Source organism: Curtobacterium sp. SP.BCp, from assembly GCF_051903255.1.
In the GTDB taxonomy this organism is placed as follows: Bacteria; Actinomycetota; Actinomycetes; order Actinomycetales; family Microbacteriaceae; genus Curtobacterium.
In genome coordinates, this window is sequence record NZ_CP194338.1 from 3,501,376 (window position 1) to 3,612,622 (window position 111,247).

The following is a 111,247-nucleotide window of genomic DNA, read 5'->3' on the forward strand; positions in this document are numbered from 1 at the left end:
GGAGCTCGAGGGCGCCGCCGCCGAGCTCGAGGGCTGGTCGCTCTTCGAGAGCGGCCGCTTCGAGGAGGCCCGCTCGGCCCTGTCCCGCGCCTACCAGGCGTTCCGCCAGGCCGGGGCGCCGTCGGAGCGCACCGATGCCCTGCGCACCGCGGTCGAGGCAGCGATGCGCGCCGCCATCTCGACCACCGACGACCAGCCGGAGAAGCCGCGCACGGCCCGCGACGTTGCCGCCCGCCGGGCGGAGGACGACGTCGAGGAGGCGCCACGGGCCTCCCGTCCGGAACCGCAGGTCGCGGAGCAGGAGCCGCGGGTCCGACGTCGGGTGCTGGGTGCGCCGGACGCGGCCCGCACCGAGGCGGACGACATCTGGGGACGCATCGCGGCGCGTGCCGCGCGGAAGGGCCAGGCGGACCCGCGCCCGGAACGATGACGGAGCGGCTCGACGCCGTCCGTCAGCGCGCCGCCGGGCTCATGGCGGAGCACCTCGACCCGACCTGGACGTTCGCGTTCGACCACGCGAAGACGCGGGCCGGGCAGTGCGACTTCACGAAACGGCGCATCACGGTGAGCCGGCACCTGGCCGCGCGGTTCTCGGACGAGGACGCCGACCAGGTGCTGCTGCACGAGATCGCCCACGCGCTCGCCGGGGCACGGGCCGCCCACGGTCCGGTGTGGCGGCGGACGGCCGCGGCGATCGGGTACACGGGTTCGCGGCTCTACGACGGCCCCGTGGCGACCGAGCTCGCGCCGTGGGTCGGTGCGTGCCCGGCCGGGCACGAACACGTCCGGTACCGGACGCCCACCCGGCCGTTGGCGTGCGCGAAGTGCTCCCGGCGGTTCGACGCCCGGAACGTCATCACCTGGCAACGGCGGTCGACGGCTCCCGCTGGTGCGGAGGCGGTAACCCGTTAGCCTGGGCGGATGCACACGGGGCAGCACATCCGCACGGACGCCGGATCGTCCTGGTTCTTCGACGCCGGACGGATCGCCCTCGACTTCGCGCACACCGGGGGCTTCGCGGACGACCCGGACGGACGCCACCCCCGCTCGCAGCTCGGTGAGCTCCTCGCGACGCCGGCCGACCTCGACGAGTGGCTCGGTGACCACACCGAGCCGATCGACGTCGGCGCCACAGCGCGCGAGCTGCAGGACGCCCGAGCACTGCGGGCGGCGATCGCCCGGCTCGCGGTGGCCGCTGCCCCGGCTCCCGCGTCGACGGCCGCCGAGCGGACCGCGGTGGCGGCGGGACTCCGCGCCGGGACCGGGCGGACCCGGCCGGCTCCCGACGACATCGACACGGTGAACCTGTTCGCGGCGCTGCCGGACGTGCCGCCGAGCCTCCCGGGTGGTCGCCGTCGCGCCGGGGCGAACCGGGTCCGCCTGGCGCAGGCGTTGTCGAGCGTCGCGCGGGACGCCGTCGCGCTCCTCACCGAGGTCGGGTTCGACGACGCCGAGGCCGACGGACGACCGACACGGCTGAGCCGGTGCTCGGCCGAGGACTGCGGGCTCGTGTTCTACGACTCGTCCCGCGGGGGCACCCGTCGGTGGTGCTCGATGCAGCGGTGCGGCAACCGGGCGAAGGTCCGGGCGCACCGGGCGCGACGCGCGGCGGGCTGACGCGCGGCGGCGGAGAGGCGACGGCCGCCGCACCCGCAGCACCGCGCAGGGGCACACTGAGCTGTCGCTGCCACGCCGCGCCGCGCCCGGTCAGCCGACTCGGGTCAGCAGGCTCGGACGACGTCGTCCGGATCCGGCAGCTCGAGGTCGGCTCCCCAGGACCGGAAGGACATCGACACCGTGCCCGTCCCGTCCGCGGCACTGAGCGTGTAGGGGACCGGCTCCCCCACCGCCGACACCTCGAGTGCGCCGACCGGTGACGATCCGCTCGCGACGACGACCTGCGCCCGGGCGTCCTCCCCGGTGCCGCTCACCGCGCCGGGGTGCAGCGTCACGTCACCGTCCGCCCCGAGGACCGTGCGGAGCAGGTCGTCGGGTTCGGTGAAGGGCGCGAAGGTCCGGAGGGTCGCCGACCCCGCCGGGACGCACACCCTGCCGGCGGTCGCCTCGTCGAGTCCGGTCCGTTCGGCGAACGCCGCGTTGCCGCGCACGTACACGCTGTCCCCACGGCGTCGGGCATCGAGGGTGACCCCGCCGACGCTGAGCTGCAGCGAGGAGTCGTCGGGCACACCACGGTAGGTGAAGCGCACCGTGCGTCCGGGGACGGTGTCACCGGAGCCCTCCCGTGCGTCGGGGTCCGGGACGAGTTCCGTGACGGTGCCGGTCGCGACGACGGACGACGACCTGGCGGCCCGCAGGACCTCCCGCAGCGCGGTCGGGCCGTCGACGGTCTCGATGCCGTTGCGGCTGCCGTCCACCGGCGCCTGGCCGCCGAAGCCGGTCGCGGTCGGGGTGACCGCGACGTCCGCGGGGTCCGCACCCGAGCAGCCGGTCAGGGTGAGGACCGCGGCGAGCGCCGTCCCGACGAGCGCGACGGTCCCACCGCGCGGCCGCACGCCGGGGGACCGTCCGCGGTCAGCCCGCATCGCCCAGGCAGACCTGGTCCGCTCCCTGCGACGACCGGGTCCCGGCGTCGGTCGGGACGGCCTTCCCCTGGTTCGCGGCGGTGGCACGGACGACGAAGCAGGAGTCGGCGTCGTACAGCCCGCCCGAGGTCGGCAACCACAGCTCGGTACCCCGTGCCTGCGCGGTCACGTCCACCGGCTTCGTGCCCGGTTCGACGACGTAGACCGACCACGCCACGTCCGGCCCGCTCCACGAGACGTGGACGTTGCCGGAACCGGACTCGATCGCGAGGTCCCGCACCTTCGGGGGCCCCTCCGCGGTCACGGCGTGGACGATCATCACGACCGCCATCGCGACGGCGACGAGGGCCAGCACGGCCGAGACGATGAACGCGGGGTGCTTCCACAGCGGCCGCCGGGTCGTCTCGGTCTGCTCGAGTTCAGGGAGCACCCCGATGTCCGATCCCATCGAGCGCTTCGGCGCCGGAGCGGGGACACCCCACTGCTCGTAGAGGGTGGGCTGGCCGGGGTCCCAGCCGAGCCGGGCACCCGAGGAACGCTCCCGACGGTGCTCGGGCGACGGAGCCGACGGCACGGGCGGGATGACGGGGACGTCCGGCACGCCGGGACGCGACGACGTCGTGCTCATGCGGCGATCCTCCCCGTGGACGGTGCGCCGCCTATCATAAGGGCGTGTTCCGGGGGCAGCAGGAAGCAGGCGGTCGGGTGCGGCGCCGCGTCGTGGCCGGCTCGGTCGCGCTGGTCGCGCTGGCACTGGTGCTGCCGCAGACCCTGCCGGGAGGCACGTCCTCCCCCGCCGTCGCCGCCTCCGCCCGGCAGGCGGCCGGTCCGGACCAGGACTCCCGGTCGGGCCAGGGCGCCGACGACCCGGTCCGGATCGCGGTCCCGTACGTCGGGAAGGCCGAGGTGTCCCTCGGTGACGGCTGGTCGGTGTCGGACTGCGGCCGCGTGAACGTGCCGACGGGCCTCACCGCGGCGTGCTCGTCGGACTCCCTCAGCCTGACCTCGAAGGGGTTCCGGGCAGACTTCGGAACGGTGACGATGACCGTGCCCGAACGCAACGGAGCGATCGACCTCGACGTCACGTACCTGGTGTCGCTGGAGCCCCCGTCCGCTCCCTCGTTGCAGGAGCAGACCTACGACCACCCGTTCGAGCAGGGCACGACGGCGACCGTGCCGTACAGCGACCTCGGGATCCGGTGCGACGGCTGTGCAGCCGGTCCGGCGATGCAGGTCGTCTCCGCGAAGCCCGCCGGGGTCGTCGCCACCGTGACGAGCACCGGCCTCGTGGTCCGTCCGCCGTCTGAGTGGACCGGCACGGCGTCCGTCCGGCTGCGCGCGACCGACGACCAGGGCGGCAGCGGTTCCGCGACCGTCCGGCTCGTGTTCGTCGAGGCCGGTCGCAGCGACCTCGCCGCGCAGGACACCCTGCGGCGCCTCGGTGCGGACGGCACGCTCCGCATCGACCTGTCCTCCCTCGCCTCGGCCCGGAAGGGACGGGTGCTGTTCTCGGACTGCGGTTCCGCGGTCACGGGCACGGTCGTCTGCACCGACCGGGGCGTCGCGACCTACCGCCCCTCGGGCACCATGACCCGCGCCGACCAGTTCTCGTTCCACGTCCGCACCGCCTCGGGCGACCAGGCGACCGGCAGCGTCACGGTGCTGCCACGCTCCGGGAGCCGCACGGCGGCGACCGCGACCGGCACCCTCGCGCCGGAGGAGGGCGAGCCGACCGCGACCGGCGCGCGGTACCCGGCCACGGGCCTCCAAACCGGCCTCGGCACCCGGAGCACCCGGAGCGTCGTGGCGACCCTGCCGTCCGAGGACGACGCCGCCGACCGCGGGCAGACCGGCCTCCTCACCCCGCTCCTGACCGACCTCGACCGCATCACGGAAGGCAGCCGATGACGCTCCGCCTCAGCCTGCAGGACCCGACGCGCCGCGGCGCCGACACGACCTTCGTCGTGGACGCGACCGACGTGACGAGCGTCGGCGAGGTCGCGGCCGGGCTCGGCGTCGACCCCGCCGCGGTCGCACCCGGTGCGGGACCCTCGGCGTCGCTGGCCGAGGCGGGCATCCTCAACGGCTCGACCCTGCCCGCGCGGACACCGAGCGACCTGCCTCCCGGGCGCCCGCGGCTCGAGGTCGTCGGCGGCCCGTTCGCGGGCGAGACCGTGCCGCTGCCGCTCGACGGCCCGCTGCGCATCGGCAGCTCGGGCGACACGGAGCTGTGCATCGCCGACCCGTACCTCCGACCGCACCACGCCACGGTCTCGGTCGACCAGGGAGCACCGGCCTCGACGCCCACCGGGATCGCGCCGGTCGGCGCTGGGCCCCTCCGCGCCGTCCTCACCGTCATCGACGACGCGCCCGGGGTCGCCGTGAACGGCCGCGACGTCACCGGCAGCACGGACATCGTGCCCGCCGACGTCGTCCAGATCGGCAGCTCGGTGTTCCGCATCGGGATCGAGCCGTTCGCGGACGCGGACCTCGCGCCGGACGAGGTCGGGATGCGCGGTTTCAACAGGACGTCACGGATCATGCCGCCCGCCGTGCCGCCGACCGTGGTGCTCCCGGGCGACCAGCCGGACGACGTCGACAAGACCCCGATGCCGTGGCTGTCCGCGGTGATCCCGGTCGTCCTCGGTGTCACGATGGCGATCGTCTTCGCCCGCCCGATCATGCTCATGATGGCGGCCGCGTCGCCCGTGATGGTCGTCGGGACCTTCCTCACGCAGCGGTCGCGGGCGAAGAAGAAGGGGATCAAGACGTTCGAGGAGTGGCGGCAGGACATCGCCGACACCCGGGTGCGGATCGCCGGGCTCGTGAAGGAGCAGCGCCTCGACTCCTGGTACCGCAGCGTCGACCCGGTGGTGGTGCGTGACATCGCCACGCGGCCGCTCGCGCGGCTGTGGGAGCGACGGAAGCGCGACGCCGACGCCCTCCACGTGCGCGTCGGCGTCGCCGAGGTGCCGCTCGCCGCGAACTTCCAGGGCGGAGTGTCGAAGCACACCGGTGCGCACCACGTCGGCGTCGCTCCGGCGCCGGTGTCGATCGACCTCGGCGCCGGGGTCGTCGGGATCGCCGGACCCACGGACGTGACGCGCGCGGTCGTCCGGTCGGCACTCGCCGCCGTCGCCACGCTGCGGTCCCCGCGCGACACCGCCGTCGTCGTGGTCTGCGGTGACGACGCGGCCCCGGAGTGGGCGTGGACGCAGTGGCTCCCGCACACGCAGCAGGCCGAGGACGGTGCGCTCACGCTCATCGGCAACACCGACGACTCGCGCCGGGAGCGACTGCGCGACCTCGCCGCACTCGTGCAGGTCCGCACCCGCGCCGGGTCGTCCGTGAGCGCCGGCGACTTCGACACCGACGTCGTCGTCGTGGTCGACGGGGCGCGCGAGTACCGGACCCTGCCGGGCATGGTGCAGGTCCTCGAGCAGGGCGCCCGCGTCGGCGTGCACGTCATCGCGCTCGACACCGACCGCGCCCGACTGCCCGAGGAGTCCCGGACGGTGCTCGCCGTCGACCCCGACGACCGGTCGCTCGCCCGGCTGGAGTCCGACGCCGCGTACCACTCCTCCGTCCTGCTCGACGGCCTGTCGGTCCCGACCGCCGAGCGCATCGCGCGCAGTCTGTGCTCCATCCGCCACGTCTCGGGCGTCGGCGACGAGGGCATGCTCCCGACGAGCGTCCGCTACGTCGACCTGCTCGGCGTGGACCTCGAGGACCCCGCGCCGATCGTCGCCCGGTGGGAGCGGTCGCCCCGCCGGACGCACGTCGTCGTGGGCGCGAGCGCAGACGGCGAGTTCGCGATCGACATCGCCGCGGACGGCCCGCACGCCCTCGTCGCGGGGACCACGGGGTCCGGCAAGTCGGAGTTCCTGCAGGCGCTCGTCGTGTCGCTCGCGATGGCGAACCGACCGGATGCGCTGAACTTCGTGCTCGTCGACTACAAGGGCGCGTCGGCCTTCGCGGACTGCTCCCGCCTGCCGCACACCGTCGGCATGGTGACGAACCTCGACGCCCGCGAGACCGAGCGCGCGCTGACGTCGCTCGACGCCGAACTGAAGCGCCGGGAGACCGCGCTGCGGATCCCCGAACTGAACGTGAAGGACGTCGACGCCGCGTGGGCGAAGGACCCCGACGCCGCGGCGAGGAACGGTCTCGCACGGCTCATGATCGTCATCGACGAGTTCGCCGAGCTGAAGACCGAGCACCCCGACTTCATCGACGGCCTCGTCCGCATCGCACGCGTCGGCCGGTCGCTCGGCGTGCACCTCGTCCTCGCCACCCAGCGTCCGAGCGGTGTGATCACGCCCGAGATGCAGTCGAACATCAACCTCCGCGTCGCGCTCCGCGTCACCGACCGCGCCGACTCCACCGACGTGCTCGGCTCCCCCGAGGCCGCGCTCATCAGCCAGTCGACGCCCGGCCGCGGGTTCGTCCGCGCCGGGCTCGGTGCGCTCCCGAGCGGCTTCCAGACCGCACGCGTCGCCGGCATCCGGCAGGGCGTCCAGCGGGTCCAGCGCCAGCTGCCGAAGGTCGCCTCCGTCGACTGGGAGGGTCTCGCCTACCCCCCGCGGTTCCCCGTGAAGCGGCACGCGGCGGCACCGGTCGACCACGACGACACCGACCTCCGTGCACTGGTGGACGTCGTCACCCGCGCCACCGAGGCGATGGGCATCCCGAAGAACGCCTCGCCGTGGCTCATGCCGCTGCCCGCGCTGCTCCCCCTGGCACAGGTCGCCGGCGGCACCGGGGCGCCGACCACGATCACGCTCGGCATCGAGGACGTCCCCGGCCAGCAGACGCAGCGCCCCCTCGTCTGGGACCTCGAGGCCGGCACGCACCTGCTCTTCCTCGGAGCGGCGCTCTCCGGCCGCACCACCGCGCTCCGGACCGTGCTCGCGCAGGCCGTCGAGCGGATGAGCCCGGCCGACCTGCACCTCTACGTCATCGACCACGGCAACGGCGGGCTGCTCCCGCTCGCGCAGGCGCCCCACACCGGCGCCGTCGTGACCCCGCTCGAGCCGTCCCGCCTGCCCCGGCTCATGGACCGCCTCGTCGCCGAACTCGCACGCCGCCAGTCGGTGCTGTCCCAGGCTGCTGTCGGCACCATCGTCGAGCAGCGTCGCGCCGCCGCGTCCGACGCCGAGCGGCTGCCCTACATCGTCGTCGGGGTGGACGGCTGGGACCGCGCCACGAGCTCGATGCAGCCCGAGGACCTCCTGCCGATCCGCGACCAGATGACCCGGGTCCTCCGTGAGGGGCCGGCAGCCGGCATCCGCGTGGCCGTCACCGGCGACCGGACCGTGTCCGCCGACAAGATCGCGGGCTTCATCAGCGAGCAGTACGTCCTGCCGATGCGCGACACCAACGACTACCGCGGCGCGGGTGTCATGGTCCGTGAGCTGCCCGAGAGCGTGCCGCCCGGCCGGGTCTTCTTCGGCCCGACCGTGCGCGAGGCGCAGCTCGCCGTGCTCGGCCAGGACGCCTCCGCCGAGACCCAGGCAGCCGCGCTCCGCGGGGCGGTCGAGACCGCGCGGCTGCGGTGGACGGAGCAGACCGACGCCTCGGGCACCACGGACGCCCGTGGCATCGCCGGCCCTCGCCCGTTCCGCGTCGACGCCCTGCCGTCCCGCATCTCACTCGCCGACTCGCAGGACCTCCCGGTCGCGGCCCGCTCGACCCCCGACGGTCCGACGATCGGCGTCGGCGGCGACGAGCTCGCGCGGATCACCCTGGACTGGCCGGCCGCGGGCGGGTTCCAGGTCGTCGGTGAACGCGGCACGGGCCGGTCGACGACGCTCACCGCGATCGCGCACCAGCTCGTGTGGACCGGCAGGCCGGTGATCGCCGTCGCCACGAAGGACTCGGTCTTCACGACCTGGGCGCGCGAGGTCGGCGTGCCGCTCCTCACCGACCCGATGGGGTTCATGGACCTCGCCCCGGCGCTCGGCCGGTACGACGACCCGTCCGTGCCCGTCACCGTGCTCGTCGACGACGCCGAACTCGTGTCGAACACCCCGCTCGAGAACTCGCTGATGGGCGAGAAGGCGCGGTTCGTGTTCGTCGTCGCGACGAACCCGGACGCCGCCGCGAAGACCTTCTCCGGCCCGTACGGCGAGGTCCGACGCACCCAGGAGGGCATGCTGCTCTCCCCGACGAGCGCCCTGATGGGGACGCAGCTGTTCGGACAGAAGGTGCCGAAGTGGATGGTCGGGCGCCAGCCCGCCGGCGGCGGCGCCCTGCACCGTCGCGGCGAGTGGACGCAGGTGCAGGTCCCCGACCCGGCCGCGTGACGGACGGTCGCCGGGAGCGCGCGGTGATCCGTGCCTCCCGGGCCACGTAGGGTGGTCCGCATGGCTGCACGCTGCTCGTACTGCGGGGCCGAGCTGCGCCCCAACAGCATGTTCTGCCTGGCGTGCGGACAGCTCGCGACGGGTGGTCGACGATCCACGCCGGTCGCCCTCGGCGACACCGCGGACGTCCCGTCGCGACCCTCCGCGTCCGTCCCGCCGCCGCCGGCCCGTCCGGGGCCGGTCCCGACCACCGGCCTGGAGGCGCAGCGCGCGCCCGCCACGCCGCAGGCCTCCGGCGCCCTCCCGCAGTTGGTGTTCACCACGGGCCAGACGCTCCTCGTCGAGGAGGGCACGATCCTGGTCGGGCGACGGCCCGACGAGATCGCCGCGCGTGAGGGAGCCCGTGCCTTCACCGTCGACGACCCGGACCGTTCGATGTCGCGCGTGCACGCGACCGTGCAGTTCGGCACGGGAGGGCTGCGCATCGTCGACCGGGGGTCCGGGAACGGCACCGTGCTGCGCCGTGGCGACCGGGAGGACCGGTGCCCGGAGGGGCTCGCCGTCGAGCTCGTGCCGGGTGACGAGCTGTGGTTCGGGTCGGTGGGAGCGCGGGTCCGGTGACGGGGCCGGTGGGGTCGTGCTGATGGACGACGCGACCCGGCAGAGCTGGCGGACCTTCTTCGCGCACGACGGACGCTTCGAGGTCCACCACGACGCCGAACGCTTCCGTCGCATCGCGGCAGGGGACCTCCGTGGGGGTGTGCTGCTGCTCGTCGTCACCGCCACCGTGCTCGTGGGCGCCGTCGCCTGGGGCCGGACCGGCCCGATCGTCCTCGCTGCGCTGCTCTTCGTGGTCGGTGCGATCCTCGGCATCGTGCTCCTCCGGCGGCGCCTCGCCCTGCTCCGCTCCGCCGGAGGGCAGCCAGGACTGCTGCTCGGGGTGTCCAACGCCGGACTCCACACGCCACTCGTCCCGCACATCGGCTGGCCGGAGGTCCGAGCGGTGTTCGCGGTCGAGGAGTCGGCGCAGGCAGCTCGGCGTCGGACGCGGCCGGGTCTGGCAGGGGCGGCCGACCGTTGGGCTGGTGGGAACGGCGGGGCCACGCGCCACCTGTGGTTCCTGCTCGAGGATGCTCCTGCGCTCCGCTCGCGCGTCGTCGACCAGCGCTGGGTGAAGGGCTTCGACACGTTCCCGAACGTTCACGGTCCCGCGTTCGCACAGTACGTCCTCGGCCTCGACACGGTCCTCTCGCCGCGGGACACGAACCGGATCACGGCAGCAGTCCTGGTCCAGGCCCAGGCCCGCGGCATCCACGCTGTCGAGTCGTTCGGCGCTGCCGACTTCGCGGAGTACGCGAGCATGCTCAGCGGCGTCACCGTCGACGGGGTCGTGCCGGATCGGCCGACGAACACGACCGGCAACCCGTTCGTGTCCTGACCTCGGGAGCATCGTCCGCTCGCCTGTAGGCTGCTGCGCGGATTCCGACGACGAGGGGCTGCGATCCGATGAACGTGAACGAGCCGATGGACCCGGGCGTACCGACCGGCGGGCTGACCGGGGGCGAAACGACCGGGCTCGACCCGCTGACCGTGAAGCCGGATCCCGCGCGCTGGGCGTCCGTCGTGCGACGCGAACGGCTGACCCTCGTCGGCACCGTGGTCGTCGTCGTCGCGCTCGAGGTCATCACGAGCCTGCTCGGTCGTCTCGGGCCGATCATCATCGCGCACGGCGTCACGATCGTCGCAGCCTTCTACTTCTTCGCCGTCCTGCGGTTCCGTCGCAACCGCCTGGCGCAGACGCTCGGCGACCCGGACCGCGGCATCACGGTGTCCGACGCCGGCGTCGAGGTCCCGCTGCTCGGGCTGATCAGCTGGGACGACATCCCCGCGGTCTACACCGTGTACGACCAGGCCCGTGCCGACCGGTACGCGCGGTCCGGTGGGATCAAGGGCTTCGCCGAGCGGTGGACACAGGCGGTCGGGTCGGCGAACCACTACCTCACGGTCGCGCTCCAGGACGGCCCGGCGATGCGGCAGCGGGCACGACCGCAGCAGTTCCGTCGCTGGGTGAAGCTCTGGGCACGCAGCGGTGCGCCGGACTTCGGGGCGATCCAGATCATCGGGGACGTCTACTACTCGGACGCCGACGCAGACCGGCTTGACCGGACGCTCCGGGCGCAGGCCACGCGGCGCGGGCTGCCGAACTCCCGCTCGGCGACCATGCTCGACCAGGGCGAGTTCTTCCGGACGAACTCCGGTATCGCGGTGTTCGACGGCAAGACGGGGGTCTGAGGTGACCGACGTCGACGCCACCGAGCTCTGCAGCCGCTACCGCGGCCCGGTGATGGAGGTCCTCACCGGCGCCGTCGGTGCGCAGGGCGCGGACGGGTTCCGGCCGGTCAGCGCCGCGGTCGAGCGTCTCCGCGCGATCACCGAGGATGCGCGGGCGCTCGCACTCGACGAGGGCCTCACGCAGTGGGTGACGGCGGCCCCGGTCTTCTTCGCGGAGGTCGACCGTGCACTGGACGCGCAGGATGCGCGGGCGCTGTGGGCCGCGGTCACCCACCCCGAGCACGGCGTCGACCTCCTGGGTCGGGCATGCACCGGACAGCCGGGTTGGTGACGAATACTTTCGTTGCAGGGTGCAGCATCGGTTATGCTGCTCCGGTCGGCCCCCGGACGGGGGTGGGCACTCATCGGGGGGTAGGTCGATGATCGACCCCAGGGACACGTGTGTTTCTTGGAGGGAACCATGGCGGACATCCGCGTCACTTCGGAGTCGCTCTCGGGCGTCTCGAACCAGCTGCAGTCGGGCTCGCAGTCCATCGAGTCGCAGCTGCAGAACCTCAAGTCGCTCGTCGACGGCCTCGTCGGCGGCGACTGGTCGGGCGCGGCGTCGTCGTCCTTCCAGGACCTCTACCAGCAGTGGGACCAGTCGGCCGTGCAGCTGAAGGAGTCGCTCGCCGGCATCAGCCAGCTGCTCTCGCGCGCAGCGCTGTCGTACGAGGAGTCGGAGAACTCGATCTCGGGCACGTTCCGCTGATCCGGCCCGGGCAGTCCCGCCGCGGACTGCCCGGTCCCATCCGCTCCAGCCGCTGACCGGCTCACCACCGGTCGCACGACGGCCGATCCACGGGGGAGACCATGGCGCAGTACCGAGTCCGCACCGAGACGCTCGGACAGGTGGCACAGACGTTGCAGTCCGTCGTCACGACGTTCGAGTCGCAGGTGGGGTCGACGAACTCGCACGTGCAGAGCGTCGTCGACGTGCTCTGGAAGGGCGAGGACGCCGCGACGTTCCAGAAGTCGTGGACCGACTTCCAGGCCGGTTCCGCTGCGCTCGCGGCGACGCTCCGCGACCTCGCCGAACGACTCCGTCAAGCGGGCGTCTCCTACGAACTCAACGAGACCGGGCTCTCGGGCAACTTCCTCGAGAACAAGCAGGTCGTCCCGGTGCGCCGAATCGAGGGGACCGAGGGTACGACGAGCACACCGGACGCACCGGTCGGCGGCAACGTCGCCGTGGCAGGTGGCGTGACCGGCGGCAACGGCAACGCCGACGAATCGCGACGGACCCGACGGGTCGCCGCCGTGGACGCGACGGCGACACTGCAGACCGGAGCCGGCGATGAGTGAGCAGCAGGCGGACATCGCCACCCTCACCCAGCTCGTGCAGTCGATGACCCAGCTGCACGAGTACTGCCTCCTGCTCCAGCAGGGCGCGCAGTCGTTCGCCGCGGTGCTGCCCGCCGAGTGGCAGGGCGCGGCCATGGCGTCGTTCCAGGCCGTCTTCCAGCAGTGGTCGGCGCAGGCGACCACGCTCGCCGAAGCGGCCGACGGCCTGACGCAGCACTCGCAGCTCGTGCTCCAGGCGTACCAACAGACCATCGACGCGCTCAACACGGCCTGGACCGACTTCAGCGCGCAGCTCGCATGACCCGCGGCGACGGACGAGGGGACCCCACCGCATGACCGACGTACGGCTCGACGCCTTCGGCATCGCCCGCGACGGCAACGACATGGCGACCGCGTCGCACGATCTCTCGACGGCGTGGACGTCACTCCAGAGCGTGCTCTCCGGGTCCGGCGGGATGGCTGGTCCGGACGAGGCGTCGAAGGAGTGGATCGACTCCTACGACAACATCGCGAAGCAGGCGGGCGAGGCCAGCGAGGGCGTCGCCACGGCGCTCGCGGCCTTCGACTCGATCATGGGTGCGACCGGGCAGGCGTACAAGCGCGCCGAACTCGCCGGCGCCCTCCAGGACAGCGACGGCGGCATCTCGATCCCGACGCACGAGGTCAGCCTCGACACCTCCGTGCCGACGGCGATGGGCGAGGGGTGGCCCGGCGCACTCGGTGAGTTCCAGGGCTGGGTCGAGGAAGCACTCGCGTCGATGGGGCTCCACCTCCCCCTCGCCGACACCGACAAGATGAGCACGGCCGTCAGCGCCTGGAAGGCCTACGACGACCAGCTCCAGTCGATCAAGAGCAGCGTGGCCGCATCGCTCACGGTCGCGAGCTCGTCCGACATCCCGCAGTGGGCGTCGATGTCCTCCGCACGGTCGTCCGTCGTGACGACGCTCGGCCAGATGTCCACCGCGGCCGGCGCTGCGGTCGAAGCCCTCGACGCGCTGATCGACCAGACGGTCACCGCCCGCAACGAGATCATGGACATCGTCAAGGAGCTCGCCATCGCCGTCGGCGTCGAGGTCGGTGTCAGCATCGCACTGAGCTTCTTCACGTTCGGCGCCTCTGCGGTCGTCGGTGCTGCCGCGACCTCGGCGACCGTCATGCGGTTCGTCGTGCGGATCGCCGAGGTCATCCAGCGGCTCATCACCCTGTCGCGCATCCCCCGCGAGGCCATCGAGAACGGCGTCCGGCTGTTCCAGGCCGTCGGCCGCGGATCCCGATTCGCCCGCATCGCCGGCGAGACGTTCAAGGGCATGGCGACCGGTGTCGTCTCGCAGGGCTTCAGCAACATCCTCGTCGAGGGCAAGTCGTTCTCCGAGGGCTGGCAGGGCGCGCTGCTCGGCGGCGCGGTCGGTGGCACCATCGGCGGCGGGCTGGGGCTGGTCGGGCGGACCGGACGCGAAGCCGCGGCGACACGTTCGACGTTCACACACGTCGCGGTCTCGACCGGACGCGGTGCCGTGACGGGCGCGGCCTCCGGCGTCGGCGGTGACTACGTGACCGCGAAGGTCAACGGGCAGGACTTCAACGTCATCCAGTCCCTCGTGTTCGGCACCGTCGGCGGTGCGGCGTTCGACGGCGGCCACGGCGCCGTCGAGGCACACCACGCGCACGCCGGCAGTGGGTCCACCGGCGCTTCGTCGGGGCACGGCTCCTCGGACACCGGCGCGGCCACGAACATCGACGTGGACACGCACGTCGGTGACGTCGACGTCGAGGTCGATGTCACTGGCGTCACGTCCGCGACCGATGTCGACGTCGCCGCGACGACGGCCAGTGGTCCGGCACCGACGGCGCACACCGACGCGCCCGTCGTGAGCGGCGCCGCTGCCCACGGCTCGCCGACCGGTGCGCACGCCGGTGACCGGCCGAACGTCGACGGGTCCCAGACCCCCGTCGCCACGGGTGCAGCACACGCGGGCGGCTCGACGACGCACGCGGGCGGCGAGAACGTCGTGACGCACGTCGACCACGTGGACGCGGGGGCGCACGACCTCGGCGGTGGTGCGCACAGCGACGCTGCAGCGCAGGGCGCGACGCCCACCGAAGGCGCAGCACACGCCGAGGGCGCGGTACACGCCGATACTCCGGCGCTGCACGCCGACAGTCCGGCCCACACCCAGGCCACCGCACACACGGATGCTTCGACGACGCACGCCGACGCTCCGACCGCCCACGGGGATGCTCCGGCCGCCCACGGGGATGCTCCGGCCGCACGTGCGGACATGCCCGCATCCCAGGTCGACGCTCGGGATCACACCGAAGCGCCTGTGCACACCGAAGCGCCTGTGCACACCGAACACGCAACGCACTCCGACGTGCCCGCACACGTCGATGCCGCTGACGCGCACGTGGATGCCCCCGCGAGCGACACCGACGTCCCGGTACGCACCGAGGCCGCCGCGACCACGAGCGCTCCTGAGCACGCCGTCGCGAGCGAGGTGCAGGGCCGCTCGGACGCCCCGCACCACGAGGTCGCCACCACGTCGCACCAGACCGTCACGACGCACGAAGCGACGACCGTCCGCGCCGATCTTGACCACGTCCAGAGCCCGACCGCCACCGAAGTCCATGCTGCTGAGGCGCACATGGACGGATCATCGTCAGCTCGGACGTCCGATCCCACTTCAGGGACAGATGCTCCCAACACGGCACCGGGTCAGGGCGCCACAGATGTGCACTTGGCCAGCCCGGAGCACGCAGCAGCGGCGGGAACGGCAGTCGGCACCGCCATGGCAACACACCCGAGCGCCCTCCCGTCGAGCGCTCCGGGTTCCCGCCTCACCAGCCGCATCGACGCTGTCGACGCCTCTCAGCGAGGCGGGTCGTCTCCCACTCCGTCAGACGCGAGCGCGGGCAGAGCCGCCGGGGTCCCGCCGCTCACGAGGCGGGGCGCATCCGATGGCTTCAATCCAGAGATCGACCTCGACACGAGGATCGACGCGCACGGCATCGAGCGCAACGCAGCCGGGCAACAGATCGTGCGGGCAGAGTCCGGGACGAAGCTCGATCCGACCGACGCTCTTCTCCACGCCAATCGGCAGCGTGACACCGTGTACGTCGTCGACGACGGACAGTACATCTTCACGACGGATTCGCTCGGGCGCCTTGACGACGTCGAGCTCCACCTCGATCGTGTCATCCCGGTCGCTGACCGGCAGCGACTTGCGTCTGAGCAGACGGCCTCAGGTGGAGTGGACAGACTCCCTGGTGACCATGGAGGCCACTGGGCTGGAGCACAATTCGGCGGGCCGGTCGAAGGAGTCAACAACGTTGCGATGCAGGGTCGCCGAGTGAACCAAGGTGAGTACCGCGTACTGGAGAACGCCTGGGCCAAGGTAGTCGGAGACGGATCGTCCGGGCGCACGGTGACCGTTCATGCGAAGAATGAATATGCTCCGCGGAGCGACAGCGAGCGCGCTCAAGGATTCTGGGTCAATTGGCGCGAAGACGGCGGCCGCGACTTCGACGAAGACGATCAATATATCCGGAACTGATATGGTAAGAGTATGAGCGCCGAATTGAACCCAGCAACGGACGCAGTCGCGATCCATCGTCGGATCGCCGAAATTGCCTCCTCGGTGGCCGAGGGCGCAGACTGGGAGAAGGTACACATCTTCTTCTGGGAGGCAGGTCGCACGAGCTCGGCACGTCTCGAGGTTTTCGAGCAGGGCGCATGGCGGCACCAGAAAGTACGCTCGTCCATGCTGATGGATGCTTTCCATGACCTCAGAGCGGCCATGGCCGAACCCGATGTCGGCGCGTGGCTTTCGTTCGACTGGGAAATCGACCGTTCGGGTCGACTGCAGGGCAAAGCGAACTGGGACATCCGACCGTGGAGCAATCCGGGCCGACCCTTCGAAGAGCCCGTTGGCTCGAATGCGGCACCGAGCGATGAAATGTGGGCCGAGGACTTGCGCCAGTATCCAAGGTCTGCGGAGTACATGCCCGCTTGGCTCCGACGGATCGCAGAGCGGTTCGCAGGCGAGTGACGGGTCCGTCTCAAGGTTTGCGCCGATCTCGTCGTCATCGAGCTACCACGTGCTCAGGGCGACCGAGAGCTCGTCTCCTTCGTCCGGGTGGACGCTTCTCCCGAACGAGTGAGCGGTTCAGTCCGTCTTCCTGACGAGGCAGGGGAAGGGGACGTCGCCGTACGCGACCAAGGTGCGCACGACGTCCCGAGTACAGCGTGTCGACGAGACCGATCTACCCGGCAAGCTCCTCGACATCGCGCGAACCGAGCAGGTGCAGCTGCCGGAGGGGCCAGGGGCGCCCGATCACGCCTGACGGGGATCGAGGGGAAGTGGGGTCACTGGTGCCACCGCAGCTGACCGCGCCGGAGACGGACGTCCGGGCGTTCCTCGGGAGCGTGTCCGTCAGGGTGTACGACGATGGCAACACGATCATCGCCCGTGGCGAGTCGGGTGCCCGAGACCTGCCCGTTCCCGGTATCGAGCCACGCGATGCCTTCGGGGGCTTCGAGCTGTGGCTCGACTCGTGGGCCCCACTGCGTGCCGTGACCACCAGGACGACCTCGCCTCTGTCGACGACGCCGCTGGCCAGCGATGACCGTCGAGGACCTACGATGACACTGCGGCTGAGCAACGAACCTGTGGAGTTCTCCTCGTCCGTCGCGACAGACCGCAGCGGTCGCGCCGTTCACATTCTGGCGGAGAACGGCGCACGTGTCCTGGGGATGACGTCATCGCTCGACGCGCTCGACGAGCTGTTGCGCGGCTCGACGCGCGCGAGTACGAGAGAGTTCGAGCGGTCGGAACTCAGTGCGGGCGGTCCGGTCCAGACTGTCTGGCATGCCATCGGCCCGACGGCGATCCCGACGGGCGACTTCTTCCGATGGCGAGGTCGACTGCTCGCGACTCCCGGATGGGACGACCGACCACCGGCTCGATGCCTCCGCGGCTGACTGTCGTCGACGGCCGCGCGAACTTGCTCCTCCAGGCTCCAGAAGACCTCGCAGCGGCGCTCGAGGGAGGTGTCCGATCCGTGACGCAGAACGTGATCTCGGTTCCCCGGTCCGAATGCTCGGGTCCTGTCTCCATCCGGACGACCGCCCTGTGGAACGGTCGCCGTGTCGAGATCGCCCGGTCGTACCTCGTCTGGCGGGACCGCGGGCTGGCTGTCATCACCGGCGACGGCGCGCGGCCTGACAGTCGATCGCTCCGTACGCCGCCGCTCCAGTTCCTCCCCGCCACGGGCAGCCGGTGGACAGCGGCGGTTGCTCACGACGCTGCTGCGTACCGAGCGGAGCTGGACGCCCGGCTGCACGACCACGGCTTGTCGCGACGCGAGTTACGACGCTTGGTGAGCAAGCCGATCCATCGACTGAGCGCGGACGAGATGGACACGCTCATCGACATCCGGGATGGACTCGACCCGATCCGATCGGGCGACGTCATCCAGAAGGTGATGCCCCTCAAGCAGTCGATCGACATGCTGTCGGACATCGCGAACGGTGACGTCGGGTACTACGCGAAGAAGGGCGTCCCCGGCTTCATCGCGAAGTTCGCGCACCTCACCGCGATCTCGAACCACGGCACGATCACGCCGCTGCGGGTGTTCCAGAAGCTCGGGCTTGGGTACAACTCGACCGCGTTCCCGGCACCGAGCGCCAATCCCGTCCACGGCGTGCGGATGCGAACGGAAATCGGGTTCGACGGACGCGGCACGCCGACTTCGGACGTGCACGATCGGATGCTTCCACTGCGAACGATCCGCGGTTGGATGCAGGACGGGACGATCGACGAACACCAGTGGGACGCGATGTCCGTCCCCGAGCGCCGCGACCGGCTCGAGCACCTCATCGACGGCGTCGCCGACACGGACCTCCGGACCAAGCTGGAAGCATCGCTCGAGCGGAACTCGTCGCGGACGTTCACCTCGTTCGACCCGTTCCGGGGCAACGGGTGGGCCGGCCACTACGAGCACTACACACCTGAGGTCGAACTCCGTCAGAACACCCCGTTGACACCCGGCGCGGAGCTGTGGCGGTACAACGTCGACGGAACGCAGGAGATCCTGGCGAAGTGGGACGGCGTCCGGTGGCACGTGATCTGAGCCCTGTCCTCGGCTCTGGCACGTCGGCGTGGATCGGGGAGGAACTGGTCGCGACCGGCCGCCTCGGACCGCTCACCCCGGCGGACGGGGACGTGCTCATCCGGGACGAGGTGCCCGTGCGTGTCCCCCGCTCTGATCTCACGCTCGTCAGTCGCCGAACGACCGGCTGGTGGAAGGGCCTCCTGGTCGACGTTCAGGCTGCACACGACGGAACGCTGACGGTGTGGGGGTCCATCGCGACGGGTGACCCGCCTCTCCCGGCCGAAGCCGAGGAGGAGCGCGGCAGGTTCAGTTCCCGCCTCGTAGACGGCAGCGAGTTGTTCGCCGTGCGTTCGTTCACCGATCAGCTCCGGTTCGACGAGTCGCAGGACTCCGAATCGCTCGGGCCGTTCGCAGGCGACGTCGCGCTCCGCGGGTTCGACGTCGTCCCGGCCTCCGCAGACGCGCTGTTGGACGGCGTACTCGCCGGACTCGACGGGTCCACGGTGTCCGCAGACCGAGCGCTGACGTGGCGCCGACAGCTCGGGGAGCAGCAGGAGCGCGACGCCGAGCGACTCCGGCTCGACGGCTCTGCGGGCCTCACGGCCGTCCCCCCGTACTCCAGGCCGGACGGGACGGTGCCGTCCAGCGGCGAGTTCTGGATCGGAGACCGGGTCCGGGTCGGTTGGCTCGATCGATCCGGGTTCAGTCGGATCGCCGACGTCACGCGCAGCTGGGGCCGCCCCGGAGGGTCGGCTGCCATCATGGCGGGCACGTACGTGCAGACCGAGCGCGGATGGTTCTCCGGCTCGCTCCTGGACGACGCCGCCCTGCTGCACTCCTGGGCTCCGACGTCCCCTGACCGTGGCTGGGAGCCCCGGCCGTCGAGCCTCATGACGAACCAGTCGCGTTCCGATGCGCGGATCACGAGGGACGCCGTTCTCCGCCATGCCACCGTCCGCACCACCGCGACGGTGAGGGGCGTGTCTGTCGAGGTCGAACATCCCTGGAACGCTGCCGCTCTGGCGACCGTCCAGGTCCGAGCACTCGACGGCCGTCGGCGAACGATCCACGCAGCAGACGGCGCCGCGATCCGTTTCGTCGAGCGGGAGGGCCGCGTCACGGCGTTCGTCCGGCCGGAGGACCTCGACGATCTCGAGTCCGAGCAGGTTGCGTGACGGTCTCCACGTGTCGGTCCGGGCAGTCGATCACGACGTCACCATCAGCGGTCCGGACGGAACGGGCCGCAGGACGCGTTCGGACCGGTCACTGCGGATGGCGTGCAACCCGCTGACGTCGATCCGCACGTGTCGACGAGATCGACCGCAGCGATCCGGACCGTTCCGGGCGACGAGCACCTAGCCTGGGGACAGCACGACGCGACGACGAGGGGACCCCACTGTGACCGGCACCATCATGCAGAAGGCGATCACGCCGCAGTTGAGCGACGCGTTCTTCAACGGGCAGCTCGAGCGCTTCGGCGGGTACGTCATCCCGATGGCCGCGACGAGCGGACTCGAACGGATGGAGGACCTGATCCAGGTGCACGGGCTGGGGTTCCCCGGGAGCCCGTTCTCCCCCGACATGCCCTCCCTCGACGTGATCCGGTTCGAGGCGACGCCAGAGCTCTTCGTCCGCCCAGCCGTCGGTGGCTCGGATGACCGTTCATCCGAAGCGCTCGGGGCCATGTGGGTCGACCGCGAGCCGTTCACGGGCACCGGCTTCGTCCCGAACGACCTGGACCGCATCGTCGAGCTCAACTGGATGCCGTCGCATCGCGTCCCGTTCGGCGCCGAGATCTGGCGGTACACGGGCAACGGGCCGGAGACGTGGGTGGCCCGGTACGCCGGCGTGCACATCGGCTGGGTGTACCGCGACGACCTGCAGGCGGCTCGACCGGTCACCCAGCGGCCGATCTCGATGTTCGGTGGTGGCATCGCATCGGTCGGTGGGACGAAGTACATCGCCGACCTGATCGACGCAACGCACGTCGCGATCGTGCGGCAGGACGCTGACGCCGAACAGTCGGACTTCGTGCAGACCGGACCCGGCGTGTGGGCCACGGTGGTCCCGGTGGAGGACGTGCAGGAGTACTACGAACTGGACGTGCGGCTGCGCTGGGCGGGTCTTGACGTGCGCGTCGTGGACGAGACCGTCGCCGAGTCCGGCGAGGCAGCGGTCATGGCGATGTCGCTGCAGCACGACTACCGCCTGAACGAGGGATTGCAGCTCGTCAAGCTGGACGCCGACTGGTACGAGGCCATGCTCCCGAAGAGTGCGCTCGGATCCGCCGAGTTCCGCCAGACGATGCTCCCGGCCTGGCCCGGCGCTGACACGACAGTCGCGTGAGTCAGCCCTCCGGCCCCCGGGAGGATCGATCACAGAGTTTCACGCTGGCGGGAGGCTGGGAGGCCCGTTCGACGGTGACCGGATGGTGGCGGGGGTTGCTCGTCGAGGTCGTCGACCTCGACGGTCGACTCGAAGGCCGGGGGTCGGCTTCGCCTGCCGAAGTCGAGCGTGCAGGTGGCGAGCTCGTCGACCGCAGCGGTGCCTTCGTCGTCGATCTGAGCGACCCCGTCCACGACTTGCACGGCGTCCGCGCACGGGTCAGCACCCGTCATCCGTCCGACGTGACCATTTCCCTGACGGAGATCGGGGAGCACCTGCCGAGACTCCCCCACATGTTCAGCAGCAGCCTCGACATCGCTGGTCTCCTCGATCACGCGGAGCCGGTTGAGGTCGTCGCACGCCATGGGCAAGAAGCCCTGGTGCGAGGGACGCGACCGGCTCCGACCGGATCGATCCGCCTCGACCGCTTCGGGAACTGGGTCTCCTGGGTGCAGGAATCCGCCCTCGACGTCCGCTCCTCGGTGACCACGAGCTGGTTCGGCGCGGTACCGCCTCCCATGCCGGTCGGATCGTGGGTCGAGGTCGACGGCGGTGCGTACCCACTCGCCGATGACCGCTCCGAGCCGCTCGTCGCGCTCGACCCGTCCTTCCCCGAAGTCCCTCGACCGGCCACCGAGTCGCAGCGACCGGGCCTCCCGATCGCGGTGCCGTGGACGACGGTGCAGCGAACGTCCGAGCCGCGCATCCAGGCACGTGTCATGGACGTCCACGTCGAGGTCGAGCGCTCGCTCTGGCCTTGGTCGACTTCCGGAATTCGGGTCCGCTCAACCGATCCGCTCCCGGAACGAGCGTCCGACGGATTCGCGTTCCGCTCGCCCGGGAGTGACCCGACCACCGCCTTCGTCCGGTGGATCGATCTCCGCGATGTGAGCGGCTCGGCGACCTCGACCGACGTCGCCTCGTCGCCGCAGGAACCTCTCGCGGTGATCTGCGCTCGTACGCTGACAGACGACGTCATCGATTCGGACGCCGACCGTTGAGCGAGCGTGCGATCCTCGGAAGAGCATGGACCGCGGCATTCGCGGCGGCGATCTACGAGTGCGCGGCCGGGTCTCCTGTCGCCACCCGGACGACCGCCTTCGGAACGGACGCCGCGACGATCGCCGTGAGCCGCGACTCCTGACCGCCCTGACAGCCGCGGTCAACGAGCCGGACCCGACCCGCGCCTCCAGGCCGACGGCAGAACCATGCCGACACCGAGCGCGCCTCGAATCGTGCCCCGAGCGAAGACAAGGATTCGGCGTGCCGAATCCTCTGGCACACTGGTCCCCATGACCGACACCGCGACCCGCCCCGCCGAGGCGACCACCCCTCGGAAGCGCGCCGCCGGTCTGACGCTCCTCGGCCCCGCGTTCGTCGCCGCCATCGCCTACGTCGACCCCGGCAACGTCGCCGCCAACCTCACGGCGGGTGCGAAGTACGGCTACCTGCTGCTCTGGGTCCTCGTCGCCGCCAACGCGAGCGCGGTCGTCGTGCAGTACCTCTCGGCGAAGCTCGGGGTCGTCACGGGCAAGTCCCTCCCGGAGCACCTCGGCCTCCGGATGCGGCGCACACCCCGGCTGCTCTTCTGGGCGCAGGCCGAGGTCGTCGCGGCCGCCACCGACATCGCCGAGGTCATCGGTGGGGCACTGGCGCTGCACCTGCTCTTCGGGCTGCCGCTCGTCGCCGGCGGGGTCATCACGGGCGTGGTGTCGATGGCGATCCTGCTCCTGCAGAACCGGCGGGGCACCCGGGCGTTCGAGGCGATCGTCACGGCGATGCTCGCGATCCTGACGGTCGGCTTCTGCGCGGGCCTGCTCTTCGCGCAGGTGTCTCCGACGGAACTCGTCGCCGGGCTGGTCCCGCGCTTCGAGGGCTCCGGCTCGGTGCTGCTCGCGGCGTCGATGCTCGGTGCGACGGTGATGCCGCACGCGGTGTACCTGCACTCGGCCCTCGCGCGGGACCGCCACGGTGACGTCCCCGCGGGGCCGGAGCGCCGACGGGTCCTCGTCGCGACGCGGTGGGACGTGGGCCTCGCGCTCGTCGTCGCGGGTGGCGTGAACATCTGCATGCTCGTCCTCGCCGCGGCGACGCTGCCGGGGGTCGAGGGGACCGACACCATCCCGGGGGCGCAGGCGGCCATCGCGGCGAACGTCGGCCCGGTCGTGGGCGTGCTGTTCGCGGTGGGGCTGCTGGCGTCGGGGTTGGCGTCGACCTCGGTGGGCTGCATGGCCGGTGCCGAGATCATGAAGGGGCTCCTGCACGTGCGGATCCCGGTGGTCGTGCGGCGGCTCGTGACCCTCGTGCCGGCGATCGTGCTGCTCGCGGTGAACGCGGACGCGACGATGCTGCTCGTGGTCAGCCAGGTCGTGCTGAGCTTCGGGATCGCGTTCGCGATCGTGCCGCTGGTGGTGTACACCTCGCGGCGGAGCGTGATGGGGGACGACGTCAACGCGATGACCACCCGCGTGGTCGCGGGGGTCATCGCGCTGGTGATCGTGGCGCTCAACGTCGCGCTGGTCTGGCTGACGCTGGCAGGCTGACGCGCGGCGCCGCGGGCTCGCGGGCACGGCCGCGCGCACGCACCGGCGCCCCCCACTGGTGCCCAGCCGGGTCTACTCGACGACCTTGACGTCCTTCCAGAACGCCACGTAGCCCGAGTAGTCCTTGCCGACGCGGTCGAACGACGACGGGATCGGCGTCGGGTACGACCAGGCGCGGTCCGGCAGCTCCTGCCCGTCGACGTGCACGGTGTAGTACTGCGTGTCGCCCTTCCACGGGCAGTGGTACTGCGTCGGGCTCTCGGTGAGCAGCTCGGTCTTCACGCTCGACGGCGGGAAGTACCAGTTGCCCTCGATCTGGATGAGGTCGTCCTTGTCGCTCTCCGCGATCACGGTGTCGCCGACGACTGCCTTCATGACGTGCTCCTTCTCGGGTCCGTTGACCCTCCGGACGCTACGCCCGCAGGGTGACGAGTTCCCCACCGCGGGCCAGCGCCGCCTGCACGTCGGCCCGGTCGAGCTCCCGCGCCCCCTCGGACGCCGAGACGAGGTGCTTCGTGGCCCGTCGGAGTCCCGTGTAGGCCGCGCAGGCGGCAGCGGCCTCCGGCGACGTGTGGTCGATCCCGACCGCGGCGAGCGCGTCGAGGACGGCTCCCGCGGCGAGGAGGTCCTCGACCGCGAAGTCCGGCGAGCCCGGGACGTCCCACGCCTCACCGGCGGCGTCCGCCGCGTCCGAGCGGGCAGCGTGGTCGGCTCCGGCGGCGACGATCGCGACGACGCACCGGTCACCGCGTTCGGCCTGGAGGCGCGTCACGCGATCCGCGACCGCGCTCGCGTTGCCGAGGTGGCCGAGCACGACCTCCGGGCCGTCCGGCAGGGCCGCGACGGTGCGGCGGAGTGCGTCGTCGTGGTCCCGCGGGGCGGGGAGGACGTCGACCCAGACGAGCAGGTGGGTGTCGTGCGCGATCCGTCCGGCGCCGGCGACGCCCCACGCGAAACGGACCTGGTACTGCTGCTGCGTGCGTGCTGCCACGAGCACAGGGTAGTCGCCCGCCGGCCCCTGTCCGTCTCCACAGGTCGGTCTCGTCCGGAGGTCCGGTGACGGTCGGTGACCGTAGGATCCCGTGTCATGGAGATCGCCCCCGTTCCCACCCTGACCGGCGACCGCGTGACGCTCGAACCCCTCGGGGCGGAGCACGCGGACGACCTGCGGGCGGCGGTCACGGACGGCGACCTGTGGCGGACCTGGTACACGTCGATCCCGGCTCCGGCGCAGGTCGACGCCGAGATCGAGCGGCGGCTCGCCGAGCACGAGGCGGGCCGGATGGTGCCGTTCGCGGTGCGCGACCGCCCGACGGGCCGCGTGGTGGGATCGACCACGTTCATGAACGTCGACCAGGCGAACCGCCGGGTCGAGGTCGGGTCGACGTTCCTCGCCCGGTCGGCGCAGCGCACGGGCATCAACACCGAGGCGAAGCTCCTGCAGCTCTCGCACGCGTTCGAGTCGTGGCAGTGCATCGCGGTCGAGTTCCGGACGCACTTCCACAACATGCAGTCCCGCGCGGCGATCGCGGCGCTCGGAGCGAAGCAGGACGGCGTGCTCCGGAACCACCAGATCGGTCGCGACGGCACGCTCCGCGACACCGTCGTCTTCTCGATCACCGCGTCCGAGTGGCCGACCGTGCGGATGTCCCTGGCCGAGCGGCTCCGTCGGCACGACCGCGCCGAGGGTTCGCGCCGCCGGTCCGCTCGGCACGCCTGAGCACACCGGAGCGTCCGGGGAACGCGCCCCGTCACAGTCGGTCCGCGTAGCGTCGGGCGCATGCACGTGGGTCTCCGCACCGTCCTCCACGCTCCGGTCGACACGGTCCGCGACGCGCTCCTGTCACCGTCGGTGATGGTGGCGGTCACGAAGCCGTTACTCCGGTACCGCTCGCGCTCCCCCGAGGGCTTCCCGGCACGGTGGACGCCCGGCGAGCCGCACCCGATCGCCGCCGATGCGTTCGGGGTGTTCCCGAGCGGCGACACCCACGTGGACATCGACCGGTACGAGGTCGAGGGCGTCCCGGTGCAGCGCGACAACGGTGGCGGGGTGTCGGGGCTCTTCGGCCGGATGACGATGGCGCACCGGATGGCCACGGTCGACCTCGGTGACGGCACGACGCTGCTGCTCGACCGGCTGACCTACCGGATGCGGCCGCCGGTCCTCGGGGTGCTGCTGTGGCCGGGCATGTGGGTCATCTGGCAGTGGCGCGGGCTGCGGATGCGGCAGCTCGCACCGACGTGGCGCCGTCCGGCGTGACGCCGGCCGACCCGCGGTCCCGTGCTCGCTCTCGCGAGCGGCCCGGGCGTAGCCTGTACGGGTGAGCGACCTGCGAGCAGGAGACGAGCCCCGGACCGACGACGCGGCCACCGTGCCGAGCACCGACGCGACCGTCGCGAACACGCTCGCGACCGTCGACTGGCGGCGGACGACGTTCGACCTGTACCGCCGGGTGCGGGCGACCCCCGACCCGGAGACCGCGCACGCGTTCTGGCGTGAGACCCGGGATGCGATGTTCGCCGACCACCCCGCGTCGCCGCTGCTGGCCGAGGACGCGGCCGACTTCGAGTCGCTGCCCGTCCCGACCTACGACCCGGACTGGCGGTTCCACGCCCGGATCGAGCCGGCGGAGCCCCAGGCAATGGACGTCGAGACCGGGACCGACGGCACCGTGCACTTCGACCGGCTCGGCGTGGTGCAGCTGCCCGGCATCGGGACGCTCGACGTGTGGTCGCACGGTGGCTACGCGGGCGGGGTCTTCGTACCGGTGAAGGACGCGAGCGCCGGGAAGGCCCGCGGTACCTACGGCGGCGGCCGCTACCTGCTGGACACGATCAAGGGCGCCGACCTCGGCGGTGACGACGACGAGCTCGTGCTCGACTTCAACTTCGCGTACAACCCGTCGTGCGCGTACGACCCCGCGTGGGCGTGCCCGCTCGCACCGCCCGGCAACACCGTCCCCGTCCCGATCCCCGTCGGCGAGCAGTACGACTTCTAGCGAGGTGCAGATGAACGGTCTGGTGGCACTCGACCGCGGCGGCAGCGTTCCGCCGTTCGAGCAGGTCCGCGCGCAGATCGCCGCACAGATCCAGGCGGGCTACCTCGTCGACGGTGCACGGCTGCCGAGCGTCCGGGGGCTGGCGGACGAGCTCGGGCTGGCCGCGGGCACGGTCGCGAAGGCGTACCAGCTGCTCGAGGAGTCCGGGCTCGTGCACACCGCACGCGGTGCCGGCACCCGGGTGGTGCGTCCTGCCGACGTCCCGCCGGAGGTCGCCGAGGCAGCGCACGCGCTGGCCGTCGCCGCGCGGAGTGCCGGACTGTCCGCCGACCAGGCCGCCACGGCACTGCACGAGGCCTGGCCCGCCTGACGCGACGCGCGGGGCGGAGGCGACCCGCGCCTCCAGGCCGGATCATCGCGGACGCGACGCAGCACAGGCCGGCGCCGCCCGCGGGACGCGTCAGCAGTGCCGGAAGACGTAGGCGTCGTCGCCCGCCGGCACCAGGTCGCGGTCCCGGAGGATCGTCATCGCCGGCCGCTTCGTCGACGCGCACACGGACGACCACGGGCGCTCGCTGTTGTCCGTGTACTCGATGTCGATGACGCGCTTCCCGTACGCCTTCGTGTACGCGCCGCACTCCTGGTAGACGAAGCACTCCTCGGCGACCACGAAGTCGAACCCGGTCTGCTTCCGTCCCGACGCCCCGAGCTGCGGGGTGTTCTTCTGCCCGACGGCGAGGCCCTTGCCGTGCCCGAGCCGCACGAGCGCCGCGGCGAGCGCGAGGTTCCCGGAGCGCGTGAGCTTCCCCTTCGAGCGCGTCCACGAGTCGAGGTTGTCGAACTCGACGGCGGCGAAGCCCCGGTCGGCGCACCGGGCGACGGACTTCGTCAGCACCCGGACGATCGTGGCGCGCTTGGCGGCCGTCGTGGTGTCGAGGAGCATCTCGTCCGGCCAGCCCGGGTCGGACACGGGCTTGCCCTTCGCATCGCGGAGGATCGCGGTCGGGTGGTCCCGCTTCCACGTCGTCGCGTCCTCAGGCTGCGTCTGGAAGCCGTTGACGTAGCAGATCGAGTACTTCCCCTTCGCGGGTCGCTCGGTACTGTCCCGTTCGACGATCGTGACGCCTGCCGGAGGTGTGTACGAGCCTCCGAGCTGGTAGTCGGGGACGCCGGAGGTCGGCAGGTTCCGGTACGAGGACGCCGGGGTCGCGGTGGCGCAGGCGGCGGTGCCGAGCACGGCCACCAGGGTCGTCGCGACGGTCAAGGTCAGGGTCCTGGCGCGCACCCGGGCATCCTCGCACGCGCAGGGCGAACGATCCCACCCCCGGTCCGCGGGGGAGCACCCGCTATGCTGGGGGTACTCGAGGCGCCGATCGCCTCGTGCGTCGTACGGACGCCCCGACTCCCGACCACCCGTTGGTCGATGATCGAGCACCTCCCGAAGGTGCCCAGGCTCTCTGCTGCGGCGACTGCGCCACCACCATCGTTGGCGCGCATCCCGCCCGCGCGCTGCCTCATCGCGCGCCCACAACCGGTGCACTCCGGTTGGAAAGGTCAGACCATGACCAACGAAGACCTCCGTTTCTCCGACCTCGGCGTCCCCGCGCCGATGGTCGACGTCCTCGCCCAGCAGGGCAAGGAGACCGCGTTCCCGATCCAGGCCGACACCCTCCCGGACTCGCTCCGCGGCAAGGACGTCCTCGGCCGCGGCCGCACGGGCTCCGGCAAGACCATCGCGTTCGCGATCCCGCTGGCCGCCCGTCTCGCAGCCAGCGGTCGCAAGCGCCGCGCCGGACGCCCCCGCGCCCTGGTCCTCGCGCCGACCCGTGAGCTCGCGACGCAGATCGACGCCACCCTCGCACCGCTCGCGAAGGCCATGGGACTCAACACCACGACCATCTTCGGCGGCGTCGGACAGGGTCGTCAGGTCGACGCCCTGCGCGGCGGTGTCGACATCGTCGTGGCGTGCCCCGGTCGCCTCGCCGACCTCATGCAGCAGGGACACCTCACGCTCGCCGACATCGAGGTGACCGTCCTCGACGAGGCCGACCACATGGCCGACATGGGCTTCCTGCCCGGCGTGACGAAGATCATGCAGGCGACGCCCGAGCAGGGGCAGCGCCTCCTGTTCTCGGCGACGCTCGACAACGGCGTGGACAAGCTCGTCAAGCGGTTCCTGCACGACCCGGTGATGCACTCCGTCGACGAGGCGAACAGCCCCGTCGAGGCGATGACGCACCACCTGTTCGAGGTCGCCGACGCCGACGCCAAGAAGGACCTCGTCCGGACGCTGGCCTCGGGTTCGGGCCGTCGCATCATGTTCATGCGCACGAAGCACCACGCGAAGCGTCTCGCCAAGCAGCTCACGAGCCAGGGCATCCCGGCCGTCGACCTGCAGGGCAACCTGTCGCAGGGCGCCCGGGAGCGCAACCTCGCCAAGTTCTCCTCCGGCGAGGCCCTCGTCCTCGTCGCCACCGACGTCGCCGCCCGCGGGGTGCACGTCGACCACGTCGAGCTCGTCGTGCACGTCGACCCGCCGACCGAGCACAAGGCGTACCTGCACCGCTCGGGCCGTACCGCCCGTGCCGGTTCGTCCGGTGACGTCGTCACCGTCACGATGCCGGCCGAGCGTCGCGACGTCGCGCAGATGATGCGCGCTGCCGCGATCAAGGTCACCCCGCAGCAGGTCACGTCGACCTCGCCCGCCGTCACCGAGCTCGTCGGCGAGGTCGCTCCGATCCGCCACGTGGCACCGGAGCAGCCGGTGCAGCAGCAGCGCGCGCCGAAGCAGCGCACGGCCGAGTCCGACAGCGCGGGCGGCGGTCGTCGTCGTGGTCGCGGTGGACGCTCGGGAGGCACGGGTCAGGCCGCGCAGGCAGCCCCGGCCGCCGGGTCGGCCGGCTCCGGCAACCGTCGTGGTGGTCGTCCGGCGGACGCCGAGGGCGGTCGTGGCGGCCAGGCGACCGGTGGTCGTCGCGGCGGCCGCGGTGCCGACGCGGCAGCGTCGGGCGGTCAGCGTCGCGGCTCCGACGCGGCGGCCTCCGGCGGACAGCGCCGCGGCGGGAGCCGTCGCGCGTCGAGCGACGTCGTCCGGGGCGGGTCCGCGACGGTGTGGTCGTCGGAGGGCGGCTACGCGGCGGGTCGTGGAGCCGGCTCCGAGTCGGGCGCTGGACGTCGTCGTGGCTCGCGCCGTGCCTCCCGTCCGGCGGGTGCTGCCGACCGCCACTGAGGCTCCTCGCCCCCCCCGAACCTCGACGTCTCCTCCGAACGCGACCGGGCGTCGGGCGTAGGTTCTCCTGCACCGGATGCCGCGCGAGCGGCTGACGGGGAAACGTCCGTCGTTGGAAGGAGACCGTATGGCTGGCAGCGAAGAGAACCACACCGGCGAGAAGCTCGTCGGCAAGGTCAAGGAGGGCATCGGCAACCTCACCGGCAACGACAAGCTCAAGGCCGAGGGTCAGACCGACCAGGCCAAGGCGTCGGCCAAGCAGGGCGTCGATGACATCAAGGACGCGGCGCACGGCGTTGCGGACAGCCTCCGCAACGAGAAGCACTGAAGCCGGTCGCACGACCGAGCTGCGAAGCCCCCGGGACCACGTGGTCCCGGGGGCTTCGTCGTGTTCGGGGGGCGGTGTTTCGTCATGCGAGGCGCGCGGTGTGGGGCGGCGGAACCAGGTTTCGGACACTGCACCGTGAAGGGGCGCGGTGCCGTGTCCGGAACCTGGTTCCGTGCGAGTGGGTGTCCTCGTCAGTGCAGGGCGCCGACGGAGGCGAGGCCGGCGCGGAGCAGCGCGCCGCGGCCGCCCTCCATCTCGTCGGCGACGGCGTCGGACGCGGCCTCGATCGGGCTCATCCACGTGAGCTCGAGGGCGTCCTGGCGCGGCTCGCACGTCCCCGTCACCGGGACGACGTACGCGAGGGAGATCGCGTGCTGCCGCTCGTCGGTGTAGACCGAGGCGCCGGGCAGCGGGAAGTACTCGGCGACCGTGAAGGGCGTCGGGCTCGCGGGCAGCTGCGGGAACGCCATCGGCCCGAGGTCCTTCTCGAGGTGCCGGAACAGGGCCGTGCGGATCGACTCGCCGTACATCACCCGGCCGGAGACGAGCGTGCGGGCGATCGAGCCGCTCGGTGCCACGCGGAGCAGCACGCCGACCTCCGTGACGACGCCGAGGCCGTCCGTGCGGACCGGGATCGCCTCGACGTAGCAGATCGGCAGGCGACGGCGGATGTTCGCGAGTTCCTCGTCGGACAGCCAGCCGGAGTCGGGGTCGGGGGTGCGCAGCGAGGCCATGCACCGTGTCTACCAGGCACGGCAGCGAGTTCGGCGGACGCCACGGCTAGCGTTGGCCGCATGATCGACAGCGACCTGGTGCAGTGGACCCGCGACCCGTCCGAGCGTCCGGGCACCCCGCTCGTGGTCGCGATGCACGGGGTGGGGTCGAACGAGCGCGACCTGCTCGGCCTCGCGCCCGCGCTGCCGCCCGCCTGGACGGTCGCCTCGCTGCGGGCGCCGATGGAGTGGGGCCCGGGCTTCTCCTGGTACCCGCTCGGCACGCCGGGGTCGCCGTCGCCGGAGCTCGTCGACGTCGCCGTCGCCGAGGTCCTCGACTGGGTGGACTCGGTCGCCGCCGACCACCCGCGCATCGGGTTGCTCGGCTTCTCCCAGGGCGGCTCGATGGCGCTGCAGCTCCTCCGCGCCCGGCCGGCGGGCTTCGCGTTCGCGGTGTCGCTGTCCGGGTTCGTCGTGCCGGGGGTCACGGACTCGCGGGACGAGGCCGTCGCGGCGGTCCGGCCGCGGGTGTTCCTCGGGCACGGCGACCTCGACCCGGTGATCCCGGCCGAGGCCACCGCGCGGACGCAGGCGTGGGCCGCCGCGAACACGGACGTGACCGACCGGGAGTACGCGGGGCTGCCGCACGCGGTGTCCGCAGCGGAGCTGGCGGACGTCGCCGCGTTCGTCGGCGACGGCGCGTAGCGCCGCGCGCCGCGCGCCGGCGCCACGGCCGGGGTCGGTCGATGACGCGAAAGCGACAGAACCGTGCCTCGTGCGCGCGCCGAACTGTCGCTTTCGCGAAAGCGACACCGAGATCTGTCGCTTTCCGAGAACCCACGGTGACCGATGAGCGGACGGGAGGCCCGGTGCCAGCTGGCACCGTCCTCCCTCGCAGGCTCGGTCGGCGCGCCCCGCGCAACGCTTCGCGTCGCCGCTGAGCGGGGCGCGCCCATCCGTCGTGGGTCGCGCGGTCAGTCCGCGAGAATCTGCAGGAGGTCCTTGCGGAGCTGGTCGACCTTGTCGGTCGCCGCCGCGATCTGCTCGTCCGTCGCGGTCGTCCGGTACATGTGCAGGACGCCCATGGTCTTCCGGAGCGACTCGACGAAGGCGCGCTGCGCGTCCGGCATGCCGGGCGCCTCGAACGCCGCCGCGATCTCGTCCGCCTTGGACTCGGCCTCGGCCTTGCCGGCGTCGGTGAGCTCGAAGAGCGTCTTGCGGCCGTCGCCCGTCGAGACGACGAGGTCCTCGTCGACGAGCTGCTGGAGCGTCGGGTACACCGAGCCGGGGCTCGGCTTCCAGGCGCCGCCGGTGCGCTCGGCGATGGTCTTGATCACCGCGTAGCCGTTCTGCGGCCCCTCGGCGAGGAGGCCGAGGATCGCGAGACGGACGTCGCCGCGGCGACGGCGCTCGCGGCCGCCGAAGCCCGGACCGCCGAACCCGGGACCGAAGCCCGGGCCGAAGCCGGGACCGAAGCCACGCCCGGGGCCGAAGCCGCCGCGCTGGTGGTCACCGCGGTCACGGCCGGGGAAGCCGGCGCCGTGGTGGTGTCGCGGGCCGCCGAAGCGGGGGCCACGCGGGTGCTGGTGCTGCTGGGGGTTCATGTCGTCGAAGCGCATGAGGTGTCCTTTCGTCGTGCTGAGTCGGCTCACGATCCGGTCTGACCGATCGGCCTTCGTCGTATCGCGATGTAGTAACGATAGATCGTTAACTATCGCTGTGTCAAGCACGTTCTTCCCTCGGCCCGTTGTCGGTGGCCGCGGGCAGGATGGGACGGACCATGACGGACGTCTTCGAGCGCTTCTCCCCCGCCACAGCGGAGTGGTTCCGCGGCGCGTTCCCGGCCCCGACCGCTGCGCAGGCCGGCGCGTGGGACGCCGTCTCGACCGGCCAGCACGCACTCGTGATCGCTCCGACCGGGTCCGGCAAGACCCTCGCGTCGTTCCTCTGGTCGATCGACCGGCTCATCAGCGCGACCGACCAGCCGCCCGCCAAGCAACGGACGCGCGTCCTCTACGTCTCGCCGCTCAAGGCGCTCGGTGTCGACGTGGAGCGGAACCTCCGCAGCCCGCTCGTCGGCATCACCCAGACCGCCAGACGGCTCGGTCTCGAGCCACCCGACGTCACGGTCGGCGTGCGGAGCGGTGACACCCCGTCGTCCGATCGACAGCGACTCCTGCGCCAGCCGCCGGACATCCTCATCACGACGCCCGAGTCGCTGTACCTCATGCTCACGTCGAGCGCTCGAGAGACCCTGGTCAACGTCGACACCGTGATCGTCGACGAGGTGCACGCGGTCGCGTCGACCAAGCGCGGTGCGCACCTCGCGGTGTCGCTCGAACGCCTCGACGACCTGCTCGAGAAGCCCGTCCAGCGCATCGGGCTCTCGGCGACCGTGCGGCCCCCGGAAGAGGTCGCACGCTTCCTCGGCGGCCGGGCCCCGGTGACGATCGTCGCGCCGCCGGCGCAGAAGACGTTCGACCTGCGGGTGGTCGTCCCCGTGGACGACATGACCGAGCTCGGCGCTCCGCCGGTCGGTGCGGACGCGACCGAGTCGCCGACGAACGGGTCGATCTGGCCGCACGTCGAGGAGCGTGTCGTCGACCTGATCGAAGAGCACCGCTCGACGATCGTGTTCGCGAACTCCCGACGGCTGGCGGAGCGGTTGACCGCGCGGCTGAACGAGATCCACGAGGAGCGGGTGCTCGCCGCCGCTGGTGACGGCGTGCTCGTCCCCGCCGGTGCCTCCCCGGCCGACGACGGAATGCCGGTCGCGCCGACCCGGCCGCGCGGGCAGTCCCCCGCGCGCGCCTCGGCCCATGCACCCGTCGCGCAGCCGAAGCGACCGCCGGCCGACGTCATCGGTGCGTCCGGACAGACCGGCGGCGGGGGGTCCGACGCCAGCGTGCCGGTGCTCGCCCGCGCCCACCACGGCTCGGTGTCGAAGGACCAGCGCGCGATCATCGAGGACGACCTCAAGTCCGGACGACTCCGGTGCGTGGTCGCGACGAGCTCCCTCGAACTCGGCATCGACATGGGCGAGGTCGACCTCGTCGTGCAGGTCGAGGCGCCGCCGTCGGTCGCGAGCGGTCTGCAGCGCGTCGGCCGCGCCGGGCACCAGGTGGGCGAGATCTCGCGCGGCGTGCTGTTCCCGAAGCACCGCGCGGACCTCGTGAACAGCGCGGTGACGGTCGAGCGCATGGTCGCGGGCGAGATCGAGTCGATCGGCGTCCCGGCGAACCCGCTCGACGTGCTCGCCCAGCACACCGTCGCCGCCGGAGCGGTGGACACCGTCGACGTCGAGCACTGGTTCGAGCTCGTCCGGCGGAGCGCACCGTTCAGCAGCCTGCCGCGGTCGGCGTTCGAGGCGACGCTCGACCTCGTGACGGGGCGCTACCCGAGCGACGAGTTCGCCGAGCTGCGGCCCCGGCTGGTCTGGGACCGCGTGCACGGCACCCTGACGGGCCGTCCGGGCGCGCAGCGGCTCGCGGTGACCAGCGGGGGCACGATCCCCGACCGCGGGATGTTCGGCGTCTTCATGGTCGGTGAGCGGGCGTCGCGCGTCGGCGAGCTCGACGAGGAGATGGTCTACGAGTCCCGCGTCGGCGACGTGTTCGCGCTCGGGGCGACGAGCTGGCGGATCGAGGAGATCACCCACGACCGGGTGCTCGTGAGCCCGGCGTTCGGGCAGCCCGGGCGGGTGCCGTTCTGGAAGGGCGACGGACTCGGTCGTCCCGCGGAGCTCGGCCGGGCCACCGGCGCGTTCGTGCGCGAGGTCGAGTCGGCCTCCGACGACGACGCCCGCGCCCGGGTGTCCTCCGGCGGTCTCGACGAACGCGCCGTCACCAACCTGCTGACGTTCCTCCGCGACCAACGCGCTGCGACCGGGTACGTGCCCAACGACACGACCCTCGTGGTCGAGCGCTTCCGCGACGAGCTCGGCGACTGGCGCATGATCATGCACTCGCCGTACGGCATGCAGGTGCACGCGCCGTGGGCCCTCGCGGTCGGCGCGCGGCTGCGGGAGCGACACGGCATCGACGGCGACGCGATGGCGGCCGACGACGGCATCGTGGTGCGCATCCCCGAGACCGACGCGGAACCACCCGGCGCCGACCTCTTCGTGTTCGACCGCGACGAGCTCGAGGTCCTCGTGACGGACGAGGTCGGCGGCTCCGCGCTGTTCGCGGCCCGGTTCCGGGAGTGTGCGGCCCGAGCCCTGCTCCTGCCCCGCCGGAACCCCGGCCAGCGGTCGCCGCTCTGGCAGCAGCGGCAGCGGGCGTCCCAGCTGCTCGAGGTCGCGCAGAAGTACCCGACGTTCCCGATCGTCCTCGAGACCGTGCGCGAGGTCCTGCAGGACGTCTACGACGTGCCGTCGCTGTTGTCCATCGCCGACGACATCGCCGGGCGGCGGATCAAGCTCGTCGAGACGGAGACCGAGCAGCCGTCGCCGTTCGCACGGACGCTGCTGTTCGGGTACGTCGCCGCGTTCATGTACGAGGGCGACTCGCCCCTCGCCGAGCGGCGGGCGGCGGCGCTGTCACTCGACTCGACCCTGCTCGGCGAGCTCCTCGGCCGCGCAGAGCTCCGCGAGTTGCTCGACCCGGCCGTGATCGCCTCGGTCGAGCAGGACCTGCAGCGGCTCTCGCCCGACCGCCGGGCGCGCGACGGAGAGGGGCTCGTGGACGTCCTGCGACTCGTGGGAGCGCTCGACCTCACCGAACTCACCGCGCGGAGCTGGGCCGCCGCCGAGGGCGACACCGCGCCGGTCGCCACCGCGCTGCAGGCGCTCGAGCGCGACCGCCGTGTCCTGTCGTTCTCGCACGCCGGGCAGACCCGGTACGCCGTGATCGAGGACGCCTCGCGGCTCCGTGACGCCCTCGGCGTCCCGCTGCCGATCGGCGTGCCGACGGCGTTCGTCGAGCCGGTCGCGGATCCGCTCGGTGACCTGGTCAGCCGGTACGCCCGGTCGCACGGCCCGTTCTCCGCGCAGGAGGCGGCTGCCCGACTCGGCCTCGGCATCGCGGTGGTGCAGGACACGCTGCGACGCCTCGCCGCCGACCGTCGGGTGGTCGAGGGCGAGTTCCGACCCGACCGCCAGGGTGCCGAGTGGTGCGACGCCGAGGTGCTCCGCCGCATCCGCACGAAGTCGCTCGCGGCGCTCCGGCACGAGGTCGAGCCGGTGTCGCCGGACACCCTCGCGCGGTTCCTCCCGGCGTGGCAGCACGTCCACACTCCGGGTACACGCGGTGGCCTGCGCGGGATCGACGGCGTCCTGCAGGTGCTCGACCAGTTGGCCGGCGTGGCCCTGCCCGCGAGCGCCTGGGAGTCCCTCGTGCTGCCGTCCCGCGTCACCGACTACCAGCCGAGCATGCTCGACGAGCTGACGGCCACGGGCGAGGTGCTGTGGTCCGGTGGTGGCACCCTGCCGGGCAACGACGGGTGGGTGCGGTTCCACCTCGCCGAGACCGCGGACACGACCCTGGTGGAGCCGGACGGCGGTGAGACGACCGAGCTGCAACGGGACGTCCTCGGTGCCCTCGCCGGCGGCGGCGCGTACTTCTTCCGCCAGCTCGCCCAGGCCGTCGGCAGCACGGACGACGCCGCACTCACCACGGCGCTGTGGGACCTCGTGTGGGCAGGGCAGATCACCAACGACACCCTCGCGCCGCTGCGGGCGATGCTCGGCGGCAAGGCGAAGAGCTCCAGCACCCCGCGGGCCCGGGCGTACCGCGGACGTCGTCGCCCGACGCTGCCGACGCAGTCCGGGCCGCCGACGGTCGGCGGGCGCTGGTCGATCCTGCCACTGGCGCAGTCCGACGCCACGGTGCGGGCCGCGGCGACGGCGGAGCAGCTGCTCGAGCGCTACGGCGTCGTGACCCGCGGGGCCGTTCAGGTCGAGGGAGTGCGCGGCGGGTTCGCGGGCGTGTACCGGGTGCTCGCGCGGTTCGAGGAGACCGGCCGGGCCCGGCGCGGGTACTTCGTCGAGGGGCTCGGCGCAGCGCAGTTCGCCACCGGCCCGACGGTGGACCGGCTGCGGACGTTCGCGCGGGACCTCGACGACGACGAACAGAACGACCCGGAGCGGACCCGCCAGGCGATGACCCTCGCGGCGACCGACCCGGCGAACCCGTACGGGGCGGCGCTGGCGTGGCCGAACGACGGCGCTGCCACGGACGACGACCCGGACGGGGGCGGTGGCCCCGGCGGGCCCGCAGCGGCCGAGAACGCGACGAGCAGGAACGCGACAGCGGGCGGCTCGACCGTGGGTGGGGCAACGGGAGGCAAGCAGTCTGCCCGCGGACACCGTCCCGGGCGGAAGGCCGGCGCGCTCGTGGTGCTCGTCGACGGCGCGCTGACGGTCTACGTCGAGCGCGGCGGCAAGTCGGTCCTGACCTTCACCGACGACGCCGGGGACCTCGCGGCCGCCGCGGTGTCCATCGCCGCCACCGTCCGACGCGGGCTCGGGAAGCTCTCGGTGGAGCGGGTCGACGGTGCGTTCGTGCTCGAGTCCCCGCTCGGGCAGGCGCTGCGCGACGCAGGCTTCACCGCGACGCCGCAGGGGGTGCGCCTCCGTGCCTGAGGGCGACACCGTCCACCGAGCCGCACACCGGCTGCACGCCGCCCTCGCCGGCAAGGAACTCACCCGGAGCGACTTCCGCGTGCCCGCCTTCGCGACGCTCGACCTCGTGGGCCGCACCGTCGACGAGGTCGTCCCACGCGGGAAGCACCTGCTGCACCGCATCGGGGACCTCACCGTCCACTCGCACCTCAAGATGGAGGGCAGGTGGGACGTGTACGCCCCCGGTGAGCGGTGGCGCCGTCCGGCACACCAGGCGCGTGTCGTGCTCGACGCGGCCGACGTCTCGACGGTGGGGTTCACGCTCGGCATCCTCGAGGTGGTGCCGCGCGAGCAGGAGCCCGAGATCGTCGGGTACCTCGGGCCGGACCTCCTCGGCGAGGACTGGGACGCCGACCTGGCGCTCGCGAACCTCACGCGCGACCCGCAGCGTCCGATCGGGCTCGCCCTGCTCGACCAGCGCGTCCTCGCGGGCCTCGGCAACGTCTACCGCGCCGAGCTCTGCTTCCTCCGGGGCGTGCTCCCGACACGTCCCGTCGGGCAGGTGCCGGACCCGGCGCGGGTCATCGCGCTGGCGTCGCGGCTCATCACCGCGAACCGGGACCGCAACGCCCGGATCACGACCGGCGTCGACCGGCCCGGCCGCCGACTGTGGGTCTACGGGCGTGCGGGCAAGCCGTGCCTGCGCTGCGGGACCCCGGTGCGCCGCGGGGAGCTCGGTGAGTCCGAGCTCACACTGCGGGACACCTACTGGTGCCCGCGCTGCCAGACCTGACCGGCCGACGGATCAGCGGTTCGCGGCGTTCACCACGCACTGCTGGACGGAGCGCGCAGCGTCCGAGTCGTCCGTGAACGCCGAGGGCGCCGCCGACGCAGCACCGTCCTGGTCACCCGCGGCGTCCTTCGCGGCACGGTTGACCGGCCACAGGGGTCCGTCGAAGTCCTCTGACGTCGGGTCGGACGAGGTCGCCCAGACGGTCACGTCGTCGTCGTTCGGGTCGTCCGTCTCCGCCGGAGCGATCGACGCCCCGAGGTACCAGCCGCCGTCGCCCTCCCGGACGCTCGCGAAGTCGGTGTCGTCGTGGGCTCCGACGGCTTCGTCGATCACGTCGACGGCTTCCTTCGCCGCGACCGGGCAGGTCGTCCGCGCCGGGTCGTCGCTCGCCGGTCCCTTGCCGACCGGGTTGCCGTTCTGGGCACCGGCGCCGGTGCACCCGGCGAGGAGCACGGCGACGGTGGCGGCCACGATCGTCGCGGCGGCGGTCCGGGATCTGCTCGACATGCCCTCGACGGTGCGCCGGGGCGCCTCCGGACAGCGCCAGGACCGTCCGGAGAGCGCGGCCGCCTCCTGCGGCAGGCTCGGGCCCGGTCACCCCGCGCGTCGGCTTCGGGCGCCGACGCGTGGGGTGGTGTCGACGACGTCGGCGACCCGGGTGGTGCGTGCGGCTGGGTGGGCCGCGGGTGTTCGGTGTTCTCGTGGTGATGGTGCGCTCGGCCGCCGGACAGAGTCCGTCGGCGCTCGGCCGGGAGGCACGTGGCAGCCCGGTGGAGCACTCCGGCCGGTGGGTGGCCGGCGGGGCGAGCACCCCGGCAGCGGGTGACCGTCGAGGTGGGTCGAGCCTACGGAGGCGCGCCGCGCACCAGGTGTCCAGGAGGTGAACTTGCGTCGATTCCGGGCGGGATTGCGGCTTGCCGCTCGTCCGTTCCGCCGGTGCACGGGATGGTTGCGCGTTCGCGCAGTGACCGCCGCCGCGCGGAACGGATCACGGAGTCCCGGCACGATGCGCGGTCGCCCCCGCAGCGGCCGTCAGTGGGGCGGGTGCAGCCGTTCGGCCGCGGTCGCCCGGACCGCTGCCGTCACCCGTTCGAGCAGCGGCGACGCCAGGTTCCACCGCTGCCACCAGAGCGCGACGTCCGCGTGCCGCCCGGGGACGAGTTCGACGAGCTCGCCGCGGGCCAGGAGCGCCGTGCACTGCGCCTCGGGGAGGAGCCCCCACCCGAAGCCGAGGCCGACCGCCCGGGCGAAGTCGGCCGACGTCGGGACGAAGTGCCGTGGGCCGTGCGGCGCGTGCCCGAGCACCGTGCGGAGGTAGCCCTGCTGCAGGTCGTCGTCGCGGTCGTAGTCGACGAGCGGCACCCCGTCGAGGCGGTCGAGCACCCGCCGCTCGCTCGCGGCCCGCAGGTCGAGGTCGGCGAGGTACCGCTCGACGAACGCGGGCGCGGCGACGGCGCGGTACCGGTCGATGCCCAGGGCGACCGACGAGCACCCCTGGACGGGATCGGCCTCGGCGGTCACCGCGGCCATGACGGTGCCCGCGCGCAGCAGTTCCGCCGTCCGGTCCTGGTCCTCGCGGTGCAGGTCGAACACCACCTCGGTGTCGGCACGGACCCGTGCGAGCGCGTCGAGGAACCAGGTGCCGAGGGAGTCGGCGTTGACGGCGAGCGGGATCGACGGCACGGAGCCGGTGTCGCCGTCGAGGGCGCGCGCGGTCTCCTCGTCGAGCAGTCTGGCCTGGCGAGCGTGCCGGAGGACGACCTCGCCGGCGGCGGTCGGCACCACCGGGACGGTTCGGCGCACGAGGACCCGGCCCGCCTGCTGCTCCATCGCCTTGAGACGCTGCGACACCGCCGACGGCGTGATCGACAGCGCGCGGGCGGCGGCGTCGAGGGTGCCGTGGTCGACGACGGCCAGCAGGGTCTCGAGGTGCTCGCGCTGGAACCGTGCCATGCAGCAGAGCTTACGGTGCAGCAGGAAGGTGAACTGGGCTTCATCCGCCGTCTGTCCTACGGTCGGAGACGTGCTCCTCCCCCTGTTCGCCGGCCTCGGCACCGGACTCGCGCTGATCGTGGCGATCGGCGTGCAGAACACGTACCTGCTGCGCCTCGCGGTGTCCGCGGGCCTCCAGGTGGTGACCGCCGCCGTGGTCGTCTGCGCCCTGTCCGATGCCGTCCTCATCGTGGCGGGGGTGCTCGGGGTCGGCGCGGTCGTGGAGCGGTTCCCGGTCGCGCTCGTCGTCGTACGCTTCGTCGGGGCGGCGTTCCTCGTGACCTACGGCGTGCTCGCGGCGCGTCGCGCCCTCCGCCCCTCGGGCGACGCCCTGCGGCTCGACGACGCGGCAGCGGACGACGGCGTCGCGGTGCCCGCACCGGACGTCGCCGAGGTCGCGCCGTCCCGGGGACTCCGCGCCGCGTCACGCCGGAGCGCGGAGTCCACGGGCGGGCGCGACGGCGCGGTGGCCGTCGCGCCCGGCGCACCCGCGCTGGCGGCGCGGACGACGCGCACCGTGCCTCCAGGCCGGGTGCCGACCGTGCGCGGGGCGGTGGCGACCATGCTCGTCTTCACGTGGGCGAACCCGCACGTGTACCTGGACACGCTGGTGTTCCTCGGGTCCGTGGCGAACCAGCAGGGCGCCGTCGAGCGGTGGCCGTGGACGGTGGGGGCGGTCCTCGCGAGCTGCGTGTGGTTCGCCGCGGTGGGGTTCGGCGGACGGCTGCTCCGACCGTTGTTCGCGAAGCCGCTCACGTGGCGGGTGTTCGACGGCCTGGTCGCCGTCGTGATGCTCGGCTTCGGCATCGCGCTCGTCGTCGGCGCGTAGCGCGCGGCCCTGCCGCGAGCCGCTCGGAACCGAGGAAGCGACATCGAACCACTCCGGCGGAGTGGTTCGATGTCGCTTCCGTGGTTCGGGAGGGAGCGCGTTACCGCAGACGCTGCCCGACCCGGCTGTGGCGGCGGCTGTACCCGAAGTAGATCGCGAAGCCGATCGCGAGCCAGATCACGAATCGCAGCCAGGTCTCGACCTCGAGGTTGAGCATCAGCCAGAAGCACAGCACCGCGGACAGGATCGGCAGCACCGGCGACCACGGCACCCGGAAGGCACGGGGAGCATCCGGCCGCGACCGACGCAGCACGACGATGCCGATCGACACGAGGACGAACGCCGACAGTGTGCCGATGTTGATCATGCCCTCGAGCTTCTCGACCGGGAAGAAGCCGGCGAGCACCGCGACGACGACACCGGCGACCACCTGGACGCGGACCGGGGTCTGCGTCTTCGGGTTCGTCTGCGAGAACCAGCGCGGGAGCAGGCCGTCGCGGCTCATCGAGAACACGATGCGGGACAGGCCGAGGAGCAGCACCATCACGACCGTGGTCAGGCCGACGAGCGAGCCGATCGCGATGATCCCCGCGGCCCAGGGCAGCCCGACGATCGAGAACGCCGAGGCGAGCGACGGCGAGTCCTCCTGCGCGAGCCGCTGGTACGACACCATGCCGGTGATGACGACGGACACGGCGACGTACAGGACGGTCACGATGCCGAGCCCGAGGAAGATGCCACGGGGCAGGGTCTTCTGCGGGTTCTCGGTCTCCTCGGCGCTCGTGGCGACGACGTCGAAGCCGATGAACGCGAAGAACACGAGGGACGCCGCGGCGAGCAGGCCGAACACGCCGTACTGCGCCGGGGCCGAGCCGGTCGCCCAGGACACGAGGGACTGCGTCCAGAAGCTGCCGTCGGCACCCTTCGACGGCGCGGCCGGCGGCACGAACGGCGTGAAGTTGGCGGCCTTGACGAAGAACGCGCCCGCGACGATGACGAACACCACGATGGCGACCTTGACGATCGTGATGACCGCGGAGACGCGCGACGACAGCCGCGTGCCGAAGGCCAGCAGCACGGTGAAGACCGCGACGATGAGGACCGGCCCCCACGCGAAGCCGATCGGACCGATGGCGATCGAGTCGGGCAGCTTCACCCCGAAGACGTCGAACGCGGTGCTGAGGTAGATGCCCCAGTACTTCGCGATCACGGCGCTGGCCGTCAGGGTCTCGAGGATGAGGTCCCACCCGACGATCCAGGCGAGCAGCTCGCCCATCGTGGCGTAGGTGAACGTGTACGCGGAGCCGGCGACGGGGATCGTCGAGGCGAACTCGGCGTAGCACATGATCGCCAGACCACACGTGACGGCGGCGAGGATGAACGACACGATGACGCTCGGCCCGGCGAAGTTCGCGGCGGCGTTCGCGCCCACCGAGAAGATGCCGGCGCCGACCGCGACCGCGATGCCCATCGCGGCGATGTCGAACGTCTTGAGGGACCGCTTCAGCGAGCGTCCCTGCTCTTCGGAGTCGGCGAGGGAGGCCTCGATCGACTTGACACGGAGCGGTGTTGCCATGGGGTGGTTCCCGTCATCGGCTGGGCGGCGGACCCCGTGAGGGTACTGGTGTACCACCCCGGCACGCAAAGCGTCTGTCCGGACGGTCCTTCCGTGGCGGAACGGTTCGGGCCGGCGGGCTCGCGGCGGCTCGCGTCGCGGCGGTCGCGATGGCAGCCGGGAGGCACGGGTCGGCTCCGGTGCGCAGCCACCGGCCGGCGGCGGTCCGGTCAGGCGGCGCGGGTCCGGTCAGGCCGCGCGGGTCCAGTCGCGCAGGAAGCGGGCGCCGGCCTCGTCGTGGATGACGCCATCGGGAGCGGTGAGCACCGGGTACGGCGTCGCCGGCACCCCGTCGGCCGGACGGACGTCCACGTGCGCGACGTCGTGGCCGTTCGCGTGCAGCCAGTCCGCCATCGCGTAGTCGCTCCGGGAGTCGCCCATCGTCCGCCACGCGATCGGCAGCTCGCCGTCGGCCGCGAGGAGCTCCAGGGATCGCTCGGCACCGAGGTCCTTGCCGCTCCGGTCCGATTCGACGTCGGTCGAGATGATCGTCGGGTCGACCCGCCACGCGACGCTGCCGTCGGCCGCCGGTCGGACGTCGTCGAGCCGACGGACGCCGAGCCCGCGACGCACGAGCGCGGCCATCGCCTGCGCGTCGAACTCGGCCTGGCGCGCGAGGTACGTGGCGTTCGGCACCTCGACGCGCTGCTCGATCGACACCATCGCGCGCTTCGTCTCGTCGAAGAAGACCAGGTCGGCGTACTCGGTCCGGACCAGCTCGCGCATCTCGTCCGCGTAGTCGCTCGGCAGCGCGAGGTCGTCGGCCACCGTGAGCTCGCCCATCCCGCCCTCGTACTGCGGGCCGATCGAGCACCAGACGGCGCCCTTCTCGCAGACGGCGTGCACGCGGGTGTCCTCGGTCAGGCCGCCGGCGAGCAGCGGCGCCACGACCTCGGCGCGGATGAAGGCGTCGCTCCGGCCGGTGTTGAAGACGATCGGGATGCCTTCGGCGGCGAGGGCGACGAGGTCCTCGACGATGCTCGGGATCGCGATGGTCCGGGTCACCGGGCTGGCGATGGGGCCGTCGACGTCGAGCAGGAGTCCGAGACGGGGTGCGGTCACCCGTCCATCTTCGCAGGAGTACTGGACCCCGGAGGACGGGGTGCGCTCACCCGTCCATCTTCGCAGGAGTACTGGACCCCGGAGGACGGGGTGCGCTCACCCGTCCATCTTCGCAGGAGTACTGGACCCCGGAGGACGGGGTGCGGTCACCCGTCCATCTTCGCAGGAGTACTGGACCCCCGGAGGACGGGGTGCGGTCACCCGTCCGTCTTCGCAGCCTGCGCACTCCCCACGAACCGGTCGACCGTCCGCCGGACCACCGCGGGCTCCGGCCGGTGCCACTGCCCGGCGAGCTGGACGTGCACCGCCCCCGGGATCGCCTCGGCGAGCGCCCGTGCTGCCTGCCCCATGAACTCCGGTCCGGCGTCCCCGGAGGCGACGAGCACCGGCACCCCGACCGCCGCGGCGACGCGCTCGGGGATGACGAGGCCGTTGAGCACCCGGACGTCGCGCGGCAGCACGTGCGCGTCGCCGAGCAGGGCCGACCACACCGCCGGTCGGAGCCGGAGCAGTGCGACCTGCCCCATCGGGACGCCGAGGACGTGCGCGAGGAACGCTCGGACCGTCTGGGACCGCCGACCCACCCCGACGTGCTCGTCGAGCAGGTCCGCGAACACGACGTCGTCCACGTGGTGCTCGATGCTCGCCCGGAACGGCGGCTCGAAGAGGACCGCGCGGGTGATCGGGACGCCGGCCGCGAGCCCGTGCAGCAGCACCCCCGCGCCCACGCAGGCACCGAAGGCCGCGACGGGACCGGGCACCGACTCCACGACGGCGGCCAGGTCCTCGACCTCGCGTTCGATCGCCCACGGCTCGGTGTCCCCCGAAGCGCCCCGGCCGCGGCGGTCGTAGGTGACGACGCGGTACCGGTCGGCGAGCGCCGCGACGAGTCGTTCGAGGTAGGGCGTGCCCCGGTGGTCGAACGCACCGCCGACCACCACGAGCGAGGGCCCGGTGCCGGTCTCGGTCACGGCGAGCTCGGTGCCGTCGGCGGAGCGGACCGTGCGGTCGACGGCGGGCGGGGGAGCGTGTGGGTGCATGCGGTCCTCGAGGGTCGTGCGACGGCGGTTCGCCGGGTCCTCGGGACGGACCGTGCGTGAGGTCCTGTCGAGCATGGCAGGGCCGCGAGCGCGCGCCAACACCCGCAACCAGGGGGAGGACGGCGCGGTGCAGCTCTCAGACGAGCGCCGTCGTCCCGACGGACTCGCGCTCGAGCAGGGACCGCTTGACGTCGAGCCCCCACGCGAACCCGCCGAGGGTCCCGTCGCTCCGGAGCACCCGGTGGCACGGCACGAAGAGCGCCGGGGCGTTCCGCGCGCAGACGCTCGCGGCGGCGCGCACGGCATCGGGCCGCCCCACCGCCGCGGCGAACTCCCGGTAGGTGAGGACCACGCCGGCCGGGATGAGCCGGAGCTGCCGCCACCCCTCGGTGAAGAGCTCGGTGCCGGACTGCCGGACCGGCACCTGCATCGCGTGCTCGACCTCGCCCGCGTAGAAGGCGTCGACGGCCTCGGCGGAGGCGACCCGCCCGTCGACCACCCGCTCGGGCCGGTTCCGCTCGGCGAGTCGGCCGAGGATCCGCTCGACGGAGTCGGTCCAGCCCGAGGCGAGGACCCGCCCCTCGGGGTCCTCGAGCACGGTGAAGGGACCGTCTGGGGTGTCCAGCGTCTGGATGGTCGCGTCGGTCATCGTTCGTCCTTCCGGGCGGCAGCAGCCGCGGTCGTCATGTGGCTGACGCCGGCCGTCGCCATCGCGCGGTCGACGATCGGTCGCCAGCAGTGCATCGTCAGGTAGCTCCGCCACGGCGCTACCTGCTCCGACCGTAGGGAGAGCTCGCGCACGGCACCGGGCAACCCGAGTTCCTGTGCACCGTTCCGCACCGCGAGGTCGCTGTGCAGGAACACGTCGGGGTGGTGGCGTACGCGGAGTGCCACGTAGTCCGCCGTCCACGGCCCGATGCCCTTCACGGCGAGGAGTCCGGCGCGCAGCTCGTGCACCGACTGCCCGGCGTCGACCACGAGCGACCCGTCGGCGAGCGCGGCGGCGACGCGGAGGATCGTCTGCACCCGGGCACCGGGGCCGCGGAGCACCGTCCCGCCGCGCTCGGCGACCACGTCCGCCGTGGGGAAGAGCCGCCCGCCGGGGAGCACCGACTCCGGCGCCGGTTCTCCGAGGGCAGCGACGAGCCGGGTCTGCGCCGTGCGCGCCGCCGCGACCGAGACCTGCTGCCCGATGAGCGTGCGGATCAGGACCTCGTGCGCGTCCACGGTGCCGGGGAGCCGGATGCCGGGTACCCGTTCCACCGCCGGCGCGAGCTCGGGGAGGGTGGCGAGGACCGAGTCGACCGCGGTGGGGTCGGCGTCGAGGTCGAACAGCGCGCGCACGCGCGCGACCAGCGTGGGGAGGTCCGACAGGTCCTCGACCCGCACCTGCAGGTCGATGCCGACCGCCCGCCCGGCGGCGGCCGTCGCGCGGAACCAGCCCGTGCCTCCCGGCAGTGTGACCAGCCGCCCGTACGCGGTGACCCGACCGTCGGGGTCCACGTCCACCTGCTCGGCGCCGGGCAGCGCGTGCAGCGCGTGCCACTCGAGGAGTCCCTGCACGTCGAACGGCGCGCGGGCCGGCAGGTGGACGTGCAGCGTGCCGTCGGCGACCGGTCGGAGGGTGCGCCGGGCGCGGAGTTCGGACGGTGTGACGGCGAAGACCTCGCGCACGGTGTCGTTGAACTGGCGGACGCTCGCGAAGCCTGCTGCGAACGCGACGTCGGCGATCGGGAGGTCCGACGAGGTGAGGAGCGTCCGGGCGGTCTGCGCCCGGTGCGCGCGGCTGAGCGCCTTCGGCCCGGCGCCGAGCTCGGCGGTCATGATGCGGCCGAGCTGCCGCTCGGAGTAGCCGACGCGGGCCGCGAGGCCGGGCACGCCCTCGCGCTCGACGACGCCGTCGAGGACGAGGCGCATGGCTCGGCCGGCGACGTCCTCGCGGAGGTCCCACTCGGGGCTGCCGGGGGTCGCCTCGGGCAGGCAGCGCTTGCAGGCGCGGAAGCCCGCGAGGTGTGCGGCGGCGCTGGTCCGGAAGAACGTGACGCCGGTCTCGCGCGGCGTGCGTGCGGGGCACGACGGGCGGCAGTAGATGCCGGTGGAGTGCACGGCGGTGACGAACTGGCCGTCGAACCGCGCGTCGCGCGAGGCGACGGCGCGGTACCGCTCGGCGTGCAGCGTGTCGGCTGCGGTGGTGGACATGGGTCCAGCGTCGCACGGCTCACCGACATCGACTGGCGGGAATCGGACACGACAGTGACGGCCGGGAGGCACGGCTAGCGTTGGCCGCATGACATCCGCCGACGACCTGGTCGCGCCCGACGGGCTGCCCTGCCGGACCGACGTCGTGGTCGCGCTCCTGCTCGCGTCACCCCGGCACCGGTACGAGGGTCGCCCGGCCGACGGCGCGCTGCCGGCCGATCCGTCGACGCCCGAGCTGCGGGACCGCGTCGAGCTGCGGACGGGGCTCGGCATCGTCGGCGACCGCTACTTCGCCGCGCGGGCCCACGTGCACGCGAGCGTCACGGTGGTGGGGCTCGAGGGCCTGGGCGAGGTGGCGCGTTCCCTCGGCGCCGACGTCGATCCGGTGGCGACCCGGCGGAACGTGTTCCTCCGCGGTGCCGACGTCGAGGCGCTCCGCGGACAGCCGTTCGCGCTCGACTCCGGCCAGGGGGTCGTGCGGTTCCGCGGGTACCGGCCGGCGAACCCGTGCGCGTGGATGGACCACGAGGTGGCGCCGGGGGCGTTCCGGGCGATGCGGGGTCGGGCGGGGGTCCGGTGTGACCCGGAGTCCGACGGGGTGCTCTCCGTCGGACCCGCGACGCTGTGGACCGCCGCGCCCGTCCCGCTGGGGGTCGCGCCCCTGCCGTGAGGCGACGGGGGCGGACCCCAGCCGGCCTACGCCGTGAGGGCGTGCTCGATGGCGTCGACGAACGCCGGCAGGTCGTCCGGGTTGCGGGACGTGATGAGGCCACCGTCGACCTGGACCTCCTGGTCGACCCACTCGCCGCCGGCGTTCCGGACGTCGGTCTGCAGCGACGGGAACGACGTGATCGTCTTCCCCGAGACGACGCCGGCTTCGATGAGGGTCCACGGGCCGTGGCAGATCGCCGCGACGGGCTTGCCGGCCTGGGCGAACGCCTGCACCAGCGCGACCGCGTCGGCGTCCTGGCGGATGGTGTCCGCGTTGATCGTGCCACCCGGGACGACCAGCGCGTCGTAGTCCCCGGCTCCGCTGACACTGCCGATGGTGGTGTCGGAGGACACCGACTTCCCCGGGTCCTTGTCGCCGACGAGGGTCTCGATCGAGCCGGACTCCTGCGCCGCCACGGTCACGTCCGCGCCGCGTTCCCGGAGCTGCTCGGTGGGGACGACGATCTCGTCCTGCTCCACGCCGTAGTTCGTCGCGATGACGAGGATCTTCTTGCCGTCGAGGGCTGCCATGGTCACTCCTTCCGCGGCCCGGTGGTTCCGGCCGCTGGGGACCACGGTCGTCGGACGGCGCTGGGCGTGCTCGCAGTCGGCAGGCCCCGCACAGCTCCGCTCAGCCGCGGATGCGGAAACCGGATCCCTCGGGCTCGACGGTCAGTCCGTCGTACCCCGCGATGCGCGGCAGGCCGGCGGTGACGTCGGCCTCGAGGGTGCCCACGACGACCGTCGTCGCCCCGGAGGCGAGCGCGGCCTCGACCCCGGCGGGGGCGTCCTCGAACGCGAGGCACTCCTCGGCCGGCACCCCCAGCAGCTCGGCGCCGCGGAGGTAGCCCTCAGGGTGCGGCTTGCTGCGCTCGGCGTCCTCCGACGGCACGAGGGCGTCGGGGACGGGGACGTCGGCTGCGATCATGCGCTTGACCGCGAGCTCGCGCGGGGCGCTCGTCACGAGGGCGACCGGCACGCCGAGGTCCTGGAGGCGCCGGACGAACGCGCCGGCGCCGGGGACCTCGATGATCCCGTGGACGTAGTCGATCTCCGCGGCGATCATCGTGTCGACGATCACCTGCTGCTCGTCCCGGGGCAGGTCGGGCAGGAAGCGCTGGATCGTGTCGATCGTCTGGCGACCGTGCGAGAAGCCGAGGATCTCGACCGGGTCGAGCCCGTGCTCCTCACCGAACCGGGTCCACGCTGCCTCGACGACCGCGGTCGAGTCGACGAGCGTCCCGTCCATGTCGAACAGGACCCCGGACACCACGACGTCGATCACACCTCCGACCCTACCGGCGCAGCACCGGGACGCGGCAGGCCGCACGAGACTCGGCAGCCGCGCCCCGAGACTCGGCGTGGGCGACGTTTCCCGCGCTCCAGAGCGCAAGCGGCGTCGCCCACCACGGGACTCGGCCACACGCGGCGCGGCGTCAGGCGCGCACGTACCGCGTCAGGAGCACCCCGTCGGCGCCGAGGAGGACGTGCGCGGGACGCATGCGTCGCAGCCCTGCCGCGGCCGACGACCCGGACGGCGCCGTGGCGATCCGCGGCCCCTCCCCGCCCTCGAGCGTGGGATCCACCGTCAGGGTCAGCTCGTCCACGAGGTCCGCCGCGATGAGCGCCCCGAAGAACGACGGCCCGCCCTCGCAGTGGATGCGTTCGAGTCCACGGTCGCCCAGCGCCCGCACGACGGCGGTGACGTCCACCGAGTCGTCCCCGCATGCCACGACGTCCGCGACCTCCGCGAGTGCCCGACCCCGCTCCGACGCCGCGCCGGACGCCGAGGTCAGCACGATCGGGCGCACCGGCGCCTCGGTGAACACCCGCGACGACGGGTCGAGGCCCGCCGAGCCCGTGACGATCGCGAACACCGGGTGGTCCGGCATCCCGTGCGCACGACGCCAGTCGACGTCGGCGTCGTGCAGGACCATCGGGCCGTACTCCTCGTCGCGGACGGTGCCGGCGGCGACGAGGACCACGTCGGCCGTACGGCGCAGGAGGTCGAACACGCGGAGGTCGTCGTCGCCGCCGAGGTCGGCCGTCCGACCGCCGGCCGAGGCCGACCCGTCGAGCGTCGTGACGAAGTTCACGCGGAGCCAGGGGCCGTCCGGGACGCCGTCGGCGTAGAGCGCGAGCAGGTCCTCGTCGGAGTGGTCGGCGATGGACGGGGGCAGGGCGTTCACGTGTTGTGCCTCGCTTCCACGGGTTCGCGCCAGCCGAGGACCGCCTCGACCATGCGCATGGCGTCGACGCTCTCGACGACGTCGTGCATCCGGACGATCCGGGCGCCGAGCATCGCGCTGACGGTGGCGGCGGCCAGCGAGCCCGACAGCCGCTGCCCCCGGGGCCGCCCGAGCGACTCCCCCACGAAGTCCTTGTTCGACACGGCCGCGAGGACCGGGTACCCGAGCGCCACCACCTCGGGCAGCCGACGCGTGAGCTCGAGGGTGTGCACGGTGTTCTTGTTGAGGTCGTGGCCCGGGTCGACGATGATCCGCGACTCCGGGATGCCCGCGGCGAGTGCTCGGTCGACTCGTTCGCGCAGGAAGTCCACGACCTCCCGGCCGATGTCGTCGTAGTGCGGCGGCTCGGGCAGCTCCTGTCGGGGCGGGGCGGTCGAGTGCGTGATGACGATCGTCGCGTCGGAGTCGGCGACGACGGCGGCCATCCGCGGGTCCGACAACCCGGTCGTGTCGTTGACGACGCTGGCACCGGCGGCGATCGTGGCCTCGGCGACCTCGGGGCGGAAGGTGTCGACCGAGATCACGACGTCGGACTCCTGCGCGAGCTGGGCCACCACCGGCAGGACCCGGTCGAGCTCGTCGGCGGCGGAGAGTTCCGGCCCCGGCGCGAACTTCACGCCGCCGATGTCGACCCAGTCGGCGCCCTGCTCGGCGGCACGGACGGCGGCGGCCACGGCCTGGTCGAGCGCGAACGTCGCTCCCTGGTCGTGGAAGGAGTCGGGCGTGCGGTTCACGATCGCCATGACGGCGACGCGGTGCTCGAAGTCGAACGTGCGGCGGCCGATCGTGCGGACCGGGTCGCGCAGGTCGGGAACCACCCAACCGGGTTCGGTCGTGACGGCTCGGAGGCTCGGATCGCGCTGCTCGGTCGTCATGCGTCGGTCCCGTGGTCGGCCCCGGCTGCGGGTCCGCCGGCGGCGCCGACGCCCGCGCCGATGAGGGCGATCGCCTCGGCGCGGCCGGCCGGCGTGGCGAGGGTCCCGGTGGCGGCGACCGTCACCGTGGTCGAGCCGGTCTGGCGTTCACCGCGCGTCGTCACGCACTGGTGCTGGGCGTCGAGGACGACGAGCACGCCGGTCGCGTCGAGGCCCTCGGCGATGGTGGCCGCGACCTGCTCACCGAGCCGCTCCTGGAGCTGCGGGCGCGAGGCCACGGCGTCGAGCACGCGCGAGAGCGTCCCGAGGCCGATGAGCTGGTCGCCGGGTGCGTAGGCGAGGTGCGCGACGCCGATGAAGGGCAGCAGGTGGTGTTCGCACATCGACCGGAACTTCACGTCGCGGACGATCACGAGCTGCCCGCGATCGCCGTCCTCGGCGTGCACGACGCCGTCCCGGGCGATCGCGACGGCGTCGGTCCCGATGCCGGAGAAGAACTCCGCGTAGGAGTCCGCGACGCGCCCCGGGGTGCGGGCGAGTTCGGGGCGGTCGGGGTCGTCGCCGACGGCGAGGAGGAGCTCGCGCACGGCGGCTTCGATCCGCGCGCGGTCCAGTCGTTCGTTCACGTCCTCATCCAACACCGTCGCTGGCCGCAGAACGCGAGCGGGCACCCGAGGTGACGTACCCCGCGGAGGCGAGCCGTGCCTCCCGGCCGACGCTCCCGGCGCGACGCGCCGCGCTCCCAGCGTTCTGTAAACTCGTCCGGTGAGCGCCCAGCAGACCGACACGCCGCCCCGGAACCGCTTCGCGTCCGGCCTCGACCGCTACTTCTCGATCACGAGCCGCGGGTCGACGATCCCCCGAGAGATCCGTGGTGGTCTCGTCTCCTTCGTGACGATGGCCTACATCGTCATCCTCAACCCGCTGATCCTCGGTGGGTTCAGCGCCGACCAGGCCGCGAAGGACGTCACCGGCGGCTGGCTCGAGAACGCCCAGGTCGCCGCGGCCACCGGTCTCGTCGCCGGCCTCATGACCATCGCGATGGGCGTCGTCGCGAACCTCCCGTTCGGCATCGCGGCGGGCCTCGGCATCAACTCGTTCCTCGCCGTGAGCGTCGTGAAGCAGGTCACGTGGGCCGAGGCGATGGGACTCGTCGTCATCAACGGCGTCATCATCGTGATCCTCGCGTTGACGGGCATCCGGACGATGATCTTCACGGCGGTGCCCGCCCAGCTCAAGGCCGCGATCACGGTGGGGATCGGCCTGTTCATCGCCTTCATCGGCCTCGTCGACTCCGGCTTCGTGCGGTCGTCCGGGCTGGCCTCGCCCCCGCTGCAGCTCGGCGAGGACGGCTCGGTCGGGGCGCTCCCGACGATCGTGTTCCTCATCGGCCTCGTCATCATCGGCACGCTCATGGCCCGCCGCGTGAAGGGCGCCCTGCTCATCGGCATCGTGGCGACCACGATCATCGCGATCATCCTGCAGGCGATCTTCCAGGTGCCGACCTCGGTCGAGTCGAAGACCGGCTGGAACCTCAACGCCCCGGGCCTGCCCTCGGCGCTGTTCGCTGTGCCGGACCTGTCGCTCGTCGGGCACTTCGACTTCGGTGCCTTCAGCCGCATCGGCCCGCTCGCCGCGTCGATGCTCGTCTTCACCCTCGTCTTCACGAACTTCTTCGACGCGATGGGCACGATGACCGGTCTCGCGAAGGCCGCCGGGGTCGCACACCCCGACGGCACCTTCCCGCGGCTCAAGTCGGCGCTCGTCGTCGAGGGCGTCGGTGCGATCGCCGGCGGTGGCGCCTCGGTGTCGTCGAACACGGTGTTCATCGACTCCGCGGCCGGCATCGGCGAGGGCGCCCGCACGGGCATGGCCTCGGTCGTGACCGGCGTGCTGTTCCTGGCGTCGATGTTCCTCACGCCGCTGACGCAGGTCGTCCCGCTCGAGGTCGCCGCCGCCGGGCTCGTCGTCGTCGGCGCGCTCATGGTCGCGCAGGTGGCGGACATCTCGTGGACGGACTTCGGGTCGGCGCTGCCGGCGTTCCTCACGATCGTCGTCATGCCGCTGACCTACTCGATCGCGAACGGCATCGGCGCAGGCTTCATCAGCTGGGTGCTCATCAAGCTGCTGTCCGGCCGGGGCCGCGAGGTCTCGTGGCTCCTGTACGTCGTCGCGTTCGGCTTCCTGCTGTACTTCGCGCGCGGGCCGCTGGAGGCGCTGCTCGGCGTCGGCTGACGCGCGCGTTCACTTCCGCGAAAGCGACAGTCCTCGGTGACCTGGTCATCGAGGACTGTCGCTTTCCGCGCGGATTCGACCTGGAGGCGCGGTGTCAGTCCGGCAGGTCGGACGGGCGGGCCTCGTGGTGGCGTCGACCCTGCGTGCGCCGGTCCTCCTTCATGCCCGCCTCGAACAGGTGGCGCTTCCCACCGACGAGCTGGTCACGGGCGGTCTGCTCGAGCTCCTTGGCGAGCGCGTAGTAGCCGTCGTCGTAGTCCTCCATGATCTGGAAGGTCCACCGGCCCGCGATGACGTTGCGCCCGAGGAGCTCGGTGTCGATGCGGTCGGCGAGGTCGGTGTGCCCGGCCTTCCGGAGCTGCTCGACGGCGTCGCCGAGGTCGAGGTCGGCCTTGCCCGTGAGGCGGTGGAAGCCGTACAGCAGACCCCGCGCGTGCTCGATGACCTCGAGCGCCGCGGACAGCGTGCCGAGCGCCTCGACGGTCGCCTCGGACACCCCCTCCGGGACCTGGTGCGCTGTGTCCGGTCCCTGGTCGTCGGATCCGTGGTCGTCGTGTCGCTCGTCCGTCATGCGTCTCGTCTACCGGAGCGCCGCTGCGGCTGCTCCGAGGTCGGCGTCCCCCGGCCCGGAGCCGTCCGTCCGCACGCCGCACCGGGCCGTTGCCGAGCGGCCGGTCGTGGCCTACCATTCGAACACACGTTCGAACAGCAGGAGGTCATCGTGGTGATCATCGACACGGCAGCGACGGTCTGGTGGACCGCCGGCGTTCCCGATCGGCTGGTGTGGTCGGGCCGTCGCTGGCGGGTCACGGACACACCGACACGGCTCACCGTCACGCGGGCGGAGCTGCCGACGGCGATCACGCACGCTCCCGAGCGGACCGTCGGGTGGCGCTTCCAGGCGACCGCGGAGGACGGCGAGACCCTCGTCGTCGACATCGTGCCCGAGGGCGGCGGCTGGGGTGTGGCCCGGACGTGGACGTGACCGCGACGGCGCGCTACGGTCCGGACATGACCAGGTGGATCGCGCTGCTCCGTGGCGTCAACGTGAACGGCATCACCATCCGGAGCGCGGACCTCGCCGAGACGTTCCGCGGGCTCGGCCACGAGGACGTCCGGACGGTGCTCGCCTCCGGCAACGTGGTCTTCACCGCGACCGGCGACGCGACCGCGATCAAGGCCGGTGTCGAGCACGCACTCCGGGACCGCTTCGGGTACGACGCCTGGATCGTGCTGCTCCGGCACGACGACCTGGCGGGCATCGTGGACGGGTTCCCCTTCCCCTCCGCGCCCGACCGGCACGACTACGTCGTCTTCGCGTCGGAGGCTGCGGCCCTCGACGACCTGCTGGCCGACCGCGCGCCCGACGATCCGGTGGAACGGGTCGCCCGGGGCGACGGCGTCGTGTACTGGTCGTGCCCGAAGGGGTCGAGCACGGACACGGCCTTCGCGAAGCGTGCGGCAGCGGCGCGGTTCAAGCGCACGACCACGACGCGGAACACGAACACGCTCCGGAAGCTCCTGTGACCCGCGTTCCCGACGGTGTCCGACGTGGTGCCCTGCACCACGTCGAGTTGCGTGTCGCCGACCTCGATCGAGCCGAGCCGACGTGGGGGTGGCTGCTCGGCGAGCTCGGGTACGAGCCGTACCAGCGGTGGGACCACGGACGGAGCTGGATCGCAGGCGGCACGTACATCGTCCTCGAGGCGGCACCGCTCGACGGCACCCACGACCGGCGCCGACCCGGCCTGAGCCACCTGGCGTTCCACGCCGGCACCCCAGCCGACGTCGACCGCCTCTGGCACGCGGCCCCGGCGCACGGGTGGACGCACCTCTACGCCGACCGGCACCCGTATGCCGGCGGACCGGACCACCACGCGGCGTTCCTCGAGGACGCCGAGCGGGCGAAGGTGGAACTGGTGGCGACCACCCGCTGACGCGCGCCGACACGGCGGACGCGCCCCGGGCCTCCAGGCCGACCGCCGGTGCTACGCGGTCGTCTCGTCCACCTCGAACTGCCGCTCCAGCGAGATCGTCGGGATCGACGCGGTGATGACCGACCCGTCGGCACGGAGCGTGCCCTGGATGTCGCTCGTCGTCGGTGCCCGCCCGGTCATGCGCGGCCCCTGGTGCGGCAGCGGCACCACGGTGGGCTCCGCGGCGGAGAGGTCCCACTGCTGGTTGTGCACCCACACGGTGAAGCCGTCGCCCTGCTCGATCGTGAACGTGAGGGTGTCCTGCTCGAGATCGACCTTCACACGCGAGCCCCGGACGTTCAGCCGGTAGGTGATGCGCTCCCACGTCCTCGGCAGCCGGGGGTTGAAGGTCATGCGTCCGCCGTGGTCCCGCATGCCGCCGAACCCGTTGACGAGGGCTCCCCAGATCCCGCCGGTCGAGGCGATGTGCACACCGTCAGCGGTGTTGCCGTGCAGGTCCGCCAGGTCGACGTACAGCGCGGTCTGGAAGTACTGCTCCGCGAGCTCGCAGTAGCCGACCTCGGCCGCCATGATCGACTGCACCACGGCGGACAGGGTCGAGTCGCCCGTGGTCAGCGCGTCGTAGTAGTCGAAGTCACGACGCTTCTCGGCAGCGGTGAACTCGTGGCCCTGCAGGAACAGCGCGAGCACGACGTCCGCCTGCTTGAGCACCTGGAACCGGTAGATCACCAGCGGGTGGTAGTGCAGCAGCAGCGGCCGCTTCGACTCCGGCGTGTTCTCGAGGTCCCAGAGCTCCTTGTCGAGGAACTGGGCGTCCTGCGGGTGGATGCCGCGGTGCGGGTCGAAGGGGATCTCCATCGACTCGGCGGCGTGCTCCCAGCCCTGGACCTCGTCCTCCTGGAGCCCGGTGCGCCGGACCATGCGGCCGTACTCCTCCGGGTCGTCGACGGCGAGCTCGCGGCAGGCCTGCACGGCGGACCAGAGGTTCGCCCGGGCCATGACGTTCGTGTAGAGGTTGTCGTCGACCACGGTCGTGTACTCGTCCGGCCCGGTGACGCCGTCGATGTGGAACTTCTTGTCGCCGTTGGACCGCCAGAACCCGAGGTCCTCCCACAGCCGAGCGGTCTCGACGAGGATGTCGATCGCGCCGCGCTTGAGGAACTCCTTGTCACCGGAGGCCCGCACGTACTGCATGAGGGCGTGGGCGATGTCCGCGTCGATGTGGTACTGCGCGGTGCCGGCGGCGTAGTAGGCCGAGGACTCCTCGCCGTTGATCGTCCGCCACGGGAAGAGCGCCCCGTGCTGGTTCAGCTCGCGCGCCCGGGAGCGGGCGGCGTCGAGCATGTTGTAGCGGAAGCGGAGGGCGTTCCGCGCGACGATCGGCGCCGTGTATGACAGGAACGGCAGGACGTAGATCTCCATGTCCCAGAAGTAGTGACCGCCGTACCCGGACCCGGTGACGCCCTTCGCAGCGATGCCGTGCCCGTCCGTGCGGGCCGTCGCCTGCGCGAGCATGAAGAGGTTCCAACGAACGGCCTGCTGCACGTCGGGCTTGCCGGGGATCTCGACGTCACTCCGGGCCCAGTAGTCGTCCATCCAGGCGCGCTGCGTGGCGAACACGTCGTCGACGGTCTCGGCGTGGGCACGGTCGAGCGTGCGGTCGCAGCGGTCGGCGAGTTCGCGCGCGGGGACGCCGCGGGACGTGTGGTAGACGATGCTCTTCACGAGGCGGATCGGGACACCGGCCCGCGCCTGCACCCGGTACACGTGCTTCGCGAGGTCGTCCTCGATCGACGACGACTCGTCCCACGAGTTGTCGGTCTCGAGGTGGTGCTCCACGCCCACGCAGATCGTCATGCCCGAGCTGGCGGCCTGGTAGCCGAGGAGCGACCGCGCACCCGTGCTGCGCTTGAGCTTCGGCTCGAGGACACGCTCGGTGAACGCCTCGGCCTTGCGCGGGTCGAAGGCGTTCGCGGCGGCGCGCATGCCCGCGTGGTACTCGTCCTGGACGTCCTGCCGGTTGAGGATCTGGCTGGAGAGGAGGATCGAGGCGTCGGCGTCGAGGACGGTGACCTCGTAGTCGATGACGGCGAGGTGCCGGTCGGTGAACGACACGAGGCGGCGCGAACGGATGAGGACCCGCTTGCCCGACGGTGTCGACCACTCGGTCTCGCGGAACAGGTAGCCGCCACGGAACTCGAGGCGGCGCGTGTGCCGGAGGATGTCGGCCTCGGCCAGGACGAGCGGCTCGTCGTCGACGTAGAGCCGGATCACCTTGGCGTCGGGCGCGTTGATGATCGTCTGCCCGGTCTTCGCGAAGCCGAAGGCGTCCTCGGCGTGCCGGATGGGCCAGGTCTCGTGGAACCCGTTGACGTACGTGCCGTACTGGACGCCGCCACGGCCCTCGTCGAGGTTGCCGCGGAGGCCCAGGTAGCCGTTGCCGACCGCGAAGTTCGTCTCTGCCACGCCCTGCTCGTCCGGCGTGTACTCGGTCTCGACGAGCGCCCACTCGTCGATCGGGTAGCGAACGCGGTCGAGCGGGTCCGAGGTGATGGGGTTCATGCTGCTCCGTGGGGGAGGGAGGTGCGGCGGCGGGTCGTGGCGGCCCGGGAACGGCCGCCGTCCGTCAGGTCGCGGGGGTGGAGACGGGGCGGAGGTCGTCGACGAGGTCGGCGAGGTCCTCGACGACCAGGTCCGCGCCGTGGGCCCGCAGTGCGTCCGCGCCGGCTCCACGGTCCACACCGATCACGAGTCCGAAGCCGCCGTTGCGACCGGCTTCGACCCCGCTTGTGGCGTCCTCGACGACCACGCACTCGGCAGCGGTGAGACCGAAGCGGCTCGCGGCGTCGAGGTAGGTGTCCGGCGCGGGCTTGCCCTCGAGCGCGTCCTGCCGGGCGACGAGGCCGTCGACGATGACCGGGAAGCGTTCGAGGATGCCGGCCGTCCGGAGCACCGACACTGCGTTCGCCGAGCTCGACACGACGGCGACCGAGTACCCGGCGTCGATCGCGGCGACGAGGAACCGGTGCGAGCCCGGGTACGGCTCGACCCCGTGCTCGTCCAGCTCGGCCGTGAACTCGGCGTTCTTCCGGTTGCCGAGGCCGCAGACGGTGTCGGCCGACGGGTCGTCGTCGGGGGTGCCCTCCGGCAGGTCGATGCCGCGCGACGCGAGCAGCGACCGGACCCCGTCGTAGCGGGGCTTGCCGTCGATGTGGTCGAAGTAGTCCTGCTCGGTGTACGGCGCGACGCCCTGCGCGGCGAGGTACGGCATGAACAGGCGGCTCCACGCGCGCATGTGCACCTCGGCGGTCGGCGTGAGGACGCCGTCGAGGTCGAACAGCAGCGCGCGCTGATCCGCGAGGCGGGCAGGGGTGGGCCGGTCCGGTGCGGTCATGCGCCCACTCTAGGACCGCTCCCGCCGGTGCACTCAGACGCGACGCCGATGTGTGGAGAGAGTTCACCGAGAGCGGAGTGTGCAGGACTCCGCGCGATGCGGACGGACCGGTGAGGCCGCTCGGGAGCACTCGGACACCCTGACGGGGACGGAAGGCACCACCATGACCAGCGACACCGCCGAACGCTCCGCTCCGGGACAGCCGGAGTCGAAGCTCCACCAGGCGATCACCGGCCCGCTCCTCTACCTGTTCATCCTCGGCGACGTCCTCGGCGCCGGCATCTACGCCCTGATGGGGACGCTGTCGGAGGACGTCGGTGGGGCGCTCTGGGCACCGCTCGTCCTCGCCCTGCTGCTGGCCCTGCTCACCGCGGGCTCCTACGCCGAGCTCGTCACGAAGTACCCGAAGGCCGGCGGCGCAGCGGTGTTCGCCGAGCGGGCGTACAAGGTGCCCCTCGTGTCGTTCCTCGTCGGGTTCAGCATGCTCGCCGCCGGGGTCACGAGCGCCGCCGGGCTGTCCCTCGCGTTCGCGGGCGACTACCTCGGCACGTTCGTCGACCTGCCGCCCGTGCCCACCGCGATCGTCTTCCTCGCGCTCATCGCCTGCCTCAACGCCCGCGGCATCTCGGACTCACTGAAGAGCAACGTCGTCATGACGATCATCGAGGTGTCGGGCCTCGTCATCGTGATCGTCGTCGTGGCCGTGATGCTCGGCGCCGGAGGCGGCGACGTGAGCCGCGTCGGTGCGTTCCCGGCGGACGCGAACCCGGCGCTCGCGACCCTGAGCGCCGCCATCGTCGCCTACTACTCGTTCGTCGGCTTCGAGACGAGCGCCAACGTCGCCGAGGAGGTCCGCGAACCCCGCCGTGTCTACCCGAAGGCCCTGTTCGGCGCCCTCGCGACCGCCGGCGTCGTCTACGTGCTCGTCGGCCTCGCCAGCGCGATCGCGCTGCCCGCCTCCGAGTTGGAGGGTTCGTCCGGTCCGCTCCTCGCCGTGGTCTCGGCCTCGGGCGTCCCGATCCCGGACTGGGTGTTCAGCCTGATCGCCCTCGTCGCGGTGGCGAACGGCGCCCTGCTCACGATGATCATGGCGAGCCGCGTCACGTACGGCATGGCCGAGCAGCGACTCCTGCCCGCAGTGCTGGCGAAGGTCCTCCCGAACCGGGGGACCCCGTGGACCGCCATCGTCGCGACCACCGTCGTGGCGATGCTCCTCACCCTCGTCGGTGACGTCGGCACCCTCGCCGAGACCGTCGTGCTCCTGCTCCTGTTCGTCTTCATCAGCACGAACGTCGCCGTCCTCGTCCTCCGCCGCGACCGCGTGGAGCACGACCACTTCAGGGTGTGGACGTTCGTCCCGGTGCTCGGCGTCGCGTCGTGCGTCCTGCTGCTCACGCAGCAGAGCGGGCAGGTGTGGCTGTACGCCGCACTGCTGCTCGCCGTCGGCGTCGTGCTGTACTTCATCGCACGGGCAACGCGACGGCGCTCGTCGCACACCCGGGAGACCGACGTCACCCGTTGACGGAGCCCGCCGCCACCGCGGCGAGGACCGCGTCGATCTCGTCGACGACGTCCGCGACGCCCTGGTCCGGACCGCCCACCCGCTGGACGCGGGTACGGGTGGCGAGGAATGCCTCCAGTCCGACGTGCACGTCCACCATCCGGTCGCCGCCGAGGTCACCGTGCACGCTCGGTCCCTCCGCGGCCCGCGTCGCGAAGCGACGGTCCGCCTCCGCCGCGTCGGCGCGCAACGCGAGCTCCACGAACACCGCTCCCGAGTCGGTGGCGAGCGCGGCGAGGTCGTCGACGAAGTCGGCCCGGCGGGCGTACTGGGGAACGATCACGTCGCGGCCGGACCGCAGGTGTGCCCCGATCGCCGCCGTGGCCATCACCCGCGCGGCCTCCCCGGCAGGACGCAGTGCCGTCCGCCACCCGCCGATCATGGCGCGCAGGACGTCGATGTCGAACGCCACCGGTAGGTCCGGAGCGTGCCGCTCGGCCCACGCGCGGGCGACCGTCGACTTGCCGCTCGCCGGGATGCCGTTGAGGAGGACGAGGAACGCCATGCGCCGATGCTGCCAGCCACCGGTTGCAGTCGCCAGGGCGAGTCATCGGCCGGGAGGCACGGCTCACCTCCTCGACGCGGCGTACGGTGACGACGTGTCTGCTCCAGGTCCGCTTCGCCTCCGCGCGGCCGCCGTCGCGGTCCGCGACGGCCGGGTGCTCGTCGTCCTCCGCGAGCGCGACGGACGGCGCTACGCCGTCCTGCCCGGCGGGGGCGTCGAGCAGGGCGAGACCCCGCAGCGGGCTTGTCTCCGCGAGCTCCGCGAGGAGACCGGACTCGACGGCGAGGTGGTCGCCCTCCTGCCGGTCGGCCTCGACCGCGCTGCGCCCGCCGTGTACCTCCACGTCGAGGCCGGACCGGGTGTGCCCGCGCTGGCGACCGACGCGCCGGAGCGAGCCGGCGCTTCGCAGACGAACCGCTACCGGCCGGCGTGGGTGCCGGTCGCGGACGTCGAAGCGGTCGGGCTGGTGCCGCCGCTCGCCGTCGACGCGGTGCGGATGGCCGTCAGCGCAGGTCGGTCCCCGGGGGCAGTGCGCGCACCCACCGTTCGACCGCCGCGCTGATCTCGCCGCGGGCCTCGGCCGGGGAGATCGTCGCCGTACGGTCACCGGGCTGGTCGCCGTACGCGCCGAACTCCGCGTGGTTCGAGCCCTGGACCTCGACCATCGTGGCGGTGGACGGCAGGAGGTGCCGGGCCGCGTCGACCTTCGCCGGGGTGGACAGCCCGTCGCGCGAGCCGGAGACGCTGAGGACCTGGATGTACGAGCGGCTGATGTCGTTCGCGCAGTAGCTCCCGAGGAGCAGCAGCCCGTCGGCGTCCTTCGCGAGCTGGCAGGCGCGGACACCGCCGAGGGAGTGTCCGCCGACGGCCCACGTCGTGACCTCCGGGGCGTGCGCCTCGAACGTCGAGAGCGGCCGGGTGTCGAAGAACGCGAGGTTGAGCGTCGGCTTCGTGATCACCACCGTCGTCCCGGTCGCGACCACCTGCCGGAACGTCGCCATGTACGCGTACGGGTCGACCTTCGCGCCGGGGATGAACACGATCCCCTTGCCGTCGGCCTGCCCGGTCGGCGTCATCACGATCGAGTCGCCGGCGTCACGGACGGCGACCCGGTCGTCACGCCAGACCTGCAGCGCGGCGCTCCGGGTCCCCTGCATGACGATGTTGGCGTACACGAGGAACACCACGGCGACCAGCACCACGGCTGCGACGATCCACGCGGTGATGCGCAGTGCTCGGTTCACGATCGTTCCTCCAGGTCGCGTCGCATGACGAGTTCGCGCCGGCCGTCCGGCAGCAGGTCCCCCGGCTCGTCCGTCACCGAGAACCCGGCGCGGGCGTAGGTCTCCTGCGCGTCGCGGTTGTCGGGCATCACGGAGAGCACGAGTTCGTGTGCGCCGCACTCGGCCGCCCAGTCCGCGACGGCGTCGATCAGCAGACGGGCGACCCCGCGGCGACGGGCCACCGGGTGGACCCACATCGAGATGAGCTCGGCGCGGTGCGGGTCGTCGGCGTCCGGGACCCCGCTCGCCATCCCGATCGCTCGACCGTCGCCGCTGTCCGTGTCGACCGCCAGGAGGTCGATCGCTCCTGGGAGCGAGAGCCGGGTCCGCCAGCGGTGCTCCGGAGCGTCCCGCCAGTCGTCGAGTCGTGAGCCGAACGCGTCCGGGGCATCGGCGAGCGCCGCGAGTCGGACCGGGCGCCACGTTGCCCAGTCCTCGGCGGTCACCCGGCGCAGCTCGATCGTCACGAGGGGACGCTACAGCGGGCGGCTCCACGCGACCTCCCGGCCGAGCTGCCCTGTCCGACGGAAGAGGGCGACCTGGCTGGTGTCCGCGAGGACCGCCGCCAGGGTCTCGCGGTCCGCGGGGCGGAACCCGAGCCCCTGCCAGAACGGGCCGGACCGGCGGCTGAACAGCCACGCTCGATCGGCACCCGTCGAGACGGCCTGCTCCATCGCGAAGATCGCGAGCCGACCCCGGCGCCGGAGCCGCGGCGCTGCGGACCGACGGCGACGCTGCGGAGGAGGGCGTGCCTCCCGTCCGACGAGGTCTCGGAGCCCGTGGAAGCGACGACCGAGCCGGCCACGTCCCGGACGACCCACAGGCGCACACCCGGTGTGCCGAGGCCTGCGACGGTGAGGTCGTTCGCCGTCAGGAACGTACGGACGTCCTCGACGTCCGCCGCCCCGACGGGCGCGATCGACGTGTCGGGTGGGGAGTCATCCCGCGGCACGCGACGACCCGTCGTCGTGGCGGGAGAGCGGGTACCGGCGGTCGAGCCGCGGCGCGAGGACGACGTCGACGACCACCCGTCCGACCAGTCGACCCAGGACCCAGTACGCCCCGACGGCGAGGAACACGAGGGGTGACCAGACGTGGAGCACCAGGAGCACGACGGTGGCGATGCCGAATCCGATCCCGATCGCCGTGTACAGGGACCAGAAGCCCGCGACCGCCCGGTCCCGCGCGGCCTGGTCGGAGGCGGTCCGCTCGTCGAGGCCCCGCACGCCGGGATCGAGGTCCGCCGACTCCTCCGACGCGAAGAGGTCCCGCACGGGGACGTCGAGCGCACGGGCGATCGCGCTGAGCGTCTCGAGGCTGGCGTCCTTGCCGGACTCGAGCCGCTGCACCGTCCGGACAGCGATCCCGCTCGTCTCGGCCAAGCGTTCCTGGGTCCAGCCTCGCTCGCGTCGGAGGGCTGCGATCCGCATCTCGTTCATGACCCCGAGCCTCGGAACCGCGCGGGTCCGGACACCACGACACGGACCCGACACCTGCCCGCCAGCGTGCCGACAGGGACCCGCCAGCCGGTCGGCAGGGCACGGCGACCGCCCGACGACTCACGCGTGGCCGGGGCTGAAGCGGTACCCCATGCCCGACTCGGTGACGAGGTAGCGCGGGTTCGCGGGGTCCGGCTCGAGCTTCCGCCGGAGCTGGGCCATGTACAGCCGGAGGTACCCGGAGTCGTTGCCGTGCGACGGTCCCCACACCTCGGTGAGGAGCATCTCGCGGGTCATCAGCCGGTCGGGGTTCGTCACGAGGACCTCGAGCAGCCGCCACTCCGTCGGGGTGAGGCGGATCGCGGGACCCGCGGGCGGGGTCACCTGCTTGGCGACGAGGTCGACGACGAGGTCGCCGATCGCCACGGTCGGTGCTCCCCCGGCGGACGCGGCGACCGCGGCCTGCCGACGGCCGAGCGCACGGAGCCGGGCGAGGAGCTCGTCCATCTGGAACGGCTTCGTCACGTAGTCGTCGGCGCCGGCGTCGAGTGCGTCGACCTTGTCGGACGAGTCGGTCCGGCCGGAGAGCACGAGCACCGGCACCTGCGTCCAGGCGCGGAGGCCCTCGAGCACGCCGATGCCGTCGAGACGGGGCATACCGAGGTCGAGCAGCACGAGGTCGGGGCGTTCGGTGATGACGGCGTCGAGCGCGGCGCGGCCGTCGCGGGCGGTGACGACGTCGTACCCGCGGGCGGCGAGGGTGACGGCGAGCGCGCGGACGAGCTGGGCGTCGTCGTCGGCGATGAGGACCTTGGTGCTCACAGGACCGACACCCCCACGTGTCCGGCGATCGGCAGCCGCACGACGACGGTGAGTCCGCCTCCGGGGGTGTCGTCGACCTCGATGGTGCCGCCCATGCCCTCGGTGAACCCGCGGGCGAGCGCGAGCCCGAGGCCGAGGCCGGTGTCGTTGTCGGTGTCGCCGAGCCGCTGGAACGGTTGGAACACCTCGCCGCGGCGGTCCTCGGGGATGCCGGGGCCGTGGTCGGCGACGCGGAGCTCGACCCCGCCGCCGAAGGCGCTCGCGGCGACGCGGACGCGGGTGCCCTCGGGGGCGTAGCGGCTGGCGTTGGCGAGCAGGTTCACGACGACGCGCTGGAGCAGCACGGGGTCGGCGAGGACGGGCGGCAGGTCGGCGGGGAGGTCGAGGTCGACGTCCTCCGGCCCGAGTTCGAGCTCGTCGAGGGCGGGCGCGACGACCGTCTCGAGCGCGGTGGGAACGGGCCGGGCGGCGAGCACCCCCGCCTGCACGCGGCTGACGTCGAGGAGGTCTGCCAACAGCACCGCGAGGTGTCCGAGGCTCTCGTCGGCGGTCGCGAGCAGTGCCTCCCGGTCGGCGTCGGACAGGGTGATGTCGGCGGCGCGGAGGGTCTGCACGGCCGCCGAGGCGGCCGCGATCGGCCGACGCACGTCGTGGCCGACGGCCGCGAGGATGGCGCTGCGCACGCGGTCCGCCGCGGCGATCCGCTCCGCGTCGACCGCCGTGCGGGTCAGTTCGCGGTGCTCGACCGCTGCGTCGAGCTGCTGCTCGACGACGCGCAGCAGCCGGCGCTGGGTCGGGTCGTCGGGTGCGCCCGCGAACTCCAGGACGGCGCCGGACGGGAGGCTCGTGGTGGCGTCCGGGACGTCGCCGAACTCCCCCGACGTGGCCGGGACCTCGTCGCCCTGCCGGATCCGGACACCCGCGAACCCGAAGGCCTCGCGGGTGCGGTCGAGCAGTGCCTGGAGGGCGTCGTCGCCGCGGAGGACGCTGCCGGCGATCCCGACGAGGAGACCCGATTCGGCGGCGGCACGGCGGGCAGCGCGCGAGCGTCGTGCCGAGCGGTCGACCACGAAGCTCACGAGCACGGCGCTGACGACGTACATCACGAGCGCGACGAGGTGCCAGGGCTGCTGGACGGTGACCATGTAGAGGGGTTGCACGAAGAAGAAGTCGAGGCTCAGTCCGGAGAGCACGGCGGCGAACACCGCGGGCCACATGCCGCCGACGAGCGCCACGACGAGCACGAGCAGCTGGTACGCGAGCACGTCGACCGTGATGGCGTCGGGATCGGTGCCGAGGGAGAGCAGCCACGTCAGGAGTGGCCCCGCCACGAGCGAGAGGACGAACGCGGCGACGATGCGGCCGCGCGACAGGCTGCCCCCGAGCTTCGGGAGCGCGAACCCGCCGCCGGCTCGCTCGTGCGTGACGACGTGCACGTCGATGTCGCCCGACTCGCGGACGACCGTGTTGCCGATGCCCGGACCGGTCAGTGCTGCGGCGAGGCGACTCCGCCGGCTGACCCCGATCACGATCTGGGTGGCGTCGATCGACTTCGCGAACCGCACGAGGGTCCCCGGGACGTCGTCTCCCACCACCTGGTGGTACGTCCCGCCGAGCTGCTCGAGCAGGGTCCGCTGCTTCCCGAGGGCGCCGGGGTGCCGGACGCGGAGCCCGTCGTTCGTCGTGACGTGCACCGCGGCGAGCTCGCCGCCGGCGCTGCGTGCGGCGATGCGCGCCGCGCGCCGGAGCAGCGTCTCGCCCTCGGGCCCGCCGGTGAGGGCCACGAGGACCCGCTCCCGCGCCTCCCAGCGGTGGTCGATGCCGTGCTCGGCGCGGTAGGCGCGCAGGGCGTCGTCGACCTCGTCGGCGAGCCAGAGCAGGGCGATCTCACGGAGGGCGGTGAGGTTGCCGAGCCGGAAGTAGTTCGACAGTGCTGCGTCGATCCGGGCCGCCGGGTACACGAGGCCGTCGGAGAGCCGGTCGCGCAGGGCCGCCGGGGACAGGTCGACGACCTCGATCTGGTCGGCGGCGCGGACCACGGCGTCGGGGACGGTCTCGCGCTGCACGGTGCCGGTGATCTCGCGGACGACGTCACCGAGGGACTGCATGTGCTGGACGTTCACGGTCGAGATGACACTGATCCCCGCGGCGAGCAGCGCCTCGACGTCCTGCCAGCGCTTCTCGTTCCGGCCGTCCGGGGCGTTCGTGTGGGCGAGCTCGTCGACGAGCGCGACGTCGGGACGCCGGGCGAGGACGGCGTCGAGGTCCATGTCGTCGAGGGTCACGCCGCGGTGCTCGACGATCCGCCGTGGGACGACCTCGAGGCCGTGCACCAGGGCGGCGGTGGCGGCGCGCTCGTGGGTCTCGACGACGGCGACGACCACGTCCCGGCCCTCGGCGGCCATCCGGTGTCCTTCCTCGAGCATCGTGTACGTCTTGCCGACGCCGGGCGCGGCACCGAGCAGGACCCGCAGCTTGCCTCGCTTCACGTGCTCATCCTCTCGCGTCGGGGTCGTCGTGGTGGTGGTGGTCGGGGTCGTGGTGCCGACGCGCCTCGCACGACCGAAGTCGGTCCGCACCACGGTTCGGCGCGGTTCGAGGTGACTTCGGTTGTGCGGACGCGACCGGCACCATCGTCAGGACGCCTTCGCGAGCGCCAGGTTCAGCTCGAGCACGTTCACGACCGGCTCGCCGAGGAACCCGAGCTGCCGCGCCTCGGTGTGCTGCTCCACGAGCTTCCGCACCACCGTCTCGGACAGACCACGGGCGGACGCCACCCGCGCCACTTGCTGCATCGCGTAGGCGGGGCTGATGTCCGGATCGAGGCCGGAGCCGGACGCGGTGACGGCATCAGCGGGGACCGACGACTCGGCGACCCCGTCGGCCTTCGCCACCGCGGCACGACGTTCCTCGATCGCCTTGAGGAGGTCGGGGTTGTTCGGGCCGAGGTTCGAGCCGCTCGACGCGTTCGCGTCGTAGCCCTGCTCGCCCGCGGCGCTCGGACGGGACTGGAACCACCGCGCCGAGCCGGACCCCTCGAACGACTGGCCGATGAGCGACGACCCGACGACCTTTCCGTCGGCGGAGTTGACCATCGAACCGTTGGCTTGGTCGTGGAAGGCGGCCTGGCCGACGCCCCACACCGCGAGCGGGTACGCGACGCCGAGGACGACGGTGCTGAGGAGGGTGAGGCGGACGGCCACACCGATCGAACGGAACGAAGACGAACGAGACATGTCAGAACCCCGGGATGAGACCGACCACGAGGTCGATCAGCTTGATGCCGATGAAGGGGACGATCACGCCGCCGAGCCCGTAGACGAGCAGGTTGCGGCCGAGGATCGACGAGGCCGAGGCGGCGCGGTACTTGACGCCGCGCAGCGACAGCGGGATGAGCGCCACGATGACGAGCGCGTTGAAGACGACGGCCGACAGGATCGCGGACGACGGGCTGTGCAGCCCCATGATGTTCAGTGCCGCGAGGCCCGGGAACGCCAGCTGGAACATGGCCGGGATGATCGCGAAGTACTTCGCGACGTCGTTGGCGATCGAGAACGTGGTGAGTGCGCCGCGGGTGATGAGCAGCTGCTTGCCGATCCGGACGACGTCGATGAGCTTGGTCGGGTCGGAGTCGAGGTCGACCATGTTGCCCGCCTCCTTCGCCGCCGTCGTGCCGGTGTTCATCGCGACGCCGACGTCCGCCTGGGCCAGCGCCGGGGCGTCGTTCGTGCCGTCGCCGGTCATCGCGACGAGGTTGCCGCCCTCCTGCTCCTTGCGGATCAGGGCGAGCTTGTCCTCCGGGGTGGCCTCGGCGAGGAAGTCGTCGACGCCGGCCTCAGCCGCGATGGCCTTCGCCGTACGGGGGTTGTCGCCCGTGATCATCACCGTGCGGATGCCCATCTCGCGGAGCTGCGCGAACCGGGCGGACATGCCGTCCTTCACGACGTCCTTGAGGTGCACGACGCCGAGCAGGTCGACGGCACCACCGGGCGCGCGACGGGCGACGACGAGCGGGGTGCCGCCCTGGTCGGAGACCTCGGCAACGGTGGCGTCGATCGCGGCGGTGACGGCCAGGTCGGCTGCCCCGGCCCACGCGAGCACCGCGGCCGCGGCACCCTTCCGGACCTCGGTGCCGTCGGTGAGGTCGAGGCCCGACATGCGCGTCTGCGCGGTGAACGGCACCTCGACGGCTCCGGCGGGCAGCGCGGTGGCCACGCCGGCCGCCTCGGCGAGCGAGACGATCGAGCGCCCCTCGGGGGTGCTGTCGGCAGCGGAGGACAGTGCGGACGCCTCCATCAGGTCGGCCTCGCTGACGCCCGGCACCGGCACCACGCGGGATGCCTGGCGGTTGCCGTACGTGATCGTCCCGGTCTTGTCGAGCAGCAGGGTCGTGATGTCCCCGGCGGCCTCGACCGCACGGCCGGACATCGCGAGCACGTTGTGCTGCACGAGACGGTCCATGCCGGCGATGCCGATCGCGGAGAGCAGCGCGCCGATGGTGGTCGGGATGAGGCAGACGAGCAGGGCGATGAGCACCGGGATGCTCACGGTCGCGCCGACGAGCCCGGCGATGGGCTGCATGGTGAGGCAGACGATCACGAACACGATCGACAGCGACGCGAGCAGGATGTTCAGCGCGATCTCGTTCGGCGTCTTCTGCCGGGCAGCACCCTCGACGAGCCGGATCATCCGGTCGATGAAGGTCTCACCCGGGGTCGAGGTGATGCGCACGACGATCCGGTCGGACAGCACCCGGGTCCCGCCGGTGACGGCACTGCGGTCGCCGCCGGACTCGCGGATCACCGGCGCCGACTCCCCCGTGACCGCGGACTCGTCGACGGAGGCGATGCCGTCGATGACGTCGCCGTCACCAGGGATGACCTCACCCGCGACGACCACGACGACGTCGCCCTTGGCGAGGTCGACGGACGCGACCTCCTCGGTCTGGTTGCCGGTGGCGGCCGGGTCGGCGGCGTCGTACCCGAGGACCCGGCGGGCGCTCGTGGTCGAGCGGGTCTTGCGGAGGGTGTCGGCCTGCGCCTTGCCGCGGCCTTCGGCCACGGACTCGGCGAGGTTCGCGAAGACCACCGTCAGCCACAGCCAGACCGCGATCGCGATCGTGAACGCGGACGGCTCGACGAACAGCGAGACGGTCGTGAGGGCTGCGCCCACCTCGACGATGAACATGACGGGGTTGCGCCACATGAGACGCGGGTCGAGCTTGCGCAGGGCGCCCGGGAGGCCCGCCACCAGTTGGCGGGGCCCGAACGCGGACGAGGTGGTCGGCCTGGAGGCGGTGGTCGCCTCCGGCACGGAGGTCGCGGTGGTCATGGCGTGGTCCTTGGACGTCGACGGTGCGTTCATCGTGCGAGCGCTTCTGCGAGGGGTCCCAGTGCGAGCACCGGGAAGTAGGTGAGGGCGGTGACGATGACCGCCACGCCACCGAGGAGGCCGATGAACAGCGGCCGGTGGGTCGGGAGGGTGCCGGCGGTCGCCGGGACCTTGTCCTGCTGGGCGAGGGAGCCGGCGAGCGCCAACACGAGGGCGATCGGCAGGAAGCGTCCGAGGAGCATCACGACGCCGAGCGAGGAGTTCATCCACGTCGTGTTCGCGGTGATCCCGCCGAACGCCGAGCCGTTGTTGTTCGCGCCGGACGTGTAGGCGTAGAGGAGCTCGGACAGGCCGTGGTTGCCCGGGTTGAAGATGCTCGTGCCGACGACCTGCTCGCGGACGCCGGGGATCACGAGGGACAGTCCGGTGGCGAGCAGCACGAGCGTCGGGGTGACGAGGATGTACAGCGCCGCGAAGGTCATCTCACGTGCGCGGATCTTCTTGCCGAGGTACTCCGGGGTCCGTCCGACGAGCAGGCCACCGATGAAGACCGTGATCACGGCGAGGACGAGCATGCCGTAGAGGCCCGACCCGACGCCGCCGGGGCTGATCTCGCCGAGCATCATGTTGAGCATCGCCATCATCCCGCCGATCGGCGTGAAGCTGTCGAACATGCCGTTCACGGCGCCGGTCGAGGTCGCGGTCGACGTCGTGCCGAAGAGGGTCGTGCCGAGGATGCCGAAGCGCATCTCCTTGCCCTCCATCGCCGCTCCGGCCGCGTGGGTGGCGGTGCCGGCTCCCCCGAGTTCGGCGATCGACATCACCGAGAGCGACACGAGGAAGATCGCTCCCATGACGGCGAGGATCGCGTAGCCCTGGCGGTCGTCGCCGACGAGTCGGCCGAACGTGCGCGGCAGCGAGAACGGGATCACGAGCATGAGGAAGACCTCGACGAGGTTCGTCCACGCCTGGGGGTTCTCGAACGGGTGCGCCGAGTTCGCGTTGAAGTACCCGCCGCCGTTCGTCCCGAGTTCCTTGATGGCCTCCTGCGACGCGACGAAGCCGTCCGGGATGTGCTGGGTCCCACCGACCAGGGTGGTCACGTCCGTGCCGGCGCCCCACGACTGGATGACGCCTCCCGCGACCAGGACGATCGCGAAGACGAAGGCGCCCGGGAGCAGGAGCCGGACGGTGCCGCGCACGATGTCGACCCAGACGTTGCCGAGCGTGCCGGACTTCCGACGGGCGAAGCCGCGGACCAGTGCCACGGCGACCGCGAGGCCGACCGCTGCCGACAGGAAGTTCTGCACCGCGAGGCCCGCCATCTGCACGGAGTACCCGACGGTGGCCTCGGGCGAGTACGACTGCCAGTTCGTGTTCGCCACGAAGGACGCCGCCGTGTTGAACGCGAGCGACGGCCCGACGTTCGGCAGCCCGAGGTCACCCGGCAGCACGACCTGGATGCGCTGCAGGAGGTAGACGACGAGCAGGCCGACGACGCTGAAGAGCAGCACGCCGCGGAGGTACGCGGGCCAGGACTGCTCGGCGTCCGGGTCGACGCCGATGATCCGGTAGGCCCCGCGCTCCACCCGGCTGTGCCGCACGGGCGTGTAGACGCTCGCCATCCAGTCACCGACGGGTCGGTAGCAGACGACGAGGAGCAGGACGAGGAGTGCGACCTGGGCGATGCCCGCCCACGTGTCCCCCGCGCTCATCAGAACTTCTCCGGCCGGACGAGTGCCCAGACGAGATAGACGACAGCGGCGACGCCGAGGACGGCCGCGGCGATGGTGATGCCGATCACAGCCGCTCCAGCCCCTTGGCGATGAGGGCGACCACGCCGAACACGGCGAGGACACCGGCGACGACGAACACGTCGAACACGAGGACTCCGTAGGTTGCACGGGCCCGGCACCGGACGGCGCGGACCGCACCATTCCTGGTGCGTCACCGATGGTGCGACCGGTGTCGTGCCTCCAGGCCGGTCCTAACGGATCCCTGACGGCGTCCTGACGGACGCATGCGCGGTCCTAACAGGACAGCGATCGTCGGTGAGGAGGTGATATCGTTCTGGTATCACGATCGGCCCGCTCGCCTTCACGGCTCGGGCCGATTTTCTTTTCGTCGGGGGAGGACGATGGAGTACGCGAAGCCGTGGCTCTCGATCGCGGACCAGATCGCGAGGCTCGAGCAACGCGGGTGCGGTGTCGGTGATGGTGAGACCGCGGCAGAGATGCTGCGGGAGATCGGCTACTACCGACTGACGGGGTACCTGTACCCGTTCCGGCGCTCCTCCGTCGCCGTGGACGATGCCGGGCGGCAGCGCTTCCGGGTGCACAGCGACTACGTACCGGGGACCGACATCCTCCACGCGGGGGCGCTGGTCGACTTCGACCGATCGTTGCGACTGCTCGTGATCGATGCCGTCGAGCGAATCGAGGTCGCCGTTCGGACCCAGGTGGCTCACGTCCTCGGCGCGCACTCCCCGTTCGCGCACGAGGACGCGAGGTTCTTCACTCAGGCCTTCACCGGCGCCCGTGATGGTTTCGTGAGCCCCCACGAGGCGTGGCTCCGCCGGGTCGAGGAACGACGGAGCGCTTCTGACGAAGCCTTCGTCGGGCACTTCCGTGACAAGTACGACGACAGGATGCCCATCTGGGCGCTGACCGAGATCCTCGAGCTCGGCCACGTCACGCGCCTCTACGCCGGTCTCCGGAACGACCTCGCGACGGAGATCGCGAATGTGTTCGACGTGCCGACGAAGCGCCTGATGTCGAGCTGGCTCGCATCACTGAACTACGTGCGGAACGTCGCCGCCCATCACGCTCGGCTCTTCAACCGGAAACTGGTCGTCGCGCCGAAACGGCCCCGGGCTTCCGAGGTGCCGCTTCTTGCCCACATGTCGGACGGACGGGCTCCGAAGGTCTTCGGCGTGTACAACACACTGAGCGTGATGGCCTACCTCCTCCGGTCGATCCCTTCAGATCACGACTGGGCGCAGCGGGCTGTCGCACACCTCGCCGCGTTCCCGGCCACGGATGCCATCGACGTGTCGTCGATGGGCGTCGCCCCCGAGTGGCTGGATGAAGCACTGTGGACGGCCCGCTGATCACGTCGGTGGCAGGACCGACGCGCTGACGAGTCGCGTTGCGAGCTCTTTGGTTGCCCCACGTAGGGCAGGCGGACCCAGCACGGTGAAGTCGACCGCGAAGCCCGCGACCCGAGCCGCCAGCGCCTCCCACGACCACGATCCGGTGGTCAGCCGACACCGGTCCGGGGCGGTCGCGACGAGGTCGTCCGCCGCGTCGACGTAGGGCTCGACGGCGCTCGCCGCGCAGTGCAGCTCGACGGTGCCGGTGCACGGCCACACGTCCGCGACGGCGGAGCCCTTGAAGCGCGCCGCCACGAAGGACGCCGGGTCGTCTCCGGGCACCGGCCGCGGCACGAACGGCAGCCGCGTCGGCGGCCGCGGGGTGATGCGGTCGACCCGGAACGTCCGCCAGTCCGTGCGCTCGGGGTCCCAGGCGAGGAGGTACCAGCGGCCGGCCCGCGCGACCACGGCGTGCGGCTCGACCCGGCGGGGGTACTCGTCCGGTCCGTAGCCGAAGCGGAGCACCTCACGCGCGGACACCGCGCGGCTGACCTCGACCAGCACGTCCGGGTCGACGGTCGTCCGCGCGGCCGTGGTCACGACGTCGACCGCACCGACGCGGTTCCGGAGCCGCTCGGGCAGCACCTGCCGGATCGTCGCGAGCGCGCGCACGGCCCCCTCGGCGATGTCGGCGCCCGATGCCGGGGCCACCGCCAGTGCCACGGCGATCGCGACCGCCTGGTCGTCGTCGAACAGCAACGGCGGGAGATCGCCTCCCGCGGCGAGCCGGTAGCCACCGGCCGGTCCGCGCAGGGCATCGATGCGGTACCCGAGCTCACGGAGGCGGTCGACGTCGCGGCGAAGCGTCCGCGGGCTGACCTCGAGGCGGCCGGCGAGCTCGTCGCCCGGCCAGTCCCGGTGCACCTGCAGCAGGGACAGCAGCGTCAGCATGCGGGAGGACGGTCCGGGCATGGATCCAGTATCCGTCGAGAAGCGGTCACGATCTGACCGCATTGCCGGTCATGCTCGTCCCATGAGCATCGAGACCACGACCCACCTCAACTTCGACGGACAGGCCCGCGAGGCCCTCGACCACTACGCCCGCGTCTTCGGCGGCGAGGTCGCGTCCATGACCTACGGCGCGATGGCCGCCACCGACGAGCCCGCTTGGGCCGACCGGATCGTCTTCGGCCAGGTGACGACCGAGGCCGGCTTCCGCATCATGGCGTTCGACGTCTGGCCCGGGCAGCCGTACGACCAGGGCAGCAACGCCTTCTACGTGTACGTGCACGGCGACGACGCTGCCGAGGTCGAGCGGTACTGGGCGGGTCTCCTCGACGGCGCCGAGGTGCGGCAGCCGCTCGGACCGTCGGCGTGGGCACCGCTCGCCGGGCAGCTCCGCGACCGCTTCGGCGTCGTCTGGGCGCTCGACGTCGCCGGGCCGCAGGGCTGACGCCTTTCCGGAGCACTTCTGCACGGAACCCGGAGCGGGTACGGTGCGGGGATGCCCGAGTACCGACCGTTGCCCGGCTACGAGCTCGGCGAGGGGTGGACCGCCGCGCGACGACGTCGTTCCCGGTTCGGCCGCGTCCGACCGTGGGCCGGGCCCCCGGTCGGACTGCTCGCCCTCGTCGCCGCGTGCCTGCTCGTCCACTGGTACGCGGGTGTGGCGCACACCGTCGTCTGGGAGTGCGCGGTGTCGTCCTGCGGGACGAACGACCCCCGGTCCTTCGCACCGTTCGGCTCGTGGGCGCTCGTCGTCCTCGCGGCGTTCGGCTTCTGGACCCTGCCCGGCCGCGGCTGGTGGGTCGGTGCGGCGGTCCTGCTGTTCGGGGTCGTCGCGGCGTGGTCCATCGACTGGTGGCGGGCGCCCGGCATCGACCTCGAGCTCGTCGTCACCCCGATCGCGGCGGGCGTGGTCGGCACCGGGTTCCTGCTCGTCCAGTTCGGCCGCGCGGTGGACCGGGCACGGGGTCGGGCGCACGCCGCCCGTCGGCGGGCAGCCCGGGGCGAGTGACGCTCAGCGCTCGACCGTGAAGGCCTGCGACGGGCCGGTGCAGCTCGCGTCCGCGGGGCACGGCGCGTAGTCCCAGTTCGCGATCGACACCGAGGCGTCGCCGGGCCCCAGGTCCGCGGGCAGCGGGACGGGCACCGACCACGATCCGTCGAACGCGTCGTCCGACCGCGCGACGTCCGCATGGCTGTACGCGCCGTGGTCGGTGACGGTGATCCGCCAGCCGCCGTCGGGCACGTCCACGTCGCACTCGTCCGTCGTGGCGAACGTCACCGTGTCGCCCGCCGCGGCCCGCTCCGGCGTCACCGTGAACCGCGGGACACAGCCGAACGCGCCCTCCGGAGACGCGGTACACCCCGTCAGCGCGCTGCTCGCAGCAACGGTCAGCGCCAGGACGGTCGCGACGCGGCGGGCACGAGAACGGATCGACACGTCGTCATCCTGCCGCACCGGCACCAGGGCGGCCGATCACCCGACGCGTGGCCAGTCACTCGTCAGGTACGCCTCCACGGCCCGGTTCCGGAACGAGTACGGCTTGCCGCGCTCGATCACGCCGCGCACCGTGTCCAGACGTTGGGCGGTCGGACCGACGGCTTGAGCGCTCGCCTCGCCCATCTCGCGAGCGATCCGGGTCAACGTGCGGTCTTCCGGGCGCATCGCCGCCATGACGTCGACGAACGTCCGCTCCTTCTGCGGGAGCCGTGCCAGGACGCGCTCGACGTGCGAGGACGCCTCCCCCTCGGCACCGCGCCACCCGGCGGTGACTTCGTCCGCAGTGACGACGTCGCCGGATCCCGCGTACCAGGCGCGCTCCCCCGCGAGCTGGAACAGGAAGGGCTCCCCGCAGCAGAGCTGGACGACCGCATCCGCGGCGAGGGCGTCGAGTGTGATCGACTTCGTCTCGCCTGCGCCGTCGGGCACCACCCAGCCGGACACGATGAGCGGCTGCAGCGCTGCACGCAGGTCGTCCTCGCCGAGTGCGGTGAGCGCTGACGTGCGGAAGCGCCGAGCGAACGCCGCTCCCTTCCGGGCACCGGCCATGTCCTCGAAGTCCGGGAGGCCGGTGAGGTAGACGGCGATCGGGAGGTGGCGTTCGACGAGGCGGCCGCCTGGCACCTCGACCTCGACGGTGTGGGTGAGCGCGTCGCCGAGCGCGATCAGGAGCTGCGACAGCGCTCGTTCGTCGGTGATGTTCTGGACCTCGTCGACGTGGATGAGCACCGCGTTGCCCTGGCGCACGGCCGCCCGTCCGACCTCGACGAGCAGCTCGTACAGGGCCGTGAACGGCTCGGGGCCGTCACCACCCCGGACGGTGAGCGAGAATCCGCTGGCCGCGACGGTCTCGACCCTGCGGAGGAGCTCGACGACACGGCCCGTCGCCCCGGACGCGATGCCCGCTTGCTCAGCGAGTCGGAGCACTGCCCCCGCGACGAGCTTCAGCGGATCAGCACCAGACGGGATGCGCAGCTGGGGCGTCACCCAGTCACCGCTGGCGACGGCGTCCCGAGCGATGCGTCGCACGAGCGAGGACTTCCCGGTCCCGGGTTCTCCGAGGATCGTCCGTCCGCGTTCGTACAGCCCCGCCACGCGCCGAGGCCGGACGACGTCCCGCCAGTCGCTGAGTTGCTCGACCCGACCCGCCCAGATGTTCGGCACGACGTCCGAGCCGGGGCTGAACGGGTTGTCGACGGCACTCCGCATGGCGATAACTTTATCAGCGCGAAAGAACTCTGATAATGTTATCGCAGATCACGCCGACCGAGGGTCGGAGTCGAGCATGCTCATCGCCACGGCATCGATCCACTGGTCGCCGTGCCGCAGTACCTCGCGGGCACGCCCCTCGACCACGAAGCCGATCTTCTCGTAGGACCGCTGCGCCGCGGGGTTGAACGCGTAGACCTCGAGCGAGACCCGGTGCAGGCCGACGACGTCGAATCCCCACGCCACCACGGCCCGACCGGCCTCGGTACCGAATCCACGTCCCCGGAGCGACGGACCCGCGAGGGCGATCCGGTAGTTCATCGAACGGTCGTCCTCCTCGAGTTCGTTGAGGACCACCTCGCCGAGGTACGCACCGTCAGGCCCGGTGATCGCGAAGTCCGCCCGGTCGTCGGCGCCGGGGAGCGCTGCGAGGTGCGCACCGACCTGTTCGCGGGTGAAGGTGGTTCGGGTGCCGGTGAGCCGCATCGCGTCCTCGTCCGCGAGGCCGGCCATCACCAGGTCGAGGTGGTCCGGGCCGAGCTGCGACAACGTCAGACGCTCGGTCCTGAGCACGGGTTGCGAGCGGAGGGCATGGCGGATGGTCACGGTACCGGGCTCCAGGTGCTGATCGTCACGGCAGCGGTGACCGCCGTCGGTCGGAACGCCGCGTCGGCGGCGACGTGGTGGTGGCTCGGCCCCATGTGGACCACGTCGTGGACGTCCTCGGCGCTGAGGTCCATGGTCCAGGTGAGGTCCTCTGACGACCGCCGTACGAACGACGGCGACAACGAGTCGTGCAGTCGGCGCTCCTTCTCCGGGTCGACCGAGATGGTCGCCTCCGCGAGCTCCGCCAGGTGTCCGACGCGCGGGGTCACCACGACGAGCACGCCGTCGGGGTGCAGGACTCGGGCGTACTCCGCCTGGTTGCGCGGCGCGAACACGTCGAGCAGGACCGCAGCGGCACCGTCGACGACCGGGAGGCGCTCGGTCACGTCACCGACGACGGCCCCGACCCGCTCGTGGACACGGGCCGCCCGCCGGATCGCGACCGGCGAGAGGTCCAGGGCGACCCCCAGCCGGACGCGCGGCGCCGCGTCGGACGCGGCCACGGGCCTCCCGTCCGACGCGCGCAGCGCATGCGCGAGGTAGGTCCCGGGCCCGGACCCGACGTCGAGGACGATGCCGGGCGCGGTCGATGCTCCGACCAGGGCGGCGATCGCGCGTTCGACGGGCGCGTAGTTCCCGCGACCCAGGAACCGGACACGGGCGTCGACCATCTCCGGGGTGTCGGCCGTCAGGGCTCGACGACGGGCGGGGAGGAGCGTGAGGTGTCCCTGCTTGGCCTCGTCGAACCGGTGCCCGGCCGCGCAGCCCACCTGTCCGCCGACACGGCCGAGCGGCTCGGCGCAGACGGGGCAGGCGAGCACGGGGAGCAGGTCGTCGCGCACCCTCCCAGCGTAGGGGCGTCGGTAGCCTGGCCGGATGTCGCTGCAGCAGCTCTTCGGACTCGACGGCCGCACTGCACTCGTGACCGGCGGGAGCTCCGGGATCGGACGCGCCATCGCCGAGGCCCTCGCCGGCGCGGGAGCACACGTCGTCGTCGCGGCGCGCACGCGGAGCACGATCGACGCGACCGTCGACGGCATCCGGAGCGGCGGCGGCTCGGCCGAGGGCGTGGTGGCGGACCTCGCGACGCGTGCGGGCGCCCACGGCCTCGCGGACGTCGTGGGCGACGTCGACGTCCTCGTGCACTCGGCGGGCATCAACCTCCGGCCGCCGATGGCGGAACTCGACGAGGACACCTGGGACGCGACGATGCGCGTCAACCTCGACGCCCCGTTCGTCCTCGGGCAGCGGCTCGCGCCCGGCATGGCGGCGCGCGGCCACGGCCGCATCATCGGTATCAGTTCGCAGCAGGCGCACCGCCCCTTCGCGGCCAGCGGCGCGTACGGGGTGTCGAAAGCCGGTCTGGAGGCGCTCGCCAGGTCCCAGGCGGAGGCCTGGTCCGCGCAGGGGGTCACCTCGAACGTCCTCGTGCCCGGTTTCGTGCAGACCGCGTTGAACCGCCGGCTCAGCGCCGACCCCGGCACCGTCGAGCGGCTCGCGGCCCGCACGCTCGTCGGCCGCAACGGGGTCGCCGCCGACTTCGCCGCGGCGGCGGTGTTCCTGGCCGGGCCGGGCGCAGGCTACGTCACGGGGCAGTCGATCGCGGTCGACGGCGGGTTCTCGGTGCACTGAGCACTGCTCGGTAGGTTCGGGGCATGGCCATCATCCACCGCGCGGAACTCCGACCGTCCAAGACCGAGGCGCTCGGCGCCTGGCTGCCGACCCAGCCCTGGAGCGGTGTCACGCCGGGTGAGGGCATCGAGGTCGTCGGGCGCTTCCGGTTCGACGACCCGGACGGCGAGGTCGGCATCGAGACGATCGTCGTCCGGACCGCATCGGGGCGCCTGCTGCACACGCCGCTCACCTACCGGGGTGCTCCGCTCGACCGGGCCGACGCGTTCCTCGTGACCGAGATGGACCACTCGGTGCTCGGTCGACGGTGGGTGTACGACGCGACCGGCGACCCCGTCTACGCCGACGTGGTCCGTCGCACGATCGCGACCGGCGGCCACGAGGCCGAGCTCGAGCAGGCCGACGGATCGGGTTCGTGGGAGAAGGAGTGCACGGCGGTCGGCAGCGGTTCCGCTCCCTCGTCACCGACGGTGACCGCGGTCGACACCCGCACCGAGGAGGGCGAGACGACGATCGACACCGGGCACGGCGAGCTCGTCGTCCTGCGGGTGGTGGGGTCACCCGTGCCGGCGGGCGAGACCCTGCGGGCGACCTGGCCGACCGGTTCCGGGGTGCTCGTGGTGCTCGCCGACTGAGCCGTCGTCGCCGACGCGCCACGGCTCTCCGCGGCAGGAGGGCGCTCGACACGGCGCGTTCCCGGGGTACTGCCAGGGCCTGCCGCGCGCACCTGCCCGCTGGCAGGATCGACGTCGTGAAGACACTGGAGTTGCCACAGACCGACCTCACCGCGTCCGACGTCGTCGTCGGTCTCATGCGGATCAACGACATGAGCGACGAGGACATCCGCTCGCTGTACGCGGCGTCGCGTGACGCGGGTGTGACCATGTTCGACCACGCCGCGGTCTACGGCGGCTGGCACGGCTGCGAGGAACGGTTCGGCTCGGCCGTCACGCTCTCCCCCACCGAGCGCGCCGAGATCGTGCTGCAGACGAAGGTCGGCATCCGCCCGACCGCGAACGGCGCGTACTTCGACTTCTCGTACGAGCACATCCTGTCGTCCGTCGACGAGTCGCTCGCCGCCCTCCGCACCGACCACATCGACGTCCTGCTGCTGCACCGCCCGGACGCGCTCGTCGAGCCGGAGGAGGTGGCGAAGGCGTTCGACGAGCTGCACGCCGCGGGCAAGGTCCACCACTTCGGCGTCTCGAACCACACGCCGGGACAGGTCGACCTGCTGCGTCGCTCGGTGGCCCAGCCGCTGGCGTTCAACCAGGTGCAGCTCAGCATCACGCACGCGAACGTCATCGCGCAGGGCGTGGCGGCGAACATGGGCGGGCTCGACCAGTCCGTCGACCGGGACAACGACATCCTCAACCACTCGCGCCTGAACGACATCACGCTGCAGGCCTGGTCGCCGTTCCAGAAGGGCTTCTTCGACGGGGTCTTCCTCGGCGACCGCGAGCAGTACGCCGAGCTGAACGACGTGCTCGACGAGGTCGCGGCGGCGCACGGCGTCACCCCGACCGGCATCGCGGTGGCGTGGATCACCCGGCACCCGGCGCACTTCCAGGTGGTCCTCGGGACGACGAACCCGCAGCGCGTGCGGGAGTCGGCGGCGGGCTCGGACGTCGTGCTCTCGCGCGAGGAGTGGTACCGCATCTTCACGGCGGCGGGGCACACCGTGCCCTGAATGCGGTCGCGGTCCCGCGGTCGCCGTGCCGCGCCGTCGCCGCGCACAACCGAAGTCACCTCGAACCACGGTTCCGCCCGGTTCGGGGTGACTTCGGTCGTGCGGAACCGGAGCGCGCCACCGCGGGCGCGGCACCCGACGGCGCGCTGCCGCGTCAGTCGGACGTCGGCGGAGTGGGGACGGCGACGTCCACCGGCGACACGCGCGCCGGGTCGGACGACGCTCCTCCGACGACGTCGAACGAGATGCCGAGCTCGGCAGCCGTGTCCTCGTCGAGTTCGAGTCCGTCTTCCTTCACCTGGTCCTCGGGGATGGCTCGGCCACCGGAGGGGTCCCAGGAGTTCGCGATCGACATGCGGCCGAGCATGCCCGACGCGCTTGGCAATCCGCCAAGAGGCGCGTCAGAGGTCGTCCGGGTGGAGCCGGTCGCCTGCCTGCGGCCGTCGGAAGACCGGACCGCCGCCGGCCTCGTCCTCGTCGTGGTGGTCGACCGGCGAGACGCTCGGGTCGGCAGCGGCGGGACCGGCGTCCGGCCCGACGTCGGCGCCACGCTCCTCCTCCACCTCGAGCTCGGTGGCGTCGGAGCCGTCCACGGGGACGGACGCGCCGGGCTGCTCCGGATCGAACGGTGTGCTCATCGACATGGGGCGAGCATGCTCCGCACGGGTGAACGGCGGGTCAACGCTGTCCGTCCGCCGCGACGAGCTCGAGCTGGGTCAGCGCGACGTCCGTCACCGCGGAGAACGTGAACGCCGACCCGGTGCCCTCCAGCCGGAAGACCCGCGTCTGCCCGGCCCAGGCGAACTCGGCGTCGTGCACCGACGCCTCCGTCGCGCCGAGGGCGACGTCCCACGAGTACGTCCCCGGCGCCTCGACCGTGACCGTGTACAGCGACACGGGCGCCGACGGGACCTCGAACGTCACGGACGCACCGGCGGCGAGCGCCGTCGCGGTCCGCCCCGTGTCGTCGACGAGCGGGTGCGTCCCTCCTGGCAGGAGGTCGACCGGGGTGTCCCGGAACCCGTGCACGGCGGACGCCGAGACCGGCCGCGTGTCCGATGCCCACCCGGTGGGTTCCGGGGACAGGGTGAACGCGATGCGCGACGCCGCGGCCACGACCTCGTGCGGGATGCTGACCGCTTCCCAGGGCGTCCCGTCGACGGTGACCGACGCGACGAAGCCGCCGACCGGTCCGGACTCGACCTCGATCACGGTCGGTGTGGCGCGACCGTCCGACGAGGCGGGACGCAGCACGGTCCGCCGCACCGACGGCGGCACGAGCACGTACGTCCCCGTCGAGGGCGCCAGCGGGTACAGGCCGATCGTGGCGAAGACGTACCAGGCGCTCATCTCGCCGTTGTCCTCGTCGCCCGGATACCCCTGCCCGAGGTCCGAACCGACGAACAGGCGGTCCAGGGCCGAGCGGACGATCCGGTGGGCGTCGTCGTGTCGCCCCGTGAACATCGGGAAGAACGGGATGTGGTGCGCCGGCTGGTTCGAGAGCCCGAGCATGCCCATCCGGACGTCGCGGGCCTCGGTCATCTCGTGGATCGGGAAGCCGTAGGAGCCGGAGCGGGCAGTCGAACCGGTCTCCGGCGTGGCGAAGAACGCGTCGAGGGCGGCGTCGAACCGTGCGGGTCCGCCGTGCAGGTCGACGATGCCGGCGCCGTCGTGCGGCGCGGTGAACGCGGTGCCCCAGGCGTTCGTCTCGGTGTAGTCGTCGCCCCAGTCGCGCGGGTCGAACTCGGTGCCGACCCGCCAGGTGCCGTCCTGGTCGCGCCCGATGAAGAACCCGCGCTCGGCGTCGAACACGTTCCGGTACTGCAGCGAGCGACGGGCGAACCACTCGTGCTCGGCGAGCAGACGCTCCCGATCGGCGTCGGTCGACGCTCGACGCGCGAGCAGGTCCGCCATGACGGCGAGGCCCCAGTCGTTGATCGCGGCGTCGAGGGTCCAGCTCATCCCCTCGTGGGTCGCCGTGTCGACGTGGCCGCGGAAGGCGCCCGGGAGGCTCCCCTTCCGTCCGACGCGCTCGTCACGCGGCGGGACGGTCGCGTTGCGGACCGCGCTCCGGTACGCCGCCGCGAGGTCGAAGCCGTCGATGCCCTTCGCGGCGAGGTCGGCGAACACGGTGTCGCTCGTGGTGCCGGTCATGCAGTCCTCGGCGCCCGGGGCACTCCACCGGGGCGTCCAACCGCCGTCGTGGTGGTGCTCGACGAAGCCCTGCGCGAGCTCGCCCGCCGTGTCCGGGGTGAGGAGTCCGAGGAGCGGCCACGCCGTCCGGTACGTGTCCCAGAACCCGTTCGTCGTGGTGAACAGCCCCTCGACGACCTCGGGGCCGGGCTCGTCGCGGATCGGTGACGCCTGCACCGCTCCGTACGGGGATCGGTGGCGCGGCACGCCGTCCCGGGCGGTCTCGCCGGCACGGTTCGGGTAGAGGAACAGCCGGTAGAGCCCCGAGTACAGCGCGGTCAGCTGGTCCGGGGTCGCTCCCTCGAACGACATCGTGGACAGCTCCGCGGTCCACCGCTCCTCGGCGTGCGCGCGCATCGCGTCGTGGTCCCCAGCGGCCTCGAGGTTCGCCCGAGCGTCCGCCATCGACACCGTCGAGATGCCGAGCAGCACGTCCACGTCCCCGTCGACCGTGAGCCAGCCGCGCAGCTCGTCCTGCCCGGTGCTCGTGTGGTCGGCGGTGACCCGCGGGATCCGTACGTGCACGTGGTGCGGCGGCGTGCCCGGCCGGTCGTCGAGCACGCACTCGACCACGGCCGTCCCGTCGGTGATGGTCACCGACACGTCGGAGACGCGGCCGTGGTGGTCGAGCACGACGCTGCGGGTGCCCGTGAACCGGAACCCGAGGGCGAACTCCCCCGCGGTCACCTCGGCCGTCACGCCGTGGTCGAGCGCGACGCGGTAGCGGTGCGGGCCGTCCTGCTCGTCGTCGTGGTCGAACCCGAGCGCCCGGGCGGTCCGGTCGGGATCGGGTGTGTCGAGCGGGGACGGCATGACCTGGAACACGCCGCGGTCCCCCATCCACGGTGACGGGATGTGGCTGGTCGCGAAGGCCTGGATCGCCGAGCGGACCCGGTCGTCCTCGACCCGCGCGTGCTCGTGGAACGCGTACGGCCACCGGTTGCTCGAGGCGTCGGTCATCGGCAGCCCGAAGACCCCACCGTGCGGCAGGCCGACGAGCGGCGCGTTGTTGCCGCGGGAGAACCGGGACGACGCCTGCGTGCCCCGCGTCGTGCGGACGTGGTCGAGCGGCGTCTCCGGTGCGGGCCGTGCCGGGCCGAGCCGGACGTCGTCGAGCCAGCCGCGGAGCGCCGGACGCTCGCCGTCGCCGGAGGGGTGCAACGAGGCGGAGCCGAGCCGTGCCTCCAGGCGGTCGACCACCCGCCCCGCGAGCGGCGTGAGGTCCACCGCCCGGCGGTTCCACTGGTCGACCCACTGCTTCCGGGCGGCGTCCTGCGCCTCCGGCGCCAGGGCGTCGCCGTACTGGTCGCGTGCCGTGTCGCTGAGCCGGGTGCCGTCGGTGCAGACGACGTCGAGCCCGAAGGCGGTGGCGTCCCAGAAGTGCGGGAGGTCGGCCTCGGTCGGTTCGGTCAGGCCGTCGGGCAGCGTCCGCTCGGGGAACCACACCCACGACAGTTCGTCACCGGGCGCGATCGTGCGGCCGGCGAACCCGGGCACGATCCCCTCGGTCGGGTCGGCTCCCGACGGTCGTTCGACCAGCCAGGCCTCCGTCGACGTGTACCCGACACCGTTGCGTGCCGCGACGGCCGTCGTCGGCCCGCCGCTCCGTTGCAGCTCATCCACACGACGAGCCTATTTGCTCCATCGACTGGATGAAACCTACTTGTTGTGCCCGGGCGCGTTGCCCGAGTTGCCGGGGCCGGCCCCCGGTCCCGTACCGGGGCCGCTGCCGGTCGTCGTGTCGACGGCACCCTGGGGGTCCTCGACCGGGTTCGACGCCGGGCTCGACGGCTGGGGGACCTCGGACGGCACGGGGTCCTCCGAGGGCTCCTCGCTCGGTTCGGCGGGCTCACTCGGTTCCTGCTCGGGCTCGGAGGGTTGCTGCTCGGGCTCGCTCGGCTGCTGTTCCGGCTGGCTCGGCTGCTCCTCGGGCTGGCTCGGCTCGCTGCTCGGCTGCTGGTCGCCGGGGCTCGTCGTGCTCGATTCGGTCGGTGCCGGAGTCGACCCGGGACCGAGGGCGATCACCGCGGCCACGATGCCGGCGATGACGAGCACGGCGATCACCACCGCGAGGACGATCGGGCCACGCCGCCGGCGACGCGGCTCGTCGGGGCGCTCACCGGACGGTGTGGCGGGCACGCGCGGTGGCGTCCCGCCGCGCGCGGCGCCTGCTCCGGCACCTGCTCCCCCGGCAGCTCCGAGGACGGTGGTCGCGACGTCGTCCGACCGGGAGGCAGGGGTCGCCGACATCACGCGGGTCGCGTCGTCCGGTCGGTCGGTCGGTCGCATCGGCGCGGTCGCGTCCATCCGAGCGGTGGCGGCCTGCGCGGCGTCCGGATGTGCCGCAGCGGCGGCTGCCGCTGCCCCGGCGGCTCCGGCAGCTCCGGCGGCTCCGGCTCGGGTCATCGCGCCGGGCGCACCCGGGAGGAGCTGCGTCGCCGGTGCCACGTCGTCCCGCCCGAGGGCACGGAGTCGTTCGGCCGCCTCCGCCGCGGTGGGACGCTCGTCGGGATCGGTGGCGGTCATCACGTGCAGGAGGGTGCGCCACGCGGTCGGGAGGTGCTGGTCGATCTCCGGGCTGCGGGCGAGCCGGGCGGTCGCGGACTCCACCGCGCTGCCCGGGAACGGCCGCTTGCCGCTGAGGGTCTCGAGGAGCACCAGGCCGAGGGCGTACACGTCGGCCTTGCCCGTGATCGGCTGCCCCATCACCTGCTCCGGCGCGATGTACGCGGCGGTGCCCATCACCGTGCCGGTGCCGGTGACCCGGGCGGAGTCGCGGAGCAGGGCGATGCCGAAGTCGGCGAGCTTGACGTGCGTGCCGTCGGACTCGAGCAGGACGTTCGCGGGCTTCACGTCGCGGTGGACGACACCCTGCGCGTGCGCCGCGGCGAGACCCTCGGCGATCTGCGCACCGACGCGCGCGGTCGTGACGGTGTCGAGGGGCCCCTCGCGGAGCCGCGTCGCGAGGTCGCTGCCCGGGACGAGCTCCATGATCAGGTAGGAGTCGCCGTCGACGTCGTCGAGCGCTGCGTCGTAGAGCGTCACGAGCGCCGGACTGCGGAGTGACGCGAGGACCTGGATCTCCGCCTCGGCACGGGCTCGCTCCCCGTGGTCGACCGGGCCGATGCGGAACACCTTGACCGCGACCTCGCGTCCGAGCATCTCGTCGACCGCCCGGTAGACGGACGCCATGCCGCCGTGCCCGAGCGTGCCCGTGACGCGGTACCTGCCGCCGAAGACCCGTTCCTCCATGTCCGGCAACCTACCGGGGCGACCTGACGGGCCGCGCACCGCGACGGAGCGCCGTCAGGTACAACCGGTGCGCCGTGACGACGATCGCGAGCCACGCCAGTCCGAGCGCCCACGCCGCGAGGACGTCGGTCAGCCAGTGGTGACCGAGGAACACGCGCGAAGCGCCGATCGACAGCACGAACGCCGTCCCGACGGCGATCGTCCACACCCGCCCGACCAGCCGGGACTGCCGGAGGACGAGCAGGTAGACGATCGTGCCGACCACCACCGTGGCGTTCAGGGTGTGGCCGGACGGGAACGACGCGGAGTGCTCGTACGGGGGCACCGCATCGGCGAGCGGCGGACGGGCCCGGCCGATCAGGTCCTTGCCCGCGACGGTCATGAGGAGCGATCCGCCGCTCGCCGCGACGAGCAGCACCAACGGGGTCCATGCCCGGCGCTGGATGGTGAAGCCGATCAGGAACCCGACGGCGACGATGGGCATCCCGACGGTGCCGGCCACGTCGGTCCACCACGTGACGAGGGTGTCCGTGGTCGGTGACCGGAGCGTGAGCACCCAGTCGAGCACCGGCCGGTCGAGCACGGCGACGTCGTCCCCGGCGCGGACGGCGTCGTAGACCTCGGACGCCGCCCAGGTCGCCGTGACGGCCACCGCGATGCCGATCGTCAACGTGAGCACGAGGACGGGGAGTGCGCCGTAGCGGTGTCCGAGTCCGGCCCAGGTGTCGGCGACCGACCGACCTGCGCGGGTCCGCCACCGGGTGAGGTCGACGTCGCCGACGTGCTCGTCGGGGGCCTCGGCGTGGGTGTGGTCCATCGACCCACCCTGCCCGGTCGTGGCTGATCGCGGCCCGGTCAGTCCTTCGCGTCGGCGTACGAGTCGACCACCGCGACGCTCAGCGGGAACGTCACCGGGAAGTCACGGAAGAGCAGTCGGCCGGCGTCGACCGCTGCCGCACGCACCTGGTCGGCGACCCACTCGGCGTGCTCGGCCGGCGCGTGCACCACGATCTCGTCGTGCACGAAGAACACCAGGTGCGGCCCTGCCGTCACCGGCCCCGGGAAGCGTGCGGCGAGGCGCGTCCGCAGCGAGCCCATCCACGCGAGCGCCCACTCCGCGGCGGTTCCCTGCACGACGAAGTTCCGGGTGAACCGTCCCCAGCTCCGGGCCCGCGACTCCACGGCCCGCTGCATCGCCGGGGTGCCCTCCACCGCGTACGCGCGGTTGCGCGCCTCGAACCAGGACGGATCCGGCACGGGCGACGTCCGACCGAGCAGGGTCGTGACGGGCTCGCCGCGCTCCCCCGCCCGGGCGGCACGCTCCACGAGTGCCAGCGCCTGCGGGAACGCCCGGGCCAGTCGGGGCACGAGCCGGCCGCCCTCGCCCTGGGTGGCGCCGTACATCGCGCCGAGCATCGCGCCCTTCGCCTGCTGCCGGGTCTCGACCGCCCCCGAGGCGACGACGCCGTCGTAGAGGTCGCGTCCGTCGCCCGCCGCCGCCATCGCCCGGTCCCCCGCCATCGCGGCGAGCACCCGGGGTTCCAGCTGGGCGGCGTCGGCGACGACGAGCTTCCAGCCGTCGTCGGCGACCACGGCGCTCCTGATGCCCTTCGGCAGCTGCATCGCCCCGCCGCCGTCCGCGGCCCACCGTCCGGTCACGACCCCGCCGACGACGTACTTCGGGTGGAACCGACCGTCGCGGACCCAGTCGTCGAGCCACGTCCACCCGTTCGCGGTGAGGAGCCGGGCGAGCCGCTTGTACTCGAGCAGGGGCTCGATGACCGGGTGGTCGAGTTCGCGGAGCTCCCACTTCCGGGTGCTCGTCACGGTGAGACCGGCGCGCCGGAGCGACCGGAGGACGTCGGCGGGCGAGTCGGGGTTGAGGCCGGGGTCGTCGAGACGCTCCCGGATCACCGTCGCGATCTCCTCGAGGCGTCGCGGTCGGACGCCGTACGGCACCCGCGGACCGAGCTCCTGCTCGAGCAGCCGCTCGTGGACGTCGACGCGCCACGGGAGTCCGGCGTGCAGCATCTCGGCCGCGACGAGCGCCCCGGCCGACTCCGCGGTCAGGAGCAGCCGGAGCGCGCTCGGCGCGGTCGACGACGCGACGGCGTCGAGCTGCGCCCGGAACTCGGCGACCGGGTCCAGCGCGTCGTCCGGCACCGGAGCGGCGAACAGCGCGTCGTCGAAGAGCCGGGCCTGCGCCGGCTGGGCGACCCGTGCCTCCAGGGCGGGTGGCGCGTCGAGCGCATCGGGCGGTGACGCCTGCAGCGCCGTCCCGCGCGCGGCGAGCGCGCCCCGCAGGACGCGGCGGCCGAGCCGGAGGTCGACGCAGCGCGCGACCCGTCCGCCGGCCGCGAGCACGTCCGGGTACCAGCGTGTGGTGTCGTCCCAGACCCAGCGCACGTCGGCGGCGTCCTGGTCCGCGACGAAGGCCGGGAGGCCCGGCTCGGCCACCCGGATCGGCTCGCCCCCGGCGGTCCCCGCGTCGGTCAGGGGCGTCGCGGAGACGCCGCCGTCGACGCGGTGGAGGACGTAGTGCACGGGACGATCATGCCGTGGACCACCGCCCTTGGCGTCCGGTCACTCCCCCGGACGGACCGCAGCGGTGTCGGCGACGTCGATCCGGACGTCACCGTCCGGCGCCTCGGACACCTCGACCCGGGGCTCGGCGTCGTGCTCGTCGGACCCGGACATGCGGCGCAGGGTGTCCTGCCGACGCTCTTCGAAGGACATGTCGACGCCGTCGTCGAGGTGGTCGCGGTCGGGGTGCTGGTGTCCGTCGTGCTCGGTCATGGGGCCGACCGTACGCGCGGACGGTGAACGTGACGATGGTTCGACGATTCTGCGTCTTCCGGACATTAGAGGATGATGGAGCGGTGCAACAGACCATCGATGACCACGAAGCGTGGCGGGAGGTGCCCGCTGACGAGGTCCCCGTGAACGCGACCGTGCGCTACGACGACCGCGGCGAGCGACTCGTCGGCACCGTGGTCGACGAGCTCGCGACACCGGGTGCGACCGCGCTCGTGGTGCTCGACGCGGACGGTGCGCCGAGGGTGGTCCCCACCGAGGCCCGGCTCGAGATGCGGGTCAGCGAGGGCCGGGTCGACGAGGTCTGGGTCGACGAGGTCCGGGTCAGCACAGCGGGACGTTGACCGCCAGCCCGCCCATCGCCGTCTCCTTGTACTTGGTCGACATGTCGGCGCCCGTCTGCCGCATGGTCTCGACGACCTGGTCGAGCGACACGTGGTGGACGCCGTCGCCGCGCAGCGCCATCCGTGCGGCGTTGATCGCCTTGTTCGCCGCGATCGCGTTCCGCTCGATGCAGGGGATCTGCACGAGGCCGCCGATCGGGTCACAGGTCAGCCCGAGGTTGTGCTCCATGGCGATCTCGGCCGCGTTCTCGACCTGCTCGGGCGTCCCACCGAGGACCTCCGCGAGGCCGGCGGCCGCCATCGACGCCGCCGAACCGACCTCGCCCTGGCAGCCGACCTCGGCGCCGGAGATCGACGCCCGCTCCTTGTAGATCGAGCCGACGGCACCGGCGGTGAGCAGGAACCGGACCACGGCGTCGTCCCGGCGATCGGGGGTGATCTCGGGCACGTAGGTGAGCGCGTACGACAGGACCGCGGGGATGATCCCGGCGGCGCCGTTCGTCGGCGCGGTGACGACCCGGCCGCCGGTGGCGTTCTCCTCGTTCACGGCCATCGCGACGAGGTTCACCCACTCCATCGCGAAGAGCGGGTCGTGGTCGGGGTCGTCGCGGACGAGCTGCTCGTACCAGGTGGCCGATCGGCGCCGGACGTCGAGTCCGCCGGGGAGCGTGCCGGTCCGGCGCACCGAACGGTCGACGCACTGCTCCATGACGGCGTGGATCGCGAGCAGTCGCTCGCGGACGGCGGCCTCCGAGGTGTCGAGTGCGACCTCGTTCGCGAGCGCGATGCCGCTCACGGGCAGGCCGGAGCGCGCGCACTCCGCGAGGAGCTCGGCGCCGCTGGAGAACGGGTGGGGAACGTGGTCGTCGACGGGGATGGCCGCGCCCGCGACCTCCGCGGCGTCGGTGTCGCCGTCACGAGTGATGAACCCGCCGCCGATCGAGTAGTAGGTCTCGTCGGCGAGCACGCTCCCGTCGGCGTCGGTGGCCCGCAGCCGCATGCCGTTCGGGTGGCGCGGCAGCATCGTCAGCGGGTGGAGGACGATGTCCGCGAGCCGGAACGGCACGGTCGCTCCGTTCGCCAGCCGGAGCGTCCCCGTGCGTTCGAGGTCGGCCAGGTCGAGCGCCATCCGGTCGGGGTCGACCGTCTCCGGGTCGGCGCCCGTCAGCCCGGCCGCGACGGCGCCGAGCGTGCCGTGGCCGTGGCCGGTCGAGGCCAGCGACCCGTAGAGGTCCACCCGGACGCCGGCGACACCCGACACGGGCAGGGCAGCGGCGAACGCGGCTCCGGCGCGCATCGGCCCCACCGTGTGGGAGCTCGACGGGCCGACACCGATGCTGAACAGATCGAAGACGGAGACCGGCACGCCGCCACACTAGCCCGTCCGGACGGACGGGAGTCCAGCAGCGGTCAGCGGCGACGGACGCGGCGCAGTCGCTGCGAGCCCTCGCCCGGCATGAGGATCCACAGCACGACGTAGAGGACCCAGAGCGGGCCGGGGAACAGGCTCAGGATCACCCACACGACGCGGACGAGGGTACGGGACCAGCCGAGCCGGTCGGCGATGCCGGCGCAGACCCCGGCGAGCAGGCGGCCGGAACGGGGACGGAGGAAGGTGCTCATGCCGACCACGCTACGGACCGACGGGCACCCGAGGACATCCGGGTGCCCCACGAGCGACGGTGGGGACAACCCCCGGGGCGCTCTACGGGACGAGGACGATCTTGCCGCGCGTGTGCCGCTGCTCGAGCTCTGCGTAGGCGTCCTGCACCCGGTCGAGCGGGTAGGTCGCGGCGATCGGGACCTCGATGGCCCCGTCGGCGACCTGCAGCGCCAGCGCCCCGAGGATCTCCGGGTCGGCGGTGTCCGCACTCCCCGCGGCCTTCGCCCCGAGCTCCGAGGCGGCCTCGAACGCGATGATCGTCTCGATGCGGTCGACCGGGACCCCGAGCGCGACGCCGAGGTGGACGTACTCGGGGCCGTACGTGTCGATGAGTGCGTCGACGCCGTTCGTCGCGGCCTCGGCGATCCGCTCCTGCAGTCCGTCGCCGTACGCCACGGGCCGCGCGCCCTTCGACCGGAGCCAGTCGTGGTTCGCCTCGGAGGCGATCGCGATGACGTCGATGCCCTCGTTGGTGAGCAGCTGCGTCACGAAGCCGCCGACACCACCGGCGGCGCCGGAGACCACGACGGTCTCCCCCGGTCGCGGATCGACGGCGCGGACGGCAGCCGCCGCGGTGGTCGCCACGATGTCGAGCCCACCCGCGACCTCCCACGGGAGCAGGTGCGGCTTCTGCACGACCTGACCGGCCGGCACCGACACGTACTCGGCCTGGCTCGACCGCTCCCACGACCAGCCGAGGACCTCCTCGCCCTCGTCGACGCCGTCCACACCCTCGCCGGCGGCCACGACGATGCCCGCGAAGTCCGTGCCCTGCCCCGACGGCAGCTTCGACGGGTCCTCACCGTCGAACAGACCCTGACGGATCGCGGACTCCCCCGGGTTGATGCCGGCGGCGCGGACCCGGACGAGCACCCGGCCCGCCTCGACCCCGGGGACCGGGACCTCCTCGACGCGGAGGACGGTTCGGTCACCCCACTCGGAGAACCGGACGGCGCGCATGGTGTCGGGGAGCTCTGCCATGCCGTCGACGCTACCCCGGTCACCGGACCGTCGAACATGGACCGCTCCATCAGCGCCAGCATGGGAGACTGACGGCATGCCCATCCTCAACAAGGACATGCAGGTCTGCATGTCGCTGGCGGCCCGCCCGAGCAACATCGGCACCCGGTTCCACAACTTCCTGTACGACGAGCTCGGGCTGAACTTCCTCTACAAGGCGTTCACGACCACCGACCTCCCCGGCGCCGTCGCGGGCATCCGTGCGCTCGGCATCCGTGGCTGCTCGGTGTCGATGCCCTTCAAGGAGGCGATCATCCCGCTCGTCGACGTCATCGAGGAGTCCGCGGCGGCCATCCAGTCCGTCAACACGGTCGTGAACGACGACGGCGTGCTCACCGCGTCGAACACCGACTACGAGGCCGTCGCGTCCCTGCTCGCGAGCCACGACGTCGACCGCTCGTCACGGGTGCTGCTGCGCGGATCCGGTGGCATGGCCAAGGCCGTCACGGCGGCGTTCCGCGGTGCCGGCTTCGAGCACCTCACGGTGGTCGCCCGCAACGACGAGACCGGTCCGGCCCTCGCCGCGCAGTACGGCTACGAGCGGGTCGCCGACGAGCGCGACGCCGGTGACGCCGACGTCCTCGTGAACGTCACGCCGCTCGGGATGCGCGGTGACGACGAGGACGCGCTCGCCTTCGAGGACGCCCGGATCGCCGCCGCGCACACCGTCTTCGACGTCGTCGCGTTCCCCTCCGAGACGCCGCTGGTCCGCGCCGGACGCGCGGCCGACAAGCACGTCATCACCGGCGCCGAGGTCATCGCCCTGCAGGCGGCGCGGCAGTTCGAGCGCTACACGGGTGTCGCCCTCACGGACGACCAGGTGCGTCGCGCGAGCGCGTTCAGTCGCTCGGAGTAGCGACGTCCGTCGCACCGGACGGGAGGCCCGTGGCGGCGCCGCCACGGGCCTCCCGTCCGGTCTTCAGTCGCGCCCGGCGCGACCCGCGGCGACCCAGCCGAGCCGCCGCAGCGTCTCGTGGTTCCGCACCCAGATCGCGGGCTGCATGAGGAAGTCCGGCACGTAGGAACCCGGTCCTGCGATCGCGTTCTCGACGATCGTGACCTTGCAGCCGCGCCGGTGCTCCTCGACCGTGAGCGCGACCCGGGCCTCCCCGATGGGCCAGCCCTTCGGCCGGATCGTCATCGCGTGCGGCGGATCCCAGACCTCGACGGTCGTGGTGTCGTCGATGACGATCGGCCACACGCCGAACGAGTGGTGGATCCGGGTGCCGACCGCTGGCCACCCTGGGTCCTGCCCACGCATCCGGGACGCACCGACCACCCAGGTCGTGAAGAGCCAGCCGTCGCGCAGGACGTCGAACACGTCCTCGGGGCGGCAGTGCAGGATGCGGACGTTCTTCGCCATGGGTCAGTCCTCCGGTGCGAGATCGACGTCGACGGACAGGCCGAACGTGTGGCGCAGGGCGCTCCTCGCGGCGTGCCAGCCGGCCATGCCGTGCACGCCGGGACCCGGTGCGGCGCTCTGCGACGCGAGGTACATGCCGCCGCCCGTGCGCCACGGGTCCGACGACAGCACCGGGCGCTTGACGAGCTGCCAGAAGCTCGCTGCGCCCGCCGCGATGTCGCCGCCCTGGTAGTTCGGGTTGTACTCGGCCATCTGGACCGCCGTGCGGCTCGAAGCGTGGAGCACGAGGTCGCGGAACCCCGGGGCGAACCGCTCGATCTGCCGGGTGACGGCCTCGGTCTGATCGACGTCGGAGCCGGCCGGCACGTGCGCGTAGGCCCAGAAGACGTGCTTCCCCTCCGGAGCCCGGCTCGGGTCGACCACGGTGGGCTCCGAACCGAGGACGTAGGGCCGCTCGGCGTGCTGCCCGCGGGCCACCGCCCCCTCGGCCGCGGCGATCTCGGCGCGCGTCCCGCCGATGTGCACCGTGCCCGCCTTCCGGAGCAGCTCGTTCTCCCACGGGACCGGCCCGGACAGCGCGAAGTCGACCTTGGCGGCGGCGTTGCCGAACCGGAAGCGCCGGAGTGCCCCGCGCTTCGGGGTCGGGATCTGCTTCCCCGCGATCCGGAGCATGCCGGGGACGCTCGTGTCGAAGAGCACCGCCTTTGCCGGCGTGAGGTCTCCGAGGCTCGTGACCTCGCGGCCGGTCTCGATCGTGCCGCCGTGCGCGACGAGGTCGGCCGCGAGGGCGTCGACGATCGCCTGGCTGCCGCCGATCGGGACGGGCCAGCCGCGGGCGTGGGCGTAGGAGCCGAGCGACAGCGCCGCGGCCGCGGTCGCGAGCGAGGGCACGTGCTGGATCGAGTGCGCGGCGACGCCCGTGACCATCGCGGGCGCGACGTCCTCACGGAACCGGGCGTTCCACGCGCGCGTGCCCTGCTCGAGCGCGCGGAGGCCGAACCTCGCGACGGTCACCGGGTGCCGTGGGACGTGCAGGAGCGCATCGGTCGCGAAGTCCGCGACCTGGTCGGAGTGCCGCGCCAGCGGGGCCATGAGCTGGTGGAACGCCGGGCCGTCCGCACCGAGCCCCGCCGCGGTCTCGGCGATGTCCCGGTACGCGATGCCCGCGCGGCCGCCGTCGAGCGGGTGGCCGTACTGGACTTCCGGCAGGCGCAACTCGATGCGGTCCTCGAGGCGGAACGCGCGGAAGAACTCGGACTGCAGGGCCATGGGGTGCACGGCGGAGCAGACGTCGTGACGGAAGCCGGGCAGGGTGAGCTCGGCCGTGCGGGCTCCCCCGCCGATCGTGTCGTTCCGTTCGACGACCTCGACGCTCAGCCCGGCGCGCGCGAGCGTCACCGCTGCCGCGAGTCCGTTCGGCCCTGCTCCGACCACCACCGCGTCCACCATGGGTCCGAGCCTAGGGACCCGGGCGTCCGCGAGCGCTCAGGGCTGGTCGTCAGGCGCGGGCGGTGTCGGCGTCGGCAGGGTCGGAGCCGTCCTCGTCACCGTCGACGTCGTCGGGCTCGTCGGCATCGGGAGCGGTGGACCCGACCGGGTGTTCGGCGAGCAGGGTCGCGAAGTCCTCGTCGAGCATCTGCTGCAGGCGTTCGTCGCGACCGACCTCGTAGTCGTCGGCCGGACGCTGTGCCCAGCCGAGGCGCCCGACGACCGTCGTCCCGATGTCGTCCCACGCGCGGGCCCGGGCCTGCAGCACGATGCCGTCGACGAACTTCTGGTCGTCGCGACGGGCGTCGAGCCGGGCGGCGAGCTCCTCGTAGGTGGCCTCTCGTGTGCGGAGCTTGTGGTCGTCACCGCGGCGGTAGTCGTGCTGGTGTCGTGACCGGCCCTTCTGCTTGCTCGAGGTGGCACGGATCTCGCGCATCCGGGCGGCGTCCCCCCGCTGCTCCTCGGCCATCCGGTGGAGTTCCTGGCGTGCGGCGTCGGCGATGAGCGCGTGGTCGAAGTACCCCTGGTCGCGGAGGGCGTTCGTGATGATCCGGTTCGCCACCGCCACGACGACCGCGGCCTTCGCGATGAGGAACCCCTCGTCCACGGCGCGCTTCAGTTCGACCTGACTCACGGGTCGGTCGCGCACGTCGTTCTTGCTGCGTCGTCCGAACAGGGCCATGCCACGACGATACCGGCGACGAGTGACCGTCAACCGTCCGACGGACCTCGGATCAGCGCACGGACGGACGACGCGCGCCGGCACCGTCCGTACGCTCGGAGCCATGACCTCGTACCCGACTGCTCCTCGTACCGGCCTCGGGACGGCCAGCCTCGTCCTCGGCATCTGCTCGCTGCTGGCGGGCTGGACGTTCTTCGCTCCGATCGTCGGGCTCTGCCTCGGCATCGCCTCCCGATCGCGGGAGCCGATGGCCCGCGGACGTGCCGGGTGGGGCATCCTGCTCAACCTCGTCGCCCTCGCGGTGTGGATCCTCGTGGGCGCGCTGCTCGTCATCGGCGGTTCGTTCGCCGTCTGGCACGGGGCGACCACCGGCCGCTGACCAGCTCTCCGGACCGCGCGCACCGGAAGCAGGAGGGTTGCACTTGTAAGTGCAACCCTCGTAGTGTGGTCACCACCTACTCCACTGAACGACAGGAGAGCGCGATGCCCCCCGTACGCAGCGTGGTCACGGAAGACACCACTCCGGATCCGGCAGTCCGCGACGAAGCCGCGGACACGGTCGAGCGCGCGCACGACCGCCAGGTGGTGGGCATGTCGCTCACGCTGGACGACGGAACGAGCATCGCGGTGCCGGGACACCTCGCCGCCTTCCTGGTGAACACACTCCGCTCGACCGCGAACGGGTCGGCGGTCGTGACCGTCTCGATCCCCGAGGAACTCACGACCACGACGGCCGCCAAGGAACTCGGGATCTCCCGCCCGACGCTCATGAAGTTGATCAGAGCGGGCGCGATCCCCTCGACGAAGGTGGGAACTCACACGCGACTCCGTCGACGTGACGTGCTCGAGCTCCGGCAGCGCCGCGACGCCGATCGTCGAGCCGCGGCGCGCGATGTCCGAATCGCCGGCGAAGCGTTCGACTGAAGTGTCACACGCCACCCGTAGTCTTGCGGTGTGCTCCAGCGGGTCTTCGTCGACGCCAACGTGTTCTTCAGCAGAACCCTGCGCGACTGGCTCTGCCTGCTCCGCGCCGAAGTGCCGCAGATGTTCCAGCTCCACACCACCGAGGACGTCCTGGCGGAGACCGTGGCGCGACTGCGGACGGTTCATCCCGACCGCGATGGCGGTGCGACGACGCAGCTCGTACGGAGCCTCAGGGGAGCCGTCGATGAACTCGTCGAGGACTTCGACGGCCGAGTCGACTGGCCCGGCAGCGATCGGAAGGACCGGCACGTCCGCGCCGCGGCCATCGCATGCCGAGCGGACGTGCTCCTGACCGAGGACCGCGGCTTCGAGGAATTCGATGCGTTGCCGTACGAGGTGTACGGGTGCGACGACTTCTTCGTGCTGGCGGACGACGCCGTTCCGTGGCTCGTGCGAAACGTCGTCCTCGACCAGAACCGGTACTGGAACGGACGGCCGAACCGGAAGGGCCTCGCGGTCGCGCTGCGGGACGCCGGCTGCCCGGTGTTCGCTGAGCGGGTCGTCGCGCACCTTCGCGCGGCGAGCGGCGTCGGCGACACGAAGAGCGCGACTCGGTAGCGCCGGGGTCGTCAGCGGACCGCTCAGAGCACCAGCCCGTAGACGGCCACGTCGACGCGCCGCGACCCGAGCGGCATCGCGCTCCGCAGCGTCCCCTCGTGCACGAACCCGAGCCGCTCCGCGAGCCGACGGCTCCGCTCGTTGTCCACGGCCGTCCGGATCTCGACCCGAGCGCACCCCCGTGCCCTGGCCACACCGATGAGCACGGTGGCCGCGCGGCGCACGATGCCCCGGCCCTCCGTGCCGGCGTCGATCCAGTAGCCGAGTGACGCCTGCCCGAGGTACGGGTCGAACGCGAGCGAGGCCGCCCCGACGATGCGGTCGTCCGACCGGATGACGCACGGGAGCGACCGGTCCATCGCGTACTGACCGAGCAGGTGCTCGGTGTGCATCGCGATCGTGTCGACGCTCTGCACCTGCCACGCCCAGGGTTCGGCGGCCCGGAGCCGGTCGAGGTTGGCGACGACGAGCTCGTGCAGCGGCTCGACGGTGGTGAGGTCGCGCAGGGTCAACGTGCACCCGTCCCCGATGTCCCGTCCGAACGCCGCCACGGACCCGACACTATGCACGTCGGCGTCGCAGCGTCCGCCGACGGCTACAGTCGGAGCATGCCCGAACCACTGGGTCTGCGCGACCGGAAGCGCATCGAGACGCGACGTCGGATCGCCGAGTCCGCCCGGTCGTTGGCGCTCGAGCACGAGATCGACCACACGACGATCGAGCAGATCGCCGCGCGGGCGGACATCTCGCCCCGGACGTTCTTCAACTACTTCGACTCGAAGGAGGACGCCGTCCTCGGGCACACCGAGCTCGACCTGTCGGCGGAGGCGTTGGCGACACACCTCGAGGCGGTCGCGGGGGAGCCGGCGGCCCAGGCCGTCGTCGACCTCGCGTTCCTCGTGTTCGGCGACACGTTCGCGGACGAGGACGAGCGGACGGCCCGCAAAGAGCTCGTCGTGCGGTTCCCGCAGCTGATGAAGCGGCAGGTCACCCGGATGACGACCGTGTCGGAGGCGATGGTCGGCGCGGTCCGGACCGTGTTGGCGCGCGATCCGGCCTGGGGCCCGGAGGCCGCCACCGCCCAGGCCGCCGAGATGCTCCTCGGCATGTGCATGACGGCGATGCGCAGTGCAGCTCGGCACGACGGCTCCGACGCGGAGGAGGTCCGCGCCGAGGTGGTCGCGCTGATCCGCGACACGGCGTCGCGGATCGCGACGGACTGACACGCGACCCCGAGACGGCCGGGAGGCCCGCGGCGGCGTCCCCACGGGCCTTCCGGCCGGCTCCTGGTCGCGTCAGCCCTCGCTGATGAAGCCTTCCTTCGTCATCCAGTCGAAGGCGACGTCCGCGGGCTCGCGGCCCTCGACGTCGACCTGACGGTTGAGCTCCTGCAGGACGGCATCGGTGAGCTTCGGGGAGATCTGGTCGTAGACGTCCTCGAGCTGCGGGTACTCCTCCAGCGTCTCCGTGGCGAGCACGGGCGCGACGTTGTACGCCGGGAAGAACCCGCGGTCGTCCTCGAGCACCTGCAGGCCGAGCGACTTGATGCGGCCGTCGGTCGTGAAGACCTCGCCGAAGTTGCACTTGCCACGGTCGGTCGCGGTGTACACGGTGCCGGTGTCGAGGATGTCGACGTTGCCCGACGGGATCGCGGTGTCGCCCGATCCACCGACCTGCAGGCCGTACTTCTGCAGCATCGGCTTGAAGCCGTCGGCACGGGAGTTGAACTCGGACTCGACGCAGAACGTGCGCTGGTCGGCCGGCAGGTCGGCGATCTGCGACAGCTTCGTGATCCCACCGAGCTCGTCGACGGCTTCCTCGCGCACCGCGAACGCGTACGTGTTGTTCATCGGCGCGGGCGGCAGCCAGGTCAGTCCGTTGCCGGCGTCCTCCTTGCGGACGGCCTCGTACTGCTCCTGCTTGTCCGGGATCCCGGCCTCGTGCCCCATGTAGGTCAGCCACGCGGTGCCGGTGTACTCGTACGTCATGTCGGCCTGGTGCCCGGTCATGAGCTGACGGACGGCGACGCTGCCCGGCACGTTCGTCTCGTCGGTGACGTCGAACCCGGCGGCCTTCGCGGCGAGCACGGCGATCTTCCCGAGCACGAGCTGCTCGGTGAAGTTCTTCGACGTCACGGTGATGTGCGCGCCGTCCGGCAGGTCGTCGATGCGCTCGATGGTGCCGGGACCCGCGGCGGGCACGAACGACGCGGCGGGTTGCAGGCCGCAGCCGGTCAGGGCGAGGGCCGATGCCCCCACGAGGACGGCGGCGGCGACGGAGCGGCGCTTCATCGGAGTCCCTTCGGTCGTGCGACGGTCTCGACGATCCGGCCCACCCAGTCGATGGACAGGGCGAGGAGCGCGATCAGGAGCGCTCCGGACACGAGCACCTTCGGCAGGAAGAGGTTCACGCCCGTCGTGATGAGCAGCCCGAGCCCTCCGGCACCGATGAAGGTCGCGAGGGCCGCGGAACCGACGAGCAGCACGAGCGCGGTGCGGATGCCGGCGAGCATCACCGGGACCGCGAGGGGCAGCTCGACCCTGAACAGGACGGACGCGGCGCTCATGCCCATGCCGCGACCGGCCTCGACGAGTCGCTGGTCGACGCTCTCGATGCCGATGATCGTGTTCCGGAGCACCGGCAGGATCGCGTAGAGGACGAGGGCGACGATCGCGGCCCAGGAGGTGAAGCCGAGCCACGCCGCGAGCAGCACCACGAGGCCGACGGCCGGAGCCGCCTGCCCGACGTTCGCCACGGCGAGGATCGCGCCGCTCGCCCGCCGGAACGGGCCGCGGGTCAGGGCGACACCGAGCGGGATGCCGATCAGGAGCACGATGACCGTCGACGCGAGCGTCAGGTACAGGTGCTGCCCGGTGAGCGCGAGGATGTCCGCCGGGTTGAGCGTCGTGCGCTCGGTCGGGGTCAGAGCGGCGGTGTTCAGCCAGACGACGAAGGCCACGAGGACCAGCACGATGACGACCGGCTGGACGACGAGCCCGCGCCACGTGACGCGCGTCGGGCGGTCGGTACCGGCTGCGACGACGTCAGCCATCGGCGCGCTCCGTGTCGTCGGCGGCCGGTGACGCCGCGGGTGCCGGTGCGGACGGCATCGTCTCGATCGGGTTCGTGTTCGTGCCGACCGGGGTGTACGCCTGCTCCTCGGCCGCGGCGGCGCGCGACTTCGTGATGGCGTCCATGACGGTCTCGACGGTGATCACCCCGCGGAAGGCGTCACGACGTCCGGTGACGAGCGCGGCGCCGGCGCTCGACACGAGCATGGTGTCGAGCGCGTCGTTCAGGGTCGCGGCCTCGCCGACGACGGGCAGGTCGGGGTCGATGCCCTCCGGGATGCGGTCGAGCCGCTCGATCTGGCGGCGGGTCGGCCAACCGATCGGCCGCTGGCGACGGTCCACCACGACGGCGTGCCCGTGTCCACCGGCCTCGCGCATGCGCTGGAGGACGGCCTTCGCCTCCTCGCCGGGGGAGCAGGTCACGGCCGACTCGACCTCGACGTCCCGCACCCGGTTCAGCGTGAGCTGCTTGAGCCCGGCACCCGACCCGATGAAGTTCTCCACGAACTCGTTCGCGGGCTCGGCGAGGATGCGCTCCGGGGTGTCGTACTGCACGATGTGGGCACCCTCGGAGAACACGACGATCCAGTCGCCGAGCTTCACGGCCTCGTCGAAGTCGTGCGTGACGATGACGATCGTCTTGTGCAGCTCCTCCTGGATGCGGAGCAGCTCGTCCTGCAGCCGCTGCCGGGTGATCGGGTCGACCGCGCCGAACGGTTCGTCCATCAGCAGGACGGGCGGGTCCGCGGCGAGCGCCCGGGCCACACCGACGCGCTGCTGCTGGCCGCCAGAGAGCTCACGGGGGTACCGGTCACGGTAGGTGTCCGGGTCGAGCGAGACCAGGTCGAGGAGCTCGTCGACGCGGGCGGCGATCTTGTCCTTCGGCCAGCCGAGCATCTTCGGCACGATCGCGATGTTCGCCGCGACGGTCATGTGCGGGAAGAGGCCGCCGGCCTGGATCACGTAGCCCATGCGCCGACGGAGCTCGTCGCCGTCGATGTTCGTGACGTCGTCCTCGCCCACGACGATGCGGCCCTCGGTGGGCTCGATCAGGCGGTTGATCATCTTGAGCGTGGTGGTCTTGCCGCAGCCGGACGGGCCGACGAGCATGACGACCTTGCCGGCCGGGATCTCGAGCGTGATGCCGTCGACCGCGGGCTTCGCCTGGCCGGGGTAGCGCTTCGTGACCTCGTCGAGCAGGATCCCGCGCCCGGTCACGGACGGGTCGGCGGTGGCGGTGCCGGTGTGGGCAGCGCTGGCCTGGTCGGTGCTGCTGCGTTCAGTGCTGCTGCGTTCAGTGCTGGACACGGATACCTCGCGAGATGGTCAGACGGCCGAGGCCGAGGAGCAGGAGGTCGAGGACCAGGGCGAGGAGGACCACGCCCACGGTGCCGACGACCACGGAGTTGAGGGCGTTCGCGCCGCCGAGTCGGGACAGCCCGGAGAAGATGAAGCCACCGAGCCCCGGACCGAGCGCGTACGCGGCGACCGCGGCGACGCCCATCACCATCTGCGCGGAGACCCGCACGCCGGTGAGGATGATCGGCCACGCCATCGGCAGCTCGACCTGCACGAGGGTGCGGAAGCGGCTCATGCCGATGCCACGGGCGGACTCGACGACGGTGTCCGGGATCTCACCGAGCCCGACGACCGCGTTCCGGAGGATCGGCAGGGCGGCGAAGAACGTCACGGTCACCACGGACGGGACGACACCGAAGCCGAGCGGGACGAGCAGCAGGCCGATCACGGCGAACGACGGCAGGGTCAACCCGACGGTCGACACCTCGTTCGCGGCGGCCCGGAGTCCGGGGATGCGGTAGACGAGTGCGGCGAGCACCACGGCGATGAAGGTGGCGAGGACGACGCACTGGACCACCAGCGAGAAGTGCTGCCACGAGGAGAACCAGATCTGGTCCCATCGCTCCACGACGTACTGGAACACGGGTGGGCGCTCCTTCCTGGTCGGTCGAAGTGCCCACAGATCGGGGCACGAACGCGGACCAAGCTACGCAGCGCGTCGCTTCTTGTACATCTGCAAATGTTCGGATCGACGGGTCAGGGCCGAGCAGGTGCGATGAAAACGCCTGGTCACCCGTGGTGCCGCACGTCCTCCCTGGGAGAACGGTAACGATACCGAGCGGGGGTCGGCTATGCGCGCAGGTCGCGGAGCCCGGCCCGCTCGGCGACGTCGACGAGGTGCTCGCGCCACGCGACCCAGTCGGTGGCGCTCTTCTCGGCGAGGTTGCCGTCCCCGTCGCCCGCGGTGCCGTCGAGCATCTCGCGGACGATGTCGGCGTGGCCGGCGTGCCGGGCGACCTCGTACCCGAGGTGCACGAGGACCTGGTGGAGGGTGACCTCGCGGCGCTCCTCGGGCCACCACGGGACGGCGCCGCGGGCGTCGAGGTCGAGCGCCTCGATCGTGGCGTCGGCGTCCGCGGCGGACCGGTGGTGGAACGCGATCACGTCGGCCATGGTCTCGTCGAGGGACGCGTACATGTCGTCGCCCTCCCACGACTCGAGCCAGGCGGGGGAGTCGGGCAGCGGGCGACCGAAGACCTCGCCGAGGTACCCGGCCTGCACGCCCGCGACGTGCTTGACGAGCCCGAGCAGGTTCGTGCCCGTCGGGGTCAACGGCCAGCGCGCCTGCCGCTCGGCCAGCCCCTCGACCTTGGCGAGCAGTGCCGCCCGGTGCTTCCTGAGGTAGCGGTGCAGCGTCTCCTTCTCGGAGCCGGTCACCGCACGGTCGGCGACGGCCGTCCCCGGGGCCGCGGGGCGGACCTCGGGGACGTCGTCGTCGGGGACCTCGTCGTTCATGCTCCCGATCGTGCCAGGCCGGGGTCGCGGACGGTCGCCCGGACGCGCGCCGACTCGTGCACGGCGACGCGCTCGGCCGTCAGGAGCAGCCCGGCGACCTCCGCCGAGGTCCGGGAGGCCCGGTCGTTCCAGCTCGTCAGGTCGCGGACGCGTGCCATCCGCACGTCGGGCGCCGGGCACCAGAGCACGGGGGAGCCCTCCTCGACCGCGAGCGCGTTCCACACGAGGTCGAGGGCGCGCTGGACCCGCTGCGAGTGCACGGCCGTCGGACCGCCGGCCGCGTAGACGACCGAACCGACGAGGCAGGCGCCGACGAGCGGTCGGCCCTGCACGCCGACGGCGGAGGCGCTCGAGGCCTTGCGCACGCGGCCGTGGTCGTCGAGGTACGCGAACCAGGCGTGCTGGATCCAACCGCGTTCGATGACCGCGCGTGCGCTGGAGAGCAGCGCCTCGAGCTCGTGCAGCTCCTCGACGCGGGCTGTGGCACGGCGGGTCCGGACGGCCGCGCGGTGGACGGCGTACCGGTCGAGCAGGCCGCGGATCCCTCGGCGTGCGGGCGGACTGGGGACGGGGGAGGCGTCGGTGGCGACGTCGTGCTGGACGCGGAACTCGAGGGTCATCAGGCCCCTCCGATCTTCACGTGCACGGATGTGTGGGGGTCAGGGTAACCCCGGGTCCGTGCGCCGCAACAGCCCTCGGTCGTCGAGGAGGGCGTCGATCGCACGTCGGCCGACCGCGCGGAACGCGGGGTCGGAGGTGGTGTGCAGGGCCGAGGCGATCGAGACGGCCCAGCCGCGGGCCCGCTCCCACGTCTCGTCGTCGACGGCCAGCGCTGTCCGGAAGCCGCAACGGGCCTCCCGGTCGAGCGTCAGCCAGGCGGTCGCGAGGTCGACGGCGCGGTCCCCCGAGGTCACGTCGCCGAAGTCGACGACCGCCGTCAGGCGGCCGCCGTCGGCGTCCGGCTCGACGAGCAGGTTGAAGGGGTGCAGGTCGCCGTGGACCCAGACGGGAGGCTCGGTGGACGCCGGCAGGGCGGCGGCGGTCCGCCAGACCGCGGCCAGCTCCAGGGCGCGGGGCACGTCCGCGGTCGCCAACCGGTGGAGCACCGCGTCGGAGCGCTGCGCGAGGGGGACGGCCCGGACCGGGTTCACGGGCGCGTCCGCGGGGGCGGGCACGTGCAGGAGGTCGAGGAAGGCGGCGAGCGCCGCACCGACCCGGCTGCCGCCGACCCGTTCGCCCGCGGCGACGCCCGGCAGCCACGGCACGACGCTCCACGCCCACGGGTAGCCGTCGGTCGGCACGCCGGTCCGCACGGGCGCGGGGACCGGGACCACCGGCGCGACCCGACGGGCGATCTCCGGCAACCAACGCTGCTCGTGCTCGATCAGCCGCGCGGCCGCCGCCCGTCGGGGGAGTCGGACCGCCAGGTCGTCGCCGAGCCGGACGAGCACGTTGTCCCAGCCGTTCGCGGCGACCTCGAGCGGCCGGTCGGCGAGGTCGGGGTGCTGGGCACGGAGGAGCGCCCGCACGAGCGGGACGTCGACGTGCACCTCGGCGGCGGGGGTGGGCACGGCTCGAGGCTACCGCCGTCGGCACCCGTGAACGGGGGCCGGAACGGGAACGTACCGGTTGGTATCCTCGTGCTGAGGTGACGTGGGTGTCCCTGGGGGGACCCGCGTCACCGAACCGGTCGTCCCTCGGCGTCGGGGGCGATGATCGCGACCAGGCGCGGGATCTCCGGCCGCGTCCGTTCCGTCACGAACGCGGCGAGGAGCACGGTCCAGAGCTCCCGGAGCCGCTCGAACAGGTCCGCCCGGTCCGCGAGGACGTCCGAGACCGCCTGCACGCCGGTGTACGCGGGGCTGACGACCCGGCCGATGAGCGCCGGGTCCCAGCGGTCGTCGACCTCGCCGGCAGCGATGGCCTCGCGGAAGATGTCGGCCGTCACGCGCATCCAGTCGGTGTAGGGGTCCTGGCGGGCGATCCCGTTGCCGGCGGGCTCGGTCGAGAGCCGGATCCCCGCACTGACGACGACCTCGGTGGTCATCTGGACCGCGAGTCCCTGCGACATCCACATCATCGACTCGAGCGGCGTCCGACCCCGAGCGTGCGCGACCTCGGCGTAGGCGCGGGACACCTCGTGCTGGCGGGCGACGACGGCCCCGGCGAGGTCGGCCTTGGACGCGAAGTGGAAGTACAGCGCGCCCTTCGTCACCCCGGCCCGTTCGGCGACCCCGTCCATCGACGCACCGACGTACCCGCGCTCGTCGAACTCCCTCGCGGCACCCTCGATGATCGCCGCCCGGGTCGCGACGGCCCGCCGCTGCCGGGAGGGTCCGTCCTCTGCCATGCACGACCTCCGGATTGGATGCTACCGAGGTCCGACGTCCGGCCGGGTCACAGCCCACCACCGGGCGTCGTCCAGCCCTCGTGCCCTACGGTCGTCGGCATGCAGGCGTGGACGAACCCGGCGCTCCTGGCCCGGACGGGTCGGTGGCTGCTGCTGCCCGTGGCGGTGCTCGACTGGTTCGCGCTCGCGCCGCAGGCCGTGGTCGTGACGGCGTTCCTCGTCGCCGTGGCCGGACTCGTCGCCATGGCGGCCGCCCTGGTCGTCCGCATGCTGCGGCGCTCCCGCGGCGCGATGGCCGGTGTCGGCATCGCGCTCCTGCTCGGCGGGCTCGTGGTGTTCGCGCTCGATCCGTTCCCGCCCACGGTCCCCGTCATCGACGCGTGGTGGCCGGACGCGATCACGCAGCCGCAGGTCGTCGGCAGCGCCTACTGGAAGGTCGCCGGCCTCGGTCTCGTGCTCGCGGGCGTCGGCATGCTCGCGACGCTGCTCGTGGTCGCCCTGTCCGGACCCACCGCACGCCCCCGGCAGCGCTGAGGGGTCAGTCGCGGCGGACGGTCGTGACGGTCGCCGCGAGCGTGGGTGCCGCGGCGTCGATCAGCGCCCGGACGGCTCCTTCGCCTCCGGCGGCGGTCCGTGCGAGGTCGGTCATGCCGTCCACTCCGGGGAGCGCGAGCGCGCCGTCGGACGCGAGCACGAGGACGTCCCCGGACCCGAGGTCGACCGGGACCGGCGTCCGGTCGGAGCCCTGTGGCCGCAGACCGACCGGCAGGCTCGCGCTCCGGAGTTCCTCGACCGGTCCGTCCGCGCGGACGACGGCCGCCAGGCCGTGCCCGAGGTCCACGACGTCCACGTGACCGGTCCGCGGGTCGACCCGCGCGTGCACCAGCGTGGCGACCGCTCCGGCGAGGGACAGGTCGGGGGCGAGCTGTGCCTCCAGGCCGGCCACCGCACGCTCGAGCGGGACGTCCGTCCGGGCGGCGACGGCCCCGCGGACCGCGGAGGCGAGGAGCACCGACGCGCGACCGGCGGCCACGGTGCCGACCGTCAGGTGCAGGGCGCCGTCCGCTGCCACCCGCTGGTCCACGACGTCGCCACCGCCGCCGTCAGGCTGCGCCGAGGCCGTCGTGACCGTGTACCCCGCGACGTCCACCGGCTCCGGCGCGAGGCCCTCGAGCACCCGACGGACCCGCCGACGGTCGATCGCGTGCCCGAGTTCACGCTCCGCCCACCGCGCGAGGTCGCGGAGCAGGGCGACGTCCTCCGCGCCGAACTCGCGCGGCTGGGCGTCCATGATGCAGAGCGTCCCGACGCGGGTGCCGTCCAGCATCGACAGCGGAGCGCCGGCGTAGAAGCGGATCCCGTGCTCGGCGACCGCTGCCGTGGTGGCGAAGCGGACGTCGAGCGTCGTGTCGGGGATCACCATCGGCTCGGGCGTCAGGACCGTCGTCGCGCAGAACTGCTCCGACGCGGGCACGCTCGAGCCCTGCTGCCACCCGAAGGTCGACTGCGTGGTGACGACGTCGTGGTGCACGAGGTTGAGGAACGTCAGCGGGACCCCGAAGGCCTCCTGCGTCATCCGGGTGATCCGGTCGAAGCGCTCCTCGGGACCGCTGCCGAGCACGCCGAGGGCCTCGACGACGGCGGTGCGCCGTGCCGCGGGGTCGAGCGGGAGGGCGGTGGAGGACTGCGTCACACGCCCTGTCTACCCGCACCCTCTGCGGTGAACCAGTCCCGAGGGTGGGGGTCAGCCGTCAGCTCGCGGCGCTCGGACACCGGCGCGGCCCAGCGCGCGGCGTTCGCGAGGACCCGCTGCACGTCCGGGTGGTGGTACACCGGGTACTCCTGGTCGCCGGGGGAGAAGTAGAACACCCGACCGAGGCCACGACGGTACGCGACGCCCGAACGGAACACCTCGCCGCCGGAGAACGTGGAGAGGAAGACCTCCTCGTCGGGGCGCGGGATGTCGAAGAACTCGCCGTACATCTCCTGCTGGTCGATGACGATCGGGTGCGGGACGCCCTCGGCGATGGGGTGGTCCGGGGCGATCGTCCAGACGAGCTCGCGGTCCTGCCCGTCGTTGCGCCACTTCAGCGAGCACGTGGTGCCCATCAGGCGCTTGAACGGCTTCGAGTAGTGGCCGGAGTGCAGCACCACGAGGCCCATGCCGGCGTGCACGGCGTCGACCACGCGCTGGACGACCTCGTCCGAGACCTCGTCGTGGGCGGCGTGGCCCCACCAGAACAGCACGTCCGTCTGCGCCAGGCGTTCGGCGGTGAGGCCGTGCTCGGGCTCCTGGAGCGTCGCGGTGGACACGTCGGCGCCCGGGACGAGCTCGCGGAGCGCGGCAGCGATCACGGCGTGCATGCCGTCGGGGTAGTGCCCGATGACCGTGGCGTCGCCGCGGCTCTCGTGCACGTTCTCGTTCCAGACGACGATCCTGGGTGCGTCCTTGCTCATGCGGCGACCTCCATCTCTCGACCCGCAGCAGCGGACGCGTAGATCGCGTCGACGACACGGCTGCGGTGCAGTGCGAACTCCCCGTGGTGCCCCTCGTGGGCCCCGGAGCGGATCGTGTCCAGGAACTCCTCGATGACGCGCTGGTGGTGCCCCGACGGGACGCGCACGCCCGGTCGGGTGACCGTCGGCACGCCCTGCTCGTCGGAGTACAGCGTCACGGTGCCCTCGGTGGCGTAGTCGCGGACGAACAGCCGGGCGCCGCCGGTCGAGCCGAGCAGCTCGACCTCGATGTCCTCGACGTCCTTCGAGTAGCTGGCCCAGCTCGCCTGGAGCTGCAGGCTCGACCCGTCCTCGAACCGGAGCAGGGCGCTCGCGAAGTCCTCGACGTCGAACGGCCGACCCGTGGCCGCGGACACCGGGTCCCGGTCGCTGCCGCCCCGACCGGCGCTGCCGAGCTCGTTGTACGCCACCGCGCTCGCGGTCACGACGCGCGGTTCGCCGAGCAGGTGCAGGGCGATGTCGAGCACGTGCGAGCCGAGGTCGATGAGCGGACCACCACCCGCGGTCTCCTTGTTCGCGAACCAGCTCCTGATGCCCGGGATCCCCGCTCGCCGCAGCCAGGAGGCGCGTGCGTGGTAGACGTGTCCGAGCGGCCCGTTGCCGTCGGCGTCGCGCTGCGCGAGGTGGCCGCTGAGGAACTGCACGTCGGCACGCCGGCGGTGGTTGTAGGCGACCTCGAGCACGCGGTCGTTCCGCACGGCGGCGTCGACCATCTCCTGCGCCTGGTCGCCGGTCGTCGCGAGCGGCTTCTCGCAGAACACGTGCTTGCCGGACTCGAGCGCCGCCACGGCGATGGGGTGGTGCAGGGCGTTGGGGACGCCGATCGACACGATGTCGAGGTCGTCGCGGGCGACGAGGTCCTGCCAGTCCTCGTACCGGTGCGGCACGCCTCGGGAGTCGGCGAGCTCGTGCAGCCGGTCGGTCTCCTGGCCGGCGAGGGCGACCACCTCGACCCCGGGCACCGCGGTGTAGGCGTCGAGGTGCGTGGTGCCGGCGAAGCCGAGTCCGATCACCCCCACGCGCAGGGGTCGGGCGGTGTCCGTCGTGGCGGTCGTTGTCCTCGTCGACATGACGACAACGCTAGTCGGGGCGCGGGTCGAATCGATACGACCAGCGGCGTGTCGGGCTGTCGGTGTCGGGGTTCTGTCGGGAGGGGTACGCGACGATGTCCGCATGACTCCCCGATCCCTGTTCCGTGCGGCCGCGGTCGCCGAACTCGTGACCTGGACCCTGCTCATCGCCGGGATGGTGCTGAAGTACGGCCTCGACGCCGGCGACTGGGGCGTGCGCATCGGCGGCGGGGTGCACGGCTTCGTGTTCCTCGCCTACCTCGTCGTCACGACGGTCGTCGCCGTGAACCAGCGCTGGTCGTTCGGCGCGCTCGTGCTCGGGTGGGCGAGCGCCGTCGTGCCGTACGCGACGGTGCCGTTCGAGGTCGCGGTGGCCCGGCGCGGGATGCTCGACGGCCCGTGGCGGCGGTCGGCTGAGGGGCGGTCTGGCTTCTGGGACCGCCTGCTGTTCTTCGTGGTGCGGCGTCCGGTGCTCTCGGTCGCGATCGGTGTCGTGGCGGTGGCGCTCGTGTTCTCGGGCCTGCTCGTGGTCGGCCCGCCGGTGCCCGCGCGCAGCTGAGGCCCGCGGGCCGCCCGGCTGGTGCCCGGGGCCCGTGCCACTGCCCCGCCCCCGGCTGGTCGCACGACATGCCGCTCACGTCCGCGTTGGTCGCAGAAGGCGTCGACCGGCGCGGGCCGGGGCGACACCTTTCGCGACCAACCGCCTCACCGCACCACCGGGCCGGACCGCCTCACGGGGCGGCCGGGCCGGACCGCCGCGTCGGGCAAGTCCGGCCAGGCCGGCGCGCACCCCCGGCGCCGCCGCGCCCCGAGACGGACGGGAGGCCCGGTGCCAGCCGGCACCGGGCCTCCCGTCCGTCAGGGGGTCGCGCCTACAGCGCGGCCAGGATCCCGTTGAGCGTCGCGGACGGGCGCATCACCGCGCCGGTCTTGGCGTCGTCGGGACGGTAGTACCCGCCGATGTCCGCCGGGTGTCCCTGCACGCCGTTCAGCTCGTCGACGATCGTCTGCTCGTCCGCCCCGAGCGACTTCGCCACGTCCGCGAACGCCGCCGCGAGTTCCGCGTCGTCGGTCTGTGCCGCGAGCTCCTCCGCCCAGTACTTCGCGAGGTAGTAGTGGCTGCCCCGGTTGTCGATCGAGCCGAGCTTGCGACCCGGCGACTTGTTCTCGTCGAGGAAGGTCCCGGTGGCACGGTCGAGCGTCTCGCCGAGGACCTTCGCGCGCTGGTTGCCGGTCACGCCCGCGAGGTGCTCGAACGACACCGCGAGCGCGAGGAACTCGCCGAGGGAGTCCCACCGCAGGTAGTTCTGCTCGACGAGCTGCTGCACGTGCTTCGGCGCGGAGCCACCGGCACCGGTCTCGAACAGGCCGCCGCCGCCGAGGAGCGGGACGACGGAGAGCATCTTCGCCGAGGTGCCGAGCTCCATGATCGGGAACAGGTCGGTGAGGTAGTCGCGGAGCACGTTGCCCGTGACCGAGATGGTGTCCTCGCCGCGACGGATGCGCTCGAGCGAGAAGGCCATGGCGTCCTCGGGCGACATGATCTCGATCTGCAGGCCGTCGGTGTCGTGCTCGGCGAGGTAGGTCTTCACGAGGCCGATGAGGTTCGCGTCGTGCGCACGCGTCTCGTCGAGCCAGAACACGGCCGGGGTCGCCGAGGCCCGGGCGCGCGTCACCGCGAGCTTCACCCAGTCGCGGATCGCCACGTCCTTGGTCTGGCAGGCACGCCAGATGTCCCCGGCCTCGACCTCGTGCTCGATGACGGTCTCGCCGCCGCTCGTCACGACGCGCACACGACCGGCCGCCGGGACCTCGAAGGTCTTGTCGTGCGAGCCGTACTCCTCGGCCCTCTGCGCCATCAGGCCGACGTTCGGCACGGAGCCCATCGTCGCCGGGTCGAAGGCACCGTTCGCGCGGCAGTCCTCGATGACGGTCTGGTAGATGCCCGCGTAGCTCGAGTCCGGGATGACCGCGAGGGTGTCGTGCTCGTCGCCGTCCGGGCCCCACATGTGGCCGGACGTGCGGATCATCGCGGGCATCGAGGCGTCGACGATGACGTCGCTCGGGACGTGCAGGTTCGTGATGCCCTTGTCCGAGTCGACCATCGCGAGCTCGGGGCCGGCGTCGAGCCCCTCGTCGAACGCCTGCTTGATCGCTGCACCGTTCGGGGCGGAGTCGAGCCCGGCGAGGATCGAACCGAGGCCGTCGTTCGGGTTGAGGCCGGCGGCCGCGAGGTCGGCGCCGAAGCGCTCGAACACGGTCGGGAAGAACGCGCGGATGACGTGGCCGAAGATGATCGGGTCGGAGACCTTCATCATCGTGGCCTTGAGGTGCACGGAGAACAGCACGCCCTGCTCCTGCGCGGCGGTGATCTGGTCCCGCAGGAAGGCCTCGAGCGCACGGACGTGCAGGACGGTGCCGTCGACGACCTCGCCGGCGAGGACCGGGATCGACTGCTTGAGCACGGTGCTCTCGCCGTCCGCACCCACGAACTCGATGGTCAGGGTGTCGTCGGCGGGGGCGATCCAGGACTGCTCGTTCGAGCGGAAGTCGTCCTTGCCCATGGTCACGACGTTCGTCTTCGAGTCGTGGCTCCAGGCGCCCATGCGGTGCGGGTGCTTCTTCGCGTAGTTCTTCACCGAGAGCGGCGCGCGGCGGTCGGAGTTGCCCTCGCGCAGCACCGGGTTCACGGCGCTGCCCTTGGTGCGGTCGTAGCGGGCGCGGACGTCGCGCTCCTCGTCCGTGGTGGGCTCGTCCGGGTAGGCCGGCAGGTCGTAGCCCTGCGACTGCAGTTCCTTGATCGCCGCCTTGAGCTGCGGGATCGACGCCGAGATGTTCGGCAGCTTGATGATGTTCGCCTCGGGGGTCCCCGCGAGCTCTCCGAGCTCGGTGAGGGCGTCGTCCAGGCGCTGCTCGTCGGTGAGCCGCTCCGGGAACTGCGCGATGATCCGGCCGGAGAGCGAGATGTCGCGGGTCTCCACGTCGACACCGGCGGTGCCGGCGAAGGCCTGGATGATCGGGAGGAAGGAGTGGGTCGCCAGGAACGGCGCCTCGTCCGTGAGCGTGTAGATGATCTTGGCCATGCTGGCGGGTACTCCCTTGTT

At 72.4% G+C, this 111,247-nt stretch carries 115 protein-coding genes (1 of these 115 cut by a window edge); 51 read left to right on the plus strand and 64 right to left on the minus strand.

Features of this window, described 5'->3' with window-relative positions; all coding sequences use genetic code 11:
* The 3 genes in view from ACRQ4C_RS16760 to ACRQ4C_RS16770 are tightly spaced (at most 9 nt apart) and all read left to right on the plus strand, a layout consistent with a single transcriptional unit that may run on beyond the window.
* Positions 1–430, plus strand: partial view of a hypothetical protein gene (locus ACRQ4C_RS16760; RefSeq protein ID WP_439689474.1) — the 3' portion only. It extends 416 nt beyond the left edge of the window; 430 of the gene's 846 nt are visible here — the last part of the coding sequence; its start codon lies beyond the left edge, outside the window; the stop codon is at positions 428–430.
* Entirely contained in the window at positions 427–912 is a 486-nt protein-coding gene (locus ACRQ4C_RS16765; RefSeq protein WP_400412126.1) for a SprT-like domain-containing protein, read from the plus strand. The genes ACRQ4C_RS16760 and ACRQ4C_RS16765 overlap by 4 nt, the downstream gene beginning before the upstream one ends.
* Positions 913–921: 9 nt before the next feature.
* The gene (locus ACRQ4C_RS16770; RefSeq protein WP_439689475.1) at positions 922–1,617 is read left to right on the plus strand and encodes a CGNR zinc finger domain-containing protein; all 696 of its coding nucleotides are present in this window, start codon (positions 922–924) and stop codon (positions 1,615–1,617) included.
* A 104-nt stretch (positions 1,618–1,721) separates the two neighbouring features.
* Here the strand turns inward: ACRQ4C_RS16770 and ACRQ4C_RS16775 are convergent, their stop codons facing one another.
* Together ACRQ4C_RS16775 and ACRQ4C_RS16780 are read right to left on the minus strand one after the other, a co-directional pair.
* Entirely contained in the window at positions 1,722–2,513 is a 792-nt protein-coding gene (locus tag ACRQ4C_RS16775; RefSeq protein ID WP_439689476.1) for a hypothetical protein, read from the minus strand.
* A gap of 19 nt (positions 2,514–2,532) precedes the next feature.
* On the minus strand, positions 2,533–3,171 hold the full coding sequence (locus tag ACRQ4C_RS16780) for a hypothetical protein (RefSeq protein WP_290133543.1): 639 nt from the start codon (positions 3,169–3,171) through the stop codon (positions 2,533–2,535).
* Between the two features lie 44 nt (positions 3,172–3,215).
* Here ACRQ4C_RS16780 and ACRQ4C_RS16785 point away from each other — a divergent pair, with 44 nt between their 5' ends.
* From ACRQ4C_RS16785 to ACRQ4C_RS16865, 17 genes are all read left to right on the plus strand, one after another.
* A complete protein-coding gene (locus ACRQ4C_RS16785) occupies positions 3,216–4,451 on the plus strand; it encodes an Ig-like domain-containing protein (protein WP_439689477.1) in 1,236 nt (411 codons plus the stop codon).
* Positions 4,448–8,848: an FtsK/SpoIIIE domain-containing protein gene (locus ACRQ4C_RS16790; protein WP_439689478.1), complete on the plus strand. Its 4,401-nt coding sequence runs from the start codon at positions 4,448–4,450 to the stop codon at positions 8,846–8,848. Before ACRQ4C_RS16785 ends, ACRQ4C_RS16790 begins: the two co-directional genes overlap by 4 nt.
* A 60-nt stretch (positions 8,849–8,908) precedes the next feature.
* Positions 8,909–9,469: an FHA domain-containing protein gene (locus ACRQ4C_RS16795; protein ID WP_439689479.1), complete on the plus strand. Its 561-nt coding sequence runs from the start codon at positions 8,909–8,911 to the stop codon at positions 9,467–9,469.
* A gap of 22 nt (positions 9,470–9,491) precedes the next feature.
* Positions 9,492–10,286: a hypothetical protein gene (locus ACRQ4C_RS16800; protein ID WP_439689480.1), complete on the plus strand. Its 795-nt coding sequence runs from the start codon at positions 9,492–9,494 to the stop codon at positions 10,284–10,286.
* 68 nt (positions 10,287–10,354) lie between these two features.
* Positions 10,355–11,140, plus strand: a complete 786-nt coding sequence (locus ACRQ4C_RS16805; protein WP_439689481.1) for a hypothetical protein — start codon at positions 10,355–10,357, stop codon at positions 11,138–11,140.
* Between the two features lies 1 nt (position 11,141).
* Positions 11,142–11,471 (plus strand): hypothetical protein, encoded by a 330-nt coding sequence (locus ACRQ4C_RS16810; RefSeq protein ID WP_439689482.1) that lies wholly within the window; start codon positions 11,142–11,144, stop codon positions 11,469–11,471.
* A 129-nt stretch (positions 11,472–11,600) separates the two neighbouring features.
* The gene (locus tag ACRQ4C_RS16815) at positions 11,601–11,891 is read left to right on the plus strand and encodes a WXG100 family type VII secretion target (protein ID WP_022903345.1); all 291 of its coding nucleotides are present in this window, start codon (positions 11,601–11,603) and stop codon (positions 11,889–11,891) included.
* A gap of 101 nt (positions 11,892–11,992) precedes the next feature.
* Positions 11,993–12,484, plus strand: a complete 492-nt coding sequence (locus tag ACRQ4C_RS16820) for a WXG100 family type VII secretion target (RefSeq protein ID WP_439689483.1) — start codon at positions 11,993–11,995, stop codon at positions 12,482–12,484.
* Positions 12,477–12,785, plus strand: a complete 309-nt coding sequence (locus ACRQ4C_RS16825) for a hypothetical protein (RefSeq protein ID WP_290133535.1) — start codon at positions 12,477–12,479, stop codon at positions 12,783–12,785. The genes ACRQ4C_RS16820 and ACRQ4C_RS16825 overlap by 8 nt, the downstream gene beginning before the upstream one ends.
* A gap of 31 nt (positions 12,786–12,816) precedes the next feature.
* A complete protein-coding gene (locus ACRQ4C_RS16830; RefSeq protein ID WP_439689484.1) occupies positions 12,817–16,035 on the plus strand; it encodes a DNA/RNA non-specific endonuclease in 3,219 nt (1,072 codons plus the stop codon).
* Positions 16,036–16,047: 12 nt separating this feature from the next.
* A complete protein-coding gene (locus ACRQ4C_RS16835) occupies positions 16,048–16,530 on the plus strand; it encodes a hypothetical protein (protein ID WP_439689485.1) in 483 nt (160 codons plus the stop codon).
* A gap of 323 nt (positions 16,531–16,853) precedes the next feature.
* Positions 16,854–17,462 (plus strand): hypothetical protein, encoded by a 609-nt coding sequence (locus ACRQ4C_RS16840; protein WP_439689486.1) that lies wholly within the window; start codon positions 16,854–16,856, stop codon positions 17,460–17,462.
* A gap of 80 nt (positions 17,463–17,542) precedes the next feature.
* Positions 17,543–18,613, plus strand: a complete 1,071-nt coding sequence (locus ACRQ4C_RS16845) for a hypothetical protein (protein WP_439689487.1) — start codon at positions 17,543–17,545, stop codon at positions 18,611–18,613.
* Positions 18,614–18,939: 326 nt separating this feature from the next.
* The gene (locus ACRQ4C_RS16850) at positions 18,940–19,770 is read left to right on the plus strand and encodes a hypothetical protein (protein WP_439689488.1); all 831 of its coding nucleotides are present in this window, start codon (positions 18,940–18,942) and stop codon (positions 19,768–19,770) included.
* Between the two features lie 223 nt (positions 19,771–19,993).
* A complete protein-coding gene (locus ACRQ4C_RS16855; RefSeq protein ID WP_439689489.1) occupies positions 19,994–20,941 on the plus strand; it encodes a hypothetical protein in 948 nt (315 codons plus the stop codon).
* The gene (locus ACRQ4C_RS16860) at positions 20,938–21,981 is read left to right on the plus strand and encodes a hypothetical protein (protein ID WP_439689490.1); all 1,044 of its coding nucleotides are present in this window, start codon (positions 20,938–20,940) and stop codon (positions 21,979–21,981) included. Before ACRQ4C_RS16855 ends, ACRQ4C_RS16860 begins: the two co-directional genes overlap by 4 nt.
* Positions 21,982–22,272: 291 nt before the next feature.
* Positions 22,273–23,523, plus strand: coding sequence for an Nramp family divalent metal transporter (locus ACRQ4C_RS16865; RefSeq protein ID WP_439689491.1), 1,251 nt, complete (start codon positions 22,273–22,275; stop codon positions 23,521–23,523).
* Between the two features lie 72 nt (positions 23,524–23,595).
* Here ACRQ4C_RS16865 and ACRQ4C_RS16870 read toward each other — a convergent pair whose 3' ends face one another.
* Both ACRQ4C_RS16870 and ACRQ4C_RS16875 read right to left on the minus strand, forming a co-directional pair.
* Positions 23,596–23,898, minus strand: coding sequence for a DUF427 domain-containing protein (locus ACRQ4C_RS16870; protein ID WP_058724861.1), 303 nt, complete (start codon positions 23,896–23,898; stop codon positions 23,596–23,598).
* Positions 23,899–23,935: 37 nt separating this feature from the next.
* Positions 23,936–24,514 carry a 2-phosphosulfolactate phosphatase gene (locus ACRQ4C_RS16875; RefSeq protein WP_439689492.1) on the minus strand — a complete coding sequence of 193 codons (579 nt, stop codon included), beginning with the start codon at positions 24,512–24,514 and terminating at the stop codon, positions 23,936–23,938.
* 96 nt (positions 24,515–24,610) lie between these two features.
* Here ACRQ4C_RS16875 and ACRQ4C_RS16880 point away from each other — a divergent pair, with 96 nt between their 5' ends.
* From ACRQ4C_RS16880 to ACRQ4C_RS16895, 4 genes are all read left to right on the plus strand, one after another.
* Entirely contained in the window at positions 24,611–25,243 is a 633-nt protein-coding gene (locus ACRQ4C_RS16880; protein ID WP_290133525.1) for a GNAT family N-acetyltransferase, read from the plus strand.
* A 60-nt stretch (positions 25,244–25,303) separates the two neighbouring features.
* Entirely contained in the window at positions 25,304–25,783 is a 480-nt protein-coding gene (locus ACRQ4C_RS16885) for a hypothetical protein (RefSeq protein ID WP_439689493.1), read from the plus strand.
* A 61-nt stretch (positions 25,784–25,844) separates the two neighbouring features.
* Positions 25,845–26,522, plus strand: a complete 678-nt coding sequence (locus ACRQ4C_RS16890; RefSeq protein ID WP_439689494.1) for a DUF1684 domain-containing protein — start codon at positions 25,845–25,847, stop codon at positions 26,520–26,522.
* A gap of 10 nt (positions 26,523–26,532) precedes the next feature.
* Positions 26,533–26,892, plus strand: a complete 360-nt coding sequence (locus tag ACRQ4C_RS16895; RefSeq protein ID WP_290133523.1) for a GntR family transcriptional regulator — start codon at positions 26,533–26,535, stop codon at positions 26,890–26,892.
* Positions 26,893–26,982: 90 nt separating this feature from the next.
* Here the strand turns inward: ACRQ4C_RS16895 and ACRQ4C_RS16900 are convergent, their stop codons facing one another.
* Positions 26,983–27,807 (minus strand): endo alpha-1,4 polygalactosaminidase, encoded by an 825-nt coding sequence (locus ACRQ4C_RS16900; protein WP_439689495.1) that lies wholly within the window; start codon positions 27,805–27,807, stop codon positions 26,983–26,985.
* Positions 27,808–28,083: 276 nt separating this feature from the next.
* Between ACRQ4C_RS16900 and ACRQ4C_RS16905 the strand changes: the two genes are divergently transcribed.
* Together ACRQ4C_RS16905 and ACRQ4C_RS16910 are read left to right on the plus strand one after the other, a co-directional pair.
* Complete coding sequence (locus ACRQ4C_RS16905; protein ID WP_439689496.1) at positions 28,084–29,751, plus strand: DEAD/DEAH box helicase; 1,668 nt, start codon at positions 28,084–28,086, stop codon at positions 29,749–29,751.
* Positions 29,752–29,878: 127 nt separating this feature from the next.
* Entirely contained in the window at positions 29,879–30,079 is a 201-nt protein-coding gene (locus ACRQ4C_RS16910; RefSeq protein WP_439689497.1) for a CsbD family protein, read from the plus strand.
* 191 nt (positions 30,080–30,270) lie between these two features.
* Here ACRQ4C_RS16910 and ACRQ4C_RS16915 read toward each other — a convergent pair whose 3' ends face one another.
* Positions 30,271–30,813: an NUDIX hydrolase family protein gene (locus ACRQ4C_RS16915; protein ID WP_290133519.1), complete on the minus strand. Its 543-nt coding sequence runs from the start codon at positions 30,811–30,813 to the stop codon at positions 30,271–30,273.
* A gap of 60 nt (positions 30,814–30,873) precedes the next feature.
* Here ACRQ4C_RS16915 and ACRQ4C_RS16920 point away from each other — a divergent pair, with 60 nt between their 5' ends.
* On the plus strand, positions 30,874–31,497 hold the full coding sequence (locus ACRQ4C_RS16920; protein WP_439689498.1) for an alpha/beta hydrolase: 624 nt from the start codon (positions 30,874–30,876) through the stop codon (positions 31,495–31,497).
* A gap of 269 nt (positions 31,498–31,766) precedes the next feature.
* On the opposite strand, the gene ACRQ4C_RS16925 is transcribed toward ACRQ4C_RS16920, so the two are convergent.
* Positions 31,767–32,411, minus strand: a complete 645-nt coding sequence (locus tag ACRQ4C_RS16925) for a PadR family transcriptional regulator (RefSeq protein WP_400412066.1) — start codon at positions 32,409–32,411, stop codon at positions 31,767–31,769.
* 161 nt (positions 32,412–32,572) lie between these two features.
* On the opposite strand from ACRQ4C_RS16925, the gene ACRQ4C_RS16930 reads away from it, so the two are divergent.
* A complete protein-coding gene (locus ACRQ4C_RS16930; protein ID WP_439689499.1) occupies positions 32,573–37,375 on the plus strand; it encodes a DNA glycosylase AlkZ-like family protein in 4,803 nt (1,600 codons plus the stop codon).
* Complete coding sequence (locus ACRQ4C_RS16935; RefSeq protein WP_439689500.1) at positions 37,368–38,147, plus strand: DNA-formamidopyrimidine glycosylase family protein; 780 nt, start codon at positions 37,368–37,370, stop codon at positions 38,145–38,147. Before ACRQ4C_RS16930 ends, ACRQ4C_RS16935 begins: the two co-directional genes overlap by 8 nt.
* A 12-nt stretch (positions 38,148–38,159) precedes the next feature.
* Here ACRQ4C_RS16935 and ACRQ4C_RS16940 read toward each other — a convergent pair whose 3' ends face one another.
* Together ACRQ4C_RS16940 and ACRQ4C_RS16945 are read right to left on the minus strand one after the other, a co-directional pair.
* Positions 38,160–38,654 (minus strand): hypothetical protein, encoded by a 495-nt coding sequence (locus ACRQ4C_RS16940; protein WP_439689501.1) that lies wholly within the window; start codon positions 38,652–38,654, stop codon positions 38,160–38,162.
* Positions 38,655–39,179: 525 nt separating this feature from the next.
* A complete protein-coding gene (locus ACRQ4C_RS16945) occupies positions 39,180–40,100 on the minus strand; it encodes a LysR family transcriptional regulator ArgP (protein WP_439689502.1) in 921 nt (306 codons plus the stop codon).
* 70 nt (positions 40,101–40,170) lie between these two features.
* Between ACRQ4C_RS16945 and ACRQ4C_RS16950 the strand changes: the two genes are divergently transcribed.
* On the plus strand, positions 40,171–40,968 hold the full coding sequence (locus ACRQ4C_RS16950; protein WP_439689503.1) for a LysE/ArgO family amino acid transporter: 798 nt from the start codon (positions 40,171–40,173) through the stop codon (positions 40,966–40,968).
* A gap of 100 nt (positions 40,969–41,068) precedes the next feature.
* On the opposite strand, the gene ACRQ4C_RS16955 is transcribed toward ACRQ4C_RS16950, so the two are convergent.
* The 5 genes from ACRQ4C_RS16955 to ACRQ4C_RS16975 all read right to left on the minus strand — a co-directional run bounded on the left by ACRQ4C_RS16955 (position 41,069) and on the right by ACRQ4C_RS16975 (position 46,884).
* A complete protein-coding gene (locus tag ACRQ4C_RS16955; RefSeq protein ID WP_439689504.1) occupies positions 41,069–42,544 on the minus strand; it encodes an APC family permease in 1,476 nt (491 codons plus the stop codon).
* Between the two features lie 228 nt (positions 42,545–42,772).
* Complete coding sequence (locus ACRQ4C_RS16960) at positions 42,773–43,645, minus strand: hypothetical protein (RefSeq protein ID WP_290133510.1); 873 nt, start codon at positions 43,643–43,645, stop codon at positions 42,773–42,775.
* Between the two features lie 197 nt (positions 43,646–43,842).
* Positions 43,843–44,760, minus strand: coding sequence for an alpha/beta fold hydrolase (locus ACRQ4C_RS16965; RefSeq protein ID WP_439689505.1), 918 nt, complete (start codon positions 44,758–44,760; stop codon positions 43,843–43,845).
* 61 nt (positions 44,761–44,821) lie between these two features.
* On the minus strand, positions 44,822–45,334 hold the full coding sequence (locus tag ACRQ4C_RS16970) for a methylated-DNA--[protein]-cysteine S-methyltransferase (RefSeq protein ID WP_439689506.1): 513 nt from the start codon (positions 45,332–45,334) through the stop codon (positions 44,822–44,824).
* Positions 45,331–46,884 (minus strand): AlkA N-terminal domain-containing protein, encoded by a 1,554-nt coding sequence (locus tag ACRQ4C_RS16975; protein WP_290133507.1) that lies wholly within the window; start codon positions 46,882–46,884, stop codon positions 45,331–45,333. The genes ACRQ4C_RS16970 and ACRQ4C_RS16975 overlap by 4 nt, the downstream gene beginning before the upstream one ends.
* Positions 46,885–46,972: 88 nt before the next feature.
* On the opposite strand from ACRQ4C_RS16975, the gene ACRQ4C_RS16980 reads away from it, so the two are divergent.
* The gene (locus ACRQ4C_RS16980) at positions 46,973–47,554 is read left to right on the plus strand and encodes a molybdenum cofactor biosysynthesis protein (RefSeq protein WP_439689507.1); all 582 of its coding nucleotides are present in this window, start codon (positions 46,973–46,975) and stop codon (positions 47,552–47,554) included.
* Positions 47,555–47,580: 26 nt separating this feature from the next.
* Here ACRQ4C_RS16980 and ACRQ4C_RS16985 read toward each other — a convergent pair whose 3' ends face one another.
* From ACRQ4C_RS16985 to folE, 5 genes are all read right to left on the minus strand, one after another.
* Complete coding sequence (locus tag ACRQ4C_RS16985) at positions 47,581–48,126, minus strand: type 1 glutamine amidotransferase domain-containing protein (RefSeq protein WP_439689508.1); 546 nt, start codon at positions 48,124–48,126, stop codon at positions 47,581–47,583.
* 100 nt (positions 48,127–48,226) lie between these two features.
* On the minus strand, positions 48,227–48,880 hold the full coding sequence (locus ACRQ4C_RS16990) for an HAD-IA family hydrolase (protein WP_439689509.1): 654 nt from the start codon (positions 48,878–48,880) through the stop codon (positions 48,227–48,229).
* A gap of 151 nt (positions 48,881–49,031) precedes the next feature.
* Positions 49,032–49,784 (minus strand): pyrimidine reductase family protein, encoded by a 753-nt coding sequence (locus ACRQ4C_RS16995; RefSeq protein WP_439689510.1) that lies wholly within the window; start codon positions 49,782–49,784, stop codon positions 49,032–49,034.
* Positions 49,781–50,719, minus strand: a complete 939-nt coding sequence (gene folP, locus ACRQ4C_RS17000; protein WP_439689511.1) for a dihydropteroate synthase — start codon at positions 50,717–50,719, stop codon at positions 49,781–49,783. Before folP ends, ACRQ4C_RS16995 begins: the two co-directional genes overlap by 4 nt.
* Positions 50,716–51,345, minus strand: coding sequence for a GTP cyclohydrolase I (folE, locus tag ACRQ4C_RS17005; protein WP_400412032.1), 630 nt, complete (start codon positions 51,343–51,345; stop codon positions 50,716–50,718). The genes folP and folE overlap by 4 nt, the downstream gene beginning before the upstream one ends.
* 139 nt (positions 51,346–51,484) lie before the next feature.
* Here folE and ACRQ4C_RS17010 point away from each other — a divergent pair, with 139 nt between their 5' ends.
* Positions 51,485–52,954, plus strand: coding sequence for an NCS2 family permease (locus tag ACRQ4C_RS17010; protein ID WP_290133500.1), 1,470 nt, complete (start codon positions 51,485–51,487; stop codon positions 52,952–52,954).
* Between the two features lie 94 nt (positions 52,955–53,048).
* Here the strand turns inward: ACRQ4C_RS17010 and ACRQ4C_RS17015 are convergent, their stop codons facing one another.
* Entirely contained in the window at positions 53,049–53,525 is a 477-nt protein-coding gene (locus tag ACRQ4C_RS17015; protein ID WP_439689512.1) for a hypothetical protein, read from the minus strand.
* Between the two features lie 150 nt (positions 53,526–53,675).
* Here ACRQ4C_RS17015 and ACRQ4C_RS17020 point away from each other — a divergent pair, with 150 nt between their 5' ends.
* Genes ACRQ4C_RS17020 through ACRQ4C_RS17030 form a run of 3 tightly spaced genes read left to right on the plus strand, consistent with a single transcriptional unit; the run spans position 53,676 to position 54,891 of the window.
* Positions 53,676–53,939, plus strand: a complete 264-nt coding sequence (locus ACRQ4C_RS17020) for a hypothetical protein (RefSeq protein ID WP_290133498.1) — start codon at positions 53,676–53,678, stop codon at positions 53,937–53,939.
* 26 nt (positions 53,940–53,965) lie between these two features.
* The gene (locus tag ACRQ4C_RS17025) at positions 53,966–54,481 is read left to right on the plus strand and encodes a DUF1697 domain-containing protein (protein WP_439689513.1); all 516 of its coding nucleotides are present in this window, start codon (positions 53,966–53,968) and stop codon (positions 54,479–54,481) included.
* Positions 54,478–54,891: a VOC family protein gene (locus ACRQ4C_RS17030; protein WP_439689514.1), complete on the plus strand. Its 414-nt coding sequence runs from the start codon at positions 54,478–54,480 to the stop codon at positions 54,889–54,891. Before ACRQ4C_RS17025 ends, ACRQ4C_RS17030 begins: the two co-directional genes overlap by 4 nt.
* A gap of 51 nt (positions 54,892–54,942) precedes the next feature.
* Here ACRQ4C_RS17030 and ACRQ4C_RS17035 read toward each other — a convergent pair whose 3' ends face one another.
* Together ACRQ4C_RS17035 and ACRQ4C_RS17040 are read right to left on the minus strand one after the other, a co-directional pair.
* Entirely contained in the window at positions 54,943–57,453 is a 2,511-nt protein-coding gene (locus ACRQ4C_RS17035; RefSeq protein ID WP_439689515.1) for a glycoside hydrolase family 65 protein, read from the minus strand.
* A gap of 64 nt (positions 57,454–57,517) precedes the next feature.
* Positions 57,518–58,285 (minus strand): HAD family hydrolase, encoded by a 768-nt coding sequence (locus tag ACRQ4C_RS17040; RefSeq protein ID WP_439689516.1) that lies wholly within the window; start codon positions 58,283–58,285, stop codon positions 57,518–57,520.
* A 163-nt stretch (positions 58,286–58,448) separates the two neighbouring features.
* Between ACRQ4C_RS17040 and ACRQ4C_RS17045 the strand changes: the two genes are divergently transcribed.
* Positions 58,449–59,807: an APC family permease gene (locus ACRQ4C_RS17045; protein ID WP_439689517.1), complete on the plus strand. Its 1,359-nt coding sequence runs from the start codon at positions 58,449–58,451 to the stop codon at positions 59,805–59,807.
* Here the strand turns inward: ACRQ4C_RS17045 and ACRQ4C_RS17050 are convergent.
* Entirely contained in the window at positions 59,797–60,351 is a 555-nt protein-coding gene (locus ACRQ4C_RS17050) for an AAA family ATPase (protein ID WP_290133493.1), read from the minus strand. The genes ACRQ4C_RS17045 and ACRQ4C_RS17050 overlap by 11 nt on opposite strands.
* 94 nt (positions 60,352–60,445) lie before the next feature.
* On the opposite strand from ACRQ4C_RS17050, the gene ACRQ4C_RS17055 reads away from it, so the two are divergent.
* Positions 60,446–60,913, plus strand: a complete 468-nt coding sequence (locus ACRQ4C_RS17055; protein ID WP_439689518.1) for an NUDIX domain-containing protein — start codon at positions 60,446–60,448, stop codon at positions 60,911–60,913.
* On the opposite strand, the gene ACRQ4C_RS17060 is transcribed toward ACRQ4C_RS17055, so the two are convergent.
* From ACRQ4C_RS17060 to kdpF, 10 genes are all read right to left on the minus strand, one after another.
* Positions 60,855–61,595 (minus strand): alpha/beta hydrolase, encoded by a 741-nt coding sequence (locus ACRQ4C_RS17060; protein ID WP_439689519.1) that lies wholly within the window; start codon positions 61,593–61,595, stop codon positions 60,855–60,857. The genes ACRQ4C_RS17055 and ACRQ4C_RS17060 overlap by 59 nt on opposite strands.
* Entirely contained in the window at positions 61,592–62,101 is a 510-nt protein-coding gene (locus tag ACRQ4C_RS17065) for a GNAT family N-acetyltransferase (RefSeq protein ID WP_439689520.1), read from the minus strand. Before ACRQ4C_RS17065 ends, ACRQ4C_RS17060 begins: the two co-directional genes overlap by 4 nt.
* A 9-nt stretch (positions 62,102–62,110) precedes the next feature.
* Positions 62,111–62,308 carry a hypothetical protein gene (locus ACRQ4C_RS17070; RefSeq protein WP_439689521.1) on the minus strand — a complete coding sequence of 66 codons (198 nt, stop codon included), beginning with the start codon at positions 62,306–62,308 and terminating at the stop codon, positions 62,111–62,113.
* Positions 62,309–62,572: 264 nt separating this feature from the next.
* Positions 62,573–63,073, minus strand: coding sequence for a helix-turn-helix transcriptional regulator (locus ACRQ4C_RS17075; protein WP_439689522.1), 501 nt, complete (start codon positions 63,071–63,073; stop codon positions 62,573–62,575).
* Between the two features lie 120 nt (positions 63,074–63,193).
* Entirely contained in the window at positions 63,194–63,895 is a 702-nt protein-coding gene (locus ACRQ4C_RS17080) for a response regulator (RefSeq protein ID WP_400412006.1), read from the minus strand.
* The gene (locus ACRQ4C_RS17085) at positions 63,892–66,384 is read right to left on the minus strand and encodes a sensor histidine kinase (RefSeq protein WP_290133486.1); all 2,493 of its coding nucleotides are present in this window, start codon (positions 66,382–66,384) and stop codon (positions 63,892–63,894) included. Before ACRQ4C_RS17085 ends, ACRQ4C_RS17080 begins: the two co-directional genes overlap by 4 nt.
* 147 nt (positions 66,385–66,531) lie before the next feature.
* On the minus strand, positions 66,532–67,131 hold the full coding sequence (gene kdpC, locus ACRQ4C_RS17090) for a potassium-transporting ATPase subunit KdpC (protein WP_439689523.1): 600 nt from the start codon (positions 67,129–67,131) through the stop codon (positions 66,532–66,534).
* Between the two features lies 1 nt (position 67,132).
* Positions 67,133–69,226, minus strand: a complete 2,094-nt coding sequence (gene kdpB / locus ACRQ4C_RS17095) for a potassium-transporting ATPase subunit KdpB (protein ID WP_439689524.1) — start codon at positions 69,224–69,226, stop codon at positions 67,133–67,135.
* A 29-nt stretch (positions 69,227–69,255) separates the two neighbouring features.
* Positions 69,256–70,941, minus strand: coding sequence for a potassium-transporting ATPase subunit KdpA (kdpA, locus tag ACRQ4C_RS17100; protein ID WP_290133483.1), 1,686 nt, complete (start codon positions 70,939–70,941; stop codon positions 69,256–69,258).
* A complete protein-coding gene (gene kdpF, locus ACRQ4C_RS17105; RefSeq protein WP_042724093.1) occupies positions 70,941–71,030 on the minus strand; it encodes a K(+)-transporting ATPase subunit F in 90 nt (29 codons plus the stop codon). Before kdpF ends, kdpA begins: the two co-directional genes overlap by 1 nt.
* 333 nt (positions 71,031–71,363) lie before the next feature.
* On the opposite strand from kdpF, the gene ACRQ4C_RS17110 reads away from it, so the two are divergent.
* On the plus strand, positions 71,364–72,335 hold the full coding sequence (locus ACRQ4C_RS17110) for an Abi family protein (protein WP_439689525.1): 972 nt from the start codon (positions 71,364–71,366) through the stop codon (positions 72,333–72,335).
* Here ACRQ4C_RS17110 and ACRQ4C_RS17115 read toward each other — a convergent pair whose 3' ends face one another.
* Positions 72,336–73,289: a helix-turn-helix transcriptional regulator gene (locus ACRQ4C_RS17115; protein WP_439689526.1), complete on the minus strand. Its 954-nt coding sequence runs from the start codon at positions 73,287–73,289 to the stop codon at positions 72,336–72,338. It abuts the gene before it with no gap.
* 61 nt (positions 73,290–73,350) lie between these two features.
* Between ACRQ4C_RS17115 and ACRQ4C_RS17120 the strand changes: the two genes are divergently transcribed.
* Both ACRQ4C_RS17120 and ACRQ4C_RS17125 read left to right on the plus strand, forming a co-directional pair.
* Positions 73,351–73,770 (plus strand): VOC family protein, encoded by a 420-nt coding sequence (locus tag ACRQ4C_RS17120; RefSeq protein ID WP_439689527.1) that lies wholly within the window; start codon positions 73,351–73,353, stop codon positions 73,768–73,770.
* Positions 73,771–73,821: 51 nt separating this feature from the next.
* Complete coding sequence (locus ACRQ4C_RS17125; RefSeq protein ID WP_439689528.1) at positions 73,822–74,334, plus strand: hypothetical protein; 513 nt, start codon at positions 73,822–73,824, stop codon at positions 74,332–74,334.
* A 3-nt stretch (positions 74,335–74,337) separates the two neighbouring features.
* Here the strand turns inward: ACRQ4C_RS17125 and ACRQ4C_RS17130 are convergent, their stop codons facing one another.
* Genes ACRQ4C_RS17130 through ACRQ4C_RS17145 form a run of 4 tightly spaced genes read right to left on the minus strand, consistent with a single transcriptional unit; the run spans position 74,338 to position 77,480 of the window.
* Positions 74,338–74,763 (minus strand): hypothetical protein, encoded by a 426-nt coding sequence (locus ACRQ4C_RS17130; RefSeq protein WP_439689529.1) that lies wholly within the window; start codon positions 74,761–74,763, stop codon positions 74,338–74,340.
* Positions 74,764–74,799: 36 nt separating this feature from the next.
* Positions 74,800–76,032, minus strand: coding sequence for an ATP-binding protein (locus ACRQ4C_RS17135; RefSeq protein ID WP_439689530.1), 1,233 nt, complete (start codon positions 76,030–76,032; stop codon positions 74,800–74,802).
* A gap of 48 nt (positions 76,033–76,080) precedes the next feature.
* Positions 76,081–76,605, minus strand: a complete 525-nt coding sequence (locus ACRQ4C_RS17140) for a GNAT family N-acetyltransferase (protein ID WP_439689531.1) — start codon at positions 76,603–76,605, stop codon at positions 76,081–76,083.
* Positions 76,606–76,634: 29 nt separating this feature from the next.
* A complete protein-coding gene (locus ACRQ4C_RS17145) occupies positions 76,635–77,480 on the minus strand; it encodes a putative RNA methyltransferase (RefSeq protein ID WP_439689532.1) in 846 nt (281 codons plus the stop codon).
* A 34-nt stretch (positions 77,481–77,514) separates the two neighbouring features.
* Here ACRQ4C_RS17145 and ACRQ4C_RS17150 point away from each other — a divergent pair, with 34 nt between their 5' ends.
* The 3 genes from ACRQ4C_RS17150 (at position 77,515) to ACRQ4C_RS17160 (ending at position 79,960) form a co-directional block, all read left to right on the plus strand.
* On the plus strand, positions 77,515–78,270 hold the full coding sequence (locus tag ACRQ4C_RS17150; RefSeq protein WP_290133474.1) for an SDR family NAD(P)-dependent oxidoreductase: 756 nt from the start codon (positions 77,515–77,517) through the stop codon (positions 78,268–78,270).
* A 23-nt stretch (positions 78,271–78,293) separates the two neighbouring features.
* Positions 78,294–78,905, plus strand: coding sequence for a CG0192-related protein (locus ACRQ4C_RS17155; RefSeq protein ID WP_439689533.1), 612 nt, complete (start codon positions 78,294–78,296; stop codon positions 78,903–78,905).
* 116 nt (positions 78,906–79,021) lie between these two features.
* Positions 79,022–79,960 carry an aldo/keto reductase gene (locus ACRQ4C_RS17160; protein WP_439689534.1) on the plus strand — a complete coding sequence of 313 codons (939 nt, stop codon included), beginning with the start codon at positions 79,022–79,024 and terminating at the stop codon, positions 79,958–79,960.
* A gap of 154 nt (positions 79,961–80,114) precedes the next feature.
* On the opposite strand, the gene ACRQ4C_RS17165 is transcribed toward ACRQ4C_RS17160, so the two are convergent.
* The 7 genes from ACRQ4C_RS17165 to ACRQ4C_RS17195 are packed head-to-tail and all read right to left on the minus strand — an operon-like array spanning position 80,115 to position 88,201.
* Positions 80,115–80,315, minus strand: a complete 201-nt coding sequence (locus ACRQ4C_RS17165) for a hypothetical protein (RefSeq protein WP_290133471.1) — start codon at positions 80,313–80,315, stop codon at positions 80,115–80,117.
* A gap of 46 nt (positions 80,316–80,361) precedes the next feature.
* Positions 80,362–80,604 (minus strand): hypothetical protein, encoded by a 243-nt coding sequence (locus ACRQ4C_RS17170; RefSeq protein ID WP_439689535.1) that lies wholly within the window; start codon positions 80,602–80,604, stop codon positions 80,362–80,364.
* Between the two features lie 34 nt (positions 80,605–80,638).
* A complete protein-coding gene (locus ACRQ4C_RS17175) occupies positions 80,639–83,776 on the minus strand; it encodes a GH92 family glycosyl hydrolase (RefSeq protein ID WP_439689536.1) in 3,138 nt (1,045 codons plus the stop codon).
* Positions 83,777–83,812: 36 nt separating this feature from the next.
* Positions 83,813–85,405, minus strand: a complete 1,593-nt coding sequence (locus tag ACRQ4C_RS17180; RefSeq protein WP_439689537.1) for a protein kinase domain-containing protein — start codon at positions 85,403–85,405, stop codon at positions 83,813–83,815.
* A 10-nt stretch (positions 85,406–85,415) separates the two neighbouring features.
* A complete protein-coding gene (locus ACRQ4C_RS17185; protein WP_439689538.1) occupies positions 85,416–86,222 on the minus strand; it encodes a phosphatase PAP2 family protein in 807 nt (268 codons plus the stop codon).
* 38 nt (positions 86,223–86,260) lie between these two features.
* Positions 86,261–87,949 carry a bifunctional 3'-5' exonuclease/DNA polymerase gene (locus ACRQ4C_RS17190; RefSeq protein ID WP_439689539.1) on the minus strand — a complete coding sequence of 563 codons (1,689 nt, stop codon included), beginning with the start codon at positions 87,947–87,949 and terminating at the stop codon, positions 86,261–86,263.
* A gap of 39 nt (positions 87,950–87,988) precedes the next feature.
* Positions 87,989–88,201 (minus strand): hypothetical protein, encoded by a 213-nt coding sequence (locus ACRQ4C_RS17195; RefSeq protein ID WP_290133465.1) that lies wholly within the window; start codon positions 88,199–88,201, stop codon positions 87,989–87,991.
* An 83-nt stretch (positions 88,202–88,284) separates the two neighbouring features.
* Between ACRQ4C_RS17195 and ACRQ4C_RS17200 the strand changes: the two genes are divergently transcribed.
* A complete protein-coding gene (locus ACRQ4C_RS17200; protein WP_439689540.1) occupies positions 88,285–88,563 on the plus strand; it encodes a hypothetical protein in 279 nt (92 codons plus the stop codon).
* On the opposite strand, the gene ACRQ4C_RS17205 is transcribed toward ACRQ4C_RS17200, so the two are convergent.
* The 3 genes from ACRQ4C_RS17205 to ACRQ4C_RS17215 all read right to left on the minus strand — a co-directional run bounded on the left by ACRQ4C_RS17205 (position 88,544) and on the right by ACRQ4C_RS17215 (position 91,207).
* Positions 88,544–89,929 carry an L-serine ammonia-lyase gene (locus tag ACRQ4C_RS17205; protein ID WP_290133463.1) on the minus strand — a complete coding sequence of 462 codons (1,386 nt, stop codon included), beginning with the start codon at positions 89,927–89,929 and terminating at the stop codon, positions 88,544–88,546. The genes ACRQ4C_RS17200 and ACRQ4C_RS17205 overlap by 20 nt on opposite strands.
* Before the next feature lie 44 nt (positions 89,930–89,973).
* Positions 89,974–90,186, minus strand: coding sequence for a PspC domain-containing protein (locus ACRQ4C_RS17210; RefSeq protein WP_290133462.1), 213 nt, complete (start codon positions 90,184–90,186; stop codon positions 89,974–89,976).
* A gap of 82 nt (positions 90,187–90,268) precedes the next feature.
* On the minus strand, positions 90,269–91,207 hold the full coding sequence (locus tag ACRQ4C_RS17215) for an NADP-dependent oxidoreductase (protein WP_439689541.1): 939 nt from the start codon (positions 91,205–91,207) through the stop codon (positions 90,269–90,271).
* Positions 91,208–91,283: 76 nt separating this feature from the next.
* Here ACRQ4C_RS17215 and ACRQ4C_RS17220 point away from each other — a divergent pair, with 76 nt between their 5' ends.
* Positions 91,284–92,102 (plus strand): shikimate 5-dehydrogenase, encoded by an 819-nt coding sequence (locus ACRQ4C_RS17220; protein WP_439689542.1) that lies wholly within the window; start codon positions 91,284–91,286, stop codon positions 92,100–92,102.
* Positions 92,103–92,165: 63 nt separating this feature from the next.
* Here ACRQ4C_RS17220 and ACRQ4C_RS17225 read toward each other — a convergent pair whose 3' ends face one another.
* The 3 genes from ACRQ4C_RS17225 to ACRQ4C_RS17235 are packed head-to-tail and all read right to left on the minus strand — an operon-like array spanning position 92,166 to position 94,779.
* Positions 92,166–92,609, minus strand: a complete 444-nt coding sequence (locus ACRQ4C_RS17225; protein ID WP_290133459.1) for an SRPBCC family protein — start codon at positions 92,607–92,609, stop codon at positions 92,166–92,168.
* A gap of 3 nt (positions 92,610–92,612) precedes the next feature.
* Positions 92,613–94,058, minus strand: a complete 1,446-nt coding sequence (locus ACRQ4C_RS17230; protein ID WP_439689543.1) for a phytoene desaturase family protein — start codon at positions 94,056–94,058, stop codon at positions 92,613–92,615.
* Between the two features lie 49 nt (positions 94,059–94,107).
* Positions 94,108–94,779 (minus strand): hypothetical protein, encoded by a 672-nt coding sequence (locus tag ACRQ4C_RS17235; protein ID WP_439689544.1) that lies wholly within the window; start codon positions 94,777–94,779, stop codon positions 94,108–94,110.
* A gap of 103 nt (positions 94,780–94,882) precedes the next feature.
* On the opposite strand from ACRQ4C_RS17235, the gene ACRQ4C_RS17240 reads away from it, so the two are divergent.
* From ACRQ4C_RS17240 to ACRQ4C_RS17250, 3 genes are all read left to right on the plus strand, one after another.
* The gene (locus tag ACRQ4C_RS17240) at positions 94,883–95,158 is read left to right on the plus strand and encodes a hypothetical protein (RefSeq protein ID WP_412879099.1); all 276 of its coding nucleotides are present in this window, start codon (positions 94,883–94,885) and stop codon (positions 95,156–95,158) included.
* A 104-nt stretch (positions 95,159–95,262) separates the two neighbouring features.
* Positions 95,263–95,703 carry a helix-turn-helix domain-containing protein gene (locus ACRQ4C_RS17245; RefSeq protein ID WP_439689545.1) on the plus strand — a complete coding sequence of 147 codons (441 nt, stop codon included), beginning with the start codon at positions 95,263–95,265 and terminating at the stop codon, positions 95,701–95,703.
* A gap of 30 nt (positions 95,704–95,733) precedes the next feature.
* The gene (locus ACRQ4C_RS17250; RefSeq protein WP_439689546.1) at positions 95,734–96,321 is read left to right on the plus strand and encodes a PIN domain-containing protein; all 588 of its coding nucleotides are present in this window, start codon (positions 95,734–95,736) and stop codon (positions 96,319–96,321) included.
* Positions 96,322–96,344: 23 nt separating this feature from the next.
* Here the strand turns inward: ACRQ4C_RS17250 and ACRQ4C_RS17255 are convergent, their stop codons facing one another.
* Positions 96,345–96,872, minus strand: coding sequence for a GNAT family N-acetyltransferase (locus ACRQ4C_RS17255; RefSeq protein WP_412879102.1), 528 nt, complete (start codon positions 96,870–96,872; stop codon positions 96,345–96,347).
* 57 nt (positions 96,873–96,929) lie between these two features.
* Here ACRQ4C_RS17255 and ACRQ4C_RS17260 point away from each other — a divergent pair, with 57 nt between their 5' ends.
* On the plus strand, positions 96,930–97,544 hold the full coding sequence (locus ACRQ4C_RS17260) for a TetR/AcrR family transcriptional regulator (protein ID WP_412879103.1): 615 nt from the start codon (positions 96,930–96,932) through the stop codon (positions 97,542–97,544).
* 72 nt (positions 97,545–97,616) lie between these two features.
* Here the strand turns inward: ACRQ4C_RS17260 and ACRQ4C_RS17265 are convergent, their stop codons facing one another.
* The 8 genes from ACRQ4C_RS17265 to ACRQ4C_RS17300 all read right to left on the minus strand — a co-directional run bounded on the left by ACRQ4C_RS17265 (position 97,617) and on the right by ACRQ4C_RS17300 (position 104,556).
* Positions 97,617–98,612 carry a glycine betaine ABC transporter substrate-binding protein gene (locus ACRQ4C_RS17265; protein WP_439689547.1) on the minus strand — a complete coding sequence of 332 codons (996 nt, stop codon included), beginning with the start codon at positions 98,610–98,612 and terminating at the stop codon, positions 97,617–97,619.
* Positions 98,609–99,373 (minus strand): ABC transporter permease, encoded by a 765-nt coding sequence (locus tag ACRQ4C_RS17270; protein WP_412879105.1) that lies wholly within the window; start codon positions 99,371–99,373, stop codon positions 98,609–98,611. Before ACRQ4C_RS17270 ends, ACRQ4C_RS17265 begins: the two co-directional genes overlap by 4 nt.
* A complete protein-coding gene (locus ACRQ4C_RS17275) occupies positions 99,366–100,610 on the minus strand; it encodes an ABC transporter ATP-binding protein (protein WP_439690925.1) in 1,245 nt (414 codons plus the stop codon). The genes ACRQ4C_RS17270 and ACRQ4C_RS17275 overlap by 8 nt, the downstream gene beginning before the upstream one ends.
* 76 nt (positions 100,611–100,686) lie before the next feature.
* Complete coding sequence (locus ACRQ4C_RS17280; RefSeq protein WP_439689548.1) at positions 100,687–101,334, minus strand: ABC transporter permease; 648 nt, start codon at positions 101,332–101,334, stop codon at positions 100,687–100,689.
* A 206-nt stretch (positions 101,335–101,540) separates the two neighbouring features.
* The gene (locus ACRQ4C_RS17285) at positions 101,541–102,206 is read right to left on the minus strand and encodes a DinB family protein (RefSeq protein ID WP_439689549.1); all 666 of its coding nucleotides are present in this window, start codon (positions 102,204–102,206) and stop codon (positions 101,541–101,543) included.
* Entirely contained in the window at positions 102,203–102,826 is a 624-nt protein-coding gene (locus ACRQ4C_RS17290; protein ID WP_439689550.1) for a DUF6197 family protein, read from the minus strand. The genes ACRQ4C_RS17285 and ACRQ4C_RS17290 overlap by 4 nt, the downstream gene beginning before the upstream one ends.
* 39 nt (positions 102,827–102,865) lie before the next feature.
* A complete protein-coding gene (locus ACRQ4C_RS17295; RefSeq protein ID WP_290133445.1) occupies positions 102,866–103,777 on the minus strand; it encodes a phosphotransferase in 912 nt (303 codons plus the stop codon).
* Positions 103,778–103,884: 107 nt separating this feature from the next.
* The gene (locus tag ACRQ4C_RS17300) at positions 103,885–104,556 is read right to left on the minus strand and encodes a ScbR family autoregulator-binding transcription factor (protein ID WP_290133444.1); all 672 of its coding nucleotides are present in this window, start codon (positions 104,554–104,556) and stop codon (positions 103,885–103,887) included.
* 99 nt (positions 104,557–104,655) lie between these two features.
* Between ACRQ4C_RS17300 and ACRQ4C_RS17305 the strand changes: the two genes are divergently transcribed.
* On the plus strand, positions 104,656–105,090 hold the full coding sequence (locus ACRQ4C_RS17305; protein WP_439689551.1) for a hypothetical protein: 435 nt from the start codon (positions 104,656–104,658) through the stop codon (positions 105,088–105,090).
* Positions 105,091–105,094: 4 nt separating this feature from the next.
* Here ACRQ4C_RS17305 and ACRQ4C_RS17310 read toward each other — a convergent pair whose 3' ends face one another.
* Genes ACRQ4C_RS17310 through ACRQ4C_RS17320 form a run of 3 tightly spaced genes read right to left on the minus strand, consistent with a single transcriptional unit; the run spans position 105,095 to position 108,143 of the window.
* Positions 105,095–106,249: a PP2C family protein-serine/threonine phosphatase gene (locus ACRQ4C_RS17310; RefSeq protein ID WP_439689552.1), complete on the minus strand. Its 1,155-nt coding sequence runs from the start codon at positions 106,247–106,249 to the stop codon at positions 105,095–105,097.
* On the minus strand, positions 106,246–107,013 hold the full coding sequence (locus ACRQ4C_RS17315) for a ThuA domain-containing protein (RefSeq protein WP_439689553.1): 768 nt from the start codon (positions 107,011–107,013) through the stop codon (positions 106,246–106,248). The genes ACRQ4C_RS17310 and ACRQ4C_RS17315 overlap by 4 nt, the downstream gene beginning before the upstream one ends.
* Positions 107,010–108,143: a Gfo/Idh/MocA family protein gene (locus ACRQ4C_RS17320; RefSeq protein WP_439689554.1), complete on the minus strand. Its 1,134-nt coding sequence runs from the start codon at positions 108,141–108,143 to the stop codon at positions 107,010–107,012. The genes ACRQ4C_RS17315 and ACRQ4C_RS17320 overlap by 4 nt, the downstream gene beginning before the upstream one ends.
* Positions 108,144–108,246: 103 nt before the next feature.
* Between ACRQ4C_RS17320 and ACRQ4C_RS17325 the strand changes: the two genes are divergently transcribed.
* Positions 108,247–108,702, plus strand: a complete 456-nt coding sequence (locus ACRQ4C_RS17325) for a DUF3817 domain-containing protein (RefSeq protein ID WP_439689555.1) — start codon at positions 108,247–108,249, stop codon at positions 108,700–108,702.
* Positions 108,703–109,015: 313 nt separating this feature from the next.
* Here the strand turns inward: ACRQ4C_RS17325 and ACRQ4C_RS17330 are convergent, their stop codons facing one another.
* Complete coding sequence (locus tag ACRQ4C_RS17330; protein WP_439689556.1) at positions 109,016–111,226, minus strand: NADP-dependent isocitrate dehydrogenase; 2,211 nt, start codon at positions 111,224–111,226, stop codon at positions 109,016–109,018.
* Between the last annotated feature and the right edge of the window lie 21 nt (positions 111,227–111,247).

Bases quoted from the DNA above. Each gene is read 5' to 3' on its own strand.
- ACRQ4C_RS16765 (WP_400412126.1), top strand. From the start codon at position 427: ATGACGGAGCGGCTCGACGCCGTCCGTCAGCGCGCCGCCGGGCTCATG.
- ACRQ4C_RS16770 (WP_439689475.1), top strand. From the start codon at position 922: ATGCACACGGGGCAGCACATCCGCACGGACGCCGGATCGTCCTGGTTC.
- ACRQ4C_RS16780 (WP_290133543.1), bottom strand. From the start codon at position 3,171: ATGAGCACGACGTCGTCGCGTCCCGGCGTGCCGGACGTCCCCGTCATC.
- ACRQ4C_RS16790 (WP_439689478.1), top strand. From the start codon at position 4,448: ATGACGCTCCGCCTCAGCCTGCAGGACCCGACGCGCCGCGGCGCCGAC.
- ACRQ4C_RS16795 (WP_439689479.1), top strand. From the start codon at position 8,909: ATGGCTGCACGCTGCTCGTACTGCGGGGCCGAGCTGCGCCCCAACAGC.
- ACRQ4C_RS16800 (WP_439689480.1), top strand. From the start codon at position 9,492: ATGGACGACGCGACCCGGCAGAGCTGGCGGACCTTCTTCGCGCACGAC.
- ACRQ4C_RS16805 (WP_439689481.1), top strand. From the start codon at position 10,355: ATGAACGTGAACGAGCCGATGGACCCGGGCGTACCGACCGGCGGGCTG.
- ACRQ4C_RS16815 (WP_022903345.1), top strand. From the start codon at position 11,601: ATGGCGGACATCCGCGTCACTTCGGAGTCGCTCTCGGGCGTCTCGAAC.
- ACRQ4C_RS16820 (WP_439689483.1), top strand. From the start codon at position 11,993: ATGGCGCAGTACCGAGTCCGCACCGAGACGCTCGGACAGGTGGCACAG.
- ACRQ4C_RS16825 (WP_290133535.1), top strand. From the start codon at position 12,477: ATGAGTGAGCAGCAGGCGGACATCGCCACCCTCACCCAGCTCGTGCAG.
- ACRQ4C_RS16830 (WP_439689484.1), top strand. From the start codon at position 12,817: ATGACCGACGTACGGCTCGACGCCTTCGGCATCGCCCGCGACGGCAAC.
- ACRQ4C_RS16835 (WP_439689485.1), top strand. From the start codon at position 16,048: ATGAGCGCCGAATTGAACCCAGCAACGGACGCAGTCGCGATCCATCGT.
- ACRQ4C_RS16865 (WP_439689491.1), top strand. From the start codon at position 22,273: ATGACCGACACCGCGACCCGCCCCGCCGAGGCGACCACCCCTCGGAAG.
- ACRQ4C_RS16870 (WP_058724861.1), bottom strand. From the start codon at position 23,898: ATGAAGGCAGTCGTCGGCGACACCGTGATCGCGGAGAGCGACAAGGAC.
- ACRQ4C_RS16880 (WP_290133525.1), top strand. From the start codon at position 24,611: ATGGAGATCGCCCCCGTTCCCACCCTGACCGGCGACCGCGTGACGCTC.
- ACRQ4C_RS16885 (WP_439689493.1), top strand. From the start codon at position 25,304: ATGCACGTGGGTCTCCGCACCGTCCTCCACGCTCCGGTCGACACGGTC.
- ACRQ4C_RS16895 (WP_290133523.1), top strand. From the start codon at position 26,533: ATGAACGGTCTGGTGGCACTCGACCGCGGCGGCAGCGTTCCGCCGTTC.
- ACRQ4C_RS16905 (WP_439689496.1), top strand. From the start codon at position 28,084: ATGACCAACGAAGACCTCCGTTTCTCCGACCTCGGCGTCCCCGCGCCG.
- ACRQ4C_RS16910 (WP_439689497.1), top strand. From the start codon at position 29,879: ATGGCTGGCAGCGAAGAGAACCACACCGGCGAGAAGCTCGTCGGCAAG.
- ACRQ4C_RS16915 (WP_290133519.1), bottom strand. From the start codon at position 30,813: ATGGCCTCGCTGCGCACCCCCGACCCCGACTCCGGCTGGCTGTCCGAC.
- ACRQ4C_RS16920 (WP_439689498.1), top strand. From the start codon at position 30,874: ATGATCGACAGCGACCTGGTGCAGTGGACCCGCGACCCGTCCGAGCGT.
- ACRQ4C_RS16925 (WP_400412066.1), bottom strand. From the start codon at position 32,411: ATGCGCTTCGACGACATGAACCCCCAGCAGCACCAGCACCCGCGTGGC.
- ACRQ4C_RS16930 (WP_439689499.1), top strand. From the start codon at position 32,573: ATGACGGACGTCTTCGAGCGCTTCTCCCCCGCCACAGCGGAGTGGTTC.
- ACRQ4C_RS16940 (WP_439689501.1), bottom strand. From the start codon at position 38,654: ATGTCGAGCAGATCCCGGACCGCCGCCGCGACGATCGTGGCCGCCACC.
- ACRQ4C_RS16945 (WP_439689502.1), bottom strand. From the start codon at position 40,100: ATGGCACGGTTCCAGCGCGAGCACCTCGAGACCCTGCTGGCCGTCGTC.
- ACRQ4C_RS16955 (WP_439689504.1), bottom strand. From the start codon at position 42,544: ATGGCAACACCGCTCCGTGTCAAGTCGATCGAGGCCTCCCTCGCCGAC.
- ACRQ4C_RS16965 (WP_439689505.1), bottom strand. From the start codon at position 44,760: ATGCTCGACAGGACCTCACGCACGGTCCGTCCCGAGGACCCGGCGAAC.
- ACRQ4C_RS16970 (WP_439689506.1), bottom strand. From the start codon at position 45,334: ATGACCGACGCGACCATCCAGACGCTGGACACCCCAGACGGTCCCTTC.
- ACRQ4C_RS16975 (WP_290133507.1), bottom strand. From the start codon at position 46,884: ATGTCCACCACCGCAGCCGACACGCTGCACGCCGAGCGGTACCGCGCC.
- ACRQ4C_RS16980 (WP_439689507.1), top strand. From the start codon at position 46,973: ATGACATCCGCCGACGACCTGGTCGCGCCCGACGGGCTGCCCTGCCGG.
- ACRQ4C_RS16985 (WP_439689508.1), bottom strand. From the start codon at position 48,126: ATGGCAGCCCTCGACGGCAAGAAGATCCTCGTCATCGCGACGAACTAC.
- folP (WP_439689511.1), bottom strand. From the start codon at position 50,719: ATGACGACCGAGCAGCGCGATCCGAGCCTCCGAGCCGTCACGACCGAA.
- ACRQ4C_RS17015 (WP_439689512.1), bottom strand. From the start codon at position 53,525: ATGACGGACGAGCGACACGACGACCACGGATCCGACGACCAGGGACCG.
- ACRQ4C_RS17025 (WP_439689513.1), top strand. From the start codon at position 53,966: ATGACCAGGTGGATCGCGCTGCTCCGTGGCGTCAACGTGAACGGCATC.
- ACRQ4C_RS17035 (WP_439689515.1), bottom strand. From the start codon at position 57,453: ATGAACCCCATCACCTCGGACCCGCTCGACCGCGTTCGCTACCCGATC.
- ACRQ4C_RS17040 (WP_439689516.1), bottom strand. From the start codon at position 58,285: ATGACCGCACCGGACCGGCCCACCCCTGCCCGCCTCGCGGATCAGCGC.
- ACRQ4C_RS17045 (WP_439689517.1), top strand. From the start codon at position 58,449: ATGACCAGCGACACCGCCGAACGCTCCGCTCCGGGACAGCCGGAGTCG.
- ACRQ4C_RS17050 (WP_290133493.1), bottom strand. From the start codon at position 60,351: ATGGCGTTCCTCGTCCTCCTCAACGGCATCCCGGCGAGCGGCAAGTCG.
- ACRQ4C_RS17070 (WP_439689521.1), bottom strand. From the start codon at position 62,308: ATGGAGCAGGCCGTCTCGACGGGTGCCGATCGAGCGTGGCTGTTCAGC.
- ACRQ4C_RS17075 (WP_439689522.1), bottom strand. From the start codon at position 63,073: ATGAACGAGATGCGGATCGCAGCCCTCCGACGCGAGCGAGGCTGGACC.
- kdpC (WP_439689523.1), bottom strand. From the start codon at position 67,131: ATGTCTCGTTCGTCTTCGTTCCGTTCGATCGGTGTGGCCGTCCGCCTC.
- kdpB (WP_439689524.1), bottom strand. From the start codon at position 69,226: ATGACCACCGCGACCTCCGTGCCGGAGGCGACCACCGCCTCCAGGCCG.
- kdpA (WP_290133483.1), bottom strand. From the start codon at position 70,941: ATGAGCGCGGGGGACACGTGGGCGGGCATCGCCCAGGTCGCACTCCTC.
- ACRQ4C_RS17110 (WP_439689525.1), top strand. From the start codon at position 71,364: ATGGAGTACGCGAAGCCGTGGCTCTCGATCGCGGACCAGATCGCGAGG.
- ACRQ4C_RS17115 (WP_439689526.1), bottom strand. From the start codon at position 73,289: ATGCCCGGACCGTCCTCCCGCATGCTGACGCTGCTGTCCCTGCTGCAG.
- ACRQ4C_RS17120 (WP_439689527.1), top strand. From the start codon at position 73,351: ATGAGCATCGAGACCACGACCCACCTCAACTTCGACGGACAGGCCCGC.
- ACRQ4C_RS17125 (WP_439689528.1), top strand. From the start codon at position 73,822: ATGCCCGAGTACCGACCGTTGCCCGGCTACGAGCTCGGCGAGGGGTGG.
- ACRQ4C_RS17135 (WP_439689530.1), bottom strand. From the start codon at position 76,032: ATGCGGAGTGCCGTCGACAACCCGTTCAGCCCCGGCTCGGACGTCGTG.
- ACRQ4C_RS17150 (WP_290133474.1), top strand. From the start codon at position 77,515: ATGTCGCTGCAGCAGCTCTTCGGACTCGACGGCCGCACTGCACTCGTG.
- ACRQ4C_RS17155 (WP_439689533.1), top strand. From the start codon at position 78,294: ATGGCCATCATCCACCGCGCGGAACTCCGACCGTCCAAGACCGAGGCG.
- ACRQ4C_RS17165 (WP_290133471.1), bottom strand. From the start codon at position 80,315: ATGTCGATCGCGAACTCCTGGGACCCCTCCGGTGGCCGAGCCATCCCC.
- ACRQ4C_RS17170 (WP_439689535.1), bottom strand. From the start codon at position 80,604: ATGTCGATGAGCACACCGTTCGATCCGGAGCAGCCCGGCGCGTCCGTC.
- ACRQ4C_RS17180 (WP_439689537.1), bottom strand. From the start codon at position 85,405: ATGGAGGAACGGGTCTTCGGCGGCAGGTACCGCGTCACGGGCACGCTC.
- ACRQ4C_RS17185 (WP_439689538.1), bottom strand. From the start codon at position 86,222: ATGGACCACACCCACGCCGAGGCCCCCGACGAGCACGTCGGCGACGTC.
- ACRQ4C_RS17195 (WP_290133465.1), bottom strand. From the start codon at position 88,201: ATGACCGAGCACGACGGACACCAGCACCCCGACCGCGACCACCTCGAC.
- ACRQ4C_RS17210 (WP_290133462.1), bottom strand. From the start codon at position 90,186: ATGAGCACCTTCCTCCGTCCCCGTTCCGGCCGCCTGCTCGCCGGGGTC.
- ACRQ4C_RS17215 (WP_439689541.1), bottom strand. From the start codon at position 91,207: ATGGCAGAGCTCCCCGACACCATGCGCGCCGTCCGGTTCTCCGAGTGG.
- ACRQ4C_RS17220 (WP_439689542.1), top strand. From the start codon at position 91,284: ATGCCCATCCTCAACAAGGACATGCAGGTCTGCATGTCGCTGGCGGCC.
- ACRQ4C_RS17225 (WP_290133459.1), bottom strand. From the start codon at position 92,609: ATGGCGAAGAACGTCCGCATCCTGCACTGCCGCCCCGAGGACGTGTTC.
- ACRQ4C_RS17230 (WP_439689543.1), bottom strand. From the start codon at position 94,058: ATGGTGGACGCGGTGGTGGTCGGAGCAGGGCCGAACGGACTCGCGGCA.
- ACRQ4C_RS17235 (WP_439689544.1), bottom strand. From the start codon at position 94,779: ATGGCCCTGTTCGGACGACGCAGCAAGAACGACGTGCGCGACCGACCC.
- ACRQ4C_RS17240 (WP_412879099.1), top strand. From the start codon at position 94,883: ATGACCTCGTACCCGACTGCTCCTCGTACCGGCCTCGGGACGGCCAGC.
- ACRQ4C_RS17245 (WP_439689545.1), top strand. From the start codon at position 95,263: ATGCCCCCCGTACGCAGCGTGGTCACGGAAGACACCACTCCGGATCCG.
- ACRQ4C_RS17260 (WP_412879103.1), top strand. From the start codon at position 96,930: ATGCCCGAACCACTGGGTCTGCGCGACCGGAAGCGCATCGAGACGCGA.
- ACRQ4C_RS17265 (WP_439689547.1), bottom strand. From the start codon at position 98,612: ATGAAGCGCCGCTCCGTCGCCGCCGCCGTCCTCGTGGGGGCATCGGCC.
- ACRQ4C_RS17270 (WP_412879105.1), bottom strand. From the start codon at position 99,373: ATGGCTGACGTCGTCGCAGCCGGTACCGACCGCCCGACGCGCGTCACG.
- ACRQ4C_RS17285 (WP_439689549.1), bottom strand. From the start codon at position 102,206: ATGAACGACGAGGTCCCCGACGACGACGTCCCCGAGGTCCGCCCCGCG.
- ACRQ4C_RS17290 (WP_439689550.1), bottom strand. From the start codon at position 102,826: ATGACCCTCGAGTTCCGCGTCCAGCACGACGTCGCCACCGACGCCTCC.
- ACRQ4C_RS17300 (WP_290133444.1), bottom strand. From the start codon at position 104,556: ATGGCAGAGGACGGACCCTCCCGGCAGCGGCGGGCCGTCGCGACCCGG.
- ACRQ4C_RS17305 (WP_439689551.1), top strand. From the start codon at position 104,656: ATGCAGGCGTGGACGAACCCGGCGCTCCTGGCCCGGACGGGTCGGTGG.
- ACRQ4C_RS17315 (WP_439689553.1), bottom strand. From the start codon at position 107,013: ATGAGCAAGGACGCACCCAGGATCGTCGTCTGGAACGAGAACGTGCAC.
- ACRQ4C_RS17320 (WP_439689554.1), bottom strand. From the start codon at position 108,143: ATGTCGACGAGGACAACGACCGCCACGACGGACACCGCCCGACCCCTG.
- ACRQ4C_RS17325 (WP_439689555.1), top strand. From the start codon at position 108,247: ATGACTCCCCGATCCCTGTTCCGTGCGGCCGCGGTCGCCGAACTCGTG.
- ACRQ4C_RS17330 (WP_439689556.1), bottom strand. From the start codon at position 111,226: ATGGCCAAGATCATCTACACGCTCACGGACGAGGCGCCGTTCCTGGCG.